Source organism: Chitinibacter fontanus, assembly GCF_013423785.1.
Classification (GTDB): domain Bacteria; phylum Pseudomonadota; class Gammaproteobacteria; order Burkholderiales; family Chitinibacteraceae; genus Chitinibacter; species Chitinibacter fontanus.
In genome coordinates this window covers 3,339,283-3,454,625 of sequence record NZ_CP058952.1, presented here as the reverse complement: position 1 = coordinate 3,454,625, position 115,343 = coordinate 3,339,283, and the positions used below count along the sequence as shown (strand labels likewise).

93 protein-coding genes, 1 tRNA gene and 1 pseudogene (2 of these 95 only partly in view) are annotated in these 115,343 nt (G+C 49.2%); 37 read left to right on the top strand and 58 right to left on the bottom strand.

Features of this window, described 5'->3' with window-relative positions; translation table 11 throughout:
* The 3 genes from prfB to HZU75_RS16405 all read left to right on the top strand — a co-directional run.
* Positions 1-121: the end of a peptide chain release factor 2 gene (gene prfB / locus HZU75_RS16415; protein WP_180307049.1), read on the top strand. The gene continues 983 nt to the left of window position 1, outside the view; the window shows 121 of its 1,104 coding nt (coding positions 984-1,104); the start codon falls outside the window, past its left edge; the stop codon is at positions 119-121.
* Between the two features lie 74 nt (positions 122-195).
* Entirely contained in the window at positions 196-1,710 is a 1,515-nt protein-coding gene (gene lysS / locus HZU75_RS16410; RefSeq protein WP_180307048.1) for a lysine--tRNA ligase, read from the top strand.
* A gap of 169 nt (positions 1,711-1,879) precedes the next feature.
* Entirely contained in the window at positions 1,880-3,052 is a 1,173-nt protein-coding gene (locus HZU75_RS16405) for an HD-GYP domain-containing protein (RefSeq protein ID WP_180307047.1), read from the top strand.
* A gap of 53 nt (positions 3,053-3,105) precedes the next feature.
* Here the strand turns inward: HZU75_RS16405 and HZU75_RS16400 are convergent, their stop codons facing one another.
* Complete coding sequence (locus HZU75_RS16400; protein ID WP_180307046.1) at positions 3,106-3,408, bottom strand: HU family DNA-binding protein; 303 nt, start codon at positions 3,406-3,408, stop codon at positions 3,106-3,108.
* Between the two features lie 177 nt (positions 3,409-3,585).
* On the opposite strand from HZU75_RS16400, the gene HZU75_RS16395 reads away from it, so the two are divergent.
* From HZU75_RS16395 to HZU75_RS16385, 3 genes are all read left to right on the top strand, one after another.
* Positions 3,586-4,815, top strand: coding sequence for an MFS transporter (locus HZU75_RS16395; RefSeq protein ID WP_180307045.1), 1,230 nt, complete (start codon positions 3,586-3,588; stop codon positions 4,813-4,815).
* A 10-nt stretch (positions 4,816-4,825) separates the two neighbouring features.
* Positions 4,826-6,751 (top strand): bifunctional tRNA (5-methylaminomethyl-2-thiouridine)(34)-methyltransferase MnmC2/FAD-dependent 5-carboxymethylaminomethyl-2-thiouridine(34) oxidoreductase MnmC1, encoded by a 1,926-nt coding sequence (mnmC, locus tag HZU75_RS16390; protein ID WP_180307044.1) that lies wholly within the window; start codon positions 4,826-4,828, stop codon positions 6,749-6,751.
* Positions 6,752-6,939: 188 nt separating this feature from the next.
* The gene (locus HZU75_RS16385; RefSeq protein WP_180307043.1) at positions 6,940-7,242 is read left to right on the top strand and encodes a DUF2917 domain-containing protein; all 303 of its coding nucleotides are present in this window, start codon (positions 6,940-6,942) and stop codon (positions 7,240-7,242) included.
* 135 nt (positions 7,243-7,377) lie between these two features.
* Here HZU75_RS16385 and HZU75_RS16380 read toward each other — a convergent pair whose 3' ends face one another.
* The 6 genes from HZU75_RS16380 to HZU75_RS16355 form a co-directional block, all read right to left on the bottom strand.
* On the bottom strand, positions 7,378-8,844 hold the full coding sequence (locus HZU75_RS16380) for an aminotransferase-like domain-containing protein (RefSeq protein WP_180307042.1): 1,467 nt from the start codon (positions 8,842-8,844) through the stop codon (positions 7,378-7,380).
* A 97-nt stretch (positions 8,845-8,941) separates the two neighbouring features.
* Positions 8,942-9,271: a cell division protein FtsB gene (ftsB, locus tag HZU75_RS16375; RefSeq protein WP_180307041.1), complete on the bottom strand. Its 330-nt coding sequence runs from the start codon at positions 9,269-9,271 to the stop codon at positions 8,942-8,944.
* Positions 9,272-9,402: 131 nt separating this feature from the next.
* Positions 9,403-10,698, bottom strand: a complete 1,296-nt coding sequence (gene eno / locus HZU75_RS16370) for a phosphopyruvate hydratase (RefSeq protein WP_179357562.1) — start codon at positions 10,696-10,698, stop codon at positions 9,403-9,405.
* Positions 10,699-10,805: 107 nt separating this feature from the next.
* A complete protein-coding gene (gene kdsA / locus HZU75_RS16365; RefSeq protein ID WP_180307040.1) occupies positions 10,806-11,645 on the bottom strand; it encodes a 3-deoxy-8-phosphooctulonate synthase in 840 nt (279 codons plus the stop codon).
* A 71-nt stretch (positions 11,646-11,716) separates the two neighbouring features.
* Positions 11,717-13,369 (bottom strand): CTP synthase, encoded by a 1,653-nt coding sequence (pyrG, locus tag HZU75_RS16360; protein WP_180307039.1) that lies wholly within the window; start codon positions 13,367-13,369, stop codon positions 11,717-11,719.
* A 108-nt stretch (positions 13,370-13,477) separates the two neighbouring features.
* Complete coding sequence (locus tag HZU75_RS16355; RefSeq protein WP_180307038.1) at positions 13,478-14,353, bottom strand: SDR family NAD(P)-dependent oxidoreductase; 876 nt, start codon at positions 14,351-14,353, stop codon at positions 13,478-13,480.
* 162 nt (positions 14,354-14,515) lie between these two features.
* Here HZU75_RS16355 and phbB point away from each other — a divergent pair, with 162 nt between their 5' ends.
* The 4 genes from phbB to HZU75_RS16335 all read left to right on the top strand — a co-directional run bounded on the left by phbB (position 14,516) and on the right by HZU75_RS16335 (position 21,217).
* Entirely contained in the window at positions 14,516-15,250 is a 735-nt protein-coding gene (gene phbB, locus HZU75_RS16350) for an acetoacetyl-CoA reductase (RefSeq protein ID WP_180307037.1), read from the top strand.
* 239 nt (positions 15,251-15,489) lie between these two features.
* Positions 15,490-16,680 (top strand): efflux RND transporter periplasmic adaptor subunit, encoded by a 1,191-nt coding sequence (locus HZU75_RS16345; RefSeq protein ID WP_308419430.1) that lies wholly within the window; start codon positions 15,490-15,492, stop codon positions 16,678-16,680.
* Positions 16,681-16,695: 15 nt separating this feature from the next.
* A complete protein-coding gene (locus HZU75_RS16340; protein WP_180307035.1) occupies positions 16,696-19,827 on the top strand; it encodes an efflux RND transporter permease subunit in 3,132 nt (1,043 codons plus the stop codon).
* Positions 19,820-21,217: an efflux transporter outer membrane subunit gene (locus HZU75_RS16335; RefSeq protein ID WP_180307034.1), complete on the top strand. Its 1,398-nt coding sequence runs from the start codon at positions 19,820-19,822 to the stop codon at positions 21,215-21,217. The genes HZU75_RS16340 and HZU75_RS16335 overlap by 8 nt, the downstream gene beginning before the upstream one ends.
* A gap of 108 nt (positions 21,218-21,325) precedes the next feature.
* Here the strand turns inward: HZU75_RS16335 and tyrS are convergent, their stop codons facing one another.
* Positions 21,326-22,615, bottom strand: a complete 1,290-nt coding sequence (tyrS, locus tag HZU75_RS16330; protein WP_180307033.1) for a tyrosine--tRNA ligase — start codon at positions 22,613-22,615, stop codon at positions 21,326-21,328.
* Positions 22,616-22,890: 275 nt separating this feature from the next.
* Between tyrS and mfd the strand changes: the two genes are divergently transcribed.
* The 3 genes from mfd to HZU75_RS16315 all read left to right on the top strand — a co-directional run bounded on the left by mfd (position 22,891) and on the right by HZU75_RS16315 (position 32,721).
* A complete protein-coding gene (gene mfd, locus HZU75_RS16325; protein ID WP_180307032.1) occupies positions 22,891-26,295 on the top strand; it encodes a transcription-repair coupling factor in 3,405 nt (1,134 codons plus the stop codon).
* Positions 26,295-30,374, top strand: a complete 4,080-nt coding sequence (locus tag HZU75_RS16320) for a DEAD/DEAH box helicase (protein ID WP_180307031.1) — start codon at positions 26,295-26,297, stop codon at positions 30,372-30,374. The genes mfd and HZU75_RS16320 overlap by 1 nt, the downstream gene beginning before the upstream one ends.
* Before the next feature lie 94 nt (positions 30,375-30,468).
* Positions 30,469-32,721 carry an alkaline phosphatase D family protein gene (locus HZU75_RS16315; protein WP_180307030.1) on the top strand — a complete coding sequence of 751 codons (2,253 nt, stop codon included), beginning with the start codon at positions 30,469-30,471 and terminating at the stop codon, positions 32,719-32,721.
* Positions 32,722-32,779: 58 nt separating this feature from the next.
* Here the strand turns inward: HZU75_RS16315 and HZU75_RS16310 are convergent, their stop codons facing one another.
* Together HZU75_RS16310 and HZU75_RS16305 are read right to left on the bottom strand one after the other, a co-directional pair.
* Positions 32,780-34,699, bottom strand: coding sequence for a bifunctional diguanylate cyclase/phosphodiesterase (locus HZU75_RS16310; RefSeq protein ID WP_180307029.1), 1,920 nt, complete (start codon positions 34,697-34,699; stop codon positions 32,780-32,782).
* 10 nt (positions 34,700-34,709) lie between these two features.
* Positions 34,710-35,378 (bottom strand): transglutaminase-like cysteine peptidase, encoded by a 669-nt coding sequence (locus HZU75_RS16305; RefSeq protein WP_180307028.1) that lies wholly within the window; start codon positions 35,376-35,378, stop codon positions 34,710-34,712.
* Between the two features lie 276 nt (positions 35,379-35,654).
* Between HZU75_RS16305 and HZU75_RS16300 the strand changes: the two genes are divergently transcribed.
* The 7 genes from HZU75_RS16300 to HZU75_RS16270 all read left to right on the top strand — a co-directional run bounded on the left by HZU75_RS16300 (position 35,655) and on the right by HZU75_RS16270 (position 41,048).
* Positions 35,655-35,745 (top strand) — tRNA-Ser (locus HZU75_RS16300).
* Between the two features lie 176 nt (positions 35,746-35,921).
* Positions 35,922-37,133, top strand: coding sequence for a tyrosine-type recombinase/integrase (locus HZU75_RS16295; protein WP_180307027.1), 1,212 nt, complete (start codon positions 35,922-35,924; stop codon positions 37,131-37,133).
* 57 nt (positions 37,134-37,190) lie between these two features.
* Positions 37,191-38,036: a hypothetical protein gene (locus tag HZU75_RS16290; protein WP_180307026.1), complete on the top strand. Its 846-nt coding sequence runs from the start codon at positions 37,191-37,193 to the stop codon at positions 38,034-38,036.
* A gap of 92 nt (positions 38,037-38,128) precedes the next feature.
* A complete protein-coding gene (locus tag HZU75_RS16285) occupies positions 38,129-38,362 on the top strand; it encodes a helix-turn-helix transcriptional regulator (RefSeq protein WP_180307025.1) in 234 nt (77 codons plus the stop codon).
* Positions 38,359-38,862, top strand: coding sequence for a hypothetical protein (locus HZU75_RS16280; protein ID WP_180307024.1), 504 nt, complete (start codon positions 38,359-38,361; stop codon positions 38,860-38,862). The genes HZU75_RS16285 and HZU75_RS16280 overlap by 4 nt, the downstream gene beginning before the upstream one ends.
* Positions 38,863-39,155: 293 nt before the next feature.
* Positions 39,156-40,361: a plasmid recombination protein gene (locus HZU75_RS16275; protein WP_180307023.1), complete on the top strand. Its 1,206-nt coding sequence runs from the start codon at positions 39,156-39,158 to the stop codon at positions 40,359-40,361.
* A 12-nt stretch (positions 40,362-40,373) separates the two neighbouring features.
* Entirely contained in the window at positions 40,374-41,048 is a 675-nt protein-coding gene (locus tag HZU75_RS16270; RefSeq protein ID WP_180307022.1) for a hypothetical protein, read from the top strand.
* Positions 41,049-41,055: 7 nt separating this feature from the next.
* Here the strand turns inward: HZU75_RS16270 and HZU75_RS16265 are convergent, their stop codons facing one another.
* The 3 genes from HZU75_RS16265 to HZU75_RS16255 form a co-directional block, all read right to left on the bottom strand.
* Complete coding sequence (locus tag HZU75_RS16265) at positions 41,056-42,384, bottom strand: SH3 domain-containing protein (RefSeq protein ID WP_180307021.1); 1,329 nt, start codon at positions 42,382-42,384, stop codon at positions 41,056-41,058.
* A 19-nt stretch (positions 42,385-42,403) separates the two neighbouring features.
* Positions 42,404-47,215, bottom strand: coding sequence for a DEAD/DEAH box helicase (locus tag HZU75_RS16260; RefSeq protein ID WP_228028112.1), 4,812 nt, complete (start codon positions 47,213-47,215; stop codon positions 42,404-42,406).
* Between the two features lie 457 nt (positions 47,216-47,672).
* Positions 47,673-48,497 (bottom strand): class I SAM-dependent methyltransferase, encoded by an 825-nt coding sequence (locus tag HZU75_RS16255; RefSeq protein WP_180307020.1) that lies wholly within the window; start codon positions 48,495-48,497, stop codon positions 47,673-47,675.
* A gap of 350 nt (positions 48,498-48,847) precedes the next feature.
* On the opposite strand from HZU75_RS16255, the gene HZU75_RS16250 reads away from it, so the two are divergent.
* The 3 genes from HZU75_RS16250 to HZU75_RS16240 are packed head-to-tail and all read left to right on the top strand — an operon-like array spanning position 48,848 to position 51,590.
* The gene (locus HZU75_RS16250; RefSeq protein WP_180307019.1) at positions 48,848-50,194 is read left to right on the top strand and encodes a M23 family metallopeptidase; all 1,347 of its coding nucleotides are present in this window, start codon (positions 48,848-48,850) and stop codon (positions 50,192-50,194) included.
* Between the two features lie 21 nt (positions 50,195-50,215).
* The gene (locus HZU75_RS16245; RefSeq protein WP_180307018.1) at positions 50,216-51,325 is read left to right on the top strand and encodes an anhydro-N-acetylmuramic acid kinase; all 1,110 of its coding nucleotides are present in this window, start codon (positions 50,216-50,218) and stop codon (positions 51,323-51,325) included.
* Between the two features lie 19 nt (positions 51,326-51,344).
* On the top strand, positions 51,345-51,590 hold the full coding sequence (locus tag HZU75_RS16240) for a DUF2164 domain-containing protein (protein ID WP_180307017.1): 246 nt from the start codon (positions 51,345-51,347) through the stop codon (positions 51,588-51,590).
* 19 nt (positions 51,591-51,609) lie between these two features.
* Here the strand turns inward: HZU75_RS16240 and HZU75_RS16235 are convergent, their stop codons facing one another.
* On the bottom strand, positions 51,610-53,670 hold the full coding sequence (locus HZU75_RS16235) for a prolyl oligopeptidase family serine peptidase (RefSeq protein ID WP_180307016.1): 2,061 nt from the start codon (positions 53,668-53,670) through the stop codon (positions 51,610-51,612).
* Positions 53,671-53,873: 203 nt separating this feature from the next.
* On the opposite strand from HZU75_RS16235, the gene HZU75_RS16230 reads away from it, so the two are divergent.
* Positions 53,874-55,766, top strand: a complete 1,893-nt coding sequence (locus HZU75_RS16230) for an MFS transporter (RefSeq protein ID WP_180307015.1) — start codon at positions 53,874-53,876, stop codon at positions 55,764-55,766.
* A 40-nt stretch (positions 55,767-55,806) separates the two neighbouring features.
* Here HZU75_RS16230 and HZU75_RS16225 read toward each other — a convergent pair whose 3' ends face one another.
* The 6 genes from HZU75_RS16225 to HZU75_RS16200 all read right to left on the bottom strand — a co-directional run bounded on the left by HZU75_RS16225 (position 55,807) and on the right by HZU75_RS16200 (position 61,270).
* The gene (locus tag HZU75_RS16225; RefSeq protein ID WP_180307014.1) at positions 55,807-56,250 is read right to left on the bottom strand and encodes a DUF4124 domain-containing protein; all 444 of its coding nucleotides are present in this window, start codon (positions 56,248-56,250) and stop codon (positions 55,807-55,809) included.
* Positions 56,251-56,357: 107 nt separating this feature from the next.
* Positions 56,358-57,362, bottom strand: coding sequence for an ADP-glyceromanno-heptose 6-epimerase (gene rfaD, locus HZU75_RS16220; protein WP_180307013.1), 1,005 nt, complete (start codon positions 57,360-57,362; stop codon positions 56,358-56,360).
* A gap of 9 nt (positions 57,363-57,371) precedes the next feature.
* Positions 57,372-59,162 carry a glycoside hydrolase family 9 protein gene (locus HZU75_RS16215; protein WP_180307012.1) on the bottom strand — a complete coding sequence of 597 codons (1,791 nt, stop codon included), beginning with the start codon at positions 59,160-59,162 and terminating at the stop codon, positions 57,372-57,374.
* Between the two features lie 35 nt (positions 59,163-59,197).
* Positions 59,198-60,091, bottom strand: a complete 894-nt coding sequence (locus tag HZU75_RS16210) for an ROK family protein (protein WP_180307011.1) — start codon at positions 60,089-60,091, stop codon at positions 59,198-59,200.
* A gap of 13 nt (positions 60,092-60,104) precedes the next feature.
* Entirely contained in the window at positions 60,105-60,782 is a 678-nt protein-coding gene (ung, locus tag HZU75_RS16205) for a uracil-DNA glycosylase (protein WP_180307010.1), read from the bottom strand.
* Entirely contained in the window at positions 60,779-61,270 is a 492-nt protein-coding gene (locus HZU75_RS16200; protein WP_180307009.1) for a PilZ domain-containing protein, read from the bottom strand. The genes ung and HZU75_RS16200 overlap by 4 nt, the downstream gene beginning before the upstream one ends.
* Positions 61,271-61,402: 132 nt before the next feature.
* On the opposite strand from HZU75_RS16200, the gene HZU75_RS16195 reads away from it, so the two are divergent.
* Positions 61,403-62,212 (top strand): carbonic anhydrase, encoded by an 810-nt coding sequence (locus HZU75_RS16195; RefSeq protein WP_180307008.1) that lies wholly within the window; start codon positions 61,403-61,405, stop codon positions 62,210-62,212.
* 104 nt (positions 62,213-62,316) lie between these two features.
* On the opposite strand, the gene acnB is transcribed toward HZU75_RS16195, so the two are convergent.
* Both acnB and HZU75_RS16185 read right to left on the bottom strand, forming a co-directional pair.
* Entirely contained in the window at positions 62,317-64,902 is a 2,586-nt protein-coding gene (gene acnB / locus HZU75_RS16190; RefSeq protein WP_180307007.1) for a bifunctional aconitate hydratase 2/2-methylisocitrate dehydratase, read from the bottom strand.
* A 263-nt stretch (positions 64,903-65,165) separates the two neighbouring features.
* On the bottom strand, positions 65,166-66,650 hold the full coding sequence (locus HZU75_RS16185; protein ID WP_228028111.1) for a DNA recombination protein RmuC: 1,485 nt from the start codon (positions 66,648-66,650) through the stop codon (positions 65,166-65,168).
* A gap of 67 nt (positions 66,651-66,717) precedes the next feature.
* Here HZU75_RS16185 and flgA point away from each other — a divergent pair, with 67 nt between their 5' ends.
* The 6 genes from flgA to HZU75_RS16155 all read left to right on the top strand — a co-directional run bounded on the left by flgA (position 66,718) and on the right by HZU75_RS16155 (position 74,713).
* Positions 66,718-67,407, top strand: a complete 690-nt coding sequence (gene flgA, locus HZU75_RS16180; protein ID WP_180307006.1) for a flagellar basal body P-ring formation chaperone FlgA — start codon at positions 66,718-66,720, stop codon at positions 67,405-67,407.
* 177 nt (positions 67,408-67,584) lie between these two features.
* Positions 67,585-68,514: a bifunctional riboflavin kinase/FAD synthetase gene (locus HZU75_RS16175; protein ID WP_180307005.1), complete on the top strand. Its 930-nt coding sequence runs from the start codon at positions 67,585-67,587 to the stop codon at positions 68,512-68,514.
* Positions 68,515-68,546: 32 nt separating this feature from the next.
* Positions 68,547-71,429 (top strand): isoleucine--tRNA ligase, encoded by a 2,883-nt coding sequence (ileS, locus tag HZU75_RS16170; RefSeq protein WP_180307004.1) that lies wholly within the window; start codon positions 68,547-68,549, stop codon positions 71,427-71,429.
* A complete protein-coding gene (lspA, locus tag HZU75_RS16165) occupies positions 71,422-71,925 on the top strand; it encodes a signal peptidase II (RefSeq protein ID WP_180307003.1) in 504 nt (167 codons plus the stop codon). The genes ileS and lspA overlap by 8 nt, the downstream gene beginning before the upstream one ends.
* Before the next feature lie 4 nt (positions 71,926-71,929).
* The gene (ispH, locus tag HZU75_RS16160) at positions 71,930-72,850 is read left to right on the top strand and encodes a 4-hydroxy-3-methylbut-2-enyl diphosphate reductase (protein WP_180307002.1); all 921 of its coding nucleotides are present in this window, start codon (positions 71,930-71,932) and stop codon (positions 72,848-72,850) included.
* Between the two features lie 96 nt (positions 72,851-72,946).
* A complete protein-coding gene (locus HZU75_RS16155; RefSeq protein WP_180307001.1) occupies positions 72,947-74,713 on the top strand; it encodes a GGDEF domain-containing protein in 1,767 nt (588 codons plus the stop codon).
* Positions 74,714-74,768: 55 nt separating this feature from the next.
* On the opposite strand, the gene rfaE1 is transcribed toward HZU75_RS16155, so the two are convergent.
* From rfaE1 to gluQRS, 28 genes and pseudogenes are all read right to left on the bottom strand, one after another.
* Positions 74,769-75,692 carry a D-glycero-beta-D-manno-heptose-7-phosphate kinase gene (gene rfaE1 / locus HZU75_RS16150; protein WP_180307000.1) on the bottom strand — a complete coding sequence of 308 codons (924 nt, stop codon included), beginning with the start codon at positions 75,690-75,692 and terminating at the stop codon, positions 74,769-74,771.
* A gap of 11 nt (positions 75,693-75,703) precedes the next feature.
* Positions 75,704-76,401 (bottom strand): annotated as a pseudogene (gene pyrF, locus HZU75_RS16145) (orotidine-5'-phosphate decarboxylase).
* Positions 76,402-76,420: 19 nt separating this feature from the next.
* On the bottom strand, positions 76,421-77,596 hold the full coding sequence (gene lapB, locus HZU75_RS16140; protein WP_180306999.1) for a lipopolysaccharide assembly protein LapB: 1,176 nt from the start codon (positions 77,594-77,596) through the stop codon (positions 76,421-76,423).
* A gap of 2 nt (positions 77,597-77,598) precedes the next feature.
* A complete protein-coding gene (locus HZU75_RS16135; protein WP_180306998.1) occupies positions 77,599-77,898 on the bottom strand; it encodes a LapA family protein in 300 nt (99 codons plus the stop codon).
* A 117-nt stretch (positions 77,899-78,015) separates the two neighbouring features.
* A complete protein-coding gene (locus HZU75_RS16130; RefSeq protein ID WP_180306997.1) occupies positions 78,016-78,300 on the bottom strand; it encodes an integration host factor subunit beta in 285 nt (94 codons plus the stop codon).
* Between the two features lie 22 nt (positions 78,301-78,322).
* The gene (rpsA, locus tag HZU75_RS16125) at positions 78,323-80,017 is read right to left on the bottom strand and encodes a 30S ribosomal protein S1 (RefSeq protein ID WP_228028109.1); all 1,695 of its coding nucleotides are present in this window, start codon (positions 80,015-80,017) and stop codon (positions 78,323-78,325) included.
* 218 nt (positions 80,018-80,235) lie between these two features.
* A complete protein-coding gene (cmk, locus tag HZU75_RS16120) occupies positions 80,236-80,898 on the bottom strand; it encodes a (d)CMP kinase (protein WP_180306996.1) in 663 nt (220 codons plus the stop codon).
* Positions 80,899-80,968: 70 nt separating this feature from the next.
* The gene (locus HZU75_RS16115) at positions 80,969-81,958 is read right to left on the bottom strand and encodes an aldo/keto reductase (protein WP_180306995.1); all 990 of its coding nucleotides are present in this window, start codon (positions 81,956-81,958) and stop codon (positions 80,969-80,971) included.
* A 33-nt stretch (positions 81,959-81,991) separates the two neighbouring features.
* The gene (locus HZU75_RS16110) at positions 81,992-82,873 is read right to left on the bottom strand and encodes a prephenate dehydrogenase (protein ID WP_180306994.1); all 882 of its coding nucleotides are present in this window, start codon (positions 82,871-82,873) and stop codon (positions 81,992-81,994) included.
* Entirely contained in the window at positions 82,870-83,547 is a 678-nt protein-coding gene (locus HZU75_RS16105; RefSeq protein WP_180306993.1) for an META and DUF4377 domain-containing protein, read from the bottom strand. Before HZU75_RS16105 ends, HZU75_RS16110 begins: the two co-directional genes overlap by 4 nt.
* Before the next feature lie 9 nt (positions 83,548-83,556).
* A complete protein-coding gene (gene aroF / locus HZU75_RS16100) occupies positions 83,557-84,561 on the bottom strand; it encodes a 3-deoxy-7-phosphoheptulonate synthase (protein WP_228028108.1) in 1,005 nt (334 codons plus the stop codon).
* Positions 84,562-84,661: 100 nt separating this feature from the next.
* Positions 84,662-85,807, bottom strand: coding sequence for an MFS transporter (locus HZU75_RS16095; protein WP_180306991.1), 1,146 nt, complete (start codon positions 85,805-85,807; stop codon positions 84,662-84,664).
* Positions 85,808-85,875: 68 nt separating this feature from the next.
* Positions 85,876-86,448 carry a CDP-diacylglycerol--glycerol-3-phosphate 3-phosphatidyltransferase gene (gene pgsA, locus HZU75_RS16090; protein ID WP_180306990.1) on the bottom strand — a complete coding sequence of 191 codons (573 nt, stop codon included), beginning with the start codon at positions 86,446-86,448 and terminating at the stop codon, positions 85,876-85,878.
* Positions 86,449-86,585: 137 nt separating this feature from the next.
* Complete coding sequence (locus HZU75_RS16085; RefSeq protein ID WP_180306989.1) at positions 86,586-87,911, bottom strand: DUF3422 family protein; 1,326 nt, start codon at positions 87,909-87,911, stop codon at positions 86,586-86,588.
* A 184-nt stretch (positions 87,912-88,095) separates the two neighbouring features.
* Positions 88,096-88,854, bottom strand: a complete 759-nt coding sequence (rlmB, locus tag HZU75_RS16080) for a 23S rRNA (guanosine(2251)-2'-O)-methyltransferase RlmB (protein ID WP_373279620.1) — start codon at positions 88,852-88,854, stop codon at positions 88,096-88,098.
* Positions 88,855-88,968: 114 nt separating this feature from the next.
* Complete coding sequence (locus HZU75_RS16075) at positions 88,969-90,141, bottom strand: O-succinylhomoserine sulfhydrylase (RefSeq protein ID WP_180308876.1); 1,173 nt, start codon at positions 90,139-90,141, stop codon at positions 88,969-88,971.
* Positions 90,142-90,218: 77 nt separating this feature from the next.
* Positions 90,219-91,754, bottom strand: coding sequence for an amidophosphoribosyltransferase (gene purF, locus HZU75_RS16070; protein ID WP_180306988.1), 1,536 nt, complete (start codon positions 91,752-91,754; stop codon positions 90,219-90,221).
* A gap of 26 nt (positions 91,755-91,780) precedes the next feature.
* Positions 91,781-92,272: a CvpA family protein gene (locus HZU75_RS16065; RefSeq protein WP_180306987.1), complete on the bottom strand. Its 492-nt coding sequence runs from the start codon at positions 92,270-92,272 to the stop codon at positions 91,781-91,783.
* Positions 92,269-93,093 carry an SPOR domain-containing protein gene (locus HZU75_RS16060; RefSeq protein ID WP_180306986.1) on the bottom strand — a complete coding sequence of 275 codons (825 nt, stop codon included), beginning with the start codon at positions 93,091-93,093 and terminating at the stop codon, positions 92,269-92,271. Before HZU75_RS16060 ends, HZU75_RS16065 begins: the two co-directional genes overlap by 4 nt.
* A 4-nt stretch (positions 93,094-93,097) precedes the next feature.
* Positions 93,098-94,390: a bifunctional tetrahydrofolate synthase/dihydrofolate synthase gene (folC, locus tag HZU75_RS16055; RefSeq protein WP_180306985.1), complete on the bottom strand. Its 1,293-nt coding sequence runs from the start codon at positions 94,388-94,390 to the stop codon at positions 93,098-93,100.
* Positions 94,390-95,256, bottom strand: a complete 867-nt coding sequence (accD, locus tag HZU75_RS16050) for an acetyl-CoA carboxylase, carboxyltransferase subunit beta (RefSeq protein ID WP_180306984.1) — start codon at positions 95,254-95,256, stop codon at positions 94,390-94,392. Before accD ends, folC begins: the two co-directional genes overlap by 1 nt.
* 48 nt (positions 95,257-95,304) lie before the next feature.
* Positions 95,305-96,108 (bottom strand): tryptophan synthase subunit alpha, encoded by an 804-nt coding sequence (gene trpA / locus HZU75_RS16045; protein ID WP_180306983.1) that lies wholly within the window; start codon positions 96,106-96,108, stop codon positions 95,305-95,307.
* A 60-nt stretch (positions 96,109-96,168) separates the two neighbouring features.
* Positions 96,169-97,374 (bottom strand): tryptophan synthase subunit beta, encoded by a 1,206-nt coding sequence (trpB, locus tag HZU75_RS16040; protein WP_180306982.1) that lies wholly within the window; start codon positions 97,372-97,374, stop codon positions 96,169-96,171.
* 2 nt (positions 97,375-97,376) lie between these two features.
* Positions 97,377-98,006 carry a phosphoribosylanthranilate isomerase gene (locus HZU75_RS16035; RefSeq protein WP_180306981.1) on the bottom strand — a complete coding sequence of 210 codons (630 nt, stop codon included), beginning with the start codon at positions 98,004-98,006 and terminating at the stop codon, positions 97,377-97,379.
* Positions 98,007-98,014: 8 nt separating this feature from the next.
* Positions 98,015-98,806 carry a tRNA pseudouridine(38-40) synthase TruA gene (gene truA, locus HZU75_RS16030; RefSeq protein ID WP_228028107.1) on the bottom strand — a complete coding sequence of 264 codons (792 nt, stop codon included), beginning with the start codon at positions 98,804-98,806 and terminating at the stop codon, positions 98,015-98,017.
* Entirely contained in the window at positions 98,803-99,375 is a 573-nt protein-coding gene (locus HZU75_RS16025) for an energy-coupling factor transporter transmembrane component T family protein (protein ID WP_180306980.1), read from the bottom strand. Before HZU75_RS16025 ends, truA begins: the two co-directional genes overlap by 4 nt.
* A gap of 60 nt (positions 99,376-99,435) precedes the next feature.
* Positions 99,436-102,213: a motility hub landmark protein FimV gene (locus HZU75_RS16020; RefSeq protein ID WP_180306979.1), complete on the bottom strand. Its 2,778-nt coding sequence runs from the start codon at positions 102,211-102,213 to the stop codon at positions 99,436-99,438.
* Between the two features lie 214 nt (positions 102,214-102,427).
* Positions 102,428-103,375: a tRNA glutamyl-Q(34) synthetase GluQRS gene (gluQRS, locus tag HZU75_RS16015; RefSeq protein WP_180306978.1), complete on the bottom strand. Its 948-nt coding sequence runs from the start codon at positions 103,373-103,375 to the stop codon at positions 102,428-102,430.
* Between the two features lie 97 nt (positions 103,376-103,472).
* On the opposite strand from gluQRS, the gene fdxA reads away from it, so the two are divergent.
* The 5 genes from fdxA to rplI all read left to right on the top strand — a co-directional run bounded on the left by fdxA (position 103,473) and on the right by rplI (position 105,294).
* Positions 103,473-103,796: a ferredoxin FdxA gene (gene fdxA, locus HZU75_RS16010; RefSeq protein ID WP_180306977.1), complete on the top strand. Its 324-nt coding sequence runs from the start codon at positions 103,473-103,475 to the stop codon at positions 103,794-103,796.
* A gap of 107 nt (positions 103,797-103,903) precedes the next feature.
* Positions 103,904-104,266, top strand: a complete 363-nt coding sequence (gene rpsF / locus HZU75_RS16005; RefSeq protein WP_180306976.1) for a 30S ribosomal protein S6 — start codon at positions 103,904-103,906, stop codon at positions 104,264-104,266.
* Between the two features lie 10 nt (positions 104,267-104,276).
* Entirely contained in the window at positions 104,277-104,582 is a 306-nt protein-coding gene (priB, locus tag HZU75_RS16000; protein WP_180306975.1) for a primosomal replication protein N, read from the top strand.
* Positions 104,583-104,592: 10 nt separating this feature from the next.
* Positions 104,593-104,820: a 30S ribosomal protein S18 gene (rpsR, locus tag HZU75_RS15995; RefSeq protein ID WP_157315514.1), complete on the top strand. Its 228-nt coding sequence runs from the start codon at positions 104,593-104,595 to the stop codon at positions 104,818-104,820.
* Between the two features lie 21 nt (positions 104,821-104,841).
* A complete protein-coding gene (gene rplI / locus HZU75_RS15990) occupies positions 104,842-105,294 on the top strand; it encodes a 50S ribosomal protein L9 (protein ID WP_180306974.1) in 453 nt (150 codons plus the stop codon).
* 68 nt (positions 105,295-105,362) lie between these two features.
* Here rplI and tcdA read toward each other — a convergent pair whose 3' ends face one another.
* Positions 105,363-106,166 (bottom strand): tRNA cyclic N6-threonylcarbamoyladenosine(37) synthase TcdA, encoded by an 804-nt coding sequence (gene tcdA, locus HZU75_RS15985; protein ID WP_228028106.1) that lies wholly within the window; start codon positions 106,164-106,166, stop codon positions 105,363-105,365.
* A gap of 87 nt (positions 106,167-106,253) precedes the next feature.
* Positions 106,254-106,919, bottom strand: a complete 666-nt coding sequence (gene phaR, locus HZU75_RS15980) for a polyhydroxyalkanoate synthesis repressor PhaR (RefSeq protein ID WP_228028105.1) — start codon at positions 106,917-106,919, stop codon at positions 106,254-106,256.
* A 204-nt stretch (positions 106,920-107,123) separates the two neighbouring features.
* Here phaR and HZU75_RS15975 point away from each other — a divergent pair, with 204 nt between their 5' ends.
* On the top strand, positions 107,124-107,693 hold the full coding sequence (locus HZU75_RS15975) for a phasin family protein (RefSeq protein WP_180306972.1): 570 nt from the start codon (positions 107,124-107,126) through the stop codon (positions 107,691-107,693).
* Between the two features lie 82 nt (positions 107,694-107,775).
* Here HZU75_RS15975 and pnp read toward each other — a convergent pair whose 3' ends face one another.
* From pnp to nusA, 6 genes are all read right to left on the bottom strand, one after another.
* Entirely contained in the window at positions 107,776-109,911 is a 2,136-nt protein-coding gene (gene pnp, locus HZU75_RS15970) for a polyribonucleotide nucleotidyltransferase (RefSeq protein WP_180306971.1), read from the bottom strand.
* 255 nt (positions 109,912-110,166) lie between these two features.
* Positions 110,167-110,436, bottom strand: a complete 270-nt coding sequence (gene rpsO, locus HZU75_RS15965) for a 30S ribosomal protein S15 (protein ID WP_180306970.1) — start codon at positions 110,434-110,436, stop codon at positions 110,167-110,169.
* A gap of 100 nt (positions 110,437-110,536) precedes the next feature.
* Positions 110,537-111,442 (bottom strand): tRNA pseudouridine(55) synthase TruB, encoded by a 906-nt coding sequence (truB, locus tag HZU75_RS15960; protein ID WP_228028104.1) that lies wholly within the window; start codon positions 111,440-111,442, stop codon positions 110,537-110,539.
* Positions 111,429-111,812 (bottom strand): 30S ribosome-binding factor RbfA, encoded by a 384-nt coding sequence (gene rbfA / locus HZU75_RS15955; protein ID WP_180306968.1) that lies wholly within the window; start codon positions 111,810-111,812, stop codon positions 111,429-111,431. Before rbfA ends, truB begins: the two co-directional genes overlap by 14 nt.
* A 159-nt stretch (positions 111,813-111,971) precedes the next feature.
* Complete coding sequence (gene infB / locus HZU75_RS15950) at positions 111,972-114,677, bottom strand: translation initiation factor IF-2 (RefSeq protein WP_180306967.1); 2,706 nt, start codon at positions 114,675-114,677, stop codon at positions 111,972-111,974.
* Between the two features lie 18 nt (positions 114,678-114,695).
* Positions 114,696-115,343 carry the final stretch of a transcription termination factor NusA gene (gene nusA, locus HZU75_RS15945; RefSeq protein WP_180306966.1) on the bottom strand. The gene runs 825 nt beyond the window's last position, so only the last 648 of its 1,473 coding nucleotides appear in the window; the start codon falls outside the window, past its right edge — the gene reads right to left on this strand; its stop codon occupies positions 114,696-114,698.

Genomic DNA, 115,343 nt, shown 5'->3' with positions numbered 1-115,343 from the left:
TGTATTCGATCAAAGCCGCATTAAAGACCTGCGTACTAGTTACGAGGTGGGCAATATCAAAGGCGTGATGGATGGCGACCTTGATGGCTTTATTGAAGCGAGCCTGAAACAAGGCGTTTAAGTTTAATTGCGGCAGATACATGCAAGTGTATCTGCCGCAAATCCATATAATATTAACTTGCAGGCAAATACCTCATGTCAAACCCATCTTCAGAAGAACAAATCATTGCTCAGGATGAGAACCAGATTATCGCTGAACGCCGCGCCAAGCTCGCAGCGATTCGCGAACGCGGCATTGCTTTCCCGAACGATTTTAAGCGCGAGCATTTAGCTGCCGATTTGGCAGCACAATATGGCGAGCTCGAAAAAGAACCGCTTGAAGCGCAAAAAGTAGAAGTCTCAGTTGCTGGCCGCATTATGCTGAAACGCGTGATGGGCAAAGCGAGCTTTATCACGATTCAAGACGTATCTGGTCGCATTCAGTTCTATATCAGCGGCCAAGCTGTTGGCGAAGATGTATATGCCGATTTCAAAACCTGGGACATGGGCGATATCGTAGCGGCACGCGGCACGCTAATGAAAACCAAAACTGGCGAATTGTCAGTGCATGTTTCTGAATTGCGTTTGCTGACCAAATCGCTCCGCCCATTGCCAGAGAAATTCCATGGCCTGACCGACCAAGAAACCAAATATCGTCAGCGTTACATTGATTTGATCACCAATGAGCAATCGCGCAATACCTTTGTAAAACGCTCGAAAATCGTGCAGCGTTTGCGTGAATACATGGTCGAGCAGCGTTACCTCGAAGTTGAAACACCAATGATGCACAGCATCCCCGGCGGCGCGACGGCCAAACCATTCGTGACGCATCACAATGCACTCGATATGCCACTGTATTTGCGGATCGCGCCTGAGCTGTATCTGAAACGCTTGGTCGTTGGCGGCCTGGAGCGCGTATTTGAGATCAACCGCTCTTTCCGTAACGAAGGCATGAGTACGCGCCACAACCCAGAATTCACGATGATCGAATTCTACGAAGCGTACGCTGATTACCAGCGCATGATGGATATGTCAGAAGGCATTATCCGGGCTTGTGCGATTGAAGCCACCGGCCACGCAGTAATCACTTATCAAGGCAAAACGGTTGATCTGTCTAAGCCATTCGCGCGCTTCACGATTGCCGGTGCAATCAAGCACTACAACCCAGAATACACCGACGAACAATTGAACGACCGCGCCTTCCTGAAAGCTGAAATCGCGCGTTTGGGCGGCAAGCCAGTCCTCACCGACGGCATTGGCGGCTTGCAATTGAGCCTGTTTGAAGAAAACACCGAAGGAAAATTGTGGGAGCCAACCTTTATCGTCGACTACCCAGCCGAAGTATCGCCATTGGCGCGCGCATCAGACACGCAAGCCGGCATTACTGAGCGTTTCGAGTTGTTTATCGTTGGCCGTGAACATGCAAATGGTTATTCCGAGTTGAACGATCCGGAAGATCAAGCAGCACGATTCCAAGCGCAGGTTGACCTGAAAGAAGCCGGAGACGATGAAGCAATGCATTTTGACGCCGATTACATCCGCGCACTGGAACACGGCATGGCACCAACCGGTGGTTGCGGGATCGGCATTGACCGTCTGGTAATGCTACTAACCGATGCGCCAAGCATTCGCGATGTGATCTTGTTCCCACAAATGCGTCGTGAAGACTAAGTATATCCCTCAAAGTATTGCCGAATATGTATGTTAGGCATATACCCACAAATAGCCGACAGTTGTCGGCTATTTTTTTATCTCAAGCCCAGCGTGTAATCAGATGTTTTTGTGTGGCGGAGCGAAAAACAGCTATTGTTAATAAGTCACTAAGCCCACCGTACGCAACATGCTCTTTCAAGACAATTTACGCCACGACCTTTCCGCCAATGGCATTACTGCGCTGCGCGATTTTTGCGATAGCTTGGTCGATATTATTTCGGACATGGAGCGGCATATTGCGCAGCTTAATCGCACGCCGAGCGATATTGTACAAATACAGGCACTATTCAAAGAGCTAAACCAGCTCAAACACAATGCTATTACCTGTCAGCTCTCCAGTATCGTTAGCTATTTGCAGCCTTTAGAAGATTTAGCCAGCGAGATTCGGGCACGCAAAGTGGAATACATTCAGCTCATTGGCGAAATGATTTTGCTTTGCATTGATCGCTTACAGCTCGTGCTGGAAGATGTACAGCAGGATGGCGACTCGGAGGCTCTGCACCTAGATGAAATATGCGGCGCTATGGCAGAACTCCCCGGCAGCGCGCAGGCCGATTTGGTACAAAAAACTATCAATATGATCGAAATGATTAGCGGCCATAAAGTGGCGAATAATTACATTCAAGAAATCATTATTGATTTAGATGATTATTTACTGGAAACCTTTGCCGCCCCCACGTCATCAAGCACATCAACCCCGGCACCCTCACCAATTGCAATCATCCCGCATGATGATTGGCCATTGTTTCGACAGTTGGCTCAGTTGCTGGAGCACCGCAGTCATCATTGGGATGGCCGCACTGAGCGTAACTTGTGGCTGGCGCGCCAAACCAATTTGCATGCAGGTGAGGCCATAGACCCACTTCAACTCGATGTAGCCGTTGTTTTGCATGATATTGGCATGGCTTTTTTGCCAGATAAGTTGTGGAATAAACAAGGCAAACTCACGGAGCTAGAGATCCGTGTACTGCGTGAGCATCCTGATCTGGGGGCTAGTTTATTGGAGCGTATGCCTGGCTGGGAGTCAGCGGTTGAAATGATTCATCAGCATCACGAGCGGATTGATGGCTCTGGATATCCGCTTGGGCTGATAGACCCGGCAATTTGCACGGGCGCAAAGCTATTGGCAATCATTGATGCCTTTGAATCTATGACCCATGAGCGTGGCGATCGCTATTTACGGCGATCAATGCTGCGAGCGGTATCTGAAATCAATGCGAGTGAAAATTTATTTGATCGATTCTGGGTTGGGCATTTCAATGCGGTGGTTAAACAGTTAATCCAGCAGCAACAACATTAAGCCATGCTTAATCAGCAAAAAGCCAGTCGTTAAACTGGCTTTTGTTGTCGATTTTACTCGTTGACTTGACTCGCTACCGCATCTTTTAAAGCTTTGGCTGGCGTAAACTTCAAGACTTTCTTAGCAGGAATTTGCACCGATTCGCCAGTTCTAGGGTTGCGGCCAACTCGTGCATCACGAGACTTCAGTGCAATTTTGCCCACATTCGGCAGCGTGATATCACCACCACCGGAAACGGTGGCCGTTATTACTTCCGATAGCGTATCTAGCAAAGCGGTCACCGATTTTTTGCTCAATTCAGGATGCTCAATACTGGCTAGATTGTGCACGATAGCGATTAGTTCTGTTTTGGTCATGTTATGCTCTATCGAAGTGAAGTAATACAAGTCATTATGCCGCAGCGGGCGAGCCTTGGGCGAGAAGTTTACCCCCATTTGGGTCTGTAGCCGGCTTAGATGTATGCAATTGTAATTTTTACCAAGCACCGACTGCCAATTGCTGGGAAAATAGCGTTTTGCTTGATTGAGCACTTCATGCCGCAGCACACCTCCTACACACCAATCACACACCTAACTTGGTCCACCCTACTCTTTCCGCTAGCTTTGGTTTTATTTGAATTTGCCACCTACATTTCAAACGACATGATTTTACCCGGCATGCCTGCTGTGGTACGTGAATTTGGTGCTAGCCCGACACTTATTCCCAGCGCAATGACCGTGTGCTTACTGGGTGGTGCTAGCCTGCAATGGTTGCTTGGCCCGCTCTCTGATCGAATCGGCCGTCGCCCGGTAATGTTATTTGGTGCCATTTTTTTCACTTTTAGCTGCATCGGTATTTTGTGGGCGCATCATTTCTGGGGGTTCTTATTTTTTAGATTTTTGCAGGGTATCGGCCTGTGTTTCATTGGTGCCGTGGGTTATGCGGCAATACAGGAGAGCTTTACCGAAAAGATGGCTATCCGCGTTATGGCGATGATGGCAAATGTTGCGCTAATTGCACCATTAATCGGGCCTGTTGCTGGGGCTGCCGTATTGCAAGTGGCTGACTGGAGGTGGATATTTATAATTGTTGCGCTGGTATCAGCCGTTTCTTTGCTGGGCCTGTGGCATCAAATGCCAGAAACTGCGCCGATGGATCGAACTCCATTGCGCCTGATGACTTTATGGCAAGACTACGGCAAGGTGTTCCGTAACCAGCGTTTTGTCTATGGCGGGCTTGCCCTTGGCTTGAACAGCGTGCCTCTACTGGGGTGGATTGCCTTGGCCCCGGTGATTTTAATGCAGAATGCGGGCTTATCCACGCTGGACTATGGCTTGTGGCAGATTCCCGTGTTTGCTGGGTTAATTATTGGCAACTTAGTCTTGGCCAAGCTTGTAACTCACATACCGATCCATACCTTGATTCGCTTAGGCACCTATCCGCTCTTGCTAGGCTTACTTGCAGCACAATATTTACTACATGCGCCGCAACAATGGTTGTGGCTAGTCATCAGCATGGGGCTGGCTGCAATTGGTATTGGCATGATTAACGCTGCTTTATATCGACTCACCCTCTTTGCCAGCGCGCAGAGCAAAGGCACAGTAGCCGCAGCGCTCGGCATGCTCAATATGGTGATTTTTGCACTTGGCATTGAACTGTTAAAATGGGCTTATGCTCAGTGGGGCAATCGCAGTTTTGTCTTAATCTCGCTGATTTGCGGCATAGCTGCCGTTTGTGCCCGCCGTGCTTTTTTGCCTGGGGCTCACCCAGCAACAACCGCTTAAAGATTTGATAATGGCCATTACACCCGCGGTACTGGAATTTGCCAGCGATGGGCTTACCCCGTTTTCCAGTCAATATAATGATATTTATCACTCTGCCCATGGTGCCAAGGCACAAGTTGAAGCTGTCTTTTTGGCTGGCAATCAGCTACCCGCACGTTGGCAGAACAAATCGTGCTTTAGTATTTTAGAAACTGGCTTTGGGCAAGGTCTAAGTTTCCTGACCACCTGGCAGGCCTGGCGCGATGATCCGCTTCGCAGTGAACGTTTGCATTTTCTATCTGTAGAGCAACACCCCTTCTCGCGTGCAGATATGCAACAATTGCACCAGCAATATCCAGAATTTGCCGAGTTATCAGAACAATTGCTGCAGCATTGGCCGCATCTCACACTGGGGTTTCACCGAATTTGGCTTGATCAAGGGCGCGTGAGTCTAACGCTGCTCTTTGGTGATGCGCTAGCAATGCTTCACGAAGTGGTTGCCAAAGTGGATGCCATTTTTTTGGATGGTTTTGCGCCTAGCAAAAATCCGGACATGTGGCGAGCACCTGTTTTCAAAGCATTGTGGCGCCTATGTCAAATAGACACCACGCTAGCGACGTACACAGTTGCAGGCTCAGTTCGCCGTGGCTTGATTGAAGCTGGGTTTACGGTGCAGAAAGTGGAAGGTTTTGCCAGTAAACGGCAAATGTTGATCGGACAATGCGCGAGGCTACCCAAGCCACCCCGGCTGATTCGACCAGAGCCTGTGCAGCTGGCCGCAGTTCGGCATGCAATTGTGGTTGGCGCAGGAGTTGCAGGTTGCTCTACAGCGGCCAGCTTGGCCTCGCGCGGCTGGCAAGTGACGCTTTGCGAAGCTGAGCCTGATGTGGCGCAACTGGCATCAGGAAATCATGTTGGCTTATGCCATCCAGCCTTAAGTAAGGACGATAACGCTTTGGCACGGCTTTCGCGGGCGGGCTTTGCTATGACACGCCAAAAGTTATTGGCACTTTGTGCAACAGGGTGTGATGTCCACTTTGGTTTTGATGGGCAATTTCAGCTCGCAAAAGATGCCGAGCATGAAGCTTTGATGCGCGAAACTATATCTAGCCTAGGTTTTCCACCGGATCTAGTTGAGTTTCTCAGCCCAGAGCAGGCCAGCATCAAAATTGGCAGCAGGCCTAGTCGTGGTGGCTGGTGGTTTCCAGAGGCGACATGGCTTAATCCACCAAGCCTTTGCAAGGCGTATATAGCCCAAAGGCAATCAAATATTGATCTTAAGCTAAATACCCGGGTAGACAAGCTCAGTTTTTCGGACGGATATTGGCATGCTTTGTCTGATGAGGGCTACCTAATTGCGCAGGCTCCAGTATTGATTGTTGCCAATGCAACTGCAGCTGTAGATTTGTTGCCAGCGCTTGATTTACCACTAAGCCAGAGTTGGCGAGCAGTCACTCAGATTCCATCCTCTACTATTCCAGCCAACGTGGGTAGTTGCTCTGGTGGTAGTTATCTGACGGCAGAATGGAACGGCTGGCGCAGCGTTGGCGCAGCTCCCTACGACGCAAATATGACTGAGCAAGCATGTAAGGCCAATTTAAACGCGCTCACAAGCATCTTGCCTGATTTGCCTGTGGTGAGTGCCAAAGGGACTAACACCCGAATTTGTGCTCGGCCAAATTCGCTTGATCGCCTACCCCTGATCGGAGCTGTGCATGAGCCCCTAACCGATCCTGCAGAGCGCGGAGCCATACATCAACTGTATCAAATGCCACGACAAGCGGGGCTGTATGCAATACTTGGCTTAGGGTCACGTGGCATGACTTGGCATGCCTTGGCCGCTGAAATTATCGCTTGCTCAATCAATAATGAGCCATTGCCGATCGAGCGCACACTGCTTAATGCACTGGACCCAGCCCGCTTTGAATTGCGCCAGCTGCGCAAGGGATTGAACTAGCAAACAATAAAGCTGCACTAGCTGTCATTGTTTGTAAAACAGAATCGTATAAAAAACAGCATTACAGTTGCGTTTTTTGCCAAGGCTGTACTCCAAAAGCCAATACAGTTTTGCGCCTAACAAGCTAGATTTGTTAGGCGTATTCTTCTTTCATCGCAGTATCATTCAAGATGACCGAGGAGAATATCATGCAAACCATTCAATTACCGAAAGCCAGCTTATCCACGTTAGTTGGACATCAAGCGCAATGGATCGAATGTGAGCACGGCATGATTTGGTTGAGTGATGATGGCCATGATGTGGTGCTTGAGCGTGGCCAAAGCTGGCAAGTACTTAGCGATCATACTGTTGTCATCGAGGCCCTAACGCAAAGCCGGTTGGCAATTAAAGATGAGCAATACCGCGCAACTAGCTTGTTTAGTGCAGTGCAACAGCAGGTGCATGAGTTAATCCATCAATTGGTACGCAAGCCAGAAATCAAAACAGTCTAGTTCTACGCAGTAGCCTGCTCACAACCCTGCCGCAGTTTTGCAGAGTTGTATTGAGTTGCTGATTACAATACAAAAGCCGATCAAAATGTTGATCGGCTTTTGTATATGAATACGAACACGGTTGAATGCTCCAGCCTAGGCTGTAACATTAACACCCTGCTGTAATTGGGCTCTAGCCAGCTCTCCCAAGCGAGCAATCGCTTTTTCATGTTTTGTGGTCCAAGTCTCGACACAGCAAATACGCAAACAGTTACGGTAACTTTGGCTTGGTGAAAATAGCGCGCCAGGGGTAAAGCTTATCCCTTCGATTAATGCTTCTTGTAGCAACAAAATCGTATCAATATTGCGATTGAGTTCCACCCAGAGCACATAACCACCTTGCGGCATATTTAACCGGGTATCTGCGGGAAAGTGGCGTTGAATGGCATCGACGGCATTTTGCACTTGTTCGGCACAGCTCTTCCGCAGGCGGCGCAAATGGTGATCATATCCACCAGTTTCCAAAAATTTTGCGATTGTCCTTTGCAGCAATACCGGTGTTGAATACGTATTAATAAATTTGAGTTGCTCAATCTTTTTTTGCCATTTGCCGGCAACTACCCATCCTATACGAAAGCCGGGCGCCACAATCTTGGTAAATGATGAAATCAGCATTACATTGCCAGTCTTATCAAATGCTTTCGCAGGCGTTGGCCGATCGCCGCTATAGCAAAATTCGCCATAAATATCGTCTTCGATCAGCGGGATATTGCGCTCTTCGAGCAGTTGCACCATGCGTTGCTTGTTCTCATCAGGCATTAAGCTACCCAATGGATTGGCAAAATTGGGTAGCACAACACACGCCTTGACTTCACCATTACGCGTTGCCAGCTCAAGGGCTTCAATAGAAATACCCGTTTTGGCATGGGTGGGAATCTCAAGCGCTTTAAGCTCAAAACTTTCCAAAATCTGCAATAAGCCAAAGTATGCTGGTGATTCAATAGCCACGACATCACCGGGCTTAGTAACCGCACGCAGACACAAATTGAGCGCTTCAATGCCGCCTTGCGTGATGATCACTTCATCGGCTTCGACTTGCCCCCCCCACAACAATGAACGCCGCGAAATCTGGCGACGTAACTCAATATCGCCCTGTGACTCACCATATTCGGCAATCAAGTCAGGCTCTTGCCGACCCAGTTGCGACAACAGTCGCTGAATTTGCTGATTTGGAAATAATTTAGGCGACAAAATGGCCATGCCCAAATCAACACGGATTTCTTTATTAATTCGCCAGAGTGCCGATGGGGTCAATAGTGGATCAATAAAGACATGCGATGGGTTTTTGGGCGGTGCGGTTATTTCGGGGATCGCCATACTCAGTTTCTGGCGAACGTAGAAGCCAGATTGAGGCCGTGCTTCGATCAGACCGCGATCTTCAAGTTCACGATACGCCTCCATCACCGTGGATAGGCTAAGCTGCCGCTGGCCAGATAGCTTGCGAATTGATGGCATTTTTTCGCCAACGCGCAGAACACCAGTTTCAATGGCTTGCGCCATCTCCTCGGCCAATTGGATATAGAGGGTTTTGCGTTGAGGTGGGGCCTGCAGCAACTCGGTCATAATGAACTCCTAAGGTAGAAGTACTATAACCGAAGTCATCCATCCATGACAGATGCAATTAGGGCGCAGTATTGCTAAAAATGTACCGGTACAGTTTTTATTTCTTATTTGCTTGAGTATCACTGCTATCGATACTGCCAGGTTTCTTCAGCCCGTTGCGGTCGAGCACCTGAAAGAAGACCTCGTCGCCACGAATCATGCCTAATTCATTACGCGCACGCTCTTCAATGGCTTCAGTGCCATTTTTAAGGTCATTGACCTCGGCATCGAGTGCTGCGTTGCGCTCTTTGAGCTTGTCATTTTCAATTTGGCGTTGCGTTAATTGACTATCGAGCTGCCATACGCGCATCCAGCTGCCTTTGCCTATCCAGAGCGGCCATTGCAGAGCAATAATCAAAACAGCAAAAACGAGCGCTAAAATTCGCATTGAAATGCCAAAATCCAATCAAAAACATTGATGTAAAAAACCGGAGCACGCAGCTCCGGTTTTGATCTTACTATAGCTTGCAGACATCGTCGAAACGAGGTCTGCGGTTGCTACTAGATAACAACGCTCAATTAGCCTTTCAGCTGATAAAAAGCGCCGATACCTGGGTAAACTGCGGCATCACCCAATTCTTCTTCGATGCGCAAGATTTGGTTGTATTTAGCGATACGATCAGAACGGCTCAATGAACCGGTTTTGATTTGCATGCAGTTGGTAGCGACAGCCAAGTCAGCAATCGTTGCATCTTCAGTTTCACCTGAGCGGTGGCTCATTACTGAAGTGTAACCGCTACGTTTAGCCAACTCTACGGCAGCCAAAGTCTCAGTCAATGAACCGATTTGGTTAACTTTGATCAAGATTGAGTTACAAATACCTTTTTTGATACCTTCAGCCAAGATTTTGGTGTTAGTTACAAACAAGTCATCACCAACCAACTGAACACGTTTACCCAAACGATCAGTCAATACTTTCCAACCATCCCAGTCACGCTCGCCCATACCATCTTCAATTGAGATGATTGGGTATTTGTTCACGAGGCTTTCGAGGTAATCAACCATTTCGATTGAAGTGAAAGTACGACCGCCCGATTTTTTGAATACATAGTTACCAGTGGCTTTATCGTAGTATTCAGAAGCGGCGCAATCCAAAGCGATGCGGAAATCAGTGCCCGCTTTGTAACCCGCTTTTTCAATTGCAGCCATAATCATGTCCAGCGCTTCTTCTGGGCCAGCTACGTCAGGTGCGAAACCACCTTCGTCGCCCACTTGAGTTGGCATGCCTTTGTCGTGCAAGATTTTTTTCAGGTTGTGGAACACTTCAGCGCCGTAACGCAATGCTTCACGGAATGTTGGTGCGCCAACTGGCACAATCATCAACTCTTGGAAGTCCAAGCTGTTTGATGCATGCTCACCACCGTTTACCACGTTCATCATTGGTACTGGCAATGCCATCGGGCCTGAACCACCTACGTAACGGTACAGTGGCAAGCCAGCTTCTTCGGCGGCAGCTTTAGCTACGGCCATAGAAACAGCCAAGATCGCGTTAGCGCCCATGCGTGCTTTATCTTCAGTACCGTCCAAATCCAGCATGGTTTGGTCGATGAAGGCTTGGTCAGCTGCGTCAAGACCGATAATCGCTTCACAGATTTCGGTATTGATGTTTTCAACGGCTTTCAGTACACCTTTACCCAAGTAACGGGCTTTATCGCCGTCACGCAGTTCCAAGGCTTCACGTTCGCCAGTCGACGCGCCAGATGGCACAGCCGCACGGCCCATTACACCAGACTCCAACAAAACATCAGCTTCTACAGTCGGGTTGCCGCGAGAATCCAAAATTTCACGTGCAATAACTTCAACAATTGCGCTCATGGGCGTTACACCTTAAGTTGGTTTGAAGACAGAAAGGACTATATACAAAAAATATGACATTGGCAGTCAAAAAATTACTTTATTAATTGCCAAATACTGAAACTTTATTACAAAGAATGCTCAATGAAGGAGTGTGCCTTAACGACACGGTCAATGTCCTTGAGCGTAATCAGTAATTCTTTGATCCGACCCAATGGCATTGAATTTGGGCCATCGGAAAGCGCTTCACATGGATTTGGATGCGTTTCCATGAACAAACCAGCAATGCCAGAAGCAACGGCAGCGCGCGCCAAGACAGGCACCATTTCGCGCTGACCACCTGAACGATCGCCCTGGCCGCCAGGTTGCTGTACTGAATGAGTGGCGTCAAACACCACCGGGCAACCAGTTTCGCGCATCGTCATTAGACCACGCATATCACTCACCAGCGTGTTATAGCCAAATGAGGTGCCGCGATCGCACACCATCAGATTATCCAAACCACCATTGGCTTCTTTGCCTTTGGCTACCACGTGTTTCATATCCCAAGGGGCCATAAATTGGCCTTTCTTGATATTCACTGGTTTGCCAGTTGCGCACACGGCATGAATGAAATCCGTTTGCCGCGCCAAAAACGCCGGGGTTTGCAACACATCGACTACAGAAGCCACAATTGGCGCCTCGGCTTCGGTGTGCACATCGGTCAGCACAGGAACACCAATCTGCTTTTGTACTTCAGATAAAATGCGCAAACCTTCATCGATGCCTAGGCCGCGAAATGATTTGCCTGAAGAGCGATTGGCTTTGTCAAAACTAGATTTATAAATAAACGGGATATTGAGTTCCGCGCAAATTTCCTTCAATTGGCCCGCAGTATCGAGGGCCATTTGCTCGCTCTCGATCACGCATGGTCCAGCAATCAGGAAAAATGGCTGATCAATGCCAACCTCAAAGCCACACAGTTTCATAATATACCCCGATTAGTATTGCCTTGGAGATAACAAAGGGTATTACCTTGTGAGCAATACCCCTGGATAAATTAGCAACTTAGACCTTCGCGACCGTTGTCACGTGCATAGGCGATTGCTGCTTCAATGTAAGACTTGAACAATGGATGACCATCGCGTGGCGTAGAGGTGAACTCCGGATGGAACTGACACGCAAAGAACCAGCGATGTTCAGGTAACTCGATGGTTTCAACCAACTGCTCAGCACCAACCGATTTACCACTGATTTTTAAGCCTGCCGCTTCAAGACGAGCCAAGTAGTAATTGTTGACTTCATAGCGATGGCGATGGCGCTCGGTAATCACTTCGTTGCCATAAATTTTGGCTGCCAGTGAACCCGCATCTAAACGACACTCTTGTGCACCTAGGCGCATAGTGCCGCCCAGATTTGAATTCTCGTCGCGTTTTTCAACCTTGCCGTCGTGGTTTACCCACTCGTCGATCAGTGCCACGACTGGATATTCAGTTTCCAGGTCAAATTCAGTTGAATTTGCTCCAGCCATGCCAGCGATATCGCGTGCAAATTCGATCAGCGCGATCTGCATGCCCAAGCAAATCCCCATGTATGGGATATTGTTTTCGCGCGCAAAGCGAACTGCAATGATTTTGCCTTCAACGCCGCGTTTACCAAACCCGCCCGGCACCAAAATGGCGTCCATATCTTTTAGGCAACCAGCGCCCTCAGTTTCGAGCGACTCTGAGTCTACAAAGTGGATTTTCACTTCAGAGCGGGTGTGAATTCCAGCGTGGCGCAATGCTTCAATTAGCGACTTGTAAGACTCAGTCAGGTCGACATACTTACCCACCATCGCAATATTGACGGTTTGTTTTGGGTTTTGAATCGCATCAACAATACCATCCCAAACCGACAGATCCGCTTTAGGCAAATCAAGGCCAAATTGTTTGCAGATGATGTCGTCAATACCTTGTTCCGACAGTACGCGTGGAATCTTGTAAATTGAGTCCAAATCAGGGCAAGAAATAACCGCTTTATCAGTCACATTGGTAAAGAGTGCGATTTTGCGACGCTCTTCATCCGGCACCATGCGATCAGCGCGACAAATCAGTACGTCTGGCTGAATGCCGATTTCGCGTAGTTCTTTCACGCTATGCTGGGTTGGCTTAGTTTTGATTTCACCGGCTGCAGCGATGTATGGCACATACGAAAGGTGCACAAAACAGGTGTTTTCTTTACCAAGCAGTACGCCCATTTGGCGAATTGCTTCAAGAAATGGCAAAGATTCAATGTCACCAACGGTGCCACCCACTTCAATAACAGCCACTTCGGCTTCAGAGGCGCCACGTTCTACGTAAAGGCGGATTTCGTCAGTGATGTGTGGGATTACTTGGACAGTTTTGCCTAAGTAATCGCCGCGACGTTCTTTTTTGATTACTGAATCGTAAATTTGGCCAGTGGTGAAGTTGTTACGCTTCTTCATTTTGGCCGTAATAAAGCGTTCGTAATGGCCCAAATCCAAGTCAGTTTCGGCTCCATCTTCAGTTACGAAAACTTCACCATGCTGCATTGGGCTCATTGTGCCGGGATCCACGTTGATATAGGGATCCAATTTCATCATGGTAACTTTAAGGCCACGAGACTCGAGAATCGAGGCCAAGGATGCGGCGGCGATGCCTTTGCCGAGTGAAGAAACAACCCCACCGGTAACGAAGATATACTTGGTCATTGTTGAGAGCGCACAAGTTTGAATCCCCTATTCTACCTGAACCACAGGCAGAACCTCAATTCTGGACAAACTAAAAATATTGTGCATTCGCAGGTTTTGCATAAAAACTCACGACTTCTTTCTTCCGTAAGCAGTGCCAGGTTCATCTCCCGATGCGGACAGCAAAATGCGATCAAGGCATGAAGTTGGCAGCATGCGCTTCAAATACCAAAACAGCGTTGTCGGCGTGGTCACTCGATAACGTGCTGCCGGTCGTTTCGTGGTTAGCGCCTTGATCAACACATCCAATACCGCCTGCTCAGGCAAGGTAAACGGAGCGGCTGGACCAACCTTATTCAACCGCTCTGCCATTACTTGGTATGAAGGGTGATGGAAACTTTGCTCGGCCTTGATCCAGCGATAAAATTGCTCGGCGGCATTGGCTCTGAAGCGACTCACGATGGGCCCCGGCTCAATCAGTGACACCGAAATGCCACTGCCGTACAACTCTTGGCGCATAGTATCGGCAAAGCCCTCTAGCGCAAATTTGCTAGCATTGTAGGCTCCACGATAAGGCATGGCGGCAAAGCCCAGAACAGAGCTGTTAAATACAATCCGTCCTGCGCCCTGTGCTCGAAAAATGGGCAACAGGGCATTACTTAACTCAATAGCGCCAAATACATTGGTCTCAAACTGGTGCCTCATCGCTTCTCGACTCAAGTCCTCCACTGCACCTGGCACACCGAAACCCGCATTATTGAAGAGCGCATCAATCTTGCCCTGGCATTGCTCAAGTAAATATTGAACGCCGCGACTAATCGAATCGCTACTTGCCACATCTAACTGAAACGAATTCAAACCCTCGCTCTTGAGTCGATCAACATCACTCTGCTGACGTGCGGTGGCATACACTTGCCAACCAAGTTGCTGCAATCCATGTGCGCAAGCCAAGCCAATTCCGCTCGAGCAGCCTGTAATCAATATGCTGCGTGTTTTATTTGTCATTAAAGTGTATCCAATCTGTCACCCTGCGTTCGAATTGCATTTACATTGGGGCTATCCCCTAGCTACGATCTGCAAGCCTCATAGAGGTTTCGCGCAAGATTTAACTTAATTCGGTTTAAAAATCGTTATTGCAAATAAAAATTCAACACAGGATATACAAGAATGGCAAAAGTAGCTCTCGTCACAGGCGGCATGGGCGGCATTGGTACCGCAATTTGTCGCAAATTGGCAGACGATGGTTTTACAGTTGTAACCACATATTCACGCCCTGGCAAAGAAGCTGCATGGCTGGCCGACAATGCGGCGGCAGGCTATCAATTTAAAGCTTTTGAATGTGATGTGACCGATTTTGATGCCTGCGTTGCATTGGGTGCAAAAGTAATCGAAGCTGTCGGGCAAGTGGATGTACTGGTAAATAATGCCGGCATTACCCGTGATGCCAGCTTCAAAAAATTAGGCAAAACTGATTGGGATGCTGTTATTGGCACTAATTTGGATTCCGTATTCAATGTTTCCAAACAATTTGTCGATGGCATGGTTGATCGTGGCTGGGGGCGAGTTATTAATATCTCCTCGATTAATGGCCAGAAAGGTCAGTTCGGTCAAACCAACTATTCTGCTGCCAAAGCAGGCATGCATGGCTTTAGCATGGCTCTAGCACAAGAAGTGGCTCGTAAAGGTGTTACGGTCAACACCATTTCTCCGGGCTACATTGCCACGGATATGGTGATGGCAGTACCTGAAGATGTGCGCAACAAAATCATTGCGCAAATACCAGTGGCGCGTCTTGGCAAGCCTGAAGAGATCGCGGGTCTAATTAGCTATTTGGCTTCCGATTTAGCGGGTTTTATGACCGGCGCCAATCTAGCCATTAATGGCGGCCAGCATACCTGCTAAGGCAGTTGCTCTATCGTTGCTGGCAAGCCACTCTTCGGAGTGGCTTTTTTATGTGTGCAACAGTTAAATCATTGGCGTTAATTGTGTGTACTTCTACACTGCAGTACCTTGTAGTAATACTTCACAATTGTCGGTTAAACTCTTAAGTAATTTTCACGCAATTTATTAACTGAACAATACTAGCTACTGTATGGCTACAGTAGCAAGCTAATCAGTGTCTTAGCGCAATATACCCCAATATGGAGAAGGCAATGGCTCAGCCCAGCAAGATCGCACCGCAGCTAAAAACAATAACACTCATTATTTCCGGTCTACTTCTTTCTGCTTGTGGCGAAAAGCCTACACCCCCGGTGCCTCCTCCTGCACCAGTATCTGTCCTCACAGTACAACCAACTGATGCGCCAATGTCTTTTGAAATGGTCGGTGAAACTGCAGGCTACCGTGATGTGGAAGTTCGTTCACGGGTAAATGGCATTTTGTTAAAACGCACCTATGTTGAAGGCCAATCGGTCAGCGCAGGGCAAACTCTCTTTGAAATTGACCCAGAACCCTACAAAGCGGCACTTGATCAAGCCAAAGGCGGGCTTTCTATCGAGGTTGCAAAACTTGAAAAGGCCCGCGCTGATCGTGATCGCATCATTCCACTATTCAAAGAAAACGCAGTAAGCCGTAAAGATTACGACGACGCCATGTCCGCCTACGCCGCAGCCGTAGCTAGTCACCAATCTGCCGAAGCCAAAGTACGCGAAGCTGAACTTAACTTGGGATATACCAAAGTAGTCGCCCCCATTTCGGGGATGACCAGCACTGTTGCCCAATCTGAGGGTAGCTTAGTCACCACCTCTGGCGAATCTGGCAAATTAACCACTATTTCGCAGTTAGATCCTCTGTATGTGACTTTCTCCTACTCCGAGGAAGATCGTCAACGCATGGAAGCGATGCAGAAAAGCAAGAAAATCACTTTAAATGACATGAAGAACCTCAAGGCACACATTCAGTTGGCTGATGGCTCTACATATGAGCAATCAGGTAAATTGGACTTCTCTGATAATCGCGTAGATCCCAAAACGGGCACCATTCGCGCTCGCGCCATTTTTAGCAACCCGAAAGGCCAGTTGCTGCCAGGTCAATTTGTGCGACTGCAACTAGATTTCGGCAAAATCAACAATGCAATCGTCATTCCAGAACGCGCAATCGTTCAATCGCAAGCAGATAAGCTAGTGATGACGGTAGATAAAGACAACAAAGTGTCGCCGCGTACCGTCAAAGTCGGTCGTGCTCAAGCAAATGGTTTGGTGCAAATCGAATCGGGTCTACAAGCAGGCGACACTGTGATTGTCGAAGGCATCATCAAGGCAAAACCGGGTGCCGTGGTTAAGCCAATGCCTGCAAGCGCGCCACAAGCCAGCCAAGTACAAGCGACCAAATAATCCGCCGAGGAAATTATGTTTTCAAAATTCTTTATTGAGCGGCCGATTTTCGCCAGTGTGATTTCGATCATTATTGTGCTGGCAGGTTTAGCCGCAATGCGCTCTTTGCCTGTAGAGCAGTACCCTGGCATCACCCCGCCGGTCGTATCTGTAACAGCCTTCTACCCTGGCGCCACTCCGGACGTGATTGCACAAACGGTAGCGGCACCACTTGAGCAGCAAATTAATGGCGTAGAGAAAATGATCTACGTACAGTCTGGCTCGGCATCCAACGGACAAATGTCCTTAAATGTTTATTTTGAAATTGGTACAGACCCCGACCAAGCAACGATCAACGTCAATAACCGTGTGTCGGCCGCAATGGCACAGCTACCCGAAGAGGTGAAGCGGCAAGGCGTTACTGTTAAGAAAAAATCCACATCGATTTTAAATGTGATTGCGCTGAGCTCACCCAAAGGCTCTTACGACACGACCTACCTTTCCAACTATGCCTTGCTCAATATCGTTGACGAGATCAAGCGGATTCCTGGAGTCGGCGACCTGAGCATGTTCGGCGGCACTGATTACGCAATGCGTGTTTGGCTCCGCCCCGATCGGATTTCGCAGCTTGGGATCACAACCTCAGACATTCTAAGTGCAATTCGTGAGCAAAATGCCCAATTTGCAGCAGGTAAAATTGGCGCACAGCCAACCAGTAGCAAGGTGGATTTCACCTTTACGGTCAACACACAAGGCCGCCTAAAAAGCGTTGAAGAATTCGAAAACATTATTATTCGCTCAACCCCAGATGGTGCAAAAACGCGCCTGAAGGATGTAGCTCGTATCGAGATGGGCGGCAAAGACTACGACATGCTGGCGAATTTGAACGGCAAGCAAGCGGTAGCCATGGGTATTTACCTGCAACCAGGTGCTAATGCTGTTGCCGTTGCTGATGCAGTGCGCGCCAAAATGGAGGCCCTAAAAGAGCGCTTCCCGAACGACATTGAGTACAGCATTCCATACGACACCACTAAATTCGTTAAGGTCTCGATTGAGGAAGTAGTACATACGCTACTTGAAGCGATTGTATTGGTGTTTATTGTTGTCTATCTGTTCCTGCAAAATTTCCGTGCTACTTTGATTCCTTGTATCGCTGTACCAATCTCACTGATCGGCACCTTCGCGGGAATGTTGGTGCTGGGTTTTTCAATCAACTTACTAACCCTTTTAGGGATGGTACTCGCAATTGGTATTGTGGTTGATGATGCCATTGTCGTGCTGGAAAACGTTGAGCGGATTATGTCCGAGAAAAAATGCTCGGCTAAAGAAGCCTCGATTTTGGCAATGCAGGAAGTTGCTGGCCCAGTCATGGCGATTGTATTTGTATTGTGTGCGGTGTTCTTGCCCGTCGCCTTCATGGGGGGCATGACCGGTGTAATGTACAAGCAATTTGCAATCACAATCGCCGTTTCGGTAGCAATTTCTGGCTTGGTTGCTTTGACGTTAACCCCTGCATTGTGCGCAATTTTGCTGAAAAATTCGCACCATCAGCCAGCAAAATTCTTTGTTTGGTTTAATCGCAGCTTTGACCGACTGACCAATGGCTACGTAGGTGGCGTTGCGTTTCTAAATCGTCGCGTAGGGATTGCATTTGGCATTTTTGCAGCCATGCTGCTTGCGCTAGTAATGCTATTTAAAGCTGTCCCAGGCGCCTTGGTGCCCGACGAAGATCAGGGCTACTTATTAAGCGCTATCATGCTACCTGATGCAGCATCTTTAACACGTACTCAAGCAGTGTCTGCGCAGTACGACAAAATGCTGATGGATAACAAAAACATTGAGAACGTCGTGTCATTTGTAGGCTTTGACATGCTCTCAGGTGCGGTTTTGAGCAATAGCGGCGTTACATTCATTACCCTAAAAGACTGGAAAGAGCGCCCTACTCGGATGGATAGCTCATTTGCGCTAACGAAAATCCTGCAAGGTAAAGCCTACATGGGCTTGCGAGACGGGTTTGCGGCCAGCTTTAATCCCCCTGCCATTACAGGCATGTCGACAACCGGTGGGCTTGAAGGTTATCTACAAAACCGAGGCACCGGCGACACGGCACGTTTTTACGGTGAAGTGCAACGCTTTATTGAAGAAGCCAAAAAACGCCCCGAGTTTGCATCTGTATCAACAACATTCCGGGCTAATGTTCCGCAAATATATATTGATCTAGACCGCGAAAAAGCCAAAGCGCTGGGGGTCAGCATCAACACCGTATTTGAAACCATGCAAGCTACTTTTGGGCAAGTTTACGTCAACGACTTTAACCAGTTTGGGCGTACTTACCGTGTGCAAATGCAATCTGAAGCAGACTATCGTGCGCGTCCTGAAGATATTGCCAATGTTTATGTGCGCTCCACATCAGGCGACATGATTCCATTAACTAGCTTGGTGCATATTAAAAACTCAGTAGGCCCAGAATTGACAGAGCGTTTCAACATTTTCCAAGCGGCTAAATTGATGATTCAGCCAGCTGCGGGTGTTAGCTCAGGCCAAGCAATCAAGGCAATGGAAGAGCTGGAAAAAGAAGTCCTAGGCACCGAATATAAACTGGAGTGGACTGGTGCCGCTTATCAGGAAAAATCAGCCGGCTCATCATCAAGTACTGCATTTGTGTTCGGCATTATCATGGTATTCCTGATTCTGGCTGCTCAGTATGAGCGCTGGAGCCTGCCATTGGCCGTAATTACGGCAGTACCATTTGCGCTGTTTGGTGCCTTGCTTGCCACTTGGGCTGTTGGCTTAACCAATAACGTGTATTTCCAAATTGGTATGGTCACATTAATTGCCCTGGCAGCCAAAAATGCCATCTTGATTGTCGAGTTTGCAGTCATGAAGCACGAAGAAGGCATGAACCTGCTTGATTCGGCACTTGAAGCGGCGCGCTTGCGCTTCCGCCCAATTGTGATGACTTCACTCGCCTTCATTTTAGGTTGTGTTCCATTGGTAACTTCGAGTGGCGCTGGTGCAGCCAGTCGTAAAGCTCTGGGTATTCCAGTCATTGGCGGCATGTTGGCGGCAACCTTTATTGCAATCTTCTTTATTCCTTTGTTCTTCCGTTTGATCATGAAACGCTCGGAAAAACCAGCGACAACAACAGGAGAGCCTAGCCATGAATAAAACCCTACTCTCCCTATGTATTGCCGGCTTATTAAGCGCATGCGCGTTCACGCCGGACTATACCCCCCCTGTCACGGAACTGCCGACGAGCTCTGTGCAAGCGGCGATATCCAAGCAATGGTGGCTGCAATTTAACGATGAGGCTCTCAATCGCTTGATTGAAAGCGCGCTCAAGAACAACCAAAACTTAGCACTGATTCAGGCCAAGGTTGACGAGGCACGTGCAGTACTGGGGATTACATCTGCCGAGCAGTTGCCACGGATAGGTTTAAACGGCAGCGCAGGCAGCGCAACCCAATCCAAAGAGCTGGGTGTCCCCGCCTACACCAACGCCGAAAACTACAAATTGGTTGGACAGGTTAGCTGGGAGCTAGATATCTGGGGACGCGTGCGCAACCTTAGCGCAGCAGCCCGTGATGACTTGTTTGCGACGCAATACAATCAAGATGCCGCAATCAGCTCTTTATCGGCAGAAGTGGCTCAGGCTTATTTCAATCTACGCGCTTTTGACGCACGACTGCAAATTACTGAAAACACGATCAAATCACGGCAAGATGCTTATGATTTGCGCTACAAACGCTTCAAAGGTGGTGTAACTTCCGAGCTAGATGTCCGCCAAGCAGAGGTTGAGCTCGCCAATGCACAGGCTGCACGACCCGATGTGCAACGCTCAATTGCCAATGCAGAAGGTGCACTTAGCATTCTAACTGGGCAATCACCCAAGGCACTTATTGAAGGAAAACTGGAACGAGGGCTGGCAATTGGGTATATTTCCCTGCCGCCAGCAATCCCAGCAGAGCTGAGTTCAGATTTATTACTGCGCCGACCCGATATCGCGCAAGCTGAAGCTAGCTTGCGCGCGAATCGAGCCAGAGTTGAAGCTGCGCGTGCTGCTTACCTCCCCCGCATTTCTTTAACCGGCTTACTGGGTGTGGAGAGCAATCAGCTCGGTAATTTATTCAATAGTGGCGCCCGCACTTGGAGTTTTGCCGGTAATTTGGCAATGCCATTGTTTGATAATGGCCTGACCGCCGCACAGGTCGATCAAGCCAAAGCACGCGAGCGTCAAGCGACTGCAGCCTATCAACTAGCAATTCAAAACGCTTTTGCTGAAACTCGTACTTCATTGACAGCCAACCAAGTTATCGGCAATAAAGTGAGCGCGGTGCAAACGCAGGTTGACGCACTCAATCGCCAACTCAAACTGGCCACCTTGCGCTATGACAACGGTTTTTCGAGCTATCTCGAAGTACTCGATGCTGAGCGCAATTTGTTTGACGCGCAAATTGCGCTGATTAACACCCAGCGTGACCAACTCAACTATCGCGTTGAGTTATTCAAAGTGCTCGGCGGTGGCTGGGATAAAACGGCAGCCGCCAAAGCTCAATAAATGCAGTAAATTTAAACCAATAAAAAACCCGCAGAAGCGGGTTTTTTATTGGGGTATTGCCCGAAACGTCAGTGTAGGTATTGGCCTACAGGCCATACCCATTAGTATTTAACTCCAAGAAATCAAAGCATAATTTTTCTTGCCACGGCGAATCAGCGTGTAAGCGCCAAACAGGCGGTCAACATCGCCAAAGGCGTAGTCAAGCGCTTCCACTTTGGTGCCATTCACAATCACCGCGCCGCTTTGAATAAACGTCCGCGCTTCTGAGTTAGATTTAGCCAAACCAGCCGCCACCAGTGTTGCGATCAATTGATTTTCCGCTGCAGGCAATTGAACACTTGGCATGCCGTCTTGCGCCAATTGCTCAAAGTCGTTTTGCGTCAGTGCCGCGAGGCTATCGCTAAACAAGTTCTGACTGATGCGCTGCGCGGCCTCTACTGCTGAATCACCATGCACAATCGCAGTCACTTGCTCGGCCAAAATGCGCTGCGCTTCAGGTTTTTTGCCGCTAGTTTTGTCCGCCTCTTCAATCGCATCAATCTCGGCCACCGACAGGAAGCTGAAGTATTTCAGGAATTTATACACATCCGCATCGGCAGTATTGAGCCAGAATTGGTAGAAGGCGTACGGTGAGGTTTTCTTCGCGTCGAGCCAGATCGTACCGGTTTCGGTTTTACCAAATTTAGTGCCGTCCGATTTGGTCACCAGCGGCAAGGTCAGACCGTACACTTGCTCTTGGTTCAGGCGACGCGTCAGATCCGTGCCCGCAGTGATATTGCCCCACTGATCTGAACCACCAATTTGCAACTTGCAGTTGTAGCGCTTATTCAGCTCAGTAAAATCGTAGCCTTGCAGCAGGCTGTAGGAGAATTCGGTGTATGAAATGCCTTGGTCTTCGCGCGCGATACGCTGTTGTACCGCCTCTTTCTTGATCATTTGATTAACCGAGAAATACTTGCCAATGTCGCGCAAAAACTCCAGTGCGCCCATACCGCCAAACCAGTCGTAGTTATTCGACATAATCGCGGCATTGTCGCCTTCGAAACTCAGAAATGGTGAGACTTGCGCGCGGATTTTATCCACCCAGGTCGCAATCACATCGGTGGTATTGAGCTTACGCTCGGTGGCTTTAAAGCTCGGATCACCAATCATGCCGGTCGCACCGCCCACCAAGGCAATTGGTTTGTGGCCGTATTGCTGAAAACGCTTGAGCACCAGAATCGGCACCAATGAGCCAATGTGCAAGCTATCGGCGGTAGGGTCAAAGCCGCAATACAAGGTCACAGACTCTTTGGCCAATAGTTCAGACAAGGCAGCTTGATCGGTACATTGGGCGATCAGACCACGTGCTTGTAGGTCCTCTAATAGGCTGGCTTGATTGAGGCTGGTAGACGACATGTAAGGCTCCGAAGCTTTGCAGTGCAGCGCACAGGCGCGCACAAAATCATAAGGAAAGTCGCCTATTCTAGCCCAAATGGCCGATCAGCCCAATGGCAGCAGCTGGCAATACTGCCCACAGAACAGTCCCTAGGGGTATAACGCGGTGTAATACACCTCAATTAACCCAGCAAGCAATACCACGCAGGGTATCTACACGCAACCCACACACCACACGCAGCAGCATCAGCGAGCCTGATATAATCGCGCAAACTTTCATTTGTAGTGTGACTGTCATGACGCTTCCTGCCCTACCCCCGGTCTCCAATATCGTGCAACGCCTGCAAATCGCCACGCCGCATGGCTCGGGTGATGCGCGCCTGCTGGCTGAATATGTGAGTGAGGTGAAATTACTGGTGGTAATCACCGCCAGCGCGCAGGAAGCGGTACGCATTAAAGATGAAATGGCGTTTTTCCTGCCAGAAAAAAACATCGTGCAGCTGCCCGACTGGGAAACGCTGCCTTACGACCATTTCTCGCCACACTCCGATTTGATCAGCGAGCGGCTCGCGGCGCTGTGGCAAGTGCGGCAAGGTGCAGCCGAAGTGCTGGTGGTGCCCTTGCAAACGGCGATGGGCGTGTTTGCGCCGGTTGAGTTTTTGACTGGCACGACGTTTTTCCTGAAAAAAGGCGAAAAGCTCGACGCTGAAAAACTGCGCGCCGATATGGCGTTTGCCGGTTACAACCACGTCACGCAAGTCTACGGGCCGGGCGAATTTTCGATTCGCGGCGGCTTAATCGATTTATTCCCGATGGGCAGCACGCTGCCGTTCCGGATTGATCTATTTGACGATCAGATCGAAACCATCCGCACTTTTGATGTCGATACGCAGCGCAGCCTGTATCCGGTACCGGAAATTCGCCTACTGCCCGCGCGCGAATTTCCGACGGATGACGCAGGTAAAACCAAATTCCGCCAGCGTTTCCGTGAAGTATTTGAAGGCGCGCCGACCAATGCGCGCCTGTATAAAGATGTGAGCAATGGCATTATCCCAGCAGGGATCGAGTACTACCTGCCGCTCTTTTTTGACGCGACGGCAACGCTATTTGATTACCTACCTAGCGACGGGGTATTGGCGATGCACGGTGATCTAGCGGGGGCTGCAGAGCAATACTGGCAGGATATTGCCGAACGCCACAAGCTCAATATCGGCGATAAAGATCGCCCATTGCTGCCACCGCGTGATTTATTTGTTGCGCCCGACCTACTCTTTGGCCATATCAAAAAATATCGGCGCATTGAGTTGACCACAGGTACGACCAGCATCACCCAGCCGCTGCCATCGCTCGATGTTGACCGCCGCAGCGAGAACCCTATTTCCAAGCTCACCGATTTTGTCGCACACTATCCGGGCCGGATTTTGCTCGTCGCCGAAAGTCTGGGCCGCCGCGAGACGATGGCACAATTCTTCGCCGAATATGGCTTCAAGCCTGCACTGGTCGACAACTGGATTGAGGCCAAAGCCAGCAAGGATCAAATCCAGCTAATCGCCGCGCCGATTTTCCGTGGTTTTGTCTGGCAGGCTGAATCGTTGGCCGTGATTACTGAGGCCGATCTGTATCCGGCCGTGATTCAATCACGCGGCAAAAAGCAGCAAAAACGCAGCAATACCGACGCGATGCTGCGCGATCTATCCGAGCTCAAAATTGGCGACCCAGTGGTTCACGAGGCCCACGGCATTGGCCTGTATATGGGCCTGACGTCGATGGATTTGGGCGATGGCGATACCGAATTGCTGCTGATCGAATACGCGGGCGGCGATAAATTGTATGTGCCAGTAAGCCAATTGCATGTCATTTCACGCTATTCGGGTGGATCAACCGAAAATGTGAATGTCCACAAGCTGGGCTCAGGTGCTTGGGAAAAGGCCAAACGCAAAGCTGCCGAACAGGTGCGTGATACCGCCGCTGAATTGCTCAATCTTTACGCGCGTCGCGCGGCGCGCCAAGGCCACGCGTTTGAATGGAGTCTGCACGATTACCAAGCCTTTGCCGCCGGTTTTGGCTTTGAAGAAACAGCCGATCAGGCCGCCGCAATTGAAGCGGTCTTGGTTGATATGCGCACCACGCAGCCGATGGATCGCTTGGTGTGTGGTGACGTCGGCTTTGGTAAAACCGAAGTGGCACTCCGCGCGGCTTTCTGCGCCGTCGCAGGCGGCAAACAGGTTGCGGTACTAGTTCCAACGACCTTGCTGGCCGAGCAGCATTACCAGAATTTTGCCGATCGCTTTGCCGATTGGCCGATCAAAGTTGCCGAGTTGAGCCGTTTCCGTTCGGGCAAAGAAACTGCCGCCGCGATCAAAGGTTTGGCCGATGGCACTGTAGACATCGTGATCGGCACACATAAACTCGTTCAACCTGATGTCGAATTCGCCAAGCTTGGCCTCGTGATCATCGACGAAGAGCACAGGTTTGGCGTGCGCCAGAAAGAGCAACTTAAAGCGCTGCGCGCCAATGTCGATGTATTGACCCTCACCGCCACGCCGATTCCACGTACGCTAGCGATGAGTCTGGAAGGCTTACGTGATTTCTCCGTGATTGCTACAGCGCCGAATAAACGCTTAGCAGTCAAAACCTTTGTCGCGAAATTTAGCGACGGCATTATTCGCGAAGCGGTACTGCGCGAACTCAAGCGCGGCGGGCAGGTGTTCTTCTTGCACAATGAAGTCGAAACCATTGAAAACATGCGTGAAAAATTAGCGCTACTGTTACCCGAAGCCCGCATCGGCGTCGCCCACGGCCAGATGCGCCCGACCGATCTGGAACACGTGATGCGCGACTTTAATCAGATGCGCTTTAATGTGCTGCTGTGCACGACGATTATCGAAAACGGCATCGACATCCCGAACGCCAATACCATTTTGATGAATCGCGCCGACAAATTTGGTCTGTCGCAATTGCACCAAATGCGCGGCCGCGTTGGTCGTAGTCATCACCAAGCCTACGCCTACCTGCTGGTGCCTGACGTTGATGGCATTTCGAAAGACGCCAAAAAGCGTCTTGAAGCGATTCAGATGATGGAAGAGCTGGGTTCGGGCTTTTATCTGGCGATGCATGACTTGGAAATTCGCGGAGCAGGTGAAGTACTGGGCGATTCGCAATCGGGTGAAATGCAGGAAATCGGCTTTGCGCTGTATAGCCAAATGCTCAAGCAGGCGGTCAAAGCACTCAAAGCGGGCAAAGAGCCTGATCTATCGCAGCCGCTGGGCGTGACGACGGAGATCAATCTGCATGCGCCAGCGCTGCTACCGAATGAATATTGCCCCGATGTAAACGAACGCCTGAGCCTCTATAAACGTCTTGCCAGCGTCGAGAACAACGACGAACTCAACGACATTCATCAGGAAATGATCGACCGTTTTGGCCTGCTGCCCGACCCGGCTAAAGTACTGCTCGATTGCCACCGCCTACGCATGTTGGCTGGTCCATTGGGCATTAGCAAAATTGACGCGGCCGACAACACGATCATTATTCATTTCTTGCCAAAAACGACGGTTGATCCGATGAAGATCATCTCGCTGATTCAAAGCAAGAAAAACTACAAGCTCGCCGGCCAAGACAAGCTGCGCATTGAAGGTAATTGGCCCGAGAGCGCACTGCGGGCTGTGCGCGTCAAAGAACTGATTAACGAGCTACATTAATGAACCCGAACCCAGTCGATTTTAGCCAGCTAGACGAACAAGATTGGCCTCTACTGGCTGCATTTGCTTGCTACGGCGCCGGTTTAGCCCAAACGCGTTTGACCAGCATCGTTAATGACGCACAAGCACCGTCGCAACTGCATTTCACGGTCGATGCGGTGAAGGGTGGCATTGCGCGCTTGATGCTCAAGCGAATTATTAAATCAGCCGCGCTGCAAGGGTTTGAAATTGATAGCCAGTGGCTGTGGGCGGTGCTGGTTCAATTGCAAAACCAAGGTACTTTGCAAACTTGGCTCAATATCACGCGCAAACATCAACCAGTCATTCAGCCGTGGGAAGCTGGCAGCCAACGCAGTTGGGCACACCGTGCGCTGCAAGCGGCACTGAGCGACGACGCCCGCGAGTGTGGCCAAGCGCTGTACCAGATGGGGCTCAATGGCATGAGCGTCGAGGCTTTAGCGCGCCACCCGGCGCACTTGCTGTTCCAGCCTCAGGCCAAGCAGCTATTTCATTTATGTTCGCCCGCCACGCAAGCGGCGCTACTGAGCGACTATCTGCACTACGCCTGCCGCGCCCTACTACCGGCCACTGCGCAATATCACTTTGCCTGCGCCAACTTTAATGAGCGTTTTGCGCAAAACAGTGAAATTGCCGAATATCTATGCTGGCAAGCCATTTTGCGAGGCGATTTGGCTAAAATCGCCCAATTTCACGCTGCACTCGAGCTTGAAACGCAGGCCGAGCTATCGGTAACTTTAGCCGTCATCAAAGGCCACTACGCGCGCGGCGTGCAATCGGGGTTGGAGCTCATTAGCGCTATCAAAAAGCTGAGCAATAAGCGCAAAGTGGCAATCGGTGGCGCTGCGGGCTTGTTTTATAGCGCCGCGCTATTTGCTGAACCGCACAATGGCGAATATTTGGCCGCCTTGCAAACCCAGTTTGAAACGGGCGATAAATCCCGCTTTTCTAGCGTCTACGATATTCATCTGCCATGGGTAAAACAGCTTGCAAGCCAAATTCAGGCTCCGCCGCAGGTACATCACCTGCCCGCCGCAAGTGTGGGCTTGGATGGACTATTTGATTTGCTGCTGCTGTATTGGCAACAACAAGCACTGGATGCCGACTGGCAAGCCGAGCTTGAACAACGCTTAAACGATATTCAAGCCTACAGCTGGCTGCGTGAAGAGCTGGCCTTGCTGATTGATCGCGCTTACGAAACGCACTGGGCCAGCCCGAATTGGCACCAAGAACACGGCATGAAGCCACTGATAGAGATCGTAAAGCTCGAACCGGTGTGGCAACGCGCGCTTAATGCGCTGAGCCAATTCAATAAAACGCCAGCACAAGCACCCGCCGCCAGCGCACGGCTAGCGTGGTTGCTAACGGCGGCTCGTTCTGGGGTTTTACTTGAGCCACGCGAGCAAAAAGTGAACACCAAAGGCGTTTGGAGCAAAGGCCGCCCGATCGCCTTAAAGCGCCTGATGCAAGGCGATGCCAGCCTGAGCTACCTGAGTAGCGCAGATAAAAACATCTGCAGGTATATCTCCGTAGACTATGGTTATTATGGCGATGCAGGCTATACCCTTAATGCGGAAGCTGCATTGCCTGAACTCATCAATCACCCCTATGTTTTTTGGAGCGATTCACCCGATATTCGTATTGATATAGTCGCTGGTGATATTACGCTGCATCTAAAAGAAAACACCGGAAAAATATCGCTCAAACTCGACCCCGACGTGATTGCGGGTTGCGAGGTCATTTGGCGCAAAGAAACGCCCACACGCTTGGCGGTGTATCGCATTACGCCGGATATCACGCAAATTGCCGGCATTTTGGGCAAAGGCCTGACGGTACCATCAGAGGCCAAGCCGCAATTGGTCGAGGCGATCACCGCCATTGCGCCGCACATTACGATTCACTCCGACCTGCCAGAGCTCGCAGCCCATATTGACAGCGTACCCGCCAACGCAGCGATTTACGCGCATTTACTGCCCATCGAAAGCGGCTTGCGCCTACAGTTTTTGGTACGACCTCTGCCCGATGGCGGCTGGTTTAACCCCGGTAAAGGCGCGGCCAATGTACTGGGTGAGTTGGATGGTAAAACTGTCCAAGCTCAGCGCGATTTAGCCGCAGAAAAACACGCGCACCAGCGTATTCTGGGTTTTTGCACCAGTTTGGCAGACGCAGTGTGCGAAGACCAAAGCTGGCAACTTAACACGCCCGAATTGTGTTTAGAGCTGCTCAGCCAATTGCGCACCCTACCCGCCGAACAAATCGAATTGGTTTGGCCTGAGGGCGAGCGCTTCCGTCTCAAAGCCACGCGGGCGATGAGCCAGCTCAAAATGGGCATTAAGCAGCAAGGCGATTGGTTTGTCGTCAACGGCGAAATCACGCTGGACGATGGCAAAGTGCTGCAATTACGCCAATTACTATCACTGCTCGACGGCGCGCCGGGGCGCTTTGTACAGCTGGGTGACAATGAATACTTAGCGCTCACCGACAATCTGCGCCGCAGGCTCGAAGAGCTGCGGGCGCTGAGTGAAGAGAGCAAAGACGGGCTCAAAATCAATCTGCTCGCCAGCGGTGCTCTGGCCGAGTTGGCCGCTGAAGCCGGCGAAGTTGAAGCCGACAAACGATGGCAAGCGCATTTAGCCAAACTCGACACGCTATCCCAGCACCAGCCTAAGGTGCCATCGACCTTGCAAGCCACTCTGCGTGATTATCAGCTCGAAGGCTTTCAATGGCTGTCGCGCTTAGCGCATTGGGGCGTCGGTGCGTGTTTGGCCGACGATATGGGTTTGGGCAAAACCGTGCAAACTCTTGCGCTACTGCTTGAGCGCGCGCCACATGGCCCGGCACTGGTCGTTGCGCCGACTTCGGTCGCGATTAATTGGCAAGCAGAAGCAGCCAAATTTGCGCCCACATTGAATATTCGCAACTTCCAGAGCAATCGCAATTTAAGTGACTTGTCACCCTTTGATTTAGTGATTGTGAGCTACGGACTGTTTCAACAAGAAGCTGAGGCATTCGCCGCGCAGCAGTGGAAGACAGTCGTTTTAGATGAGGCACAGGCGATTAAAAACGGCCAAACCCGCCGCAGCCAAGCGGCGATGGCGCTGAACGCCGATTTTAAAATGATCGCCACTGGCACGCCAATGGAAAACCATTTGGGCGAATTGTGGAATCTGTTCCGCTTTATCAACCCAGCGCTACTGGGATCGCAAGAACGCTTTAAAAAGCGCTTCGCACAGCCGATTGAAGACGGCCAAAGCGACGCGAAACACGCCAAATTGGCGCTCAAAAAACTGATCGCACCATTTATGCTGCGCCGAACCAAAACACAGGTTTTAACTGAGCTGCCAGCGCGCACCGAGATCACGCACAAAGTGCCGCTTTCCAGCGAAGAAATGCATTTGTACGAAGCGCTGCGCCAGCAAGCGGTGGAAAAACTCGACACCATGAAGCCGCAAGAAGGCAATAAACCGCTGCAAGTGCTGACCGAAATCACCAAGTTGCGCCGTTTTTGCTGCAACCCGCGCTTAGTGATGCCCGAGAGCCAAATGGCAGGTAGCAAACTGATCGCCTTTGCCGAAATCGCCGAAGAATTGCTCGACAACAACCATAAAGCCTTGGTGTTTAGCCAATTTGTCGACCATCTTGCGATCGTGCGCGACTGGCTTGATCGCAAAGGCATCAGTTACCAATATCTCGATGGCAGCACTTCGATCCGCCAGCGCCAAAAAGCGGTGAACGATTTTCAGGCCGGCATTGGCGATATTTTCCTGATTAGCTTAAAGGCCGGTGGTTCGGGCTTGAACCTGACCGCGGCAGATTACGTGATCCACCTCGATCCGTGGTGGAACCCGGCGGTCGAAGATCAAGCGTCCGATCGCGCACACCGGATGGGCCAACAACGGCCTGTCACAATTTACCGACTGGTGGCCGAAGGCACCATCGAAGAGCAAATCGTTGCGCTACACCGTGATAAGCGAGACCTCGCCGACTCCTTGCTTGAAGGGGGGGATGCAAGTGGCAAACTGGATGCAGCGGCACTTCTGACACTGCTAAAAGGTCAGTAACACAATTTTCGGCTGTTTTTCTACTGTTGAATTAATTCAAACGATCGTTTGTAATATTGAACACTGATGATGCGCCATCTTTGAGGAGAACAAGATGGATCGTCGTCAATTTATTCGTTTGGCCGGCTTTATGACGGCCAGTGTTGCCAGCCCCCTAGTCTTGACAGCCTGTGGCGGCTCGTCAGCAGACTCAACAAGCAGCACTAATGGCAGCACAACAACCCCAGCCCCAGCGAAGCTATTTCAATTTCCGCAAGGGATCGCCTCGGGCGACCCACGCGCTGATAGCGTGATTTTGTGGACACGCGCACTACCTGTCGGAATTGATCCAATTAGCGGCCAAAGCGCAGCGATGGACAGCACGATTGTGTTGCAAGTCTTTGAGGGTGATCCAGCGGCCTTAACTGGCACCACAGGTGTATTGCAAGGCAAACTCGTTGCCAATGTCACGCTCAATGCCAGTAGCGAGTGGGATCACTCGGTACGCCACAAATTATCTGGCCTACAGAGCAATACTACCTACGGGTATCAATTTATTGCCGGCGGCAGCCGCTCGATGATTGGCCGTTTCAAAACGGCTCCGGCGGCAAGCGCCGATGTATCACAGCTTAAATTTGCGTTTTTGTCGTGCCAGGATTGGAGTATCAATCACTGGGGCGCGTTTGATTTACTCGCCAAAGACGAGCTCGATTTCATCGTGCATCTGGGTGATTACATTTACGAAACGGTGGGCGAATCATTCCAGACCGGTCAGGTAGAAAGCGCGCACGCGGCGCTCAAGCTGCCCGATGGCCCGTTCAAAAATGGTCAATCGGGTGCGCGCTACGCCAACACGCTGGCCGATTACCGTGCGCTGTACAAGCAATACCGCAGCGATCCGCGCCTTCAACAAGTTCACGCGCGCTTTGCCATGATCGCCATCTGGGATGACCATGAGTTTTCCGACGATTGCTGGGGCGATGCAACGACCTACGACAATGGCACTTACAACGCCCAAACCGGCGGCGATAATAAGCACGAAACCGCACGCCGCCGTTCGGCCAATCAAGCTTGGTATGAGTTTATGCCGGCCGATGTGGTGTTTGACGCCAAAGCAACGGGCTTTCAAACCGTGCGCCTGTATCGCGATTTCCAGTTTGGTAAATTGCTGCACTTGGTGATGACCGATGAGCGCCTGTATCGCGCCGATCACATCATCCCCGAAGCCGCGGCAGGCAGCTCGGTCGGTAGCCGTTACCTCGTGCCGAGTAATATTTTGGCCGGTGCTGAAGCGCAAAAAATGGCCGCAGGCAAAGCCATGGGCGACGAGTTGGCACTGGTGTCGATTTTGGGCAAACCGCAGCGCGAATGGTGGAAAACCACGCTGAAAAATTCGCCTGCGAATTGGAAAGTCTGGGGCAATGAGGTGTCTTTGCTGAAAATGCGGCTGGACGCGCGCAAGCTCGCCGGCGTACCGGCGGAAATGCAGCAGGATTTCGTGCTCAATGCCGATCAGTGGGATGGCTTTAACGCCGAGCGTAGCGATCTGCTCAATTACATTCGCAACAACAGCATCAAGAATGTCGTAGCCGTCACTGGCGATATTCACAGCTTTTACGCTGGTGTTGCGCACGCCGATTACAGCCAGAATACACCCGCCTTGGTCGATTTGGTCACCGCAGGCATCAGCAGCGACTCGTTCTACCACTACTTTGCCAGCTCGGTACGCGACCCGGCTTTGGCCAGCTCGCAGCCTTTGGTATTTAGCAGCGACTCGGGTGCAGAGCAGATCGCCATCCAGATGCTTAGCGTTGCAATCGCACAGCAAGCGGGTGTGACGAATCTGAACGACAGCGCCGCCATCAAGGCGGCGGTCGGTGGCGCAATTAGCGCAGGTTTAGTGCCCGCAGCGGCCTTCCAACCCACGGCCAATTTGAGCAAAGCCGAGATCAATACCTTTAATGATTTACTCGGTGGCGAATTAGGTAAAACGATCGCGGATTTAATCGCCAATCTGGCGGTGAAAGGGCAATCGGTTGCCGCGCAAACCTTGTATGGTTTGGTGGCAAAAATGATCGCAACGAAAATGGGGGTTTCGCCGACGCAAGTGCCCGCAGCGCAAATCGTGCCCTTCCTGAACCCATTTGCGGATCAGGCCACTGGCAAAGCACCAGTTAACAACCCGTGGATACGTTATGCCGACACTGATGCACAAGGGTATGCTGTGGTTACCGTTACGCCAAATGCGCTCAACTGCACGTTCCGCAAAGTCAACATGCTGCAAAATGGTCAATTGCCCGCCAGCGTACTGAGCAAGGAAACCAAGCTGGTGGTGAAATCGGGTGTAGTTGATGTAACAGTCGCTTAAAACCAGCTGCTTTAAACAAAAAGCCCTGTGTATCAGGGCTTTTTGTTTGTATTCCGGCTTACTCAGCTTGTGCCATCGGTTGCTCTGTAATGGGCCCGGTCACCCCGTTGAGCCCCAGCTGGCGCAGAGTTTGCCATTCCCCTTCCGTACGCACCAGCTCGGCAATCGTTGCAATACCTAGGGTATGTGACACCGCTAAAACTGCTTTGACGAGCTGCTGATTTCCGCTCTGCTGATCGATCTCATGAATATAACTGCTATCGATTTTTAGGTAATGCAATGGCAAATCATATAATTTCGGCATGCTGCCAATTTGACGACCAAAATGCTCAATCCCAACTTTGATGCCCAGCTTGCGCATTTCGGTGATAAAGGTTGATAGCGACTCCAAGTCTTCGATCAGCGCTTGCTCAGTCACCTCAAGCCACAAGCGTGACAAGGTGGCCTTTGATTGACTGCTCAGTAGTTGAGCCAAATCACGGCGGAACTGCAAGTTGGAAATCGACTGTGGCGCAATATTGATCGCCAGATCTGCGGTGTCAGTGGCTAATTGTTTGAGCCCCAAGCGAACGGCGGCCAAATCCAAGGCGGGCAAAAGCTCAAAGCGCGCAGCGAATGGCATAAAGACACCGGCAGAATATAGCTCGTCGCTGCTTGGATCAGGCAAACGCAGTACCATTTCCTTGTGCAGTAATTTGCCACTGAAGTCCAGCACCGCAAAATGAGCGGCAACGAAACGGCTATTGGCAATAGCTTGCTGTAAAATTTGCTGCCATTCGCTATTGGGTCGGCTCGCCTTTGCCGCCAAATAAGAGGCAGCAGCAGCGCAATTGTGTGCATTTGATTCTGCTTGGGCCAGTGCGGCATCGGCTCGACTGAGTAATGCGCCCAGTGATTCGCCATTTTGATAAGCGCTATAACCGATAGCCAGCAAATTGGGTACAGTTGGCGCCAGCGTCGCAATTTCAGCCATCAGTTGCTCGGCAAATTGTGGGTTGAGCTCCTGCCCGGGCGCAAACAGTGCAAAATCCGACCCATTTAAGCGGGCGGCTTGCCAGTTGAGATTTTGGTCTGCGAGATGAGCCAGCTCGGTGGCTAGCTCGGTTAAGAATTTGTCGGTGGCTTGCCTGCCCAAGTCACGATTCACGCCAGCCAAGTCTTTTAAGCGCAGCAAATACAAAACCCCAGTCGGCGCACTTTCTTCATCACTCAGAGCCTGTGCTAAGCGCCCCATGAAAAAACTACGATTAGCAAGCCCGGTTACTGGGTCACGATTGGCATCTCGTTTTAGCTCCTCAATATGCGCCGATTGTTCGTCAAGCATTGTTTTGACACGATCAACCATGCTATTCATGGCGTCGGCCATCGGGCGCAGCTCGATATATCGTGGCTGAGGAACATTGATGAATTTGCGCTCGCTGATCGCCGCAGCTTGCGCCATAATTTGAAAAATTGGCTTACGTATACGCAGCAAAACCAAGTGCATTAATGACCCGGTTAAGATACCCCCAAGCAGCATCCAAACAAATAATTTCTTCGCGCTACGCCAGAGTGACTCATAGGCAAAGCGTGAATGCGCCTGAATTTCGACTTTACCCGCCTGCTTCCAGCCATTGCTAATCAGTGCTTGCCCAGCGCTCACATTGATGGGAAATAGCTGCACAAACCAGCTCGGTACATCACTAGGCAACTCTTTGTTGCGCAACTCATTTACCGTCTTGCCGTGCGGGTCGGTGATCCGAATTAATGCAAAATGCCCCGAATCAAACAAGGCATTACTCATTAATTCAACCATGGCCGGATCATCCGCCTGCTGTGAAATCGACAGCGCAAGTGATGAGGCATTGTCGCTGCTTTGCGTATAGAGCTGAGTTTGCAAATAATCGCGTGCACTGAGCGTACTAACCCACAACGCAACCACAAAGGCGAGGACTGCCGAGCAAATGATCATGAGCCAAAATTGGCGAAATAACGACATAACAATATCCTTAAAATGCTATTCCATCGCTTTGCATACGCAACAAAACGTCTTTCCAGCGAGATAAGCGATCAATGGATCCTGACGGTTGCACGCCACTGCCGGTAAAGATGCCTTCGCTATTAAAGCTAAATACAGGAGTTAAATCAGGGCGGCGACTGGCGGGACGGATTTCGGTAATCAGATTATCCAGCACTAAAGGCTCAGCATCTGGACTTGGATAATAGGTCAACACCATATGTGCTTGGGTTACGGTACTATTGCTGCCACCGATCTTGGCTTTAACATAACTCATACGCAATTTTTCAGCAGAAACACCCAACTCTTTGAGTGCAAAGTACTTCACAATGGCAAAGTCCTCGCAATCTCCCGCCCCTTTCCCCAGTGTTTCAAGTGGCGTAGCCCAATAATCTGTTTGCTGCCAAATGGTGCTGTCATCTTGAAACTGCAGGCGGCGATTGAAAAACTCGTTCACTCGCTTGAGCTTTTCTGCCTCAGCTAATGTTTTACTTGCCGATAACACTTGCTGGGTGTCTGCCACTAGTTTGGCTGCGGTTGCACCATAGCGTTGCTGCGCCAGCTTGACTAATTTGTCAAAATCCCAGCCCGACCATGCCGGCAGGGTCAACAAGCATAGTAGAAATATCCAGCGCCGAAGATGGGCGAATGGAGATGACATCAGCAAAAGGTTTCCTGTGGTAGTGGCCGCCCAAAACGACAGCAGGATTAGGCAAAGTCCGCCAATGGAGCATATTTGCTCAAGATAGTGCAGCCTATCGCACATTTCACTTCTGAGCTATCTTCAGGCGGCGAATTGCGTCAGCCGCCACATTCGGGCCGCTGACGCAGGAAGATCAGCCCTTTACAAAGTACATAATTAGGATATAGCTGCGGTGATGGGATTACCCAAGGCTTGCCAAAGCAGGGATTGCTACGTAGAATCACGCCTCTTCGCGGAAAGATGGATGAGTGGTTTAAGTCGCACGCCTGGAAAGCGTGTATAGGTTAATAGCCTATCGGGGGTTCGAATCCCCCTCTTTCCGCCAAGAATACTTCCAGCATCGCCTAGCGATGCCAATGAAACCCTGACAAAGCTCAGCTTTGCAGGGTTTTTTGTTGTCCATTGCTAACGGTGGACAACGTGAGTAACACGGTTTGTTTGTGAGTAATAATGAGAGTAACTATACTCAACTGCACAAAGTTACTCACAAAGGGGCTTCCCATGAAGCTGACCGACCCCGTTATCAAAGCAGCCAAGCCGCAAGAAAAGCCCTATTCCTTGGCGGATGGAGAAGGATTGGCCGTCTATGTTCAGCCAACCGGAGCGAAATGGTGGCGCTATCGTTACCGTTTTGCCAACAAAGCCAAGATGGTTTCTTTGGGTGTTTATCCGGATGTAACTCTCAGAGCAGCTAGAGTTGAGCGCGACCGCCTTCAAGCCTTGCTCAAGCAAGGAGTCGATCCTTCCCAAAACAGGCAGGAAGAAAAACTATTTGCCAAAATTGCTGCGGAAAACAGCTTTGAAGCTGTTGCGCGACGTTGGTGGGATAACTGGAAAGAAGTAAGAACCGAGCGCCATGCTCACTATGTTATGCGTCGGCTGGAGGCGGATGTGTTTCCGGTAATCGGCAACAGGCCAGTAACCGAAATTAGCGCTCCGCTTTTACTTATGACCGTCAAGAAAATTGAAGCACGAGGCGCGCTAGATATTGCCAAGCGTGCATTAGAAACATGCGGACAAATTCTACGTTACGCCGTAGCGCATGGTCTGGCAGAGCGCAATCCCGCCGCCGACATCAAACCTGCCGACGCTCTGAAAGCACGAAAAAAAACCAACTACGCCAGACTGGATGCCAAAGAGCTACCGGAACTACTACGTAAGATTGACGAATACGACGGCCAGCTTCTCACTAAACTGGCGCTGCAGCTGATGGCGCATACTTTTGTCCGTACCAGTGAACTGATTGGTGCTCGCTGGGCGGAATTTGATTTCGAAGCCAAGCAATGGCGCATCCCTGCAGAACGGATGAAGATGGACACGCCGCATATCGTGCCGCTAACCGAACAGGCGTTGGCAATCATTCAGCAAATCAAAATCATCTCGGGTGGCCTTGCTTTACTGTTTCCCAGCGAGCGTAGCAACAGCAAATCAATGAGCAATAACACGATCCTGTATGCCTTGTACCGCATGGGTTATCACAGTCGCATGACTGGACATGGTTTTCGCGGCATTGCCAGCACGATTTTGCATGAACAAGGTTTTACACACGAGCATATTGAATTGCAATTGGCTCATTCACCTCGCAATTCAGTTTCTTCGGCTTATAACCACGCAAAATATTTATCGCAACGTGCATTAATGATGCAGCAATGGGGTAATTACCTTGAGGCCATCAAGGCAGGAGCAAAAGTATTTCAGCTAAAAATTGCATAATAAATCTTTAGCTGTTGTTTAACTAAAATAAGTTTCATGCTGAAAATTGGATACTTTATGCTTAAACGCTCATGCCAGCACGTCATTTTTTTAAAAGATGAGCTAAATAATCTTTTACCAAAAAATTCAACAGCATTTCACATAAAAAAAGAAATGGGCGAGTATTTGTGGCGAACTTTAGAAAACAATGGAATTAAACATCTGCATTTTCCAAATAATTTGACTAAGGCAAAAACAGCGCATCGGCCTATTGAATCTTTGTATCGCTGGATTTCCTATTGTGGTGGTTTGAGCCCGACTTGGTATGATGATCCTCTGGATGGAGAAATTTATAGCGATGATAAAGCTATTGTAGTTGGATGCACAAAACCTAGTGAATGTAAAAACGAAAATGAGGCTTGGAAGGTCCATCAGTTTGTTACACTTGGTTTGTGGATTATTGATTCTGAATTCAATCGATATGGAGATGAGCATGTTGCAAATGGCATGCTAAACGAACAAGGTAACAATATTTATGAGGTAATAGAGCACAGAGCTGCCTGCATTGAATTTGCTTATCAAGCATTAACATATGCACTTAAAGTTAAAGCAGAAATAAAAGCTAAAAAAGAAAAGAAAGGTGGTTTAGCTACATCGAGTTTAAAGCTCTTGACTCGACGAGAGGCAGAACGCTTAGTGAAACTGAAAATTCCTACTAGCGGTAAATGGAAATCAGCCGCGATCGCAGCCAAATCAATTGAAAATGAAGTAAGGCAGTTTGCAATTGCCACTGGCTGGCGAATGTCAGAAGAACGTGGAAGAACAACAATTGCAGGGTGGCTAAGGGAAATGAGCGAGGCAAGCACGCTTTTTGAAACGAAAAGTGGTACGTCAGCAAGCAAACGTACTACGTCAACAAGCTAACGCACTACGTCAACAAGCCAACGGTACATACAAACAGTTTTTTTAAAAATAAATTTCGGTCATTGCAAATCAACGCCTGAGGAGGCGCAGCAATGGCAAACATTTCCAATCTCCCCATCCCAGATTCTTTGCCCGCCGATGGGTTAAGCCGGTGGCGTCAATTTGCGCCATTTTCGCCAGTTAGTCGTGAGCGATTCCGCCAATTATGCAAAATTGGCCGTGCGCCGCAACCAATCAGATTGGGTATTCGTTGCACGATGTATAGCAATCGCGAATTGCATCGTTGGTTAGCAGACCCGATCAATTACCGCGCCGATTATAAATGAGCAAAAGCAAGAAGGTGGCGCTGGCAGATGCCAAATCTGCGCGGGAGTCAGGGATTTTTTTTCCGCTCCCACTTTGCGTATTGCAATCCCCAGAGTTCGTGCTGCTTAGCGCCTACGGAGTCAAACTGTTGATTGATTTATTGTCTCAGTGGCGCTTGAATAATAACGGCTATTTGTCTCCTAGCTGGGCGTTGATGCAGGCGCGTGGATGGAAAAGCAAAGCCACGCTTGCAAAAGCTCTGAAAGAATTGGAAAGCGCAGATTGGATCATTCGAACTCGGCAGGGTGGGAGAAATCGTGCGAGTTTGTATGCAGTTTCATTTCAAAGAATCGATGACCATCATCGTGGCAAACCGCTCGATGTTGCAGCCACCCGAAGTCCGCCGAGCTATTGGCGAAAAACTATGCCACCTTTGATAAAAATTGCAAACCCTACCCCACCAAGCGGGGCAATTGATGAAAGACTACCCCAGCAAGTGGGGCAAAAGCTGGCTGCTTGATTAACAATTGCCCCACCTAATGGGGTAGTCAGGCCTTGTTTGCAACAGCAATTGCCCCGTCTGCTGTACACCTCTCTAGATTAAGCCATCTGCAGTTAAAAAATTGAGGAGAACATTTATGTTGATCAGTACAAATTCAATATTGAGTCCAACCCCATGATTTTGTTTTTAGCCGCGCAGCGCCGACGCTTATTAGAGCGAAGTGGCGATAAGCATAGTCTGTCACTATGCCTATCAGTTACTGCTCATTTTTTCCAACAAAGTCTGAAATTCGAACGCTAAAGAGAAGACAAATGTCCGGATACCAATTCATCCACGTCGAGGCGTATGCGCGACGCGGTAGTCAGCAGCAACGCAAAGAAAGAAAGACAGGAAGTCCCAAATTACAGCAAAAGTGGAGCGCTCAACAAATTGCAGATGAGGCAGCTCGCGTTACGGGAGCATGTGCGCATGTTAGCAACCCGCAGCCCCCTAATTTTTTGTATGGTGTTAGCCCACATCAAGCGGCCGCACTAGCGGCACAATGGGCGGAGAAACAAAAGGACACGTTGGGTAGAAAAATGCGCGCAGACGGACTTTGCCTTCTCGCCGGTGTGGTTAGTTTACCCGCGGAAAGAATGAATGATTGGGTTGATTTTCGTGCTGCAACAATAAATTATTTACACCACAAATATGGCGAACGGCTAAAGTCTGTAATTGAACACGTAGATGAGGAGCACCCGCATTTACATTTTTATGCCGTTCCTTTGGATAATGAAAAATTTGATTTCATTCATGATGGACGAAGAGCTTCTGCTGAAATGGCTGCGATTGGCAAGAAAAAGGGCGAGCAAAATAATGCCTATATTGAGGCCATGCGAAGATTCCAAGATGAATTTTATCAAAAAGTAGCCTCTAATTTTGGCTTGACAAGAGATGGCCCCAAAAGAAGACGTTTGACGCGTGCGCAATGGCAAATTGAGCAAAATTCAGCGGGCAGGAATGCAAAGATATTTGCTATTGAAAATGCGGCACGAAATCAATTCGAAAAAAAATTTGATGCATCATCAATGCTGCCAGAAAAAGAATGGAAGTTTTTTGGCATTAAAGAGCCGACTTATACGGCTGACGAAGTGGTTTCACTGCTGAGCAATGCACATAAGATTGGCATGAAATCTGGAGTGGCGCACGTTACCAGTGTAACAATGAATAAATTAGATTCTGGAATTGAAGAGAAAGAAGGTCAGCTTCGTGAAATTTCAAGGCTAAAAAAAGAGCTAGATGGAGCAAAGAATAGCCTTAGGAGAATTGAAGAGGTAATTTCGCCAGAAGAACTGCAGGTGAAGTTCAATGAATTAAACCTAAGGAGAGAAAACGAAAGAAATGTCGCATTGGAAACTATGCAAAACAGAGCCAATAAATATCTTCAGTCTTTTTTAATTAAACACAATAGTGACGAAAAAATTTACAGTGGTGTTATAAGGATGGCGCCACAACAAGACGACACCCCATTCGTATAAAGGATGAACCCAATGGAAGAATTTACAATTAAGAAGCCAACCAAACCTAGACCTGAAGACATGTGGCTTGAAACAATGGAGTGTTTAATTTTTGAGGGGAAGCCTTTTATTGCTGAGGTACGGCTATTTGATCAGGAAATGCTATATGGCTGGCTAAAATCAATTCATACAAATAAGATGTTTAATTACAAAGAGGAAAGGTATGAAGATTTTTGGGTGGACGATCTGGAGCCGGCCTATCTTAACCCAACTGCTAACGGCCACGATGAATCATCAATATATAATTTGGAAAGAACCAGAGTTTATTTGAATTTAAATATTCCAAATTTCGAGGAGGAAATGACATGCCTTGCAAATGCGGTATACAAGAAAAAAGACAAGCCGCTACGAAAAATGTGTGGCTCAAATAGTGATTTTAATGATTCCATGTTAATAGCGCTAACCATGCTCTATCAAAACTTGCAGCACATCAATCAAATTTACCGTATTTTAAATAATCTTAATGATCAACAAGAAATTCATTACGGAGTTTGCGAATGCTTGATGGATGAAAAAATGCCGTTTGCTTTTAGGTGGATCCAACATTGTCTGTGTTGCTATCGCGAAGAAATAAAGCCACAAAAATTTGCAACCTCGGATGAGGGGGAAGGCTATTCTACCTTCCCAGAAGGAGACTTTATTTTTTAACATACAATTACAATTGGTTGGGTTTGCTCAAGTACCTTGAGAAGACCCAACCTTGAACTTTAAGACTTCCTGAATTATCCGTCCAAGAAATCAATGACCAGTCTTTACGTGCCTCTTGCACCACGACCAAATCCCAACACTGTAAGCGGCTGATAATCTTGGAATTCGCGGATGCAGTTGCTCGTACCTCTAAGCCATTTTTCCTAACGAGCTTACGCACATTAATACAGTCAATTCTCATTTGGGGCTGAATTAATGCGCGCACCTCTTTTTTATTCAGTTCAGGTTTCGCAACATTAGTAAACTCACTCCATGCTTTCGCCAAAGGGGCTTGAACAATTAAAAAAATAATACTAGCAACAAGCCCACCAATTGCATTAACAAAAATCTGCAACCAAAGAGGATTCGATTTTTTTTGAGCCTGATTATTAGATACTTCTACTAGGACTTTAGTTAATGCTTCAATCGCTTTAATACCATCAGTATAAACGCCACTATTAGCAAAACAATTAAGCGCAATTTCTTCATCGGATGCCGGTCGAATTCCAACCTCACCTGCAGCAAAGGTATCTAGTCCTTCCAGTTCTATCCGATGATTTACAAAAGCGTACTGCTCAGCTGCACTTCTTTTATGCAACTCCTGAAGTGTACTCATTTGCTCGGCAAATTTACGTGTTGGCTCATTCAGGGCAGCAAGCACTTCGCTCAGATAATTTGGCGATGACTGTGAAATTGCAGCGATTCTCTCACTCATTCTCAGAGATGGTGCACGCAATGCCTCCATCACGTGCCTCATTGAATTGGCTGGGTCTAACGCGTTCATGGCCTCAATTTGTTTGGTAAAGCTTGATAGCGGCTCACCCAGCAAGCGTTTTGCATCAGTTAGAAAACTCGATGCAAAAGTTCCTTGCAAGATTGCCGCGTGCTTTGCCCAGCCCGAATTTGATGCATTAATAGCTTCAAGGGCAGCATTGATTCCACTTCGCTGATAATCTATTGCCTGTGTTGCTTTAGCGAGCGAATCAGGTACTTTTGGTGCCAAACTACTAAGTAACCTTGAATGTTCAGCAATCATCGAATTTGCCAGCCCCATCGACTTTAGGCGATTCAAGTTTATACCTGCCGAATATTTAGCTAGCCCGCTAAGCTGTTTTTGCAATTTAGTTACAGCATTTAATTCAAGTCCATTCAAAAGCGATGCTCTTTGTTCGGCTTGATGCTTCAACGCGGCCAAACTAGCTGTTGCGGCTATTGATCCGAAGGAACTCACGCGTGAGTCTGGTTCTAAGATGCGCTTGGCAACTGAACTTGCTGTTTCTTCAATGCTTGAACCCATATCGTCCATCCCGAATTTCTTAGGCAATTTGCAAAGCTGGCAGCGCGTTCACAATCTTCATCGTTTCCTGCGATACTGTTACCACGCGCAGGAATAGTTCTAGCGGGTATTTCGGGTTTTGCATGGTTTCGATTGCCCAGTCATTCGCATCGTTGACGATGCCGCTGTCTTTGTGGGTACTGACGCATTGACGCTCAACAACCCAATCCAGTGCTGGTTTGCCGTTGACCACGTATTCATACGCTTCCAGCGGAATGCCGGTAATGGTGATTTTGTCGTTGTAGATGAGCGTGGTCTTATCTTTGTCTTTGCCATACTTCATCTTCTCGACGCGGTAATCGCTGTCTTTTAGCAGTAACGCACCACCAACGATTTGTGCTGGGTACATTTCGACAGTTTCGTAGTTCAGGTGCAGCTCGGCCAAGTCACGGCCTGCTTGGCTGAAAGCCTGAAAATCGGCATAGGTTTTCACGCAAGGAATGCGCGGCAATTCTTTGCTCAGATTATCGGCGTACCGTTCGCGGTAATCCGACGAATGAAGCAGGCCATAGACGTAATAAAACACGTCTTCCTTGCTGATATTCTGGTCTGGATAAGCCGCATGGAAATGCGCCAAGCCTTCATCGGTGATGGCATCTTTTCTAGTGTATCCTTGGGTATTGATTTCTAGACCTTGTTCATAAACGCCTGCAAGTAGATCCCCTTGATGGGTATCTACTTTTTTCGCTCCGTCGGTTTGAGCTTCATAAAGATAGAGGGGAAAGCACTGTGAGCCCGCAACTAGATGTAGATTGGGCACTGAATTTGATATAAGCGGTGTAAATCCTTTCGACTCACCAATGCCGGTGACGCAAATAACCAAGTTTTCCGCTGAAGGCACAGGAAAAATTTTCGGCATTTGGTACACGCAGTTATTGAAGTGTTGATTGAAATACATCCACTGCTTTGAGAATGGGCGATACAGCCCAGTTGTAATAGATTTCTCTTCAAATTTACGACTTGTAAATCGGCTCAGGTCTGCTTGAACCTCTCTAGTCCAGCTGATTTTAGTCGGGTCGGCATTAATGAAATCATTAACGACAGGCAAATTGCCTTGATTTTCTTTCTTACAAGCCTCTTGATAGCGCTGCATTTCGAAGTTGTAAAAGTCAATCATCGAACCCATTTTACTGACTAATACATCTCTCGATGAGTTGTAGCACCATGCGTCTCTATTTGTTTTCACGCCTTGCGAATAATTGTCAAATAAAGCGGCTGCACCTTTTGTTTTCTTATCGCCAAGAGCAATAAAGTCTGAAAAACTATCATCACGCTGCCCTATCCAATCCCCGTGTTCATCAGGAGTAATAGATTGCCATTCCTCAGACTCATGAATGCCTGCAATGCTCTTGTAGCCAGCAATAATATTTAATTTCTCTTTCTGAGTGAGGTAGTCGCCAATATCATGCCAATAAATTTGGCCACGCTGTTCTGCTCTTGGATTTTTTACTAGCAAGGTAATCGCAATTGGAGTGCGCGTACCCATACCAAAGACGTTGTCTTTTTCTTTTCGACGAAGCTCACCAGAAGTACGTGCATTGCCACGTAAATGGAAGACGTAAATATTGCTGAATTCATCTACTAAACACCTCCGCAAACCATCCGCAGTATTAGCTTCTAGAAACCCTGCGTTTGTTACAAACCCAATAACACCACTATCGCCAAGACGGTCTGATGCCCAGCGAATCGCTCGAATATATGAGTCATACAGCGCATTTTTTAGTGTGGCATTTGAACGGGCAGCATAACTATTACGAATCGCGCTATCCAGCATCGGATAGGCGACATTTTGATTGTTGTCGTTAGCACTATCTTGACCTGCTGAATATGGGGGATTGCCAATAATCACCCGAATATCCAGCGCCTTCTGCTTTTTACGCCGTGCGCTGTTGTGCTCCAGCAATTGGTCTACTAAATCTTCCTTCTCATACATCTGGAAGGTGTCGGTCAGGCAAATTCCTTCAAATGGCACATAGTCGCCACCGACGATACTGTGGTACACCGCTTCGATATTGATGGCGGCGATGTAGTAGGCCAGCAGCACGATTTCATTGGCGTGAATTTGGCCTTTGTATTTGGCTTGCAGTTGTTCTTTGGAAATCAGGCCGCTTTGCAGCAAGCGGGTAATGAACGTACCCGTTCCCGTAAACGGGTCGATGATGTGCACGCCGTCGCTACCCAAGCTTTGACCGAACTCAGTCTTGAGAATGTGGTCAACGCTGTGGATGATGAAGTCCACCACCTCAACGGGCGTATAGACAATACCTAGCCGCTCGGTCATGCGCGGGAAGGCGTTGCGGAAGAATTTATCGTACAGCTCGACAATGATTTTCTGCTTACCTTCGGCGTTGTCGATGCCCTCGGCACGCATTTTCACGCTGTCATAGAAGCGTTGCAGCGTGTCGGCTTCTTTATCTAGCCGATGCTCTTGCAGGATGTCGAGCACGTTTTGCATTGCGCATGACATCGGGTTATGTGAGGCAAAGCTGTAATCACTGAATAGCGCGTCAAACACTGGCTTGGTGATGAGATGCTGCGCCAGCATTTCGATGACTTCGGCATCAGTAATGCTGTCGTTCAAGTCGTCGCGCAATTCATTGGCAAAGGCAAAGAAGGCTTGGCGTTCCACCGTGTTGCTTTCATCTTCAATGATGGCGGTAATACGGCTGATGTGGGTGCGGGCGATTTCTGCAATATCGCTAGCCCATTTCTCCCAATGTTGGCGATTGCCACATTTCTGCACCACTTTGGCATAAATGGCACGTTCAATTTCGCCGATTTGAAATTGTAGTTCGCCCTGCTCTGGCTTGGCGGGCTTTTTGACCGCTTCTCCAATTCCAAATTGCCCTTTACCTGCATCAGCATTCTTTACTTTACTTGTCGCTGCCTTAGTGGTTTTCTTATTTAGGGCATTGGTAACGGAAATTACTTCCATCTTTGATATATCAAATGAACCAACGGACATCCGATTGACCATGGCATCAAAACGGTCATCATGTGAGCGCAAAGCTTGTAACACTTGCCATACGACTTTAAAGGCATCATTTTTATCTAATGCATCATGAGCTTCCTTGTCGGAAGGAATCACCACAGGCAGTATGATATACCCACGAGTTTTTCCCTCCGCACGGCGCATCACACGTCCAACCGACTGGACGACATCGACTTGCGAGTTGCGCGGGGTTAGGAACAGCACGGCATCCAGTGCTGGCACATCGACGCCTTCAGACAAGCAGCGAACATTACTCAGAATACGGCAAGTGTTGTCTGGCGTGGTTTCTTTGAGCCATGAGAGTTTCGATTCTTTCTCGCTGGCGTTCATGCCGCCATCTACGTGCTCAGCTTCACATTGCAATTTCACCGAAGCCAAGTCTTCGCTAAACTCTTGTTTTTTATATGCCTCAACGACATCAGAAAACATCTTGGCAATATTGACAGAGCTGACTTTGTGCGTTTTGCTTTTGCCGGTATTTTCGATAACTTGGCAGAAGGCAACAGCGCGGCGCATTGGTTCGTTGTCATCTGCTAAATCTTCTTGGGTATCTTGCTTGGATAAGCCTTTCCAGCAGCCAATAATTTTGGCTGCATCATCAACTTTAAGCTGATTATCATCACTTTTTAGCAATTGCTGCATACTGGCACTGACATGCTCTTTCGAAACAGCCAAGACCAGCACTTTGTAATCGACTAGCAGTTTTCGTCGAACGGCTTCGGAGAAATTAATAACGTACAGCTCTTTACCATACAGCGATTCATCATCCATCGAGCACAATGCGACATTATCGGTATCGGCCTTCGCTTTGGCATTCTCACCGTAAATGCGCGGCGTGGCGGTCATGTACAGGCGTTTGGCGGCCTTGATGAAGCTGGCGTCGTGGACTTTGACGAAATTGGATTCGTCGTCATCGCCAAAGGTTGCGCCGGTAGTGCGGTGTGCTTCGTCACAGATAATCAAATCAAAATCAGCCAAAGCAAAGTCTTTCTGTGCTTTGCTGATGACATCAATCGAATGGTAGGTACTGAAAACGACGCTCATGTGGTGGGCATCGTGGCGCTTGCCCATCTCTGCGGCTAGGCGCTCTGGATTTGTGGTGGCTGGGTAGCGCAATTCGTGGGCGAAGGTTTGCACCACGTCATCGTCTTTCTTGCGCTTGTTGCCAACTTCACTATCCGAACACACTGCAAAGCTATGCAGCGGGGTTTCGCTTTCTTGCGTCCATTCAGTCAATGTTTGCGACAGCAGGGACAGGCTAGGTACAAGGAATAGAACGCGTTTGCCAGTACCTGCCAGTTTTTCGGCAATCTTTAAGCTGGTAAAGGTTTTGCCAGTACCGCAAGCCATGATTAGCTTGCCACGCTCTGCGGTCGCCAAGCCTTGCTCTACGGCTATTAATGCGCTGATTTGATGCTCACGTAGCTTTTTCTTTTCTTTCAGCTCGGGTACATGGTTTGGCTGATATTTTGCCCAGTCAATCTGGCTGTTTTCCAAATCGTGCAAGTCAATCTTGCTTACTGGCGGCTGCTGATTTTGCAGCGCATCGTTGGCGTGCTCGCTCCAGTTGTTCGTCGTGGTGACGATAACGCGATGCGTGAAGGGCTTTTTGCCTGATGCAGTAAAGAAGCTATCTATATCCGCTTTCGTGACACGGTGCTCTTCCGAATAAAACTTGCACTGAATGGCGTGGTATTCGTTTGTGCCTTGAGTCTGGGCAACCAAATCAATGCCCGTATCGCGTGCATCCATACCTTGCCCTTTAGCCCAATCCGCATAAGTCCAGACCTTGCTATACAAATCGGCGTAGGTAGCAGACGATCAATTCTTCAAAATACGTGCCTTTTTCGCGCTCGGTAACGGCGGCATTACGGTAGGTTTGAAGTAGGACTTGCAGGGCAGACATAGTTGTTCCTAGGCGTTGCTTGTTATTCTTTCTAGAGGGTAAGAATCATACCTAAGATATGCTTGAAGCGGAGGGAATTGCGCCGCAATTAGCTGGGAATTGCAAAAAATACTTAGTGTGTGGTTTGTGCGACAAGCGGTGATGTTTGGTGTCGTGTGGGGAGCGGTTAGGTGGGGTACTTTAAGTGAATATGAGTAACTGTGTGAGTAATTGTGAATTTTGTTTTTATATAAACAAATAAATACAATGACATAAGTCGATAATATGAATGCCCCTCTTCCACCAATACAATAAGCCTTTGATATGTCAGTGCCAGACTGAACATCAAAGGCTTTGTCATTTGCGAGCCGCTTAATACATAAAGCGCGCTGCCATTTCGCTTAGATTCAATTCCGCCAAAATTTGCTCCATCCGTTCTTTGGCCTGTTTGCGTGGTGCATTGGCGCTTTTGCTGGCAATGATCAATTCATTTTTCATCGAGTGCTCCCAGCCCACCAATTCGGTCACCGTCACTTGATAGCCTTTCGATTGCAATAACAGGCAACGCAGCACATTGGTAATCTGGCTGCCAAATTCACGGGTATGAATTGGGTGGCGCCAAATCTCCGCCAGCGGTGTTTGGGCTAGTGACTGACTTTTGTGCTTGCGTAGTACGCTAGCGACTTCGGCCTGACAGCATGGCACCAGCACCATATGCTGGGCATTTTTTTCCAAACCAAAGCGAATTGCATCATCGGTAGCGGTATCACAGGCGTGCAAGGCCGTCACAATATCGATCTCGGCGGGCATTTCTTTGGCGCTAGCCGCATTTTCCACCAGCATATCGAGAAAGGTCATGCGCTCAAAGCCGCATTGCTGCGCTAACTCGCGCGATTTCTTGACCAATTCGGCGCGGAACTCGGTGCCGTAGATGTGGCCGGCGGTTTTTGCTTTGAAAAAAAGATCATAAATGATAAATCCCAAATACGATTTCCCCGCACCATGATCGACCAAGGTTACGTGTTCGTGACGCTCTAATACTTCATTAAGCAGTGGCTCGATGAAGTTAAACAGGTGGTAAACCTGCTTGAGCTTGCGTCGACTGTCTTGATTGAGCTTGCCATCACGCGTCAGGATGTGCAGTGCTTTTAATAGCTCAATGGATTGGCCGGGACGGATTTCGGGGATTTGATTCATGGTTACTCTTCAGGGGTATATTTAGCAAGCGCACTATCAATAAAGCTTTGCGTTAGATACCTAAAATAAATCGGTAGTATTTTTTTGCAGTCACTGATGACTTCAGTTCATTGTGCGTGAAAATTAACACATCAGGAACTCACGCTGCTGATTAACGGTCAGCCAATGGCCGGGTAACAGCAAACTGCGACAGCGGATGCATGTACAGGCTATAATCGCCCGCTTGTTTTGCGTATCAAGGCCAGCCAATGGGTAGCCTTAATAAGCAGGTAAGCGCTTGTTAGATAATGGAAATTCGCTTTCAGTGCAGTGTCTGTTAGTCTAGCGCAAAGTTGTTAATGAGAAACAGTATGTCGTGCATTTTACCGCAAACCCCTAATCAGCAAACGTCAAATTCCGGCTCGCAACACCCCGAAGATCAATTTGCCGCTTGGCAACGTAAACACGTGCAATGGCTAGCTGCGGCTTTAATTTTGCCCCTAGGCATGACATTAACCGCCTACGGCGTGGTTGAATTTGGCCCTCAAGCTCAGGCCAACATCACCACGGTGACCGAAACGCTACGCCCTCCGACGTTAGTTGAAACTGATGCCAATAGCTCACTCAGCCGACTAGAAGTCATCCGCGGCGGCGATACCATTGGGCGCGTATTAGCGCGAATGGGGATTGTGGATAACCAGTTGCAGCAATTTATTGCAAATGACAGTACGGCGCGCAAATTATTCGAGCTCAGCCCCGGCCGTTTATTGCACGCCAGCAGCAACATTGCCGGGGATGTAGAGCAACTAAGCTATGTCACCAGCGCAGGCGAAGAAGTTCGCATCCGACGCCAAGGTGATCAGCTGCAAGCTAGCGCCCAGCCAGTGGCCACACAAAAACAAACACTCATGAAGTCCGGCAGCATTAATAGCTCTTTCTTTGCGGCTACGGATGCCGCCGATTTGCCGGACAACATTACCCAGCAATTAATTGATCTATTCTCTAGCCGAGTAGACTTTCACCATAAACTGCAAAAAGGTGATCAATTTACCGTTATCTATGAAACCGAGGTACACCAAGGCACGCTGATCAAGCCGGGTAAAATTGTGGCTGCCCGCTTCATCAACAAGGGTAATGTGTATGAAGCCATGTGGTTTGCCGATGGCTCGGAGTCAGGCAACTACTATGCTTTTGATGGCTCGAGCTTAAAACAAGGCTTTATCAGTACGCCGGTTAAGTTTTCGCGCATTAGCTCGGGTTTTGCTATGCGGTTTCACCCAGTTCTGTTTACTTGGAAACAACATCGTGGCGTTGATTACGCAGCCCCAACCGGCACCGACATTCAAGCAACCGCAGATGGCGTAATTGCTAAAATTGGCCGCGACGCGGGTTATGGCAACTTCATCGAAATTAAGCACGACAGTAAATACAGCACCTTATATGGTCACATGTCGGCATTTGCGCCAGGCCTTAAGGCTGGACAGACGGTTAGCCAGGGCCAGGTGATTGGTGCAGTTGGCCAAACTGGGCGCGCCACTGGGCCACATTTGCATTACGAATTTAAAGTGGATGGCCAGCAAGTTGACCCCCTAACAGTCGCGATGCCACAAGAAAAAAAATTATCCACCCCGCAACTGATTGCCTTTGCACCGATTGCCCGCAGCATGAAACGGCAACTTTCACTCGCAGGACAGGTAGAATTAGCGCAACTTGAATAACTAGGCACAAGCTCTATTGCCATGACCGCTGCACAAACATCCGCTTATTACATCGGCCTAATGACCGGCACCAGCCTTGATGGCATTGATGCAGTGCTGGTGGATTTTTCCGCACCGCAGCCAAAGCTGCTTACAACGCACGGTGTTGAAATGAGTGCCGAGCTGCGTGAAGTGATGCTCACGTTACAGGCGCCAAGTGATAACGAGCTTCATTTGGCGCAATTGGCTGCTAACGCTCACAGCAAAGCGTGCGCTGAAGTAGTGCAGCAATTACTGGCAAAAGCGGGCTTAGAGCCATCCCAAATCTGGGCGATTGGCAATCACGGCCAGACAATAAGGCATCGCCCCGAGCTGGGGTATACCGTCCAAATCGGTAACCATGCTTTGCTGGCTGAACATACTGGCATCACTACCATTGGGGACTTTCGCAGCCGTGATGTAGCGGCTGGCGGCCAAGGCGCCCCGCTGGTACCTGCTTTTCATCAGGCGGTTTTTGCCAGCCCTCATGAAAACCGCGTACTACTCAATATTGGTGGCATCGCCAATCTGAGTTGGCTTGGTGCGGATGGCAGTGTTATCGGCTTTGATAGCGGCCCGGGCAATGTCTTACTCGATTACTGGATTGGCGTGCAGCAGGGGCACCGCTTTGATGCGGATGGGCAATGGGCACGTCAAGGCTGCATACAGCCTACCCTACTGCAAGATTGCTTGTCGGAACCCTACTTGGCGTTGCCCGCCCCCAAATCAACTGGACGCGATTTATTTCATGCTCAGTGGCTGCAAAGTCGACTCGCCGCCCAGCCTAAAACCATTGCTGCGGTTGATGTACAGGCCACACTTTTGGAGTTGAGCGCACAAACTATGGCAGATGCAATTATGCGCCAAGGAAAGCCTGATGCGATTTTTGTCTGCGGGGGCGGTGCCTATAACGGCTTCTTATTAGAGCGACTCGGGCAATTGCTTCCCTGTCGGGTTGCTACTACGGCCTCGCTGGGCGTTGATCCAAACTGGGTTGAAGCCTTTGCTTTCGCTTGGTTGGCTATGCGTTGCAGCACACAGCAAACGGGCAACCTACCCGCTGTGACTGGGGCGCGTGGCGAGCGCATACTCGGCGCGATTTATCCCGCCTAAGCAAATACAACGAGAAAACATGGCAAAGAAACTAGATAAAGCAACAAGCCTGCAATTAGCGACGCAACTGCAGGACTATTTATTGCAAGAGATGGAGTTAGAAGCCAGCAAGTTGCAATGCCAATTGCTGCTCGATTTCATCCAAGATGAAATTGGTCCACACATCTACAATGGCGCAGTCAGCGATACGCAGGAGTGGCTGCACCAGCAAGTAGACGAGCTAAACTTACATTGTTTTGCCACCCCAAAATTCAAACGTCGTTAACGAGCACACACCTCAGTAATCAATCAAATAGTTTCTGGTATAAAAAAACTAAAATTTGCGCCAACTCAGCCGCCGTCTCATTTTGATTGCTGCCACCAGCATGTCCACCACTTTGACGTTCATAAAAAATAACCGACTGCCCTAAATCTTGCAGCTTCGCCGCAGCTTTTCGGCCATGCGCCGGATGCACACGATCATCATTGGCTGCCGTTGTGATAAACATGCTTGGATAACGCTGCACCTGAGCAGCTTTCATCACACGATAGGGTGAATAGGCCAACAAGGCCTGAGCCGCCTCGGGCTGCTTGGGGTCGCCGTACTCGGCCAACCAGCTAGCGCCAGCCCCAAGCTCAGGATAGCGCAGCATGTCGAGTACGGGCACTTCACACACGACCGCAGCAAATAACTCCGGCCGTTGCAACATACAACTTGCCACCAATAAGCCGCCATTACTCCCGCCCTGCAATGCCAGCTTTTCTGGGCGAGTAAGCCCGCTGGCGATTAAATCCTCAGCAATTGCAATTAGGTCATCAAAGCTATTCTGGCGTCGTACACCTTGTGCAGCTTCATGCCATGCGGGGCCAAATTCACCGCCACCCCGTGTATTGGCCACCACATAGGCGCCCCCGCGATTTAACCAATGCTCGCCTAAATTATCCAGATAATACGGCAGCAATGGCACGGAAAAACCACCATAACCATAAATCAAAGTTGGGGTATTGCCATCAAGCTTTTTATTAACGTGCGATACAAGGAAATACGGCACCCGAGTACCATCTTTACTTATGGCAAAACGCTGACAGACCTGCAGCTGCTCGGAATCAAAAGCCGGCGGTTGCGCACGCAGTCTTTCAATGCCACGACCATCTGTTAGGTGAACACGATAAAGGCTAGCCGGGTTTAAAAAATCATGCTGTAAAAAGTAAAGCTCATCCGATTGCCACGGCTGAGCAACAATCTCGATTACGCTGGAATTCGGCAGATGATTTGCTAGGCTACGCCAGCCTTTCGAACTAAATTCAAACGTAATAACGCGACTTGTCACATTATCAAGAATCAGCACAAACAGGCCATTAAGGCTAGCCTCCACCATTTGCATTGATTGCTGCTGCGTTGGTGCAAACAATAATTGCGCCCTCCCTAGCTCAGCAGTGTGCGGGTTACATACCAGTGCAATTAGACTCCCCGCCGTAAACTCCCACTCTGTGCCTGCATGAGCATAGCGCCAAGGGACATCTAAGCGGATTATTAGATCACCATGGCTATACGCCTCTACAACACACCGAGCTGGCAGCGCCAAATGCAGTGGCTCACCATCGCCTGCTAAACACGGGTCAAATAGAAAATAGTTGCGGCGATAAAAATCACGCGACACTTCAACTATATCAAGCGGTGTTGCATCGGCATCAAGAAACCGCCATGCCGCAACTTTAACAATATGCTCAGGCAGTACCATCAGCGATGCCGCATCGGACCAATCCTGCCCTCGATACAACAATACGACTTCTCTGGAATACCCAGCTTGCGTGATTTGGTCTTCATCCCAAGCCGGACAAACAAACACACTATCGGGGTCGCGCCAGCTTATTTGTGACTTGCTCAGCGGGAACTCAAACCCTCCCAGCACAAAAGCTTGCGTAGCCAAATCGTATTCACGCACAACGCAAGCATCGCCACCTGCAATACTCAAGCTCAGCAAGCAACGATGAGGTTGTTGAGTGCAATGATCAATGCCTGCTAAATGCCAATCAACGTGCTCAGCCGCTGCTAGCGCATCCAGATCTAGCAGCACCTGCCACGGGGTAGCTGGCTGGCAGTATTGCGCCATGGTGCAGCAGCGATACAACCCGCGGGGATGATCTGCGCTTTGGTAAAAGTTATACAAATGGCCGGCATGAATAGAAAACAGTGGAATTTGCCGCTGATCCTGCATATTGGCGCTAATCTGTTCCAGCAAACCCTCGTAGCGTGGATCGGTATTGAGCAGAGCTTGGGCGCGTGCATTTTGCTCGGCAACCCAGGCTTGCGTCTGTGCCCGGCCTGAATCTTCCAGCCATAGGTAAGGGTCGTTCGACTGCATGAGGTTCACAATAGGAAAGTAGCAAAGGTGCAATTATAGTCAGTATTAACAAAGCGAATGGCTAAGCTGCTGCACCAGAGGTGCCAATTTACCCAACTTTGAGCGACTTAGGCTGCAAGATCAAAAGCAGGCTGTAGTAAAAAACATGCTCAATTGCCCAGATTGAATTAGACTTTGCAGACCCAAAAACATGAGCGCAGCCCATGAGCCAGCACCCGCACCATGACAATCAGTTTGATTTATTTAAGCAACGGCGCTTTCTGCCGCTGTTTTTAACGCAGTTTTTCGGCGCATTCAATGACAATCTTTTTAAAAATGCCTTTTTAGTTCTGGTCACCTTTCATGGCCTAACTATGCTTGGCATGGATGCGCAAACGGTGGTCAACCTGAGCGCGGGCATTTTCATGCTGCCCTTTTTCCTGTTCTCCGCCCTCGCAGGACAGTTGGCCGAAAAATACGATAAAGCACTGCTTGCGCGCTGGATTAAGGTGCTTGAGATCTGGATTATGCTGGCAGCAGGCGCCGGTTTTATTTGGCACAACGCGTCATTATTGATGTTTTGCCTTTTCCTGATGGGAATACATTCGGCCTTATTTGGCCCACTAAAATACTCCGTCCTACCCCAGCACCTGAAAGAGCAGGAATTGCTAGGTGGCAACGGCTTAATCGAAATGGGCACTTTCATCGCCATTTTGTTGGGACAAATAGCCGGCACAATGATTGTGCAAACCGGACAGCACGGTGAAAAACTAATTGTATTTGCCTGCGTCAGTGTGGCCATATTTGGCTATTTTACCTGCCGCGCCATGCCTACCGCCCCCCCAACTGCACCTAACATCAAGATCAATTGGAATATTTTTGGTGAAACCATGTCGATCATTCGACATGTAAAGCAAAATAAAACCGTATTTAATAGCTTGCTGGGCATTTCTTGGTTTTGGTTTTTTGGTGCTATTTATCTCACCCAATTCCCCGACTTTGCCAAATCAGTTTTGCATGGGGATGCAGATGTTTATACGATGCTAATGGCCATTTTTTCACTTGGCGTGGGCTTTGGCTCAATGCTGTGTGAGAAGTTATCTGGTCGGCAAATTGAATTAGGCTTGGTGCCATTCGGCTCGATTGGGCTTTCGGTTTTTGGTATTGATTTGTATTTTTCAACGGCCAACTTAGCTTCAGCTCAATATACCCTGGCAGGGTTTCTCTCCGTGTGGCAACACTGGCGTGTGCTGGCTGATATACTGCTGATCGGTGTTTTTGGCGGCTTTTTTATCGTTCCTTTGTATGCCTTAATTCAGACTCGCACGGAACGTGAATTTACCTCTCGCGCCATTGCAGCAAACAATATTCTCAATTCACTGTTTATGGTTGTAGCCTCCATTATGAGCATTATTTTGCTCAGTATGGGGCTAGGCTTGCGTGAGCTTTTGGCGGTAGTAGCCATCTTAAATATTGTGGTGGCGATCTATATCTACACACTGATCCCCGAGTTTTTGATGCGTTTCTTGGTGTGGATACTGACTCACACACTGTATCGGGTGCAGAAACAAGGCCTAGAGCATATTCCTGCCACTGGTGCTGCTGTGCTGGTTTGCAACCATGTCAGCTATATGGATGCCTTGGTGATTGCAGGCTCGATTCGGCGGCCTGTGCGGTTCGTAATGGATCATCAGATCTACCAGACACCGGTGCTCAATTTTATTTTTCGCACCGCAGGCGCAATTCCTATTGCATCTAGTCGCGAAAGTGAGGAAATGAAAGAGGCGGCCTTCAGCCAAATTGCTGCGGCATTGCAGCAAGGTGATTTGATTGCTATTTTCCCAGAGGGGCGAATCACTCGCCATGGCGAGATGAATCGCTTTATGCCAGGCATTGAGCGCATTTTGAAAGAAACACCCGTGCCAGTTGTGCCAATGGCGCTTTGCGGCTTGTGGGGCAGTTTCTTTAGCCGTAAAGATGGTGAGGCGATGATGAAAATGCCAAGACGGCTGTTTGCGAAGATTGCGCTGCAGATCGGCCCCGCCATCCCTGCGCAAGAGGCTGATCGAACATCATTAGAAGATCGGGTTCGTACTTTGCGCGGAGATCAACAATAAAAAAGGGCGCATCTAGCGCCCTTTTTACTTCTACCAAAACTTATTTGCAGTTTTTTTCCAAGAATGCCTGTTTTTCAGCCATTTCTTGTTTTTTCTTTTCCGCCTCTAAAAACTCAACCGAGCCTTTATCGTTGATCTGCTTGTACAGTTTTGCATTTTGCAAGAAGCTTAAGCGCTTTTGTGCTTCGCTACATGCAGCCTCATCACGCGCGGGCGCTTTGGTGGCAGCTGGGCTAGCCTGTGGCTGAGATTTTGCCGCTGTGTCACTGCCCGATGCGGCAGAGGCGTCCGCTTTTTTCGGCGATGCGACATTGGTCACTGCGGTATCTTTGACATTAACCTTTTTTGCCTTAGCCACACCTGCTGGTGGAGGCTGATCTGAGTAAACAACCCGACCCGAGGCATCAACCCATTTAAAAACCTCAGCGTGTGCGGTTAAGGTTAAGCACGCGGCTGCGATAAGAAGTCCGCTTGTTAGACGCATTATTACAACCTCGAATAAAATAATGGCAATTTCACAATAACATAATTCTAGCAAAATGCTGTATGCGCCCCATCTCTACGCGAGCAAAGAGAGGCGCAGGACGCGCTTTAACGCAAACCCAACAGGCTTTCAACATAGCGCTTCACGCCCTGCTCCACCGTCAGAAATTTTTCCTGATAACCGGCTTCGCGGAGCAAGGTGAGATCAGCCTCGGTAAAGCATTGATATTTGCCTTTAAGCGCATCCGGGAAATCAGTGTATTCCAACACGCCTTCGGCCAGCATTTCATCGAGCGTCAGCACCGATTTGCCCTCAGCAACACGGCAAGTGTTCACCGCAGTAATGGCAATATCATTAAATGACTGAGAATGACCGGTGCCGACGTTGTAAATGCCGCAAACTTCGGGATTATCGAGGAACCACAAATTGACTTTCACCACGTCTTCAACCGACACAAAATCACGCGTATGGCCGCCAGCGGGATAACCGCCGTATTCGCCAAATAGTTTTACTTTGCCGGTGGCTTGGTATTGGTTGAAATGGTGAAACGCTACCGAGGCCATGCGCTCTTTATGCCATTCACGTGGGCCGTACACATTAAAGTAACGGAAACCCGCTACCTGCGCGGTGATTTCACCGGCGGCAATACGCTGGCGCAGCACTTGATCAAACAACAACTTAGAGTAGCCATAGACATTCAGCGGCTTTTCGCAATCCGGTGCTTCAATAAAGCCGTTATCGCCATTGCCGTAGGTAGCCGCCGATGAAGCAAACAAAAATTGCGCCTCTTCAGCCTGACACCACTCAAACAAGCTCAAGGTGTACTGATAGTTGTTATCCATCATGTACTTGCCATTGTGCTCCATCGTGTCCGAGCAGGCGCCCTGATGCAGCACGGCAGTGACCATGCCGTCGAATGAACCGGCGGCCAGCTCTTCGATAAAGTCTTGTTTGTCGAGGTAATGGGCGATTTGCAGATCGGCCAGATTGCGAAATTTATCCCCGCGCGTGAGATTATCCACGGCGATAATGTCGGTTTCACCGCGCTCATTGAGCGCCTTAACGATATTCGAGCCAATAAAGCCAGCCGCGCCAGTTACGATAATTGCCATGCTCAATCCTTATTGTGTATTTGCAGTTTTCGCGATGCGGGTGCACAAGGCTAAGTATAACCATGCTGCGTGCGGCATCCATTGTTCGGTCCAGCGCCAGCTATTGGCCATGGTAGCCACTTCGCTTGGGCGGAAATCAATATCAGTTTCGTCGTCCAGCCCGCTGGTAATGCCATTGCAAACGCCGCCTGCGGCATTAAAGAAGCCTGGTTCGTAGCGTGGATTGTTGCGACCCCATCCTTGGAGCATGCAGGCGTCAAACGGATTGTTACCCAGCACCCAATCGAGTGCGGCTTGCTCATAACGCGCCAATTGAGCACTGAGCTCAGCATCATCGGCAAACAAGATTTGCGCCCGTGCGGCTGCGGCAGCAATTGAGCCCAAGCGGGCGTTTTCACCCTGCCACCAGTAGCCAGTACCATTGTCATGCGGAATAAAGAACTGGGTATTGCCTGCTACGCCATTCTGCATAACGTACTGACGTGGATACCCAAAGGGGTTATTTACTTCGGCAAAGGTAATCTTAAATTCATAAGCATAGGCTTTACGCAAAGCTGCTTTAATCTCCGCGACCAAGGCGTGCGCTGGCAAGACTTCGATAAAGCGCATCAGTGCGATATAAGGCAAGCCCGCTTCAGCGGCATGGAAGAAGCTGCGTTGGCCTGCATGATCAGCCACAAACCAGCCATCAGCAGTTTGGCGTGCCAGTAAGTTCTTTACGCGCAATTCGGCGGCTGCTTGATACTGCGCAGCGGGCGAAACCGCTTGCAGCTCGCACGCAGCCAGCAACGCGCAATAGTCATCAATAATGTTTTCAACGCCATCTTCGAGGTAGCTAACATTATTGGCTTCCAAATCGGCAAAGCCTTGTTGTGCGCCGGCCAAGTATTGTGCGCGGGTAAATTCGCCATCGCGATCCAGCGTCGATGCGCGCGCCAAAGCGGCAATCGCCGCTCCACCACCTTGGCGATACGCCGATTGATAGCTGGCGTATTTGTCGCCTTTATTGGTTTTGTATTCACACAGCGAACGACGCGCAGGGTCTTTACTCCACTGATCAAACTGCGTCATGTAGAAAAAGCCCTGCTCATCCTGCATGCGCAGCAGGAAATCTGCGCCATGGCAGGCTTCATCGGTAATGCGCTCATAGAACCACTTATTGAAAAACGCCACACGCTCTGCGTCATCTGGAATCAAGCACAGCGCAATATGGTCTTCAATCCAGACAGGGCGCGCTGGAAATTGCTGTAGACCATCCACCAGATTCCATACCACTTGTGGGGTTTGTTGTGGATTCATGTACTGCGCAAATGATAAATGTGACATGTATTTCGATACATCGCCCGAGGCGTCGTACCAGCCACCATGCACATCACGTACCTGATCAGAGTCAACCACCGGAGCAGTACGGTCGGCTGCATCAAAAATACCGGTACAGCGCTGGCCTTTGATGTAATGCACGATGTCTGAAATCAACAATTCACCCAATAAGTGATTTGCGATTTTGAAGTTGTGCGACACCAGTGGTGGCGTCATGTCATCAATCGCGATGAAATATTCGCCAACGGCGCTCAACTCGCTAAATTCGGCTTGCCAGTAGTGACGTTTTTTACCTGACGCGCCAAAAGTCCAATTCGCTACCGCGCCCTGCACCAAAACCGCGCCACGATGAACGGCCTGACGAGTCTGGGCATCGTAAACCGTGAACGACTTGCCGGTCAGTACATCGGCTGGCGCATCAATCAGTGCCACCTTGCGACTGTCGGGTTCAAAACCTAGATGATTGAGAATAATTTTCAAGATGAGCTCGCTAGTAATAAGAATAAATCGATCACTTAAACTGCAGTGCCATTGGTGCCATAGCAATTGAGCCAGTTTTTGCTCGCGCCGATCATGCCAGCATGATTGCCTGCGCTGGCCAGCACAATTTCAGTCATGTTTTTAAAATCGGGCAATACCGCAGCATCTACAGCCTGTTGCAATTGGTGTAAAAAGGCCTCTCCGCGTGCCGTAATGCCGCCGCCAATCACCAAGCGCTCAGGATTGATGGCATAAATTAGATTGGCCAGACCCGTTGCAAGTAGTTTAAACCAATTGTCCACAACCGCAGCAATCGCGGCATCGCCCTGGTCATAAAGTGCAAAAATTGCGCGACCATCGAGCGGCTCAGTACCTGCCAAGTGACTCGCAGCCTGCTGCAGCCCTCGCATCGAGGCGTAATCCTCCCAGACCAAACCATCAATCTGCATATAGCCCCATTCACCTGCGGCGGCACGATGCCCTCGGTAGATTTGATTATTGATCACAACCCCGCCACCGATGCCAGTGCCAATTGCCACCGCGATGTAGTTGCTAATGCCTTGCGCCGCACCGCGCCAGCCTTCGGCAATTGCGACACAATTCACATCGTTATCAATCGCCACCGGCAATTTTAGTGCGGCTTCCAGCGCCACCTTCACTTGAGTGCCAGCATAACCCTCGACTGCCTCAGCGGCACCCAGCACCACCCCTGCTTTGGCATCAATTAGACCAAAGCTGCTAATAGCTATGCCTTGGGCTGCATATTTGGAAATGAGTGGCGTCGCTAATTCGATCAATCGTTGAATTAGTCCCGCGCCGCCAGCCAACTTGGGCGTATCACACAATTGCGCCAGCAATACCTCACCGTCGGCATTCACAATGCCATATTTGATCTGCGTGCCACCAATATCAAAAGCGATTAAATTCATGCAATATTCCAAATCATGCGGCAGCCCAATCGATCGGGGCTTTACCATGTTGTTCTAAATAGGTGTTCGTGGCAGAAAAATGGCCGCAGCCACTAAAGCCACGGTAAACAGATAGTGGCGATGGATGGGCTGACATTAGAACGCAATGCGCATTGCAATCAATCAATGCGGCTCGCTTTTGCGCATGCGCTCCCCACAGTAAAAACACCAAATTGCTTTGGGTGCTGGCAAGGTGCGCAATCACTGCGCTGGTGATCACGTCCCAACCATTTTTGCTGTGCGAACCAGCGCAGTCCGCACGCACGGTCAGTGCAGTATTTAATAGCAAGACGCCCTGCTCAGCCCAACCGGCTAAATTGCCATGTTGTGGCGGCGTCAGGCCAAAGTCGCGCGACAACTCTTGCCAGATATTACGCAATGAAGGTGGCGTTTTAACGCCGTGTGGCACTGAAAAAGCCAGCCCATGAGCTTCACCTACGCCGTGATACGGGTCTTGCCCAACAATTATCACCTTCACCTGTTCAGGATGCAGACTTTCCAGCGCACTAAACCACTGTGCTTGCGGTGGATAAACCACTGATTGTGCGACTTCTTGAGCCAGAAATGCCTCAAGTTTTATCACTTTAGGGCTTGCTAGTGCATCGGCCAGCACGCCACACCAAGCTGAAGGAATTAGTTTTTCAAGTTTCATGTATGTGACTTTACTTGCTGAATAGCTCTGCGATGATAACGAAATACGGCTTGTTCAAAATGATCTGCCAATGGGGTGCTCAAATCTAACTGTGCAGTGTAATTCCAAATGTCGCCCTGTGGCTCTGCTTGCACAATTTGGGCTGGCAGTTTCAACAGCAAAGGAAATTGAGTTGAAAGCGCGAGATGAATTACACCTTGGTCAGATACTTGGTGCAGTTGCAACGATTGCCAGCAGATGCGGTCCATACCTACACAGACTGATTGAGTCGGCGGCAACTGGATATTCTGGCTTTTCGCCAGCCACAGCAATAACAAATCCTGCTTCGCTTGCGCCAGCTCAATAGCATCTGTGTTTTGCTCAAAGTCGGCCAAAACCATTAGATATCGGATCAACTCCCAGTCGCTGGGTTGAACATCCGTATTTTCATCACCCCACTCAAAAGGTAATTGAGCACAAAAGTGTGGGCCGGTAATTTGATTCATCATGAGTCAACTGCTGTAGTCATAAGCAATTATAACGTCGAACAATCACAGCTAGACACTCATAGCGCAGTAAAAGTTGCCACAAGCCTGACTTCACTGACTAAAATACAGCAATACCTTTTGATTAGGCTTTCAATGATGCGTAAAACATTGTCACTTTCAGCTTTATGTTGCGGCATACTCATTGCTGCACCGATTTGCCTTGCAAATAGCACCGCTCATTCAAGCGGCAAGACTAGTAAGCATGCAGCAGTAGCGCATGACCCGTCGCACTGGAGCTATGAAGGCAGTACTAGCGCAGAAAATTGGGGCAATATGAAGCCCGAGTTTGCTCTATGCAAATCAGGCACCCAACAATCCCCAATTAATATCACCGAAGCCTATTCGCAAGCGCTAGAGCGCATCCAGTTCAGCTACCAGCCTAGCAAATTGAATATCCAGAATAATGGACACACCATTCAGCTCAATTATGATCCCGGTAGTTTTATCACTGTAGGCACAGACAAATACCAATTGCTGCAATTTCACTTTCATACCCCTAGCGAAGAGGCAATTGGCGGCAAGCGTTACCCAATGGTGGCGCATTTAGTGCACAAAAACGAGGCTGGGCAACTTGCCGTTGTGGCTTTATTAATCAATCAAGGAAAGGATGATAATCCACTATTTAATCAATTCTGGGCCAAGCTTCCTACCGAACACAAAGAAACCCGCATTTTTGATGACATCCAGTACAACGTTGCCAGCCTGCTGCCCGGAAACCAAAGTTACTGGACTTTCATGGGCTCTCTGACAACACCACCTTGCTCGGAAGGCGTGCGTTGGTTTGTGCTGAAAAACCCATTAAATATTTCAGCCAAACAAATTGCTCGATTTAAGCGTGAATTTGCTATGAATGCTCGACCACTGCAATCGTTATTTGATCGAGCAGTACTCGACAGCAACTAGATACTAGATCAGGGTATAAAATACAAGCAAAGCCAATACCTTGCTTTTCATGCAATACCCAATAAAAAAGCCCCGCAATGCGGGGCTTTTTTATTTACTCGCCATTAGGCCTGAACTGAGTCAGCCTCAGCTTGGTAGGACTCAATCTGGTTGAAGTTTAGGTATTTATAAACTTCAGCCGATTTGCTGTCGAGCACACCTGCATCAGCCATGTACTCTTCAACGGTTGGCAGGCGACCCAAACGCGAAGCGATCGCAGCCAATTCCGCCGAGCTCAAGAACACGTTGGTGTTTTTGCCCAAACGGTTCGGGAAGTTACGTGTTGACGTTGAAACCACGGTTGCACCTTCACGCACTTGCGCTTGGTTACCCATGCACAATGAGCAACCAGGCATTTCAGTACGCGCACCCGCTGCGCCGAATGTGCCGTAGTAGCCTTCTTCGGTCAGTTGCTGAGCATCCATCTTCGTTGGTGGTGCGATCCACAATTTAGTTGGCAGATCACGTTTGCCTTCCAGCAATTTACCCGCAGCACGGAAGTGGCCGATATTGGTCATGCAAGAGCCGATGAACACTTCGTCAATCTTAGTGCCAGCGACTTCAGACAATACTTTCACATCGTCCGGATCGTTCGGGCAAGCCAGGATAGGCTCTTTCACGTCAGCCAAGTCGATTTCGATCACGGCCGCGTATTCTGCATCCGCATCGGGTTCGATCAGCGTTGGGTTAGCCAACCAGCTTTCCATGCTCTTCACGCGGCGTGCCAGCGTTTTCGCGTCACCGTAACCGTTAGCGATCATTGATTTGAGCAAGACGATATTCGATTGCAGGTACTCAATGATTGGCTCTTTGTTCAGACGAACTGAACAACCAGCAGCCGAGCGCTCTGCAGAAGCGTCAGTCAATTCAAACGCTTGCTCAACTTTCAAGTCTGGCAAACCTTCGATTTCTAGGATGCGACCAGAGAAAATGTTTTTCTTACCGGCTTTAGCAACCGTCAACAAGCCTTGTTTGATTGCGTAAAGCGGAATCGCGTTCACCAAGTCACGCAAAGTGATGCCAGGTTGCAATTGGCCTTTGAAACGAACCAATACAGATTCAGGCATATCGAGTGGCATAACGCCTGTTGCCGCAGCAAACGCCACCAAGCCAGAGCCGGCTGGGAATGAAATACCGATTGGGAAACGAGTGTGCGAGTCACCACCAGTACCCACAGTATCCGGCATCAACATGCGGTTCAGCCATGAGTGAATTACGCCATCGCCTGGGCGCAGAGAAACACCGCCACGATTACGGATGAATTCTGGCAATGTGTGATGCGTTTTCACGTCCACTGGTTTTGGATACGCGGCAGTGTGGCAGAACGATTGCATAACCAAGTCAGCCGAGAAGCCCAAGCACGCCAAGTCTTTCAACTCGTCGCGCGTCATTGGGCCAGTGGTATCTTGTGAGCCCACTGAAGTCATTTTTGGCTCGCAGTATGTACCTGGGCGAACGCCTTGACCTTCTGGCAAGCCGCACGCGCGGCCAACCATTTTTTGTGCTTGCGTAAAGCCCTTGCCTGAGTCAGCTGGGTCTTGTGGCAGACGGAATACCGTTGAAGGAGCCAAGCCCAAAGCTTCGCGTGCTTTTGAAGTCAGACCACGACCGATGATCAAGTTAATACGGCCACCAGCGCGCACCTCGTCGAGCAATACTTCGGTTTTCAAGCTGAAAGTGGTCACGACTTGGCCGTCTTTTTCTACCTTGCCTTCGTATGGGTAGATCGTAATCACGTCGCCCATGTGCAGGTTAGTGACGTCAAATTCGATTGGCAACGCGCCGGCATCTTCCATGGTGTTAAAGAAGATCGGTGCAATTTTGCCGCCAACGCAGTAACCGCCAAAACGTTTGTTTGGCACAAATGGAATGTCTTCGCCCGTCCACCACAATACTGAGTTCGTCGCTGATTTACGGCTAGAACCAGTACCAACCACGTCGCCCACGTAAGCGATTGGGTGGCCTTTTTTCTGCAGCTCAACGATTTGTTTCATTGGGCCCACAGAACCTGGCTGATCAGCAACGATGCCTTCGCGTGGGTTTTTCAACATGGCCAAGGCGTGCAATGGAATATCTGGACGCGACCACGCATCTGGTGCTGGCGACAAGTCGTCGGTATTGGTTTCGCCGGTGACTTTAAATACGGTCACAGTCACTTGTGATGGCACTTCTGGGCGGCTGGTGAACCACTCAGCATCAGCCCAAGATTGCAGAACCGCTTTGGCGTTGGCATTGCCCGCGTCAGCGAGTTCTTTTACATCATGGAAGTAATCAAACATCAACAAGGTTTTTTTCAAGCCTTCAGCTGCAATGCCGCCCACTTCAGCGTCGCCCAGCAAATCGATCTGTGGCTTGATGTTAAAGCCGCCCAACATCGTACCCAGCAATTCAGTGGCTTTGGCGCGTGAGATCAAGGCACAGGTTTCAGTGCCATTTGCAACCGCAGCCAAGAAAGCCGCCTTTACTTTGGCGGCATCATCCACACCAGCAGGAACGCGGTGTGTCAACAATTCAACCAAGAATGCTTCTTCGCCAGCTGGCGGGTTTTGCAGCAGTGAAATCAGATCAGCAGTTTGTTGTGCAGACAGTGGCAGTGGTGCAATGCCAAGCGCAGCGCGCTCAGCGACATGTTGACGGTAGGCTACTAACACGGCGATACCTTTTAGGAGTGTGAAGGGTAGTATTTCTTTGCAGTTCTTATTGATATACAGCAAATCTTCTGCATTTTAGCGCGATGTGACGGTGCTGTGAATCAGCAAGGCGCATTGTTTGTAGCAAAAACAGGGCGACTACGGCACAAAATGCAGGAAAGCCCGTATAGCAAGTGAGCTACACGGGCTTAATCATCACAGTTTATTACAGGGTATCGCTATAAAATTCATACTGAATAATGGTTATGGGGCTATACACCCAATTAATTAACCACATCCATCAAGAGCGGATCACTCTCACCCGACAATCGCACTTGTTCAATTTCAATAAAGCGTTTTGAGATTTTGTCGCTGGTAATGCTAACTTGCTGCACATCATCGTGCGCCTGACGAATATGTGTCGCCAATTTTTTCATTCGATCGTCAAAACGGCTAAATTCTTGTGACAACTTACCCAATGCGTCTTTGATGATGTGCACTTGCTTGCGTGTCTCAACATCTTTAATGACCGCGCGTGCGGTATTGAGCACCGCCATCAAGGTCGTAGGCGACACAATCCACACGCGGCGCGCCATCGCGTGCTGCACCAATTCGGGGTGATAGGCGTGAATTTCGGCAAACACCGCTTCGGCCGGAATAAACATCACTGCGCCATCGGCCGTTACATTAGGCACGATATATTTATTGGCAATGTCGTCGATGTGTTTTTTTACGTCAGCCTTAAATTGCCGCGTCGCAACCACTTTATCAATTTCATTACTAAACATGCGGTGGTAATTTTCGAGCGGGAATTTGGAATCCACCGCCACCGTGCCCGTTGGCTCAGGCAATTTCAGCAAGCAATCGACCCGCACGCCACCCGGCAAGCTTGCTTGTAGTTCATAGACTTGAGCAGGCAACACATTACTGATCAAATGCTCTAATTGAACCTCACCAAATGCACCGCGGCTGCGTTTGTCGCCCAACAACTCTTGCAAACTCACCACATTGGTCGTTAAGCCATCTATTTTTTTCTGCGCTTCATCAATCGTGGCCAAACGCGCCATCACATTGGCAAAGGTTTCATTGGTTTTCTTAAAGCCCTCATCAAGGCGCTCGGTTACTTTGCCGGAAATTTCGCCCAGACGGCTATCGGTCGCCTTGGTTAGCTCGGCTACACTCGTCGTTAGTGCTTGCGATGATTGTTGCAGTGCGGCCTGCAATTGCTCCATCTCTCGCTTGGATTGCTCGGCCAGCATAGTAGAAAGCTTAACCAACATATCCTCGCGCAAAGCATCTTGCTTCCCTTGCAGGGCAGCGGAAATATCGCCTAGTTGCTTGATAACCTGCTCGCGAGTCTCGCTTAGACTGGCTACTAGCGAAAGCCTTAAAGTCGCCAGCGCATCACTTTGGGTGTTTTGCAAACGAGTCATCGATTCGCGACTCTCTTTCATTTCTTGCGCCACGCTGGAGCGCAGCCGCTCAAATGATTCGCTCATGCCGTCACGCAAACGATCACCCGAGCGATTCACTGCCTCGTGCAGCAGAGCACCGTGCTGCGTCAAACCGGCATTAAGCGCCTCAGCTTGCTTGCTCAGGCCTTGATGTAGGTCTGTGAGCATTTCACGGTGCTTGGCTTCTAAATCATGGGTAAGCGCATCCAGCACTTCGCGCTGATTGCTGGCTAGCTGCTGCAGACGGGTTACGACCAGTACCCCGGCCAATAAGACCACTAGGGTCGAAATTCCAAACAACAACTCCAACATCATGTAAATCCGATTTATTTCCAAAACGCCGATTGTAGGCGATGCACGCAGATGCGCCTATAATTTGCGGATGCAAAAAATAATCCCCTTACTGTTTATTATTCTGACTAACCCACTTTTGTTCGCCGCCACTGGCAAACAAGATTTAAATTTGGTGCAGAAAGAATTCGAGCAATGGCTTGATAATGCCTTAGCCAATAGTCCTGGCACCGCCTCGTACACCATTAATAAACTAGATCCGCGCCTGCAATTAGAGCCGTGCGCGGCCATTGAAGTGAGTCTTCCGCAAGGCTATCGCTTAATTGGCAAAACCATGCTGCGCGCCAAATGCCTGCAGGGCGCCAGCTGGAGCGTGAATACCCCAGCGCAAATCACCATGCAGGTTCAGTATGTGGTTGCGGCTCGCCCGCTAGGCGCCAATCAAACCCTTGCCGATGCTGACTTGATGCTACAGCGCGGTGATTTAGGTACTTTGCCAGGCTCGGTGATTTTGGATTCAACCCAAGCCCTAGGCCGCGCCTTAAATACTGCCATTGCTGCGGGCCAGCCAATCCGTAAAGAGCACCTACGCGCCGCGATGGTGATTCAGCAGAATCAGCGGGTCAAGATTTTGTACCGCGAAGATGGCATCGAAATCAATAATGAGGGTATAGCCTTGGGCAATGCAGCGGAAGGAGCCATCGTGAGGATACGAGTGGGGGGTAATACTATATTATCTGGCACAGCACTACCTGGAGGTGTGGTTTTGGTTAGCCCCTAATGCTGCCGACACTACGCGATCGCCGCTTTAGCCCATTATCGTCAGTACGGCCTAGGGCAATAATCTGACAATCTGGGATTGTGACGGTAGAATACACCTTGGCGCAGCGGCTATAAAATAAGCCGTCTCAATTTCAGTTCAATACCCATTGTGGTTTGCGAGAGCAATCAATCCGGCATGCAAGTTTTTCGCGGTACACCGCCCACCCCCATTACGCGCTCTGCGCTGACAATTGGCAATTTTGATGGCATGCATCTTGGCCATCAAGCCATGCTGACCCAACTAAAGCAATCAGCCACTGAGCGTCAATTGGCCAGTGTAGTCATGACGTTCGAGCCACACCCTCGGGAAGTGTTTACTCCGGCAACCGCCCCTGCGCGCCTTACAAGTCTAAGAGAGAAAATTGAGTTGTTTAGCCGTGCAGGGATCGATTATTTAATTGTTCAGCGTTTTAACTCGGCGTTTGCTGCCTCTAGCCCAGAGTATTTTCGGGACCACATCATCGCCAAGCAAATCAATGCTCGCTACGTATTGGTTGGCGATGACTTCCGTTTTGGCGCCAAGCGTGCTGGTGACATCGGGCTATTGCAACAACAGACGCAATTCGAATGTTGCAGTTTACCGACGCACGACTGGGCCGGTGAGCGGGTATCATCCACCGCGGTTCGCAACGCACTACAACTAGGCCAACTGGATGTTGCTACGCAATTATTGGGCCGACCCTATTCTATCTCTGGGCGAGTGGTAGGCGGTGAGCAATTAGGACGGCAATTTGGCTTCCCTACCGCCAATATCCAGCTGAAACACAACCGCCCACCATTAATGGGCATCTTTGTAGTTGAAATTCATGGACTGGAACGCACCTATCAAGGCGTTGCTAGTCTAGGGTTTAGACCAACCATTCATGGTGGCGACCCCACACCGAAACTTGAAGTGCATATTTTTGATTTCGTGCGCGATATTTACCGGCAGCATTTACGCATCGATTTCTTGCATAAACTTCGCGACGAAGAGAAATACCCCGATTTTGACACGCTGATCGCGCAGATTGGCATCGATTGCCAGCAAGCCAAAGACTGGTTTGCGGCACGCACAGCAACAGTTTGAAACATTGAATTTAATATTAAAAAGAGATTGTAATGAGCGATAAGCCTGCGAATAAATACCCGGTTAATCTACTGGACACACCATTTCCAATGCGTGGCGATCTGGCCAAACGCGAACCGGGCTTTTTGAAACAATGGCAAGACGGCCAAATTTATCAAAAGTTGCGCGCCAAATCGAAAGCGCAAGGTCGTCCTAAATTCATCCTGCACGATGGCCCTCCGTACGCCAATGGCGACATCCATATCGGCCATGCGATGAATAAAGTCCTCAAAGATATCATTTTAAAATCAAAATCGCTCGCTGGTTTTGACGCGCCTTACGTGCCGGGCTGGGATTGCCACGGCATGCCGATCGAACACCAGATCGAAAAACTGGTGAAATCGGATAAAGACGCGATCAAAGCCAACCCAGCCATTCATTCCCGCATTGTTGAATATCGCAAAACCAATGGTCTGGATGAAAAAGACATCCATCTACCAAGCTCCTTTATCCGTGAATTGTGCCGTGAATATGCGGCAATTCAGGTTGAGCGCCAGAAAGTCGATTTTATCCGCTTAGGTGTTCTGGGTGATTGGGATAATCCATACCTGACGATGAATTTTAAAACCGAAGCCGATATTGTTCGTACTTTAGGCAAAATTCATGGCAACGGATATCTGGTTAAAGGCCAGAAGCCCGTGCATTGGTGTGTGGACTGTGGCTCGGCCTTGGCCGAAGCTGAAGTTGAATACGAAGACAAAGTATCGGCAGCGATTGATGTTGGCTTTGAAGTGGTTGATAAGGCCGCGCTATCCGCTGCTTTTGGTGGCGTAAATGTGGGTGACTTAAGTGCGAAAGCCGTCATCTGGACCACTACCCCATGGACGCTGCCAGCCAATCAGGCCGTATCCGTACACCCCGAATTTACCTACGACTTGATCGCAACCGAAAAGGGCTTGCTGATCTTGGTGCGCGAACTGGCTGAGGCAGCGCTCAAACGTTACGACATCGATGCCAATGAAGTCATCGCACAAGCCAAAGGCGCAGCCCTAAATGGCTTGCTGCTGCAACATCCGTTCCTGTCACGTCAGGTGCCCATTATTTGCGGTGAACACGTGACCGCTGAGGCAGGTACAGGCTTGGTGCATACAGCGCCAGCGCACGGTTTGGAAGACTATCAAGTCGGTTTGAAATATCACCTGCCAGTTGATAACCCCGTGGCGAATGATGGGCGCTATATCTCTACGACAGAACACTTTGCAGGCGAAACCGTCTGGAAAGCCAACCCCAAAGTAGTCGCCTTGCTGGAAGAACGTGGCACGTTGCTCGCCAACAAAAAACTGGAACACAGCTACCCACATTGCTGGCGCCATAAAACGCCGCTGATTTTCCGCGCAACCACGCAGTGGTTTATCGGTATGGACAAGCAAGTTGGCGCTGAAACGCTGCGCGACAAAGCCAACCGCGCCGTGGATGCGACTGAGTTTTTCCCAGCTTGGGGTCGCGCGCGCCTAGAAGCGATGATCAAAAACAGCCCAGATTGGTGCGTATCACGCCAACGCACCTGGGGCGTTCCGATGACGTTCTTTATTCATAAAGAAACGGCTGAATTGCACCCACGCTCGACCAAATTGCTCGAACAAGTCGCGCAACGTATCGAACAAGAAGGCATCGAGGCCTGGTTTAAACTTGATGCGGCGGAATTGCTTGGTGATGATGCAGCTCACTACGAAAAACTCAAAGACACGATTGACGTCTGGTTTGACTCCGGCTCGACACACTTTGCCGTAGTAAAACAGCGCGAAGACCTCAACCATGGCGACGATAGTCGCCCTGCTGCTGACTTGTATCTGGAAGGCTCAGACCAGCACCGCGGCTGGTTCCAGTCATCGCTAAAAACCGCCTGCGCGACGGTTGGTCACGCACCATACAAACAATTGCTGACGCATGGCTTTGTCGTCGATGGCAAAGGCATGAAAATGTCGAAATCCAAAGGCAATGTGGTTGCCCCGCAGCAAGTCATTAACCAAATGGGCGCGGACATGTTGCGCCTGTGGACGGCCAGCACAGATTACTCCGGTGAGGTATCGATCTCTGACGAAATCCTGAAGCGCACTGCAGACTCATACCGTCGTATTCGTAATACTTTGCGTTTCTTGCTAGCCAATTTGAGCGACTTCAAAGCTGAAAATGCAGTAGCGACAGATAGCCTTAGCACGCTCGATCGCTACGCCCTAGTGCAACTGGGCGCTTTCCAAGAACGTGTCACTGCCTTCTACGATAAATACGAATTCCACTTAGCTGTTCAGGAAATCACTGCTTACGCGTCTGAAGAGTTGGGGTCGTTCTATCTGGACATCATCAAAGATCGCCTCTACACCATGGGGGCAGATAGCCAAGGTCGTCGCTCGGCACAAACTGTGTTGTGGCACATCACGCAAGCCTTGGTACGCTTGCTGGCACCAATTACATCCTTCACCGCGCATGAAGTGTGGGAAGTACTCAATGGTAAAGACGATAGCATATTCCTCGATGCTTGGTACGTCATTCCAGCCGTGAACGACGCAGAGCAACTCAACCAGCAATTTGCATTGGTTCGCGAAGTTCGTGCCCAAGCACAAAAAGACATTGAAGTGCTGCGTGCGGCGGGCGATTTAGGCTCAAGCTTGCAAGCTGAAGTGGTGATTGCGGCAACGGGAGACAAGCTATCTGCACTGCAAGCACTGGGCGATGAGTTGAAATTTGTCTTGATCACCTCGAAAGCTGAAGTAATTGAAGGCGAATTTAACATCAAGGTATCGACTTCAACGCAAGAAAAATGCGAGCGTTGCTGGCATTACCACCCTACCGTATCGACCATTGCCGCTCACCCAACCCTGTGTGCGCGTTGCGATGATAATTTGCATGGCGCTGGTGAGGTTCGTACGCATGCTTAAAAGTTTATGCCCAAAGCGTTTTAGCGGCTATTTGGGCTTGGCGGCATGGGTGCTGCTGATCGATCAAATCAGCAAGCACTGGATCGAAGCTGTGTTTGAAATGCACCAGATTAAAACCATCATCCCCGGTTTTTTTAATCTGACCTTAGCCTACAACCCCGGCGCGGCCTTTTCATTTTTGGCCGACGCGGGGGGCTGGCAACGGCATTTCTTTACTGGCCTAGCCTTGGTTGTTTCTGCTGTGATCGTGTTTTTGCTAAAAAAGCATCAAGCTGAACAACGCTACGCCACTGCTTTGGCTTTGATCTTGGGCGGCGCTCTGGGTAATGCCATTGATCGCATGATATTTGGTCATGTGATTGATTTTATTCAAGTTCACTACCAAAGCATTTGGTTTTACCCCGCCTTTAATATCGCAGATTCTGCGATCTGTATTGGCGCGGCGCTAATGGTGATTGATAGCTTCAAAAAGGATAAACAGGCCAATCATGAATAAACCCATGAATATTATTCTTGCCCAACCGCGTGGTTTTTGTGCAGGCGTTGATCGCGCGATCGCCATCGTAGAAAAAGCGCTGGATAAATTTGGCGCGCCGATTTATGTGCGGCATGAAGTCGTACATAATAAATTTGTTATCGAAGATCTAAAAGCCAAAGGTGCGATCTTTATTGAGGACTTGGCCGACGTGCCTGCTGGCAATACGCTGATTTTCTCAGCGCACGGAGTTTCACAAGCCGTTCGCGCCGAAGCCGCAGAGCGTGGCTTGCACATCTTCGATGCCACTTGCCCACTGGTGACCAAAGTTCATTCAGAAGTTAAACGCCTGCATGATCAAGGCTTTGAAATCATTATGATTGGCCACAAAGGTCACCCCGAAGTTGAAGGTACCATGGGGCAAGCCACTGGCGGGATGCATTTGGTTGAAGATGAAAATGACGTTTTGGGACTAACGGTGAAGGATGAAAGTAAACTCTCCTACGTGACCCAAACCACGTTGTCTGTTGATGATGCACAGGTCGTAATTAACGCTCTTCGCGCACGTTTTCCAGAAATTGTCGGCCCGAAAAAAGATGACATTTGCTATGCAACGCAAAACCGCCAAGATGCAGTAAAACAATTGGCCAAAGACATCGATATTCTGGTCGTAGTCGGTTCACCCAATAGCTCAAACTCCAACCGCCTACGCGAAGTAGGCGCAGGCTTAGGCATTGATGCTTATATGGTGGATAACGAAACCGAGCTTAAAGCCGAATGGTTTAACAGCAAAGGTCGCGTGGGCATCACAGCAGGCGCTTCCGCGCCAGATGTATTGGTCAAGCGTGTGATTGCTAAAATTCAAGAATTTGGCGCGCTATCGGTAGAGTCCATGTCTGGTGTCGAAGAGAATGTGATTTTCGCCCTACCAAAGGGACTGGTATAAGCTCAAGCCTTCAAAAAGAACGCCACAGATGTGGCGTTTTTTATCTCTGATTTTCGATCTATACTTTTTATTACCCGCCGCCGTCAGAAGTGAATCATGGAAAAATTAAGTAACCCAACTGATATTGCCCGCGAAACACTCAAACAGCTTGCGTTGCGGCGTATCGTGCCATCGCCCGATCACTACGAAGCGATTTATCACGAAATCGCCCAAACCAGTGACGACGAACGCCAGCATGCAGGATTAAAAGAGCTAATTCAGGCGCTAGAGGGTCTTTCAGGACAAAACCCGGAAGCAAAACGCCAAGTCGAGCAGCTCAAACGAATTATTCGCAAGGAAGAATGGAGTAACCTCTATGATCAGCTAATTCGTTGCTTTAATGCGCAATCAAGCCAATCAGAGCTGAGTAAAACCTGGGCCGACTTAATTAAAGACTTAATTTTGCAATGGGACTTACGGAATCCCGCTTATCCTCCCAGCCGCAAAAAAGAGGCACTGGACCGAGTGCTGGCCAATTTTGGCAATAATTCGACTGAGCTGAACAACAAATTAGTCGGGCTAATCGGCTCGTGGTCTGAGACTGGCGTAGAAAATAATGTATCACCTGCCAGTGACGTCGCAGCAGCCATCAATGATTTAACCCTTAGCACTGAAACCACTGGCATAAACTGGCAGGACTGGCGTGAATCTACAGTCACGGCGCTAGAGGTCGGTTTGGCTGCTCGCTTATTGCATAACCCAGATTTGCAGCAAGAAACACTCACGATTGCCAATGAAGCTAAGGCCGTCGGTAATCAAGCCGACATGGAAAAATGGCTGCCTCGACTGCGTAAATTTTGGTTAAAGCTAGAACTGCAGAATGATCAAGAAGATCGCCTTGCAGATGGTCTAATGCGGCTTTTAAGATTACTAACTGACAATATGGCCGAGATTGTGATTGATGACGAATGGGTGCGAGGGCAAATTGCAGTCATCCAGACCATCATGGCTCAGCCCTTAGATATGCGCGTTCTTTATGATGCTGAGGCTGGGCTGAAGGAAGTGTTATTTAAGCAAAGCCAAGTCAAACACAGTCTGGTAGAAGCACAAGCTGCACTCAAAAATATGCTGACTTCGTTCATTGATCGCCTTGGCCTAATATCACAAAGTACCGACAATTACCATGCCAAAATCACACAATATGCGACCAAAATTGAGGCTGCAAACGATTTGGTGAGCATTAGGCATGTAATGGAAGACCTGATGCAAGATACTCGCAGTATGCAAATCGATGTATTGCGCTCGCGCGACGATTTACTTGAAGCTAGAAAGCAAGCCGATTTAGCACATTCAAGAGTCATTGAATTAGAAAAAGAACTCACTGCATTAAGCGACAAAGTGCGTGAAGATCAACTAACAGGTGCATTAAATCGTCGTGGACTTGAGGACGCGTATCAAATCGAGTTGGCGCGTTCGCAACGAAGCAACGCACCTTTTGCACTATCGTTGCTCGATATTGATAACTTCAAGAAGCTAAATGACAACCTTGGCCATGCAGCCGGTGACAAGGCTTTGCAGCACTTAGTCCAAGTGGTCAAAGATCTTTTGCGCCCAACCGACACCGTAGCACGGTATGGTGGTGAAGAGTTTGTAATACTGATGCCGAATACCAATCTTGAGGAAGGTATGCTGGTAATGCAAAGGGTACAACGCGAGCTAACCAAGCGCTTTTTTATGCATGAGAATGAAAAAGTTCTAATTACTTTTAGTGCAGGCTTAACATTAGCAGGTGTCGACGAAAATCGGGATGCGGTATTAGCTCGTGCAGATGGAGCGATGTATCTGGCGAAAAAAAGTGGCAAAAATCGAGTCGAAACCGTCTAAGTAAGAAGGCATGGCAGCCTTTGCCATGCCTTTCGAGCATTAAAACTAATTTCTCTCAGAATAATTCATCAGCAGTAGCAACCGCAGTACCAAGTTTGGCCACAACAATTCCGGCCGCTTTATTCGACCACTCCATTGCTTCTGGCATTGAGAGCCCGGCGGCAAGCATCAAGCCTAATGTTGCAATGACCGTATCGCCAGCACCCGACACATCAAATACTTCCCGCGCTTGTGTTGGCTTATGAACCACTTCACCATCTTTAAAGAGAGTCATGCCTTCTTCACTGCGTGTCACCAATAACGCTTGCAAGTTGAGTTTCTCACGCAGTTGACCTGCTTTCTCAACCAACTCACTCTCATTAGACCAAGATCCAGCCACTTGCCGGAATTCACTGCGATTTGGTGTTAGTAAAGTTGCCCCAGCATAAGCGGCATATTGATCCCCTTTGGGGTCCACCAAAACTGGTTTGCCGGCGGTGTTTGCGGCCTGGATCATGGCTTGTACATGTGCCAGGCTGCCCTTGCCATAGTCAGACAGAATCACGACATCAATACCATGCAATGAAGCTTTAAATTCATCCAGTTTTGCAGCTAAAACTTCATGATTAGGTAGATTTTCAAAATCGATGCGTAATAGCTGCTGCTGGCGCGCTAACACACGCAATTTAACCGTAGTGGAAATACTAGCATCACGATGAAAGCAGGTATCTATTCCTGCATCAAGTAATAGACGCTCAAGATTGCGCCCAGCCTCATCATCACCTACTACCGACAGTAATTTGGCATGCCCACCTAAAGCCACAATGTTTCGCGCAACATTTGCTGCGCCCCCCGCGCGTTCGTCAGTTTTAGTGATTCGAGCTACTGGGACTGGGGCCTCAGGTGAAATTCGTTCCACATCACCAAACCAATATCGATCCAGCATCACGTCGCCAACAACTAGCACACGAGCAGCCTTAACTCTCTCTTTTAGCTTCATGTACACCCCAATTAGCCAATCAGCGACGTATTGATTGCATTTAAAGTTGCAACCGGGTCAGCGCTCTGCGTAATGGGTCGTCCAATTACCAAATAATCAGCGCCTGCTGCAATTGCCGCGGGGGGGTCATAATCCGAGTTTGGTCATTGGCAGCCGCATCTGCAGGGCGAATACCTGGAGTTACAAGCTGAAAATCACGCCCGCAGGCTGCTTTTAACATACTAGCTTCCTGTGCCGAACACACCACACCATCCAGACCGCATGATTGCGTTAATCGCGCCAATCTCTCAACCTGCTCTGCTGCGGTCGCGCCAACGCCCAATTCAGCCAACTCAGCATCACCCATGCTAGTGAGTACAGTAACGGCGATTAATAAGGGGCGTGACGGCAGGCGCTCAAGGGCTTCTCGCGTGGTTTCCATCATTTTTCGCCCGCCCGACGCGTGCACATTCACCATCCACACACCTAGCTCAGCCGCCATCTTACAAGCCTGTGCAACAGTATTGGGGATATCATGGAATTTGAGGTCGAGAAAAACATCAAAGCCCAGTGCAACCAATTGTTCTACGAGTTGTGGCCCTGACGCAGTAAATAGTTCTTTACCTACTTTTAATCTGCAAAGTTGAGGATTTACAGTTTTGGCGAAAGCCAAGGCTGCTGCTGCATTTGGATAATCAAGTGCAACTACCACGCGTGGATTTAATGACATAAATATTCTCTAATAATGATCATTCAGCTTGTTTGCGACGTTTACCCCGAATTGGGGCATATGTCTCCCAACCGTTACAGCCGGGACAATGCCAAAAGAATTGGCGTGTTTTAAAACCACATTCATGGCAGTAATACATTGTATGTTCGCGGGTATTGTCATGCAGCAGCTTGCCAATTAATTCAATCTCTGACTTTTGATCGTCTGGCGCTACTAGTAAATGCGCTTCTAATAATTTGCGCAGTCCTGGCATTGATGGGCTATCACGCAACCGTTCACGCACAAATTTGTGTGCCGCATCCACACCTTGCGTGGCAATCAAATGCTCATAAATGAGATCAACCACATCCAATTCTGGATATCTTTGCAAGTAGCGAATGAGCAACTCTATCCCATCTTCTACTTTGCCAAGTTGTTCGTAACCTTTTAGCAAATTACGTGCGACCAAAGATAAGTAGCTCTCATCTTGAGCTTCTATCAATAGCCACTGATCAATTGCCATTTGCACTTGATGCTGACTAAACAAGATTTCACCGAGCATCAAGCGCGCACGAACGCACTGGCGATGAACACTCAATGCATTTTCTAAGTAAACCTGCGCCTGCTCTATTTGATTACGAATTAATGCCGCTGCGGCCAACTCGCAATTGAATTGGGCAATTTCATGTTGGTAGGTATGACTTTCATCTCGCAGCTGTTGAGCAATCTCAATGGCTTTTTGCCATTCATGTTCTTGCTGGTAAATGGCTAATAACTCTACTCGAGCCGCTTTGGCAGCATTCGTTTCCGATAGCTCATGCAATAGAGTTTCTGCGCGATCAAAAAGGCCTGCTTTAATGAAGTCAATTGCCAAATCCAGCTGGGCCTGCTCTTTTTGCGCACTTGAGAGATCGCGTCTCGCGAGCAATTTTTGATGCATACGAATTGCACGCTCAAGCTCGCCTCTACGGCGAAATAAATGCCCAAGCGTAAATTGTAGCTCTATGGTTTCTTCATGATTTTTCGCAATATCCACATAAACTTCAATTGCTTTATTGGTTTCACCAGCTAACAGATGGTTTAAGCCCTTAAAGTAAGCAGACGGCAGCGACTTACTTTGCGCAATCACATGCTTAATATCTACGCGTGCAGCAAGCCAGCCTAGGCCGAAAAAGACAGGTAGGACAACTAACCACCAGAATTGAATCTCTATCATTGTTAAATCGCGTCTTTTGGTTGTTCTAGAATTTGATCACTCTGTGGTGTGTGAGCAATTGTATTTTTATTATCTTTACGTAGCTGAACAAGCTCTCTTCGCAAACGAAAAACTTGGCCAAAACTAGCCAACAGGCCAAAAACAGCACCAAGCACAAAAAAGACCAGCAAAATCATTGCTAAGGGGGCATTCCAAGCGTAACCCAAAAAGAAATGCAGCTCGGTTGGAGTGGCGTTATGCATTGCAAAACCGAATAACACTACAAATACAAGAAATTTTAAGATCCAACTTAGATAATGCATCACATTTCTCCATAGGTTTTGCTCGTATTGTAGCGTAATTTTAATCTCAGCTATTCTTGCCTTGCGAATAAAAAAGGCGACATCTGAAGATGTCGCCTTTTGCTCTAGCTCTTACGTTTACGCATCAGAGTCGACACGTTCACGTAGTTCTTTACCCGCTTTGAAATGAGGCACAAACTTTTCAGGAACCGATACCTTGGTACCCGATTTCGGATTGCGTCCCACACGTGGCGGGCGATAGTTCAGGTCGAAGCTGCCAAATCCGCGGATTTCGATACGTTGACCCTGAGCGAGGCTACGCGCCATCGCATCGAGCATCGTCTTCACGGCTAACTCCGCATCTTTGGCTACCAGCTGTGGATAGCGTTCGGCCAGTTTTGCGATGAGTTCTGACTTGGTCATTTTCCGCTGTAATCCTTAAAAATTATTCAGCAGAGCCTGACAATTTAGCTTTCAACAATGCGCCCAGGCTAGTTGTACCTGCATTGCCTTCAATAGTCGAAGACAATTTGCTCATCGCTTCAGATTGATCAGCACTGTCTTTTGCTTTGATTGACAGGTTGATCGAGCGAGTTTTGCGATCCACATTGATGATCAGCGCTTCAACTTCATCACCTTCTTTCAGAACGGTGCGGATGTCTTCAACGCGGTCACGTGAAACTTCTGTCGAGCGCAGGTAGCCTTCAACTTCTTCAGACAATGTAACTACAGCGCCTTTAGCGTCGAGGGACTTAACGATACCCTTAACGATTGCACCTTTGTCAGATTGAGAGATGAAGTTGTTGAATGGATCACCTTCCATCTGTTTGATGCCGAGGCTGATGCGCTCTTTTTCAACGTCGATAGACAGAACCATTGCTTCAACTTCGTCGCCTTTCTTGAAGTTGCGAACCGCTTCTTCACCAGGAACATTCCAAGACAAGTCAGACAAGTGAACCAGACCATCGATACCACCAGCCAAGCCAACAAATACACCGAAGTCGGTGATCGATTTGATCGCGCCTTTCAGCTTGTCGCCTTTTTTGTAGTTAGCAGCGAAATCGTCCCATGGATTAGCCATGCACTGTTTCATGCCCAAGCTGATACGACGTTTGTCTTCATCGATATCAAGGATCATCACTTCAACTTCATCACCCAAAGAAACTACTTTAGATGGGTGAACGTTTTTGTTTGTCCAATCCATTTCAGAAACGTGCACCAGACCTTCGATACCTTGTTCGATTTCTACGAATGAACCGTAGTCAGTGAGGTTAGTCACTTTACCGAACATGCGAGTGCCTGATGGGTAACGACGTGACAGACCCACCCATGGATCTTCGCCCAATTGTTTCAGGCCGAGCGATACACGGTTTTTATCTTGATCGAATTTCAGAACTTTAGCTTCAAGCTCATCACCCACTGCCAATACTTCAGATGGGTGTTTAACACGGCGCCAAGCAAGGTCAGTGATGTGCAACAGACCATCAATACCGCCCAGATCAACGAATGCACCGTAGTCAGTGATATTTTTAACGATACCCTTAACGATTGAACCTTCTTTCAAGGTTTCTAGCAGTTTCTGACGCTCTTCACCCAGAGAGTCTTCCAGAACGGCGCGGCGAGAAACTACAACGTTGTTACGTTTGCGATCAAGTTTAATTACTTTGAATTCAACTTGTTTGCCTTCGTAAGGAGTCGTGTCTTTTACTGGACGAATGTCAACCAGTGAACCTGGCAAGAAAGCGCGCAGACCGTTAACCATCACAGTCAAGCCGCCTTTAACTTTACCGGAAATAACGCCGGACATGATCTCGCCACGTTCCAGGCAGTCTTCCAATTCGATCCAAGAAGCCAGACGTTTGGCTTTTTCGCGAGAAAGCTTAGTTTCGCCGTAACCGTTTTCGAGGCTATCGATTGCAACTGGTACGAAATCACCGATCTTAACGTCAACTTCGCCGTTGTCGTTTTTGAACTCTTCCAGAGGAATCAGTGATTCAGATTTCAGACCTGCATTTACAGTAACAAAGTTGCTGTCGATGCCTACAACCTCGGCAGTAATCACTTCACCCGAACGCATTTCTTGACGGGTTAGGCTTTCCTCAAACAGGGCTGCAAAGCTTTCCATAGTAGCGGTAGTCATTAGTGGAAAATTCCATTTGCTGTCAGGCCCCAATCAAGCATTCGCTTCATCAGACCACAGCAGGTTAGTTAATAAAAACCAAGTTACACCAGCAACTTGGAAAAACACACCCAAAGCCTACTTAGACTTGGGTGCAAAACCATTTCAGAAAATTCTAAAATGGAATCTGCGCATTCTACAGAAAACACCTCTACAAGGCAAGCACTTAAGCCTTGTTTTTACTCGATTTTCTGCCGCCACCAAGTTAGTACTTGTCTCACCGCAGATTGAATATCCAATTCCGTTGTATCAAGCAGCAACGCATCTTGCGCCTGCGCCAACGGCGCCACGATACGCTCTCGATCACGAGCATCACGAGCCTCTAAATCGGCCGTAATCACAGCCAAATCAGCAGTCTCACCGCGGCCGATTAATTGCTTATAGCGGCGTTCAGCACGAGCTGATGCACTAGCAGTCAAAAACACCTTCAGCACGGCAGACGGAAATACCACTGACGCCATATCACGACCATCTGCAACCAGGCCCGGCTGCATTGAAAACGCCTGCTGACGCGCCAACAGCGCCAGTCGAACCTGTGGTAATGCCGCAATTTTCGATGCGCCCGAGCCAATTTCTTCACTCCGAATAGCTTCAGTTACATCAGAGCCCGCTAGTATAATTCGTGCCCCCTCAAATACCACATCGAGGTATTGAGCCACAGAGGCTACTGCTGATTCATCAGCCCAGGATACCCCCTTATTTTTTGCGGCCAATGCCGTCAGGCGATATATTGCCCCAGAATCTAAATAATGAAACCCCAGTTGCTCAGCAACAAGCTGCGCAACCGTTCCCTTGCCTGACGCCGATGGACCATCAATTGCAATTACAGGGATACTTAACATGTAATAGTGTCCTTTAAACAGTAGAAAGCCGCCCGTACAGGCGGCCTTTCTTTCGAACTAGAAACAATAATTATGCTTGTCGCAAGATCTGGTCAATAGCTTGCAACTCTTCACGCGCAAAACTCAAGCCATGAATAGCGCCCACATTTTCTTCAATCTGCGATGGTCGACTAGCACCAATAATCACTGAGGTGACTGTTTGCAAAGCCCAAGCCAACGACATTTGTGCTAACGACTGACCACGCTGCTGTGCAATCCGATGCAAGGCATTGATTTGCACTAAACGCAATTGCACATTTTCTTCGGTCAAGAAATGGTTACCCGCATCAGCCGCACGAGAGTCCGCCGGAATACCACCCAGATATCGATCCGTCAGCAAGCCCTGAGCTAAGGGGCAGAAAGCAATCGAGCCAATCCCCTGCTCTTGCAATACATTGGTCAAACCATCCTCAATCCAGCGGTCAAACATTGAGTAACGAGGCTGATGGATAACACATGGAGTACCCAACTCTTTGAGCACCTTTGCTGCAATCGCTGTTTCTTCTGCCGAATAGGAGGAAATACCCACGTATAGTGCTTTACCTTGGCGCACCAAGCTATCAAGTGCACCCATAGTTTCTTCGATAGGCGTCTCTGGATCAGGACGGTGCGAATAAAAAATATCCACATATTCCAAACCCATTCTGCGCAAGCTTTGATCACAGCTAGCGATTAAATATTTGCGACTACCTAAATCACCATATGGGCCGAGCCACATTTCCCAGCCGGCTTTACTACTAATGATTAACTCGTCGCGATAACCAGCCAAATCAGTTTTTAACAGCCGCCCCATGGTCTCTTCAGCTGCACCAGGGCGAGGGCCATAGTTATTCGCTAAGTCAAAATGAGTAATGCCTAAATCAAACGCTTTGAGCACCATTGCTCGGCTATTTTCAAACGGCTTGTTATCCCCAAAGTTATGCCACATACCCAGCGAAATCGCCGGCAGCTTCAATCCACTAGCACCACAGCGACGATACGGCATTGTTTCATAGCGATTTGCAGCAGCTTGATAAGTCATGGCATCCCTTTAAATTAGTAAGCACCAGCAAAATTACTGATTACTTCGTTTCTTACCCCAGGCGCTACGAGCCTGACTTGCTTGATTGATATACGCGGTCAACTCGTTTGCATTACCTTGCTCAATCAAATCAATCAACGCTTGCAATTGAGTAACATTCGACTTCAGGTCAGCCAAAATCGCCGATTGATTGGCCAACGTAATATCTCGCCACATATCTGGGTGCGAACCAGCAATCCGCGTGAAATCACGAAAACCAGTCCCGGCAAAATCCAGGCACTGAGCACTATTATCCTTAGCCAGCACTGCATTCATATAAGCGAAAGACACTAGATGCGGCACATGACTAACAGCGGCAAATACACCATCGTGCGTTAGTGCATCCATCTCATAAACAATTGCCCCACAAGCCTGCCACAGCTCACGCACTAGCGCCAAACTTTGCGCCGTAGTCTCTGGCAATGGCGTTAGCACCACGCGACGCCCCTCATACAGACCATAGGTCGCAGCACTAGCCCCAGACAAATCAGAACCTGCTATCGGGTGCCCTGGCACACAATTACTAAGCTGCAATGGCAAATACTGCCGATACAAGTCACAAACATCCTGCTTAGTTGAGCCACCATCAGTGACAATACAGTGCGCAGATAAATGCGGCGCAATTTGCGCCATCAAGGCCCCCATTTGGCCAACAGGTGTACCCAAAAATACCAGATCAGCCCCCTGCACCGCTTGCGCAGGGTCATGACTTGCCACATCAATCACTCGCAGTTCAATTGCGCGCGTTAAATTAGCTGCATTACGGCCAACCCCAACCACTTCTTGCACCAGTCGTGCACGCTTGAGCGCCAAGGAAAACGACCCCGCAATCAACCCCGTGCCAAGCAAGACCAGCTTGCGAATAGCTTGCGTCATTTAGTTTCCAACACCTCGATTAGCGTCGTTTTAATTGCACTCGCATCCGCCGGCGGGTTAGCTATTTTTTCTTCACGAACTTTCAATTTGTAAGTTGAACCAGCATGCCAATCAAAGCCCTCGATTTGGCCATAAAAATTAAACCACTCTGACGCAGGGCTCGACTTGTACTGCAAACAATCAGTTTTCATTACCCCAGCCGAGCATGGCTTCTTCTCTGGGCCGATCCAGATAATTCTCTCCACCGGCCTTGCGGGCAAGCGCTTAAACCGTAGCGATTGGTTTTTTTCATCAAAGAAAGCAATCTCATCTTGATTGGTACGCTCTAGTTTCGTAGCCTTGCCCAGCGTACTTAAAAATTGTTGCTCTAATTGCATAGCGCCTGCATCAGGACACATTTTGCGAGTTGCAGCCAAGGCCCCCACACGTAAGGGAGCCGACTTCAAAATACCGCGATAATGATTGCAGCCAGCAAACCCAGACAATTTACCCCCTTTGCCGATCGTGAGGGTCAGAGCGGGATCAACGGGCAACTCTAGGCGAACACTCGTGGAACTAAATTCAACCAACTCATACTCACCCAAGATGCTGGTGGTATGCGCAGGCGCCCCTGCATATGACAAGCCGCAAGCCGCACCCAGGACTAATACCCCGCCAAAAATTGAATGCTTCATCTATTTTCCTTATAAGCTCCGACCTACTGCCTGCGCAATTGCGCCCAAGGTTTTCATCAAATCGGTCAATTGTTGCGATGACAAAGCCTGATCTGCATCACACCAGGCTTCCGCAGGGTTTGGATGCATTTCGATCAACAAGCCATCGGCTCCTGCCGCAACAGCCGCCTGCGCCAGCGCAGGCACCATCCAGGCCTTGCCTCCGGCATGGCTTGGGTCAACAATTACCGGTAAATGGGTTTCACGTTTCAGTACTGGAATAGCTGTTACGTCCAGCACATTACGGTAGGCTGTTTCAAACGTGCGAATACCGCGCTCACAGAAAATAATATTGTGATTACCACCCGCCGCGATGTATTCGGCGGCCATTAACCATTCATTGATGGTGGCAGACAAGCCTCGCTTGAGAATAATCGGCTTATTAACTCGCCCTACTTCTTTGAGTAAGTCAAAATTTTGCATATTGCGTGCGCCGATCTGGATAACATCAACGTCATAAGCCATAAACGTATCGAGCATCCGAACATCCATTAATTCGGTGACAATGGGCAAATTATGGCGTTTAGCAGCGGTCTGGAACATCTCCAACCCTTCAACCCCCAAGCCCTGAAAGGCATAAGGGCTAGTGCGCGGCTTGAAGGCCCCGCCGCGCATCATGCGACACCCAGCGGCAGCCACTCCTGCGGCTGATTCATCCATTTGAATTTGTGTTTCAATTGAACATGGCCCGCCAATAACCTGAATTTGATTACCACCAAGCGGAATGCCCCGTACCTGAATAGTCGAGCCGGCCGGATGCGTATCGCGTGAAACAATCTTATATTGCTTCATAATCCGCGTCACTCGCTCTACGCCAGGCAAGATTTCAAATCGTGAAGCATCTAGCAAATCTTCATCGCCCATAGCCCCAATAATTACCAGCTCCGAACCACGAGAAACATGCTCACGCAAACCTGAGCCACGAATCAATTCTACTACCGCAGCCACCTGCTCATCGGTAGCGGATAACTTCATCACAATAATCATTCGAATGCCTTTAGCAAATTGTAATCGCGCAACGTATAGGTCTAGAGTCTAGACCTAGTAAGGGCTGCAGGCCAATACTGTCGAAACCCTAATCGGCTGGCAAACCACGCCAAGCGACAGCAAATCCCAGCAAGCAAGCCAGTGCCGCAAGCGAGAAAACCACAGAGCCACCCCAAGCACTCCAGGCCCAGCCCGCCAAAATACCACCCAAGCTACCACCGATACCAAATGACATGGCGATATAGAGAGCCTGACCTTTTGCCTGATGTCTACCTGCAAAATACCGATGAATATACGCCATATTCACCGCATGATTGCTACCAAAAGTGAACGCATGTGCCATCTGCGCCAGTAGTAAGATCAATATGGAGGTCACACCCCAGGCTATCGACATAAAACGCAACACAGCAAGCGCTAAGCCAAATAGTAAAAGCGTTTTGGCGCTAAAGCGTACATTCAAGCGTGGCATACACCAGAACACGACAATTTCGGCCAGCACGCCCAAGGTCCAAAACCAGCCAATAGTGCTTTTGCTATAGCCCTGATTGGCAACATAGATCGAATAAAAGCTGTAATACGGCCCATGAGCCAGCGCCATCAAGAAACAGGCCGCCAACACAGATTGCACTTCTCGACGCCGCAAAATATCCCGAAACGGCGCCTCTGCCTGCAGTACAGAAGCAGAAACAGGCGTCTCCGGAACGCACCAACAATACAGCGCCAGGCCTGTCATGATTGAAATTACCGCCCAAGGCAGCACTTGTACGCCCACACCTTCAATCAGATAGCCTGCGGCGATAGTCGCCACAACAAACCCAAGCGACCCCCAAATCCGTAATCGGGAATAAGCCCCTGAATCGCCTTTAAGGATACTCATCGCAGTCGACTCCACCAATGGAAGCGCCGCACTCCAAAAAAAACTGCCTAACAACACCGCAAACAGAATCGGCCAGAAGGTTTTGCTAAACAGCAGAGGAATAAAAAAGAGTAAGCCACAAGCACCAGCCACGCGCAAAATCAACCGGCGCTGGCCTGTGCGATCGGCCAAGTAGCCCCAAAGAGCAGGTGCATAGATGCGATTAATTTGAGTAAGGCTAGTGAGGACACCAATTTGCCAAGCAGGGAATGCCAAGCCAGCCAAATACAGGCCCCAATACGGGGAGAAGATGCCATTAAACGCAAAATAGCAAAAATAAAAGCCAGCTATTGCCAGCAGGGCAAAGTTTCTTTTCATTAAATACCCGCAAGGGTATATGGTATTAGATCAATAAAATGATGGGCTTGGTTGGCATACTGCATGATTTACGACTGATTTTTGAACTGTTCAGCCGCCACACGCAAATAATAAAACATTGAAACAATGGTGAGGATGCCCGCCAGATACAGCGCAATCGTCCCTAAGAGCGGCGTCGAAACACCAGGAATAATTGGCACCCACCATAGCAGTAACAAAATCGCGACCATTTGAGCTGTGGTTTTCAATTTGCCAATCATATTGACCGCCACACTCTTAGACTTACCCAATTGGGCCATCCATTCACGTAATGCAGAAATCGTAATTTCACGACCGATAATAATCACGGCCAACCAAGACGGCGCACGATCGATTTCAACCAATAAAATCAGCGCCGCCGCCACCATCAGCTTGTCAGCCACCGGATCAAGAAATGCACCAAACTGACTGGTTTGATTCCAGCGCCGCGCCAAGAAGCCATCGAACCAATCGGTAATTGCCGCCAGCGCAAACAGCAAGGTGCCCACCACGTTTTGCCATAGCAGCGGATATTCTGATTGCGGCAAATAAAACACCCCAACAAACACGGGGATCAAAGCCACGCGCAACCAGGTCAAAATAATGGGCAAATTTAAAGGCATAGTGTTTTTTCTATAAAAGCCTGTGCCGCTAGCTGCGGCACATCGCAATCGCGAGATTGTAACTGGTTTCGCACATTTAAGCTCGCCCATGCCACACCCTTGGCACCCAAGCTGCACATCAACGGCAACAATCCGCCTCACCCATGCTGCGTTTTAGGTGCCAAATGCTGCCGCATGACGCGAAGGCCCGCCAAAATGCCAAGTGCCACCACCGGAATGGCCAAGCCCAATAGCAATTCGACATTCAGATGCCAACCCGCTGCTTTTAGGCCTTTTAACCCATAGGCGAGCAAACTAATGATGTAATAGCTAATTGCCGCAACCGAAAGCCCTTCCACCGTTTGCTGCAAGCGCAACTGCAACTGGGCATGCTCTGACATTGAGCTTAAAATGCGCTGATTCTGCTGCTCCAAAGTAACATCCACCCGGGTGCGCAATAATAATGTTGCGCGACTCACCCGCTCCGCCAACTCGCGCTGGCGGCGAGCAACTACATTGCAGTGCTCCATCGCAGGAGTTAAGCGGCGAGTGATAAATTGCTTCAGCGGTTGCAAACCCTGAATCCGATGCTCACGCAACTCATCCAGACGACGCAATACAATTTCGTAATAGGCATGCGAAGCACTGAATCGATAATCAGTTTGTGACAAAGCACTTTCTATCCTTGCCGATAACTGTGTTAATCGGTCTAGCAAAATGGGTTCATCTTGCTCCCGCGCGTGGGAAATACTGCGAGTCAGCTCAGCCAATTCGCGGTCTGCTACCGCCAACTCCGGCGCAAGTTGGCCAGCTAAAGGTGGCGCTAACATTGCTAATGTACGATAGCTCTCAATGTCGAATAATCGCTGCAACATTCGCCCAGCCTGGCGACGCCCCATAAAGCGATCCGCCAGTACATAATGCACAAAGCCATTTTCATCGGCCTTAAAATCGCTATAGAGGTGTCCTGCCCCCTCACCAATTGCCGCCCCAGCCAATTCTTGGCCTGCAAAATACAAATGCGCCAAATCGGGCAGGCCTGCTGGCAATTGTGCATAAGGCAGCACCAAGGCATGAATTGCAACTAGCACGTTGCTTGGCAATTGTGCCAGCCATTCTGACGGCAATTCAGCAAGGGCGGGACGCAAAAAACCCTCAGCCCCATCCACCTGCGGGGCACTCACACTAAAGCTGGAAAACTCGCTATAGCGCATCCACAAAACGCGACAATGCCCTAAGTCAAGGCTGAAGTAACTGGCACTTGGGCTTGGCGGCTCTAAGCTGTAATGATGAGCTAACTGTCCAAATAGCCATAACTCGTGCGCCAAATTGCAGTGATGATTGAGGTAAGCAAGGTGACTAATCCGCCCGGGCGTAGGTAGGTGCGGATATGGGTGGGTATGCATTTCACTGGCAATATTGCGTCGCTGAGGATGCTCATGCAGTTTCAGTACAAATTCACAGCCTTCATCGTTATGGTGCATGATCTACTCCTTGTTGAGCGCCATTTGGCAACAACAAGTCAATAGCAGATTACATGCCAGCACAATTTAAAAGGGTACCCCCCCAAGAGCCTTCATCAAAAAGACTCACAGAGCAACACCCTTCATTTTCAAAGAAAAGATGCACGCTTCAAGTGCACTATCCCGATCAAATAATGTAATTAAATTACGTATTTGGTGCACTTTTTTTGGCCGCTAAGCGCTGGCGCCGGCTTTCCGACAACACAATACCCGTCGCAACCGAAACATTTAAACTTTCAACAGAGCCAAACATCGGAATCGACACCAAGGTATCGCATAGCTCGCGTGTTAGGCGACGCATGCCATCACCTTCATTACCCAGCACCCAGGCAATCGGGCCGGTTTGACCATAGCTATACAAATCGCAGCTACCTTCAGCATCAGTACCCACAATCCAGATGCCACGTTCTTTTAAATCACGAATCGTGCGCGCTAAATTCGTCACCATCACATACGGCACCACTTCAGCGGCGCCGCAGGCCACTTTTGACACGGTGGCGTTGATGCCGACACATTTGTCTTTCGGTGCAATCACGGCATGCACCCCCATGGCATCGGCAACACGCAGACAGGCGCCCAGATTGTGTGGATCGGTAATCCCGTCCAAGATCAGCAAAAACGCTGGCTCATCCAGATCATCAAGTACATCTTCGATCGACAGATAGCTTTTATCCGAGTCAATCATCGCCGCTACGCCCTGATGACGGACATGTCCAGCCAAGCCATCCAGGCGATCAGCCGACATTGGCGTCACTTTCTGGTCGGCGTCTTTGGCGGCTTTGAGCAGATCTTTCATCCGCGGATCGGTACGTTCACTGCTGACGTAAAGCTCTAATACGCTATCGGGAAAGCGGCGCAAGCGGGCGGTAACAGCGTGAAAGCCGTGGATGATTTTCTTTTGCATGATGGACAACTAGCTACGTTCAAAGGCGTGATTTTACGGGTTTTTACACAAAAAAGCCCAAGTATTATGCCTTGGGCTTTTTGCTGGTGCGATTTCATCAGAGCAAGGCCAGATTTACAGGCCTTGTTGCAAATCAGCAATCAAATCACCGACGTGTTCCAGCCCCACCGAAATCCGCACCAAACCATCACCAATGCCTGCTGCAGCTCGTGCCTCTGGGGTCAAGCGGCCATGCGAAGTCGTTGCCGGATGCGTAATTGTCGTGCGTGTATCGCCCAAGTTCGCAGTACGACTCATGAGTTCAACTTTATCGATGAGTGCCCAAGCAGCAGCTTTGCCCCCCACTAGATCAAACGACACCACGCCACCGCCGCCGCTTTGCTGGCGTTGTGCCAGATCGTACTGCGGATGTGATTTGAGCCCCGGGTAATACACTTTGGCTACTTGCGGCTGCGCTTCGAGCCAAGTCGCCAGTTCCATTGCCTTTTCGCAATGCGCTTTCATTCGAATACCGAGCGTTTCCAAGCCTTTAAGCAAAACCCAAGCGTTAAACGGCGACAAGGTCGGGCCTGCCGTGCGCAAAAACAGATAAATAGGCTCCAGCACTGCGTGGCTGCCAACGACCGCACCGCCGAGCACGCGCCCCTGACCATCGATGTATTTGGTCGCTGAATGTACAACAATATCCGCCCCTAGTTTCAATGGCTGCTGCAAGGCTGGCGAGCAGAAGCAGTTATCAACGACGAGCAAAGCATTGTGGCTATGCGCTACGGCAGCAATCGCCGCCACGTCAGCGACTTCGGTGAGCGGATTGGATGGTGTTTCGAGGAAAAACAATTTAGTTGCAGGGGTAACTGCTTGCGCCCAAGCATCGACGTCGGTTGGCGAGACATACGTCACCGTTACGCCAAATTTACCCAAATAAGCATTAAACAATTGGATCGTTGCACCAAACAAGCTATTCGATGACACGATATGGTCCCCTGCTTTGAGCAAGCCCATGCATAGTGACAAAATTGCACTCATGCCAGAGGCCGTGGCAACGCAACGCTCAGCGCCTTCCATTGCGGCTAAGCGCTGCTCAAACGCACTGACGGTTGGATTTGTGAAGCGCGAATAGATATAGCCCGGCATTTGACCAGTGAATTTGAGTGACGCTTCTTCGGCCGAACCAACCACAAAGCTGGAAGTGAGGTGCATGGCATCCGAATGCTCGCCAAACTCGGTACGCAGCGTGCCCGCACGAACGGCCAAGGTATCTGGGTGCAAGTTTTCAAAATCCAGCATCATTCATCCTTTGTTCTTTTATATTTTTCAAATAAAAACGGAGGCCTAAGCCTCCGTTCTGTCAGCATTAATGCTGATTAAATCAAATTTTGCTCGGCAACGCCAATATTCAAATCGATTACCGTGCCAGCTTCATTGGTTTTAGTCGACAGCGGCGACAAACGCTTAGCTTCTAACTCGTCCAGATATGCATCGGTAATGTCGCCAGTGATGTAGTGACCATCAAAACACGAAGTTTCAAACTGGGTAATTTTGCCACCACTTGCATCGGTACACGCCTGAATCAGCGCCGACAAGTCTTGATAAATCACGCCATCTGCACCAATTTCAGCCGCAATTTGCTCCGCATCTCGCCCAGTTGCAATCAACTCATTACGAGTCGGCATATCAATGCCGTAAACATGCGGGAATTTCACTGGCGGCGCAGCGGATGCCAAGTAGACTTTCTTGGCACCAGAATCGCGCACCATCTGCACGATTTCTTTTGAGGTGGTACCACGCACAATCGAGTCATCAACCAACATTACATTTTTGCCACGGAACTCAACCGCAATCGGATTAAGCTTTTGGCGCACCGATTTTTTACGGCTCGCCTGCCCCGGCATAATGAAGGTACGACCGATATAGCGATTTTTCATAAAGCCTTCGCGATACGGCAAGCCTAAGGCATCGGCCAATTGCAACGCTGAATCACGGCTGGTATCCGGAATTGGTATTACCACATCGATATCCAGTGCCGGCACTTGTTTGCGCACTTTCTCGGCCAATTGCTCGCCCATTTTCAGGCGTGCTTCATGAACCGAAATACCGTCAATCACCGTATCTGGGCGGGCAAAATACACATGCTCGAAAATACAGGGGATCAAAGTTGGGGTTGGATGACATTGCTGGCTATAAAACTCGCCTTCAAATGTAATGTAAACCGCCTCACCTGGTGCGATATCGCGCACAAACTTAAAGCCCAGTACGTCGTGCACCACCGATTCGCTTGCGACGGTGTATTCCTTACCCTCTGCGGTGTCGTGTTCACCCAATGACAAAGGACGAATGCCATGTGGGTCACGGAACGCCACCATGCCAAAGCCAGCAATAATTGCGACCACGGCGTAAGCACCCTTTACGCGTCCATGCACTGCCGTGATGGCGTCAAAAACGGTTTTGGCATCCAATTGCGGGCCACTCACGCGGCGCGACAATTCGTGTGCAAATACATTACACAGCGCTTCGGAATCCGAATTAGTATTGATATGGCGCAGGTCAGTGCGGTACATATCCTCTTTGAGTTGCTTGTCATTAGTCAGATTGCCGTTATGCGCCAAGACAATCCCAAATGGGCTGTTGACGTAGAACGGTTGCGCCTCGGCCAAACTAGAGGCTGAACCCGCAGTGGGATAACGAACGTGACCGATCCCCACATTGCCCATTAATGAGCGCATATTGCGAGTGCGAAACACATCGCGCACCAGGCCCTGCCCTTTATGCATATGCAGCACTTGCTGCTCTGCAGTGACGATACCGGCTGCATCTTGACCGCGGTGTTGTAGCACCAACAGACCATCGTACAACATTTGATTAACCGGCGTTTTGGCGACCACACCTAGAATGCCACACATTGCTCAGACCCTTAGACTTGCGAAAATTATTCAAACTTAACTCGTGATGCCAGCACAACTGGCAACCACGGCTTAACAAATTCGGCACTTTGCTCAAATAGCGGGCTAAACATTGCATTGCGCCAGACGGTGCTCTTGGGAAAGCTAGTCAAACCAGCCAACACCACCAAGGTCAACATCAACAAAAAACCACGCACAATACCAAATGCAGCCCCTAAAAAACGATCAACGGGCTTTAAACCGGTTGCCGACAAAAATTGATTGATCGTGATGCGTACAATAGCAGACAAAAGCCACGCCACGAAAAACACCACCACAAAGCCCGCAATATAGCGAATTGAGTCGAGAGGAATACTCTGCGGCATCCATACCGCCGCGGTTTCCGCAAACTGTGTTGCCGCCCAAAATGACAACACCCACGCCAGCAAGGCAAGAATTTCCTGCGTCAAACCGCGCATCACCGACAGCAACATCGAAAGACCTAGCACCGTCAAAGCTACATAATCAAACTGCGTCATTGTGCGGCCTTCACCACCAAGGTGCCAGGCACTCCTAAGGCATCCAAACGTTGCATCCAGGCTTTTGCCTTTGCCTCATCATTGCCCGGGCCGATTCGCACCCGCGTTAACTCACCTTTCGTAGTGGTCACTGTCTCGCTACGAGCGGGGATGCCAGCATCTTTTAGTTTCTTTAAGGTCTGAGCTGCTTTCTCTGGGTCGGCATAAGCACCAATTTGAATATAGTACTGCTTACCCGTCTCTTTTTTAGTCTCGGCAGACTTATCCAAACCACCCTCAAGAATTGCCTTTGGATCAACAGCTTTACTCACATTTGGCTTAGCCGTTGGTTTGGGTGAAGGCTTAAGCGTAGGCTTGACTTGCGGTTTTGGACTAACCTTTACCGCGGCTTTTACTGAGGGCTCAGCGCCTGATTTTTCTGGGGTAAGTTGGCTGCTATCAGGTACGGCTTTGGGTGCATTCTCCTGATGATTGACCAGCTTTCCAGGGAGTGCTACAGGGGCGACTCTGGAAGCCGGTACTTCATCAGTACTTGCAACAGGCAGTGAAGCGACCTCAACAACTGCAGAAGCAACAGATGCAACCACCCCCTGAGCTGCGCTTGCAGTAAGAGCAATAGGCGTAGAAGCCACTACAGACGATAGTGCCGGCGCGCTTGAAATGATTTCAACCGTCTGATTGTCAAGCAAGGACTTGGGCGGTTCGCCGTCGAGAGCCGTCCACAACACGGTAAGCGCAAAGACCACCAACGCAATTGCACCAACCAAACGGCGGCGCGCACGCTTTCTTAATTGCAGCAGCTCATCGCTAACATTTGCCATATTTTTATTGTCCACGTGCCTGCATCACTTCAGCCACAGTGAAGAAAGAACCAAAAACCAAGATTCTATCAGCTTCATTGGCCGCCTCACAGGCTGCATGGTAGGCTTTTTCGACTGAATCGTACTGACGCACTTGCGCACGAGGGGCTTGTTTCAGGATGATCTCGGCCAGATGATCGGACTGCGCCGCTCGCGGCAGCTTGGGCGCAGCCAGATGCCAGACATCAATTCGATCAGCCACTAGATCAATCACGCCAGCAATATCCTTGTCTTGCATCATGCCCAATACAGCATGGGTGACTGGATGAAAGCCCATATTATCAAGTGAAGCACGAAATACCGCTGCGGCATGGGGGTTATGCGCCACATCCAGCACTACAGTTGGCCTGCCGGGCAATACCTGGAAGCGCGCGGGCCACTCGACCTCCAGCAAACCACGTTTAATATCACCTAGACTAACCGGCAAATCACTCTTCACGGCCTCAAGCAAACCTAGTGCTAATGCCGCATTCGCCATTTGATATTTGCCGCGCAACGCAGGAATCGGCAATGCATTTTTGCGCACGCCTTGTGTGCTCCACCAAACCCACTGCTGCCCTTCGGCCTGCATCTCAAAGCCAAAATCGCGCCCGATTAATTGCAAATCGGCGCCAATCGTATTTGCCGTGTCAATGAGTGTTTGCGGTGGACGCGGATCAGCGCACAAAGCAGGCTTGTTAGCACGATAAACACCGGCTTTTTCTACCGCAATCGCTTCGCGCGTATCACCCAGATAGGCCTGATGGTCGATACCAATTGTTACTACGGCCGAAGCACTGGGCTCGAAAATATTGACCGCATCTAGACGACCACCCAAACCCACTTCCAGCACCATGGCATCAACTTGCTGAGCCATAAACTGATGGACCGCCGCTAGTGTGCCAAATTCAAAGTAGCTCAGTGAGACCTCGTCACGCACTGCTTCAATCGCCGCAAAACTACTTACAATGGCCTCATCCGAGACCGGCGTGCCATTAATGGCAATCCGCTCGTTGTAATGCAGCAAATGTGGCGAGGTGTAGGTGCCAACCTTGTAGCCAGACAGCGAGAGTATACGCGTCACCATGGCGCAAACAGAGCCTTTGCCGTTGGTACCCGCCACCGTAATGACTGGACAAAGCGGATAAAGCGCCAAACGTTGCTGAACAGTTTTGACGCGATCCAGCCCCATATCAATGGCAACTGGATGCAAGGCCTCTAGATAAGCCAACCACTCAGGCAAGCTCTGCGGCTGGCTTGTTACTACGCAATCCGACATTAATTTACCGCAGCTTGATTATTCAGCAAGGTCAGTACATCAGCCAAGCGCTGACGCAATTCACGGCGATCGACAATCATGTCGATAGCACCTTTTTCCAGCAAGAACTCAGAACGCTGAAAGCCTTCTGGCAAGGTTTCACGTACCGTTTGCTCAATCACGCGCGGGCCAGCAAAACCGATCAATGCACCCGGCTCAGCCATCACCACATCGCCCAAGAATGCAAATGAGGCCGACACACCGCCCATTGTCGGGTCGGTCAATAGCGAAATAAATGGCAGCTTTTTGTCGGCTAGCTTAGTCAAGATGGCATTGGTTTTGGCCATTTGCATCAAGGAATTGAGGCCTTCCATCATCCGTGCACCACCCGAAGCCGACACACAGATAAATGGCAAATCATTTTCAATCGCTACTTTGACGCCGCGCACAAAACGCTCGCCAACTACCGAACCCATCGAGCCGCCGATAAATTTGTACTCAAACGCGGCAACCACAACGGGCACCGACAAAATACTGCCCTGCATCACCACCATTGCATCGTCCTCACCGGTAGCGGTGGCAGAGGCCGTCAATTGATCGCTATAACGTTTATTGGCTTTAAATTTCAGAATGTCGACTGGCTTTACTTCCGAGCCAATTTCAAAACGGCCTTCAACATCAAGCAATTGGTTCAGTCGCGCCCGTGCTGGTACGGCATTATGAAAGCCGCATTTAGGGCAAACTTCCAAATTGTTTTCCAGATCAGAACGATACAGTACTGCACTGCAGGCCGAACATTTGCTCCACAAGCCTTCGGGCACCGCCGAAGTATTCGGTGTGGTACGGCTTTTGATTTTTGGGGGAAGTAACTTTTGTAACCAACTCATCGTGCTCTCCTCTGCCCTTAACGCGCTGGGCATTCATTCATACCCGGATTAAACGCGGGCTGTATCCATTGCAGCGCGTACGCCTGACAGAAATTCAGTAAGGCGTTCAGCCAAGCCTGCCTCACCTTGTTCAACTTCTTGCACCAATCGCGAACCAATCACTACAGCATCCGCAATTTTTGCAACATTTTTAGCCGATTCAGCATCACGAATACCAAAACCAACACCGATTGGAATATTGAGATACTGTTTCAAAAAGTCCAACTTACTCGCCACATTGGCGACATCCAGATTAGCCGAACCAGTAACGCCTTTGAGCGACACATAATAGACGTAACCACTCGCTAAGCGCGCGACTTCTTTAACGCGCGACTCAGGCGTGGTTGGCGCAAGCAAGAAAATCGGATCCAAACCATGTTTTTTGAATACAGTCACAGATTCTTCGGCTTCTTCCGGCGGCATATCCACAGTGAGTACGCCATCAACGCCAGCAGCCACCGCAGCGCTGGCGAATGCTTCGTAGCCCATCGCTTCAACTGGGTTGGCGTAGCCCATTAGCACCACGGGTGTCGTAGTATTAGTGGTACGAAATTGCGCCACATAGGCCAACACGTCGCGCAGCGATACGTTGTATTTCAACGCTCGCTCAGACGCACGCTGAATCACCGGACCGTCGGCCATCGGATCAGAAAACGGCACGCCCAACTCAAGAATATCAGCACCACCCGCCACGAGGGCATGCATCAAATTCACCGTGCTATCTGGATTTGGATCGCCCGCAGTAATAAAAGGAATCAAGGCCTGGCGGTTTGCCGCCTTGAGGTTTTGCATAACCAAATCAATACGTGACATAGGGTATATTTACCAAAGCAATTCTAGAAAAAGTCTAGGGGCGCATACCCCCAAACCCTATTAAAGTTGAATGCCGAGTTTTTTTGCAATCGTAGGGATATCTTTATCGCCACGGCCCGACAAATTCACCAGCAAAATTTCATCAGGACGCATTGTAGCGGCCATTTTTGCCGCCTGTGCCAGTGCGTGACTCGACTCAAGCGCAGGAATAATCCCCTCGTATTTGCACAAGTCATGGAAGCCTTGCATGGCCTCATCATCATTGATCGCTACGTATTCGGCGCGGCCAATGTCTTTTAAGTAGCTGTGCTCTGGGCCTACCCCTGGGTAATCCAGCCCTGCTGACATTGAATGGGTTTCACTGATCTGGCCATTTTCATCATGCATTAGATAAGAGCGCTGACCGTGTAACACACCCGCTTTGGCATTCGAGGTCAACGGTGCCGCATGACGCCCGGTTTCAACCCCATCGCCACCAGCCTCAACGCCGATCAGGCGCACGCCAGGCACATTGATATATGGATGGAAAATACCAATCGCGTTCGAGCCACCACCAACACAAGCAATCACCGCATCAGGCTGACGACCGAGCATTTCTTGCATCTGCACTTTACATTCCTCACCAATCACCACTTGGAAGTCGCGCACCAACTGTGGATATGGGTGTGGGCCAGCGGCAGTTCCGATGATGTAGTAAGTTGAATCCACATTGGTGACCCAGTCACGCATCGCTTCGTTCATAGCATCTTTCAGCGTACGAGTGCCCGACTCCACTGCAACTACGGTTGCACCGAGCAGCTTCATGCGGAAAACATTCGGCGCCTGACGAGCAACGTCTTCTGCGCCCATATACACAACGCACTCCATGCCATAGCGAGCAGCCACGGTGGCCGAAGCTACGCCATGCTGACCGGCCCCCGTTTCGGCGATCACGCGTTTTTTACCCATCCGGCGCGCCAGCAAGGCTTGGCCAATGGTGTTGTTCACTTTGTGCGCACCGGTGTGATTCAAGTCTTCGCGCTTCAGATAAATCTGCGCCCCGCCGATGGCTTTTGACCAGCGCTCAGCATGATAAATCGGGCTTGGACGACCAACGTAATGCTTCAGATCATGGCGATATTCAGCCATAAAAGCTGGGTCGTTAATGGCTGCCTCAAATTCGTGCTTGAGTTCTTCTAGTGCCGGGATCAAAGTCTCTGCGACATAAATGCCGCCGTGCTGACCAAAGTGTCCACGTGCATCTGGCTGCTGATATTTATCGTTCATCGTTATCTCACACTATGTACGGCATTAATGAATGCTTGAACTCGTTGTAAATCTTTGATGCCTTTGCTGCTTTCCACCCCACTGGATACATCCACTGCCCAAGGCTTCACTTTGCGGATGGCCTGCGCCACATTCTCAGGGTGCAAGCCCCCCGACAAGATGAGTGGCAGCGGCAGCCGCTCAGGCAACAAAGCCCAATCAAACGCCTCACCAGTCCCCCCTGGAACGCCATCCACCCAGGCATCAACCAGAAGGCCCCGACAGAGTGGGTGCACAAAACGTTGAGCGTATTCTACCAAATTTGTGTCAGGTTTAACCCGTATCGCCTTGATAAAAGGACGATCAAACTGAATACAATCGGATAAATCTTCATTACCATGAAATTGCAGTAAGTCGATTGCGCAACTTTCCAACACAGAACTTACAAAAGCAGGCTCCGCATCCACAAACAAGCCAACCACCGTCACAAAGGCGGGCAAGCTGGCCGATAATTGCGCAGCGGCTTCCCGAGAAACATGCCGCGGGCTGGGCGGATAAAACACCAAGCCAATCGCATCGGCTCCGGCTTCAATGGTTTGAAAAATAGTATCGCGATCACGCAGGCCACAAACTTTAATACGTGGAACGGGCATTTTCACTCTCAAATCAAGCCAAAGCGCTGCACAGGCTCGGTAGGTAAATTAAATTTGGCAGGGTAACTCACCCCAGTTAAATACAGACCATCAGGCATAAATGTCGGAGGAGCCACGCTGCGATTGCGCTGCTCGATTAGCCACTGCATCCATGCCGGATCTTCGTTACCTTTACCGATATGCAGCAACGCCCCCATGATATTGCGCACCATATGATGCAAAAAGGCCGTCGCAGAAAAATCAAAATAAATCAGATCACCATGGCTGCCGATGTCAATCTTGAGCATTTCTTTAACCGGAGATAAAGCCTGACATTCAGCAGCACGAAAACTACTAAAATCGTGCTCCCCCAGCAAAAAACGGCTGGCGGCATGTATCCGCTCTAAATCGAGCTCGTTATGTATCCAGCCCACCTGCCCCGCAAGCAAACTTGGTCGAATTGGGTGTTGCAACAATAAATACCGATAGTGGCGTGCTGTTGCTACAAATCGGGAATGAAACTCTTCTGGCACTTCTTGCGCCCATAGCACAGCTACACCGGATGGTAAGAAACTATTAACACCGCGCACCCATGCGGTAAGCGGCCGATTTGCAGGAGTATCAAAATGAACGATCTGCCGTGTTGCATGTACGCCCGCATCGGTTCGGCCCGCAGCATGCACACGAACGGAATGCCCTGCCATCTGACCAACTGCACGCTCCATTTCACCTTGCACGGTTGCCGCATCTGGCTGTACTTGCCAACCTTTAAAGGCACGCCCATCGTACTCTACTGCTAAAGCATAGCGTTTCAAATTCAAAGCTGGATATTCCCAATCAAGACCGTACCGATAATCAGCACAAGCTGCACCACTAAACAACACCCCTGCCAGACACTTAATCGGCACAAGTCAACGATAGATGTTTTTATCAGCCGCTGAGACTCAGGATTCATAATTTGCCGCATCAATTCGGTAAATGAAAATTTACGTTCAAGCAATTGCTCAGCACTTTCGAGAGTTAGCGCTAAACGCACCGAAAAGTGCAGCGCATCCAACCCAAAATGTGATAGCGGAAGAATTAAATAATACAAACCCGAGACTATATCGCTCTTGGATAGATTCGTCAGCATGATTTGCAGGCTGGCAGCAACAACCAATAGCCGTACACTTTGCTCGACACCTTCAAAAATGCCGCTTAATGTTGGAGAAAACCAAACTGGAAATAGATAAACCCCAGGAGTTGACCAGGCATAAACCGCAAAGATCGCCAACAAGAGCCAGCGCATTCTTGGCAGGCTTTTTAGCAGCCGCACTCTAGCGCGCATCCAGGCTGCAAGCAAAACAATAATGCAAAGCCCAAAAAGATAATGGCGCTCAAGTTGTGGCATACAAACAAGAAGCCACAACCAAAGCGCCAATAAATTTACTGCGTGGAATTTCAAAAGCTATTACAGATCCGCTAACAATGATTTCGCAATTTGCTGCTGCGGAGCAGAGCCTTCTTGCAGTGCTTCCTGCAAGATTTCACGCGCACCTTCAACATCGCCCATATCAATATACGCTTTTGCTAAGTCAATTTTGGTTTGCACAGGATCATCTGCCGCAAAATCCAGATCACCAGCAGCAGCAGCCTCGGTTAAATCAAGACTTATATCACCGAAAGTGGTATCAGCCTCCAACTCTGAAACAGCAGCAGACAAATCTTCTACAAGGGCCGGAGCATCGTGCTCGGCGGAACCAAGATCAAAGTCAAAATCGAGCTTCAAATCGTCAACAGCTGGTGCTAATGACTGGTCAAATGACGACAATGCAGTATCAGCAGCATCTTCTCCTGCAGTTTCTAAGACTGGCAAGTCAAACGAAAAATCGGCAACATCAGCCACAGGAGCATTATCTGAAATGATGGACTCTTGATGTCCCTCAAGAGCTGAGCCCAAGTCAAGGTCCAGACCCAATGTAGATTCCTGCACTTCATTTAGTAGCCCTGAGCTTAGCTCACCACCTAAGTCGATCGGCAAATCCAAAGCCATGAGTTCGCTGTCTGCTTCATCCACTGCGGGCAAATCATGCTCAACAGTTACAGGCGGCAAATCAATATCCAAGCCGAAGTCACTATCAGAAACTTGCTCAATTGCCTGCTCAACCGATTGCTCAACAGACAGGTTCAAATCAAGATCTCTGCTATCAACTTCTGTTGAATCCGACAAAACTGATGACTTAACTGCCTCGACCTCAGAATCAAAATCTAATTCAAAATCCAATTCATTGCTGGCCACCTGATTTACATCTGGTGCTGTTGGCTCATCAAGGCCATCAAGGTCAGCAACCTGTGAATTATGTTCAACAACAGTGGCTGCTACTGCTGTCGCAGCTACCGCAACACTGGTATCCACCAAGCCTGCAGGCTCTTTACGGTACAGCGGATTTTCAGGATCGATAGCGCGCCCATTCAGTGCAGCTTCACGCCAGTAATCACCCTGACCATTTGTCACCGCAAATAATGCCGATGCATGCTCTTCATACGCACCAGCATCACGACGAGCAGCATAAATATCAAGCAACTTCATGCGAATTTCATGTCGAGCAGGATCTTTATTCAGCGCATCTTTCAAAATCTCCTCGGCCTGAGCATCGCGACCGTAAGCCATATAGACTTCCGCCTCGGCAATTGGATCGACTTCATCAGTATCGATCGTGCCCAATCCTTGACGACTAAAATCAGTCAAAAAAGAATTTTCAGTAGCCTGAGTACTGATTACACCGCCACCTGTACTACCCAGTACAGTATTCGCCTTGAGATCGCCACCAGTAATAATACTATCTTCAAAAACCCCAGGCGTTTGCCGACGACGAGCCCACCACAGGCCGACACCGCCTAGCACTACTGCCAGCAGGCCACCACCTAGCGCCAATGAGTTCTCCATCAGGCCATCAACAAAGCTTGGCTCCTCGACAACCGGCGCCTCAACTTGAATGCGACGCTTTGGTTTTGCCGTTGCAACAGCAGCCGCACTAGCCACCTCTGATGCGGCAACAGCACCTGCTTCAGAGGCCGCAGAAGCGACAGCAACCGCCACCGAAGCAACCTCAGCTACCTTTGACGCTTTCGAAGCAGCCGCAGATGCTTTAAGTGCTGCCAATTTTTCCATGTCGGCCACATTTTTTTGCAATGCAGCCACGCGTTGATTTGCCTCATCAAGCGCCTTTTGACGAGTAGCAATTTCCTCTTCCAATGCCTGCAATTTTGCAGAGTCACCCGCTTTCTTGGCTGCGTCAGCAGCTTTGGAAAGTTTCAGTACATCCTTATTTGCATCTACAGCACTAGCCCCTTGATCTTGGACTTTAGCTGTAATTTTGCCACCCGCCTGCTGTTCATTTAGTGATTTTGCTGGAGCTTTAGCCGCGCCCTCTGCAAGTTTGCCGCGATATGCATTCCAGTCACCGGCCTGAACCTGAATCTCTTTGACGGCCTCAGCCTTACTCGTCTGCTTAAGTTGGTCAGCAGCTGGGACATTTAAAATTTTACCCGTTTTAAGGCGATTCATATTCCCATCGAACGCACTTGGGTTTGCCTTGTACAGCCCCACCAGCACCTGCTCAAGACTCACCCCAGAAGGCTGAACTTGGCGAGCGATAGATCCGAGTGTTTCGCCACTCTTCACCTTGTGCGCGTCGCCGCCGGCAGATTGACTCGAAGTACTAGCAACACTCTCAGAAGACTGCTTCGCAGTTGCTTCTGCGCTCTGACCAGACTCAGCTAGTGCAGCTGTTGATTTAGATTTTTTCGCCTTACTCCCTTTGATTACCCCTTTAACTTGGGTGCCAGGCAAATCACTCGATGCAAAACGAGCCTTATCGCCACTCGCACCACCGGTGTAATCAGCAGGATCTATCAAGGCGGTGTATTCTCGCTGGATACGACCAGCAGCCCAATTAAGCTCCACCAGCAGATCTAGAAACGGCTCCGTAATCGGCTGAGAAGAATTCACAACCACGTAATATTGGCCGTTTGATCGTTTTTCAATATTAAAACGCAGGCCAAGCGACGATGACGGGTAAGCAATTTGCGCATTGCTGTAGCTCTCAGGCGGAGCCAGACTAACAACCAAAGAATCGGCCTCATTCGGCTGCACCGACACCAAATCAATTTCACCTCGGAATGGCTGCCCTAGGCCGGATAAAACATTTAAACGACCTAATCCAGCCGCTTGGCTAATAAGAGGCATCGCTGCTATCGCAACGGCCAAGACACAAGCTTTAAATCGAGGTGATTTTTGCACGAGCAATCTCCGAAATCAGTAACTAACTTCTAACCTGTCTACCACATTCAAGTTATGTGAAAAAAACAAGATCTTGCAACAATAGAAAGCCAGCACTTTAAAGACACATTTAAAAATGCATACTATTCAACAATAAAACGAATAATACGGACATTTCAATCTATTGCTGAAATTTATATTCAAAATCGTCATCAAACGTGACAGCTACGCTACGTTTTTGCGGAATCCTTGCCGGATCCCAGTGCTGATACGCCCACTCCCAAACATCCGCAAGCGCTACAAAACGCAACCGCGGCGGTGGCGATTGCCACAACAAACTCAAGGCCTGCCACAGCTGCTCCGCCTCGACCCCCGATTGCAACGCAGGTGCCATGGTCTGCTTGCTAAGTTTCTCACCTTGCAAATTTGTTATGACAGGAATATGCAGATACTGCGGATGCGAGAAACCCAAAATTTCTTGCAAAAAAAGCTGCCTTGGCGTCGAGTCTAGCAAATCAGCCCCACGAACAATATGAGTCACCCCACAGTCAGCATCGTCCACAACAACCGCAAGTTGATAGGCCCACAACAAATCGGCACGTCGAAGTACAAAGTCCCCCACCATCGCAGCCAAGTTTTGCTGCTGCCTGCCTTGCACTTGATCGACAAAAGCATACAACTGATCAGGCACTTTCACCCGCTGAGCCAAGCCCGTACCATCAACATGACCAGCCCCTCTACAGCGACCGCCATACCGCAGACCATCTACGCCCACCAAACCATCTTCACGCAACGTTTTGCGCGTGCAAGAACACGGATACACCCACCCGGCCTCCTGCAAAGTCTGCAAAATCTCCAAATAACGTTCGTGTCGCTGACTCTGATAAACCACCGGCCCATCCCAACAAAAACCAAAGCGCTCCAAGGTATCAAGGAACGATTGAGTAGCCCCAGGGAACTCGCGCGGAGGATCTAAGTCTTCAACCCTAAGCAGCCAGACACCGGCATTCCGCTTGGCCTCCAAATAGCTGGCCACCGCAGCCATTAATGACCCCATATGCAGCAAACCAGTTGGACTAGGCGCAAATCGCCCAATATATGGAGTACGAGCCGAAAGAGTGCCGAGCATTTAATCCAATCACCACATTCAATTAGAAATAGGGCGGCGCTAGCCGCTCTGCTAGAATAAGCCCGAATTTTACTTTTTTTGGACATAAGGACAAGCAATGACTTACGTTGTGACCGATGCCTGTGTGAAATGCAAGTACAGCGACTGCGTAGACGTATGCCCAGTAGACTGTTTTCGCGAAGGGCCTAACTTTTTGGTAATCGACCCGGATGAATGCATTGACTGCACCTTGTGCGTTGCCGAATGCCCAGTTGAGGCCATTTATGCCGAGGATGATGTTCCCGTAGACATGCAAGACTACATTAGCCTAAATGCCAGCCTTGCCAAACAGTGGCCCATTATTATTCAGAAAAAAGACCCGCTCCCCGATCACGAACAGTGGGCAGGCATTCACGGCAAAATCGACCAAATCGAACGCTAAACCCCAGATCCTTGATCTATAGGCCAAAAGGTGCTATAGTCGCGAACTCTTAACCCTTGCCTGACCGTGGTCGCTAACGGCAGGCTGCAAACCACAAGGAGCAATACATGCGACATTATGAAATCGTGTTTATCGTGCACCCAGATCAAAGCGAGCAAGTACCTGCAATGATCGAGCGCTACAAATCACTGATCACTACTGGTGCTGGTTCTATCCACCGCTTGGAAGATTGGGGCCGTCGTCAATTGGCTTACCCAATTCAGAAAATCCACAAAGCACACTATGTGTTGATGAACATTGAATGCAGCCAAGAAACTTTGGAAGAAATCGAACATGCATTCAAATTCAACGATGCAGTTCTTCGTCATCTGACTTTGAAAACAGACGGCGCTGTAACTGAAGCATCTCCGATGATGAAAGAAGAGAAATCAAAATCTCTGACTCAAGGCGCTGACGTAGCAGCTGCCTAACTCGGAAAAATTGAATCAAAGAAACCATTTTTTAGTCGAAGGTCATTTACTGATCACAGACACTGTTCGCCACACGCCGGCTGGCATCGCGATGATTGAAGGATGGATTATTCATCAATCAGAGCAAGGCGAAGCTGGATTGCAGCGCAAAATCGATTGTGAAATGCCTTTTGTTGCACTTGGTGAGATCTGCGAGAAATTGCTAAAAACACCGAGCAAGCAAAACATTAAATGCAAAGGCTTTTTAGCCGCACGCAGCAGTAAATATCGACAAAGCATGGTTTTACACATTACCGCTTTTGAATATTTGAATTGAGGATTAGACAATGTCTCGCCAACTCTTCAAGCGCAGAAAATTCTGCCGCTTCACTACCGAAGGTATCGCTCAAGTTGACTACAAAGACGTAGCAATCTTGAAAGATTTCATCTCTGAAAACGGCAAGATTATTCCTGCACGTATCACTGGCACTAAAGCCAAATATCAACGTCAATTGTCGACTGCCATTAAATTGGCTCGCTTCTTGGCTTTATTGCCTTACACTGATCAACACTAAGACGAACGGGAGAAACTAATCATGCAAATTATCCTGCTCGAGAAAGTAGCGAATCTGGGTCAATTGGGCGACATCGTTAAAGTTAAAGATGGTTACGCTCGTAACTTCTTGATCCCACAAGGCAAAGCTAAACGTGCAAATGAAGCCAATATGGCTGCATTTGAAGCTAGCCGTGCAGAACTGGAAGCTAAACAAGCTGAAATCTTGGCTGAAGCTCAAGCTCGTGCCGCTAAACTGGAAGGCGCTGAAATCACTATCGCTCAAAAAGCGGGTGTTGATGGCCGTCTGTTTGGCTCAGTAACGAACCACGACATCGCTGAAGCCATTACCGCTTCTGGCGTTGCAGTTCAAAAATTTGAAGTACGTCTGCCAAATGGTCCTTTCAAAGCAATCGGCGAATACGAAGTTGCTTTGGCGCTGCACCACGACGTAGTTAGCACTATCAAATTGCAAGTTGTAGGCGCTGCTGCTTAATTGCTCGCACCCTAGATAATAAAAAAGCCGCGATACTTCGCGGCTTTTTTATTATCTAACTTGGCTTGTTATTTAAACGCCAAATACTTAAGCACACGCGAAACAGCCACCAAGCCAAATGTTGCCGTCACCGTCATTACGGCACCAAAACCACTCGCGCAATCCAATCGAACGCCCTCGCCAGCCTGCGGCTTTGCCGCACACACCGAACCATCCGCCTGCGGATAAACTAATTGCTCGGTAGAATACACGCACTCGACGCCCATTTTTTTACCGTTTTTAGCAAATCCAAAATCACGGCGCAGAATATTCCGCACTTTTGCCGCAAGCGGGTCTTGGATTGTCTTGCTCAAATCATCAACCTTGATCTGCGTGGGGTCGATTTGACCGCCCGCCCCACCCACAGTAATTATTTTGACCTTATGACGTCGACAAAAAGCAATCATCGCCGCTTTAGTCTTTACGCTATCAATACAATCAATCACATAATCATACCCGATTAAATAGTCACCAAAATTATCTTCAGCCACAAAATCCTCGATCAAGCGCAACTCAATATCAGGATTAATTGCCCGCAACCGTTCAGCAACAGCAGCCACCTTCATACGACCAAACTGCCCTTCCAGTGCTGGCAATTGGCGATTGGTATTAGAAATGCATACATCATCCAGATCAATCAAACCAACTCGGCCAATTCCTGAACGTGCAAGTGCCTCCGCCACCCAAGAACCAACCCCACCAACACCCACAACACACACATTTGCACCGTGCAAATTGGACAGACCTTTCACACCATACAAACGCGCAATCCCAGCAAACCGGCGCAAATATGCATCCTCTAACAACTCTGCCAACACAAGCTCCTCAAACAAATTCAGCTCCATTTGGAGCTGAATATACATAACTGGGTATATTACAAAAGACCAGACTAATAAAAGGTCCGGTTAAGATACCCTCAATTATTCATCAATTTTTTTGGTCGCACGCTTTCTTGGTGGCACTTTAGACTCAACGACAGCGACTTCATCAGCATCAGGAGCACTCGGAGGGGCCGTCGGGTGCAATGTGTCATTACCCGCCGGAGCAGCCTTAGGCCCGCCAGGCATACCAAAACCAGTAAACAGATGTTTGGCGCGCTCTTGTAGTTGCTGCTGCATTTCAACAAACATACTGGTACTACTTTCGAGATAATTGCCCATCATATTTTGAATTGCCGGCCCCTGGAACTTCATAAACTCGCCCCACAGATTGGCATTACTAAACATGGGATTATCAGCCCCCAACGTGGATTTAGTCTGATCTTGTAACTTCGATTGCATTTCAGCAAATAGCTGCATATTTTTTTCAAGATAATTGCCCATCAAGCCCTGCATTGCATGCCCATAGAAGCGAATAATCTGGGTAAGCACATCGTATGAGAACATTGGCATATTGCCAGCCTCTTCTTCCAGAATAATCTGCAGCAACACACTGCGAGTAAGATCCTCATTTGTTTTTGCATCTTGAATCGCGATATCAATCCCATCCAGAACCAATTGCTTTACATCCGCCAGCGTGATGTAACAGCTAGTCGTCGTATCGTAAAGACGACGATTGGGGTACTTCTTAATCACCCGCTTTTCCATATTTATTATCCTTTTCGCCGGCATTGAGTATTTATCTATTATCTAGTGATCAGCAGCGCAATGCCAGCACAACAATCATGGTGCATCGCAACAAAATACATTTGACAACACCCAAAAGCTGGACCACAATAGTTTTGCATTGTGCATCGCACCATAAGACCGGGTCTTCCGGTTAGCAGGCAACCTACCCTTGGAGATTTCGACATGACCACAGCACAGCAACAATACACCAACTTCGCAACCGAACAAGTTGAAACCGCACTGCGCTTTGCGCGCATCTCTCTTGATTCACTGGATCGTCTTGCCAAGCTGCAAGTAGAAACTGCAAAAAATGCACTCGAAGAGAATGCAAAAACACTTAAGCAATTAAGTGCTGTTAAAGATATTCAAGAAGCACTTGCTGCACGGCAAAAAATTGCTGATGCCGCTATCGAGCAAGCTACGGTGTACTCACGCAGCCTATATGAGATTTCATCACAAGCCCAAGCTGAATATTCAAAACTGATTGATGAGCGCAATGTTGAATTCAATAAAAGCGTAGTTTCAGGCCTTGATCGCTTTGTTAAAAATGCCCCTGCAGGCGCCGATGCAGCCGTCGCAGCAGTTAAATCAACTGTACAAGCTACCGCAGCAGCCGTTGATAGCTTAACTAAAGCTGCCAAGCAAGTTGCTGATTTTGCAGATGCCTCTGTAAAAGCTGCATCAACTGCCACTGCGGATGCTGTTAAAACTGCAGCCAAAAAAGCCAGCACCACCAATAGCACTAACGCTTAATTTTATAATCGTTAGCCAGTAAAAAAGGCACCGCTAGGTGCCTTTTTTGTTATGGGTATTTTAATGATGCCCAAGCAGCCACTTATTCTGCAGCTGGAACTTCTTCTGCCGCAGGAGCGGCTTCTTCATTCAGAACAGCCTTAATTGACAAGCGAATACGACCTTTTTCATCCTGCTCGATCACTTTAACGCGAACGATCTGACCTTCTTGCAGGTGATCAGCAACATTAGCAATGCGCTCATTTGCAATTTGACTAATGTGCACCAAGCCATCTTTACCCGGCATAATTGAAACGATGGCACCTACGTTTTTATCCAAGATCTTAACCACTGGACCTTCGTAGATTCGACCAATTTCAACTTCAGCAGTAATTTCTTCAATACGACGACGTGCCTCTGTGGCTCCTTCCGCTGACACTGAAGCAATTGTAATCGTACCATCTTCACTAATGTCGATTTGCGTACCGGTTTCCTCGGTTAAGGTACGAATTACCGCACCGCCTTTACCGATTACATCACGAATTTTCTCAGGATTGATTTTCATCGTGTAAAGACGCGGCGCATGCTCGCTCACTTCTTCCCGCGCGCCATCCAGAGCACCTTTCATGATGCTGATGATATGAACGCGCCCTTCTTTGGCCTGATCCAACGCAACCGACATAATCTCTTTGGTAATGCCAGTGATCTTGATATCCATTTGCAGTGCAGTAATACCGTTTTCAGTACCTGCCACTTTAAAGTCCATGTCACCGAGGTGATCTTCGTCGCCCAAGATATCCGACAGAACCGCAAACGCACTGCCTTCTTTGATCAAACCCATTGCAATACCCGCAACGTGATTTTTCATAGGCACACCAGCGTCCATCAGCGCCAAGCAACCACCACAAACCGACGCCATCGAAGACGAACCATTTGATTCTGTGATCTCAGATACCACGCGCATTGAATACGCGAAGTCTTCCTTGCTTGGCAACATAGCAACCAAGGCACGCTTCGCCAAGCGACCGTGACCGATTTCACGGCGTTTTGGCACACCTACGCGGCCAGTTTCACCAGTCGAGTACGGAGGGAAGTTGTAGTGCAGCATGAAGTTATCGGTGTAGCCACCATGCAATGCATCGATTTTTTGCTCATCAAGTTTAGTACCCAATGTCGCAGCGGCAATTGCTTGAGTTTCACCACGAGTGAAGAGCACCGAGCCATGCGCGCGCGGCAATACACCCGTGCGAATAGAAATCGGACGCACAGTGCGCGTATCACGACCATCAATACGCGGTTCACCGGCCAAGATCTGACCACGAACGATTTCAGCTTCCAAGCCTTTGAAAATTGACTTGATTTCGTTAGCTTCCAGCGTACCCGTTTCTTCAGTAATCAATGCTGCTTTTACCAAAGCCCAAGTCTCATTGATTTTCTGAGTGCGAACTTGCTTTTGACGCAATTTGAATGCTTGCGACACGCCTTCAGCGGCGATCGCGCGCACTTTGGCGATCAATTCTTCATTTTTTGCTGGTGGAGTCCAATCCATCAATTCTGGATTAACTTCGTCGGCCAATTCATTGATCGCGTTAATCGCCACTTGCATTTGCTCGTGACCGAACACTACAGCACCAAGCATTACGCTTTCTGATAATTCGTTCGCTTCAGACTCAACCATCAATACCGCTTGGTTCGTGCCTGCAACGACCAGATCCATTTGACTGTCTTTCATTTCAGACAAGTCTGGACACAAAACATACTCGCCGTTGATATAGCCAACGCGTGCAGCGCCAATTGGGCCATCAAATGGAACACCTGAGAGCACTAAGGCAGCAGACGCGCCAATCATTGCAGGAATATCTGAATCGACTTCAGGATTGATCGACATCACCGTCGCGATGATCTGGATGTCGTTGTAAAAACCTTCTGGAAACAATGGACGAATTGGTCGATCGATCAGACGGCTAGTTAGAATTTCTTTTTCACTTGGCTTGCCTTCACGCTTGAAGAAGCCACCAGGAATTTTACCAGCAGCATAGGTACGCTCTTGGTAATCAACAGTCAGCGGGAAAAAATCTTGGCCCGGTTTTACATCACGCGCAGCAACAACGGTTACCAGAACGCAAGTATCGTCCATGTTAACCATAACGGCGCCAGTAGCTTGACGTGCGATTTCACCAGTTTCGATGGTGACGTTGTGTTTGCCAAAGGCAAAAGATTTGCTGAATTTATTGAACACGTTCTGTCCTTTTTCAATATATCTGCGACCTAGATAATGGTTTATTGCTGCGATGGGGGTCAGCCAAAACAATTTAAACAGCTAATCGCTTTGCCCAAGGCCAATTCCGGCACAACCAACCTTTGCTCTACCGCCGGAATCGCTATTGGGTAGAAGCAAAGAATATGAAATCTGGAGAATAATTTGCGCGCTTCGATGACAACAGTGAAGCAGAAAAGAAAAAGTCGCAGCTTTGGGCTGCGACTTTGGGCTGAATTACTTACGCAGACCCAGCTTAGCAATCACATTGCGGTAGCTATCTACGTTAGTGCGTTTGAGGTAGTCCAGCAAACGACGACGGCGAGAAACCATTTTCAACAAACCACGACGTGAGTGGTGGTCTTTTTTGTGTTCTTTGAAGTGAGGGGTCAGATCGTTGATACGTGCAGTCAACAATGCGATTTGAACTTCAGAAGAACCAGTATCGCCAGCAGCGTGTTGGAACTCTTTAACGATTTCAGCTTTCTGTGTAACTGTTACAGTCATTTTACTACTCCATTAAAGGTCAGTATTTTTAACTACCGACCAAGACAAGCTAAATTGAGCATGACCCCAATTAAGCTCCATTAGCTGCGAAGGGCAAAACTTAACCCGTTGACAGCAGACGTTTGGATCGCAGCACGCCATCAGCGCCCACTTCACCCAAACCGATAAAACGAGGATTATCCTGATTTTCGGGTACGGCGTAAAGTTTAACTTCACCCAACGGCGCGCTTTTCATATCACGCACAGGCACCCCATTACAAATGAGTGCTACTTGCGCCGCATTCAAATGCAGCTCAGGCAAATTGCTAAGCAACGACTCTTCCGGCAACAATAGTTGATCACGCTGATCAAGCTCCATTGCAATAAATTCATCCAGGCCAATCGCATCTTCCAAACGAAAACCGCCGGTCTCCGTTCGACGTAAACCCGTAAGGTATGCGCCACAACCCAAAGCCAAACCTAAATCTTGAGCCAATACCCTGATGTATGTGCCTTTTGAACAGCGCACATCAATAATCAAATCCGGAGCCTGATACGAAATCAGAGTGATGTCATAAATCGTAATCGGCCTAGCTTTGCGCTCAAGTTCAACCCCTTCACGGGCATATTCATACATCGGTTTTCCAGCGACCTTCAGCGCCGAATACATCGGTGGCGTTTGCAAAATTGGGCCGACAAATTGCGCTATTGCGGCTCTCACCGCATCAATCGACTCAGGGGCATCACCCGTCACAGTGATTTCGCCCTCAGCATCCAGCGTTGTTGAGGTTTCACCGAAACGCACATAAGCACGATACGCTTTATCAGCATCGAGCATACGCTGGGCAAATTTGGTCGCCTCACCAAAACAAAGCGGCAACAAGCCGGTTGCATAAGGATCGAGCACACCAGTATGCCCGCCTTTTTCGGCCTGAAATAACCAACGGCACTTATTCAGCGCTGAAGTGCTACTCATGCCAAACGGTTTATCTAGTAGCAGAACACCATTGAGTTTACGCTTGGCCATTGTCATCCGGCGCCTTTGGGAGCGCATTAGCTTCTTGGATTTTTTTTGCCAAATTCATGCCGTATTCAATCGATACATCGTATTCAAAATGCAACTCTGGCATTTTATACAACGAAATACCGCGTGAAATTTGGGCCCGCAAGAAACCTTTGGCACGCAATAACAACGCCGCGATTTCTTCGCGCAAGGCTTCATCACCCATAAAGGTATAAAAAATCTTGGCATGCGAGTAGTCACGCGTTACCTCTACATCGGTAATTGTAATTAGCGATGCCTGAGGATGATCGAGCTCAGCACGAATCACTTGCGCCAAATCACGCTGGATTTGCTGCGCCACCCGATCGGCACGGGTAAATTGCTTATTAGCCATAGATATATCCGAGAATACTTTGTGGCGTAGCGCAACCTCAATGGCAAGGCACCCAACGCAACATTTATAAAATGCAAAAAGCGCAAGCACAGATCAATCGACCCGCCTTGCGCCATGATGTCAGGGCAACGCCAGTCGCCCTGAGCAAGTCATCGATGTTTACAGTGTACGCGCAACTTCGATCACTTCGAAGATTTCCAATTGGTCGCCCACTTGCAAATCGTTGTAGTTCTTCAGCTGCAAACCACACTCAAAGCCAGCCTTAACTTCTTTGGCTTCGTCTTTAAAGCGTTTCAGATTCTCAAGCTCGCCGGTATGGATAACAGTGTTGTTACGCAGCAAGCGCACGCCTGCTGAACGCTTCACCAAACCTTCCATTACCAAACAACCTGCAATCGTGCCGACTTTAGATACAGTGAACACCTGACGGATTTCAACCATACCCAGAATCTGCTCACGACGCTCTGGCGCCAACATCCCTGACAAGGCAGCCTTAACTTCATCAACCGCATCGTAAATGATGTTGTAGTAGCGCAGATCTACGCCTTCAGCTTCAGCTAGCTTACGAGCAGCCGCATCTGCGCGGACGTTAAAGCCAATCACAACAGCCTTAGATGCCAGCGCCAAATTCACGTCAGACTCGGAAATACCACCCACCGCGCAATGCAAGACCTGAACACGGACTTCGCTGGTCGAGAGTTTTTGCAAGCTTTGCGCCAACGCCTCGGAAGAGCCCTGCACATCGGCCTTGATGATGATTGGCAAGTTTTGCACTTCGCCTTCGGCCATTTGCGCAAACATGTTTTCCAATTTCGACGCTTGCTGACGAGCAAACTTCACATCACGGAATTTACCCTGACGGAACAAGGCGATTTCACGCGCCTTTTTCTCATCAGCCAAGACCATGGCGTCTTCACCAGCCGCCGGCACTTCAGACAGACCCAAGATTTCAACAGGAATCGACGGGCCCGCTTCGTTAATCTGCTTACCGTTTTCATCCAGCATTGCACGAATACGGCCATACACCTGACCCGCCAAGACGGTATCGCCTTTACGCAGAGTACCGGACTGAACCAGCATCGAAGCCACCGGGCCACGACCTTTATCCAGACGCGCCTCAATCACGATACCTTTCGCCGGGCCGTCGATTGGTGCCGTTAACTCCAGCACCTCAGCCTGCAATAAGATGGCGTCAAGCAATTCATCAATGCCCAAGCCCTTCTTCGCAGAAACAGGCACGAACTGAGTTTCACCGCCCCACTCTTCAGGCACCACTTCTTGCGCCACCAACTCTTGCTGAATGCGCTCAAGGTTCGCCTCTGGCTTATCGATCTTGTTCACCGCAACAACGATAGGCACACCCGCAGCTTTGGCATGGTGAATCGCCTCAATCGTTTGCGGCATCACGCCATCATCCGCAGCCACCACCAGCACCACGATATCAGTCAGTTTGGCACCACGCGCACGCATCGCAGTAAATGCCTCGTGACCTGGGGTATCCAAGAAGGTAATCATGCCCTTACCAGTTTCAACATGGTAAGCACCGATATGCTGGGTAATGCCACCCGCCTCACCTGCGGCCACCTTGGCGCGGCGAATATAATCAAGCAGCGAGGTTTTACCATGGTCAACGTGACCCATTACGGTTACAACAGGCGCGCGTGAAATTTGCTCATGATCTGATTTTTCTTCATCACCGAGATAAGTCTCAGGATCATCAAGCTTGGCAGCTTTCGGGATATGCCCCATTTCTTCAACCACGATCATCGCAGTTTCTTGATCCAGCACCTGATTAATGGTCACCATCATGCCCATTTTCATCAGCGCCTTAACCACTTCAACGCCTTTTACTGCCATTTTGTGCGCCAAATCAGCGACAGAAATAGTTTCAGGCACATCCACTTCATGCGTTACTGGCTCGGTAGGCGCTTGGAAAGCATGGGCATTGTTATCCTGCTGCTGCGACTGTTTCTTGCCGCCTTTTTTGCTTTTCCAATCATTACCCGTATCGCCGCCACGGGTTTTAATGCCTTTTTTATTGCGACCATCATTCCAACCACCTTTTTCATCTTTCTTAGGTGCATTGGATGTTTTTTTATCAGCTGGCTTGGCAGCAGCTGGCGCAGGTGCCGCTTTTTCAGGCGCTTGCATTGGGGTATCTTTCGGGCGACGGAAATCAACTCGTGCACCGATACGCGGGCGATCGTTTTCATGCCCAGGTTTTACATGCGGCTTCACTGCAGGTTTTTGTGCTGGTGCAGCCTCCACCTTTGGCTCAACTTTCACTTCAGGCTTAGCTTCAGCCTTCGGTTCAGCTGGAGCAGGCTCAGTAACTGGCTTAACGTCTACCGGCGCAGCAACAACCTCAACCTTCGTTGGCTCAACCGCCTTTGCTTCGCGGTTTTGTTTTGCACGCATTTCCGCTGCTTGGCGTTCAGCTAGTTCATTTTGACGTTTGGCTTGCGCCTCACGAGCCAAGCGCTCCGCTTCATCAATCACCGGCGCAACTGACGGTGCGACAGCAGCTGACGCATTATTTGCGGGAGCTACTGGCGCAGCAGCTGCAATAGCTTCAGGCGCTACAACGCGCTTTTTACGCACTTCAACCTGAATGGTTTTGGCTTTACCCGTTGCATCCGTTTTGCGAATTTCTGTGGTTTCTTTCCGTGCAATCGTGATTTTTGGTTTATCACCAGCTGCACCGTGCTTTTGCTTCAAATGATCAAGCAAACGGGCTTTATCTTCTGCTGTCAATGTATCTTCCGCATTGCGCTTTGCAACGCCAGCCGAACGCAGTTGCTCCAAAAGCTCCTGCGTTGGCATTTTTAATTCAGCAGCAAATTGGCTGACTTTGGGTTCACTCATAGATTACTCTCCCGCGCCTTAAGCGAACCAATGTTCGCGCGCTTTCATGATTAGTTGTTTGGCGGCTTCTGCGTCGATACCAGTCATTTCGGTTAATTCATCGACAGCCAACTCTGCCAAATCATCACGGGTATGTATGTCTTTCTCAGCCAATGCAGCAGCCAAGTCTGGCGTCATACCTTCCAGCGTTTTCAGGTCTTCCGACTGGTGCTCCAGCTTTTCTTCGCGCACGATGGCTTGCGTTAGCAAAGCATCGCGAGCACGGGAACGCAGCTCGTTTACGGTTTCTTCATCAAACGCTTCAATTTCCAACATCTCGTTCAGCGGCACGTACGCCACTTCTTCCAAGGTATTAAAACCTTCTTGAACCAGTACGTTGGCCACATCTTCATCAATATCGAGCGCCTGAACAAACAGCGCACGCACTTTGGTGAATTCTTCTTCGTGTTTTTGCTCAGCCTGATCAACCGTCATAATGTTCAGCTTCCAGCCAGTCAATTCAGCAGCCAGCTTCACATTCTGACCGCCACGGCCAATCGCCATCGCTAGATTGTCTTCGTCAACCACAACATCCATACTGTGGTTATCTTCATCGACAATGATCGAATTCACTTCTGCCGGCGACAGGGCATTGATCGCAAACTGCGCAGCATCACTAGACCACAG

What these genes read in the sequence shown, in the direction of transcription:
- lysS (WP_180307048.1), top strand. Translation starts at nt 196, where the DNA reads ATGTCAAACCCATCTTCAGAAGAACAAATCATTGCTCAGGATGAGAAC.
- HZU75_RS16405 (WP_180307047.1), top strand. Translation starts at nt 1,880, where the DNA reads ATGCTCTTTCAAGACAATTTACGCCACGACCTTTCCGCCAATGGCATT.
- HZU75_RS16400 (WP_180307046.1), bottom strand. Translation starts at nt 3,408, where the DNA reads ATGACCAAAACAGAACTAATCGCTATCGTGCACAATCTAGCCAGTATT.
- HZU75_RS16395 (WP_180307045.1), top strand. Translation starts at nt 3,586, where the DNA reads ATGCCGCAGCACACCTCCTACACACCAATCACACACCTAACTTGGTCC.
- mnmC (WP_180307044.1), top strand. Translation starts at nt 4,826, where the DNA reads ATGGCCATTACACCCGCGGTACTGGAATTTGCCAGCGATGGGCTTACC.
- HZU75_RS16385 (WP_180307043.1), top strand. Translation starts at nt 6,940, where the DNA reads ATGCAAACCATTCAATTACCGAAAGCCAGCTTATCCACGTTAGTTGGA.
- HZU75_RS16380 (WP_180307042.1), bottom strand. Translation starts at nt 8,844, where the DNA reads ATGACCGAGTTGCTGCAGGCCCCACCTCAACGCAAAACCCTCTATATC.
- ftsB (WP_180307041.1), bottom strand. Translation starts at nt 9,271, where the DNA reads ATGCGAATTTTAGCGCTCGTTTTTGCTGTTTTGATTATTGCTCTGCAA.
- eno (WP_179357562.1), bottom strand. Translation starts at nt 10,698, where the DNA reads ATGAGCGCAATTGTTGAAGTTATTGCACGTGAAATTTTGGATTCTCGC.
- kdsA (WP_180307040.1), bottom strand. Translation starts at nt 11,645, where the DNA reads ATGAAACTGTGTGGCTTTGAGGTTGGCATTGATCAGCCATTTTTCCTG.
- pyrG (WP_180307039.1), bottom strand. Translation starts at nt 13,369, where the DNA reads ATGACCAAGTATATCTTCGTTACCGGTGGGGTTGTTTCTTCACTCGGC.
- HZU75_RS16355 (WP_180307038.1), bottom strand. Translation starts at nt 14,353, where the DNA reads ATGACAAATAAAACACGCAGCATATTGATTACAGGCTGCTCGAGCGGA.
- phbB (WP_180307037.1), top strand. Translation starts at nt 14,516, where the DNA reads ATGGCAAAAGTAGCTCTCGTCACAGGCGGCATGGGCGGCATTGGTACC.
- HZU75_RS16345 (WP_308419430.1), top strand. Translation starts at nt 15,490, where the DNA reads ATGGAGAAGGCAATGGCTCAGCCCAGCAAGATCGCACCGCAGCTAAAA.
- HZU75_RS16340 (WP_180307035.1), top strand. Translation starts at nt 16,696, where the DNA reads ATGTTTTCAAAATTCTTTATTGAGCGGCCGATTTTCGCCAGTGTGATT.
- HZU75_RS16335 (WP_180307034.1), top strand. Translation starts at nt 19,820, where the DNA reads ATGAATAAAACCCTACTCTCCCTATGTATTGCCGGCTTATTAAGCGCA.
- tyrS (WP_180307033.1), bottom strand. Translation starts at nt 22,615, where the DNA reads ATGTCGTCTACCAGCCTCAATCAAGCCAGCCTATTAGAGGACCTACAA.
- mfd (WP_180307032.1), top strand. Translation starts at nt 22,891, where the DNA reads ATGACGCTTCCTGCCCTACCCCCGGTCTCCAATATCGTGCAACGCCTG.
- HZU75_RS16320 (WP_180307031.1), top strand. Translation starts at nt 26,295, where the DNA reads ATGAACCCGAACCCAGTCGATTTTAGCCAGCTAGACGAACAAGATTGG.
- HZU75_RS16315 (WP_180307030.1), top strand. Translation starts at nt 30,469, where the DNA reads ATGGATCGTCGTCAATTTATTCGTTTGGCCGGCTTTATGACGGCCAGT.
- HZU75_RS16310 (WP_180307029.1), bottom strand. Translation starts at nt 34,699, where the DNA reads ATGTCGTTATTTCGCCAATTTTGGCTCATGATCATTTGCTCGGCAGTC.
- HZU75_RS16305 (WP_180307028.1), bottom strand. Translation starts at nt 35,378, where the DNA reads ATGTCATCTCCATTCGCCCATCTTCGGCGCTGGATATTTCTACTATGC.
- HZU75_RS16295 (WP_180307027.1), top strand. Translation starts at nt 35,922, where the DNA reads ATGAAGCTGACCGACCCCGTTATCAAAGCAGCCAAGCCGCAAGAAAAG.
- HZU75_RS16290 (WP_180307026.1), top strand. Translation starts at nt 37,191, where the DNA reads ATGCTTAAACGCTCATGCCAGCACGTCATTTTTTTAAAAGATGAGCTA.
- HZU75_RS16285 (WP_180307025.1), top strand. Translation starts at nt 38,129, where the DNA reads ATGGCAAACATTTCCAATCTCCCCATCCCAGATTCTTTGCCCGCCGAT.
- HZU75_RS16280 (WP_180307024.1), top strand. Translation starts at nt 38,359, where the DNA reads ATGAGCAAAAGCAAGAAGGTGGCGCTGGCAGATGCCAAATCTGCGCGG.
- HZU75_RS16275 (WP_180307023.1), top strand. Translation starts at nt 39,156, where the DNA reads ATGTCCGGATACCAATTCATCCACGTCGAGGCGTATGCGCGACGCGGT.
- HZU75_RS16270 (WP_180307022.1), top strand. Translation starts at nt 40,374, where the DNA reads ATGGAAGAATTTACAATTAAGAAGCCAACCAAACCTAGACCTGAAGAC.
- HZU75_RS16265 (WP_180307021.1), bottom strand. Translation starts at nt 42,384, where the DNA reads ATGGGTTCAAGCATTGAAGAAACAGCAAGTTCAGTTGCCAAGCGCATC.
- HZU75_RS16255 (WP_180307020.1), bottom strand. Translation starts at nt 48,497, where the DNA reads ATGAATCAAATCCCCGAAATCCGTCCCGGCCAATCCATTGAGCTATTA.
- HZU75_RS16250 (WP_180307019.1), top strand. Translation starts at nt 48,848, where the DNA reads ATGTCGTGCATTTTACCGCAAACCCCTAATCAGCAAACGTCAAATTCC.
- HZU75_RS16245 (WP_180307018.1), top strand. Translation starts at nt 50,216, where the DNA reads ATGACCGCTGCACAAACATCCGCTTATTACATCGGCCTAATGACCGGC.
- HZU75_RS16240 (WP_180307017.1), top strand. Translation starts at nt 51,345, where the DNA reads ATGGCAAAGAAACTAGATAAAGCAACAAGCCTGCAATTAGCGACGCAA.
- HZU75_RS16235 (WP_180307016.1), bottom strand. Translation starts at nt 53,670, where the DNA reads ATGCAGTCGAACGACCCTTACCTATGGCTGGAAGATTCAGGCCGGGCA.
- HZU75_RS16230 (WP_180307015.1), top strand. Translation starts at nt 53,874, where the DNA reads ATGAGCCAGCACCCGCACCATGACAATCAGTTTGATTTATTTAAGCAA.
- HZU75_RS16225 (WP_180307014.1), bottom strand. Translation starts at nt 56,250, where the DNA reads ATGCGTCTAACAAGCGGACTTCTTATCGCAGCCGCGTGCTTAACCTTA.
- rfaD (WP_180307013.1), bottom strand. Translation starts at nt 57,362, where the DNA reads ATGGCAATTATCGTAACTGGCGCGGCTGGCTTTATTGGCTCGAATATC.
- HZU75_RS16210 (WP_180307011.1), bottom strand. Translation starts at nt 60,091, where the DNA reads ATGAATTTAATCGCTTTTGATATTGGTGGCACGCAGATCAAATATGGC.
- ung (WP_180307010.1), bottom strand. Translation starts at nt 60,782, where the DNA reads ATGAAACTTGAAAAACTAATTCCTTCAGCTTGGTGTGGCGTGCTGGCC.
- HZU75_RS16200 (WP_180307009.1), bottom strand. Translation starts at nt 61,270, where the DNA reads ATGATGAATCAAATTACCGGCCCACACTTTTGTGCTCAATTACCTTTT.
- HZU75_RS16195 (WP_180307008.1), top strand. Translation starts at nt 61,403, where the DNA reads ATGATGCGTAAAACATTGTCACTTTCAGCTTTATGTTGCGGCATACTC.
- HZU75_RS16185 (WP_228028111.1), bottom strand. Translation starts at nt 66,650, where the DNA reads ATGATGTTGGAGTTGTTGTTTGGAATTTCGACCCTAGTGGTCTTATTG.
- flgA (WP_180307006.1), top strand. Translation starts at nt 66,718, where the DNA reads ATGCAAAAAATAATCCCCTTACTGTTTATTATTCTGACTAACCCACTT.
- HZU75_RS16175 (WP_180307005.1), top strand. Translation starts at nt 67,585, where the DNA reads ATGCAAGTTTTTCGCGGTACACCGCCCACCCCCATTACGCGCTCTGCG.
- ileS (WP_180307004.1), top strand. Translation starts at nt 68,547, where the DNA reads ATGAGCGATAAGCCTGCGAATAAATACCCGGTTAATCTACTGGACACA.
- lspA (WP_180307003.1), top strand. Translation starts at nt 71,422, where the DNA reads ATGCTTAAAAGTTTATGCCCAAAGCGTTTTAGCGGCTATTTGGGCTTG.
- ispH (WP_180307002.1), top strand. Translation starts at nt 71,930, where the DNA reads ATGAATATTATTCTTGCCCAACCGCGTGGTTTTTGTGCAGGCGTTGAT.
- HZU75_RS16155 (WP_180307001.1), top strand. Translation starts at nt 72,947, where the DNA reads ATGGAAAAATTAAGTAACCCAACTGATATTGCCCGCGAAACACTCAAA.
- rfaE1 (WP_180307000.1), bottom strand. Translation starts at nt 75,692, where the DNA reads ATGAAGCTAAAAGAGAGAGTTAAGGCTGCTCGTGTGCTAGTTGTTGGC.
- lapB (WP_180306999.1), bottom strand. Translation starts at nt 77,596, where the DNA reads ATGATAGAGATTCAATTCTGGTGGTTAGTTGTCCTACCTGTCTTTTTC.
- HZU75_RS16135 (WP_180306998.1), bottom strand. Translation starts at nt 77,898, where the DNA reads ATGCATTATCTAAGTTGGATCTTAAAATTTCTTGTATTTGTAGTGTTA.
- HZU75_RS16130 (WP_180306997.1), bottom strand. Translation starts at nt 78,300, where the DNA reads ATGACCAAGTCAGAACTCATCGCAAAACTGGCCGAACGCTATCCACAG.
- rpsA (WP_228028109.1), bottom strand. Translation starts at nt 80,017, where the DNA reads ATGACTACCGCTACTATGGAAAGCTTTGCAGCCCTGTTTGAGGAAAGC.
- cmk (WP_180306996.1), bottom strand. Translation starts at nt 80,898, where the DNA reads ATGTTAAGTATCCCTGTAATTGCAATTGATGGTCCATCGGCGTCAGGC.
- HZU75_RS16115 (WP_180306995.1), bottom strand. Translation starts at nt 81,958, where the DNA reads ATGACTTATCAAGCTGCTGCAAATCGCTATGAAACAATGCCGTATCGT.
- HZU75_RS16110 (WP_180306994.1), bottom strand. Translation starts at nt 82,873, where the DNA reads ATGACGCAAGCTATTCGCAAGCTGGTCTTGCTTGGCACGGGGTTGATT.
- HZU75_RS16105 (WP_180306993.1), bottom strand. Translation starts at nt 83,547, where the DNA reads ATGAAGCATTCAATTTTTGGCGGGGTATTAGTCCTGGGTGCGGCTTGC.
- aroF (WP_228028108.1), bottom strand. Translation starts at nt 84,561, where the DNA reads ATGAAGTTATCCGCTACCGATGAGCAGGTGGCTGCGGTAGTAGAATTG.
- HZU75_RS16095 (WP_180306991.1), bottom strand. Translation starts at nt 85,807, where the DNA reads ATGAAAAGAAACTTTGCCCTGCTGGCAATAGCTGGCTTTTATTTTTGC.
- pgsA (WP_180306990.1), bottom strand. Translation starts at nt 86,448, where the DNA reads ATGCCTTTAAATTTGCCCATTATTTTGACCTGGTTGCGCGTGGCTTTG.
- HZU75_RS16085 (WP_180306989.1), bottom strand. Translation starts at nt 87,911, where the DNA reads ATGCACCATAACGATGAAGGCTGTGAATTTGTACTGAAACTGCATGAG.
- rlmB (WP_373279620.1), bottom strand. Translation starts at nt 88,854, where the DNA reads ATGCAAAAGAAAATCATCCACGGCTTTCACGCTGTTACCGCCCGCTTG.
- HZU75_RS16075 (WP_180308876.1), bottom strand. Translation starts at nt 90,141, where the DNA reads ATGCTGGATTTTGAAAACTTGCACCCAGATACCTTGGCCGTTCGTGCG.
- purF (WP_180306988.1), bottom strand. Translation starts at nt 91,754, where the DNA reads ATGTGTGGCATTCTAGGTGTGGTCGCCAAAACGCCGGTTAATCAAATG.
- HZU75_RS16065 (WP_180306987.1), bottom strand. Translation starts at nt 92,272, where the DNA reads ATGACGCAGTTTGATTATGTAGCTTTGACGGTGCTAGGTCTTTCGATG.
- HZU75_RS16060 (WP_180306986.1), bottom strand. Translation starts at nt 93,093, where the DNA reads ATGGCAAATGTTAGCGATGAGCTGCTGCAATTAAGAAAGCGTGCGCGC.
- folC (WP_180306985.1), bottom strand. Translation starts at nt 94,390, where the DNA reads ATGTCGGATTGCGTAGTAACAAGCCAGCCGCAGAGCTTGCCTGAGTGG.
- accD (WP_180306984.1), bottom strand. Translation starts at nt 95,256, where the DNA reads ATGAGTTGGTTACAAAAGTTACTTCCCCCAAAAATCAAAAGCCGTACC.
- trpA (WP_180306983.1), bottom strand. Translation starts at nt 96,108, where the DNA reads ATGTCACGTATTGATTTGGTTATGCAAAACCTCAAGGCGGCAAACCGC.
- trpB (WP_180306982.1), bottom strand. Translation starts at nt 97,374, where the DNA reads ATGAACGATAAATATCAGCAGCCAGATGCACGTGGACACTTTGGTCAG.
- HZU75_RS16035 (WP_180306981.1), bottom strand. Translation starts at nt 98,006, where the DNA reads ATGCCCGTTCCACGTATTAAAGTTTGTGGCCTGCGTGATCGCGATACT.
- HZU75_RS16025 (WP_180306980.1), bottom strand. Translation starts at nt 99,375, where the DNA reads ATGCCACAACTTGAGCGCCATTATCTTTTTGGGCTTTGCATTATTGTT.
- HZU75_RS16020 (WP_180306979.1), bottom strand. Translation starts at nt 102,213, where the DNA reads ATGCCTCTTATTAGCCAAGCGGCTGGATTAGGTCGTTTAAATGTTTTA.
- gluQRS (WP_180306978.1), bottom strand. Translation starts at nt 103,375, where the DNA reads ATGCTCGGCACTCTTTCGGCTCGTACTCCATATATTGGGCGATTTGCG.
- fdxA (WP_180306977.1), top strand. Translation starts at nt 103,473, where the DNA reads ATGACTTACGTTGTGACCGATGCCTGTGTGAAATGCAAGTACAGCGAC.
- rpsF (WP_180306976.1), top strand. Translation starts at nt 103,904, where the DNA reads ATGCGACATTATGAAATCGTGTTTATCGTGCACCCAGATCAAAGCGAG.
- rpsR (WP_157315514.1), top strand. Translation starts at nt 104,593, where the DNA reads ATGTCTCGCCAACTCTTCAAGCGCAGAAAATTCTGCCGCTTCACTACC.
- rplI (WP_180306974.1), top strand. Translation starts at nt 104,842, where the DNA reads ATGCAAATTATCCTGCTCGAGAAAGTAGCGAATCTGGGTCAATTGGGC.
- phaR (WP_228028105.1), bottom strand. Translation starts at nt 106,919, where the DNA reads ATGGAAAAGCGGGTGATTAAGAAGTACCCCAATCGTCGTCTTTACGAT.
- HZU75_RS15975 (WP_180306972.1), top strand. Translation starts at nt 107,124, where the DNA reads ATGACCACAGCACAGCAACAATACACCAACTTCGCAACCGAACAAGTT.
- rpsO (WP_180306970.1), bottom strand. Translation starts at nt 110,436, where the DNA reads ATGACTGTAACAGTTACACAGAAAGCTGAAATCGTTAAAGAGTTCCAA.
- truB (WP_228028104.1), bottom strand. Translation starts at nt 111,442, where the DNA reads ATGGCCAAGCGTAAACTCAATGGTGTTCTGCTACTAGATAAACCGTTT.
- rbfA (WP_180306968.1), bottom strand. Translation starts at nt 111,812, where the DNA reads ATGGCTAATAAGCAATTTACCCGTGCCGATCGGGTGGCGCAGCAAATC.
- infB (WP_180306967.1), bottom strand. Translation starts at nt 114,677, where the DNA reads ATGAGTGAACCCAAAGTCAGCCAATTTGCTGCTGAATTAAAAATGCCA.